Source organism: Bacillus luti (assembly GCF_001884105.1).
In the GTDB taxonomy this organism is placed as follows: Bacteria; Bacillota; Bacilli; order Bacillales; family Bacillaceae_G; genus Bacillus_A; species Bacillus_A luti.
The window spans coordinates 115,343-207,866 of the sequence record NZ_MACI01000057.1 but is presented as its reverse complement, the minus strand read 5'-3'; the positions used below and the strand labels follow the sequence as shown (position 1 = coordinate 207,866).

General features: G+C 34.7%; 96 protein-coding genes and 3 pseudogenes (1 of these 99 only partly in view). 32 read left to right on the top strand and 67 right to left on the bottom strand.

What is annotated here, in order from left to right:
- Both BAQ48_RS27575 and BAQ48_RS13605 read right to left on the bottom strand, forming a co-directional pair.
- Nucleotides 1-177, bottom strand: a pseudogene (locus BAQ48_RS27575) (RNA-guided endonuclease InsQ/TnpB family protein); the annotation flags it as partial.
- Between the two features lie 339 nt (nucleotides 178-516).
- Nucleotides 517-996: a GyrI-like domain-containing protein gene (locus BAQ48_RS13605; RefSeq protein WP_071711502.1), complete on the bottom strand. Its 480-nt coding sequence runs from the start codon at nucleotides 994-996 to the stop codon at nucleotides 517-519.
- Nucleotides 997-1,107: 111 nt separating this feature from the next.
- Here BAQ48_RS13605 and BAQ48_RS13600 point away from each other — a divergent pair, with 111 nt between their 5' ends.
- Entirely contained in the window at nucleotides 1,108-2,070 is a 963-nt protein-coding gene (locus BAQ48_RS13600; RefSeq protein WP_071711501.1) for a helix-turn-helix transcriptional regulator, read from the top strand.
- A 188-nt stretch (nucleotides 2,071-2,258) separates the two neighbouring features.
- On the opposite strand, the gene BAQ48_RS13595 is transcribed toward BAQ48_RS13600, so the two are convergent.
- From BAQ48_RS13595 to hcp, 6 genes are all read right to left on the bottom strand, one after another.
- Nucleotides 2,259-2,705, bottom strand: coding sequence for an NUDIX hydrolase (locus BAQ48_RS13595; RefSeq protein WP_071711500.1), 447 nt, complete (start codon nucleotides 2,703-2,705; stop codon nucleotides 2,259-2,261).
- A 173-nt stretch (nucleotides 2,706-2,878) separates the two neighbouring features.
- The gene (locus BAQ48_RS13590; RefSeq protein WP_071711499.1) at nucleotides 2,879-3,628 is read right to left on the bottom strand and encodes an ABC transporter permease; all 750 of its coding nucleotides are present in this window, start codon (nucleotides 3,626-3,628) and stop codon (nucleotides 2,879-2,881) included.
- The gene (locus BAQ48_RS13585) at nucleotides 3,629-4,390 is read right to left on the bottom strand and encodes an ABC transporter ATP-binding protein (protein WP_071711498.1); all 762 of its coding nucleotides are present in this window, start codon (nucleotides 4,388-4,390) and stop codon (nucleotides 3,629-3,631) included.
- 154 nt (nucleotides 4,391-4,544) lie between these two features.
- Entirely contained in the window at nucleotides 4,545-4,886 is a 342-nt protein-coding gene (locus tag BAQ48_RS13580; protein ID WP_071711497.1) for a DUF1048 domain-containing protein, read from the bottom strand.
- Nucleotides 4,887-4,961: 75 nt separating this feature from the next.
- Nucleotides 4,962-5,282 (bottom strand): PadR family transcriptional regulator, encoded by a 321-nt coding sequence (locus BAQ48_RS13575; RefSeq protein ID WP_000429486.1) that lies wholly within the window; start codon nucleotides 5,280-5,282, stop codon nucleotides 4,962-4,964.
- Between the two features lie 464 nt (nucleotides 5,283-5,746).
- Nucleotides 5,747-7,033 (bottom strand): hydroxylamine reductase, encoded by a 1,287-nt coding sequence (gene hcp, locus BAQ48_RS13570; protein ID WP_071711496.1) that lies wholly within the window; start codon nucleotides 7,031-7,033, stop codon nucleotides 5,747-5,749.
- Between the two features lie 273 nt (nucleotides 7,034-7,306).
- Here hcp and BAQ48_RS13565 point away from each other — a divergent pair, with 273 nt between their 5' ends.
- Nucleotides 7,307-8,332, top strand: a complete 1,026-nt coding sequence (locus BAQ48_RS13565; protein WP_071711495.1) for a DUF4153 domain-containing protein — start codon at nucleotides 7,307-7,309, stop codon at nucleotides 8,330-8,332.
- Between the two features lie 617 nt (nucleotides 8,333-8,949).
- On the opposite strand, the gene BAQ48_RS13560 is transcribed toward BAQ48_RS13565, so the two are convergent.
- A complete protein-coding gene (locus BAQ48_RS13560; protein ID WP_071711494.1) occupies nucleotides 8,950-9,687 on the bottom strand; it encodes a glycoside hydrolase family 25 protein in 738 nt (245 codons plus the stop codon).
- Nucleotides 9,688-9,721: 34 nt separating this feature from the next.
- Nucleotides 9,722-10,003 (bottom strand): MazG nucleotide pyrophosphohydrolase domain-containing protein, encoded by a 282-nt coding sequence (locus BAQ48_RS13555; protein WP_071711492.1) that lies wholly within the window; start codon nucleotides 10,001-10,003, stop codon nucleotides 9,722-9,724.
- Nucleotides 10,004-10,127: 124 nt separating this feature from the next.
- Between BAQ48_RS13555 and BAQ48_RS13550 the strand changes: the two genes are divergently transcribed.
- On the top strand, nucleotides 10,128-10,418 hold the full coding sequence (locus BAQ48_RS13550) for a DUF3784 domain-containing protein (RefSeq protein ID WP_071711491.1): 291 nt from the start codon (nucleotides 10,128-10,130) through the stop codon (nucleotides 10,416-10,418).
- 29 nt (nucleotides 10,419-10,447) lie between these two features.
- On the opposite strand, the gene BAQ48_RS13545 is transcribed toward BAQ48_RS13550, so the two are convergent.
- Complete coding sequence (locus BAQ48_RS13545) at nucleotides 10,448-10,744, bottom strand: hypothetical protein (protein ID WP_071711489.1); 297 nt, start codon at nucleotides 10,742-10,744, stop codon at nucleotides 10,448-10,450.
- A gap of 133 nt (nucleotides 10,745-10,877) precedes the next feature.
- On the opposite strand from BAQ48_RS13545, the gene BAQ48_RS13540 reads away from it, so the two are divergent.
- Nucleotides 10,878-11,072, top strand: a complete 195-nt coding sequence (locus BAQ48_RS13540) for a hypothetical protein (protein WP_071711488.1) — start codon at nucleotides 10,878-10,880, stop codon at nucleotides 11,070-11,072.
- A gap of 110 nt (nucleotides 11,073-11,182) precedes the next feature.
- Nucleotides 11,183-12,220 carry a serine hydrolase domain-containing protein gene (locus BAQ48_RS13535; RefSeq protein ID WP_071711486.1) on the top strand — a complete coding sequence of 346 codons (1,038 nt, stop codon included), beginning with the start codon at nucleotides 11,183-11,185 and terminating at the stop codon, nucleotides 12,218-12,220.
- A gap of 36 nt (nucleotides 12,221-12,256) precedes the next feature.
- Here the strand turns inward: BAQ48_RS13535 and BAQ48_RS13530 are convergent, their stop codons facing one another.
- From BAQ48_RS13530 to yeiL, 6 genes are all read right to left on the bottom strand, one after another.
- A complete protein-coding gene (locus tag BAQ48_RS13530) occupies nucleotides 12,257-12,505 on the bottom strand; it encodes a hypothetical protein (RefSeq protein ID WP_071711484.1) in 249 nt (82 codons plus the stop codon).
- Nucleotides 12,506-12,953: 448 nt separating this feature from the next.
- The gene (locus tag BAQ48_RS13525) at nucleotides 12,954-13,199 is read right to left on the bottom strand and encodes an alpha/beta fold hydrolase (RefSeq protein WP_242660459.1); all 246 of its coding nucleotides are present in this window, start codon (nucleotides 13,197-13,199) and stop codon (nucleotides 12,954-12,956) included.
- A 392-nt stretch (nucleotides 13,200-13,591) separates the two neighbouring features.
- Entirely contained in the window at nucleotides 13,592-14,635 is a 1,044-nt protein-coding gene (locus BAQ48_RS13520; protein WP_071711482.1) for a flavin-containing monooxygenase, read from the bottom strand.
- Nucleotides 14,636-14,772: 137 nt separating this feature from the next.
- Nucleotides 14,773-15,510 carry a metallophosphoesterase family protein gene (locus BAQ48_RS13515; protein ID WP_071711481.1) on the bottom strand — a complete coding sequence of 246 codons (738 nt, stop codon included), beginning with the start codon at nucleotides 15,508-15,510 and terminating at the stop codon, nucleotides 14,773-14,775.
- A gap of 42 nt (nucleotides 15,511-15,552) precedes the next feature.
- Nucleotides 15,553-15,906, bottom strand: a complete 354-nt coding sequence (locus BAQ48_RS13510; protein WP_071711479.1) for a glyoxalase superfamily protein — start codon at nucleotides 15,904-15,906, stop codon at nucleotides 15,553-15,555.
- A 13-nt stretch (nucleotides 15,907-15,919) separates the two neighbouring features.
- Nucleotides 15,920-16,612, bottom strand: coding sequence for a transcriptional regulator YeiL (gene yeiL / locus BAQ48_RS13505; RefSeq protein ID WP_071711478.1), 693 nt, complete (start codon nucleotides 16,610-16,612; stop codon nucleotides 15,920-15,922).
- A 132-nt stretch (nucleotides 16,613-16,744) separates the two neighbouring features.
- Between yeiL and BAQ48_RS13500 the strand changes: the two genes are divergently transcribed.
- The 3 genes from BAQ48_RS13500 to BAQ48_RS13490 all read left to right on the top strand — a co-directional run bounded on the left by BAQ48_RS13500 (nucleotide 16,745) and on the right by BAQ48_RS13490 (nucleotide 18,229).
- A complete protein-coding gene (locus tag BAQ48_RS13500) occupies nucleotides 16,745-17,167 on the top strand; it encodes a DMT family transporter (protein ID WP_071711477.1) in 423 nt (140 codons plus the stop codon).
- A gap of 13 nt (nucleotides 17,168-17,180) precedes the next feature.
- Nucleotides 17,181-17,645, top strand: a complete 465-nt coding sequence (locus BAQ48_RS13495) for a DMT family transporter (protein WP_000965816.1) — start codon at nucleotides 17,181-17,183, stop codon at nucleotides 17,643-17,645.
- An 89-nt stretch (nucleotides 17,646-17,734) separates the two neighbouring features.
- Nucleotides 17,735-18,229 carry a hypothetical protein gene (locus BAQ48_RS13490; protein WP_071711476.1) on the top strand — a complete coding sequence of 165 codons (495 nt, stop codon included), beginning with the start codon at nucleotides 17,735-17,737 and terminating at the stop codon, nucleotides 18,227-18,229.
- A gap of 25 nt (nucleotides 18,230-18,254) precedes the next feature.
- On the opposite strand, the gene BAQ48_RS13485 is transcribed toward BAQ48_RS13490, so the two are convergent.
- Nucleotides 18,255-18,464: a hypothetical protein gene (locus BAQ48_RS13485; protein ID WP_071711475.1), complete on the bottom strand. Its 210-nt coding sequence runs from the start codon at nucleotides 18,462-18,464 to the stop codon at nucleotides 18,255-18,257.
- 168 nt (nucleotides 18,465-18,632) lie between these two features.
- Between BAQ48_RS13485 and BAQ48_RS13480 the strand changes: the two genes are divergently transcribed.
- Nucleotides 18,633-19,652: a zinc-binding alcohol dehydrogenase family protein gene (locus BAQ48_RS13480; protein WP_071711474.1), complete on the top strand. Its 1,020-nt coding sequence runs from the start codon at nucleotides 18,633-18,635 to the stop codon at nucleotides 19,650-19,652.
- 45 nt (nucleotides 19,653-19,697) lie between these two features.
- Here BAQ48_RS13480 and BAQ48_RS13475 read toward each other — a convergent pair whose 3' ends face one another.
- Nucleotides 19,698-21,089 (bottom strand): amino acid permease, encoded by a 1,392-nt coding sequence (locus BAQ48_RS13475; RefSeq protein WP_001284398.1) that lies wholly within the window; start codon nucleotides 21,087-21,089, stop codon nucleotides 19,698-19,700.
- Between the two features lie 578 nt (nucleotides 21,090-21,667).
- Complete coding sequence (locus BAQ48_RS13470) at nucleotides 21,668-22,867, bottom strand: multidrug effflux MFS transporter (RefSeq protein WP_071711473.1); 1,200 nt, start codon at nucleotides 22,865-22,867, stop codon at nucleotides 21,668-21,670.
- Nucleotides 22,868-23,230: 363 nt separating this feature from the next.
- Between BAQ48_RS13470 and BAQ48_RS13465 the strand changes: the two genes are divergently transcribed.
- A complete protein-coding gene (locus BAQ48_RS13465; protein WP_071711472.1) occupies nucleotides 23,231-23,782 on the top strand; it encodes a DUF5823 family protein in 552 nt (183 codons plus the stop codon).
- 105 nt (nucleotides 23,783-23,887) lie between these two features.
- Nucleotides 23,888-24,316, top strand: coding sequence for a cytidine deaminase (locus BAQ48_RS13460; protein WP_071711471.1), 429 nt, complete (start codon nucleotides 23,888-23,890; stop codon nucleotides 24,314-24,316).
- A gap of 103 nt (nucleotides 24,317-24,419) precedes the next feature.
- Here BAQ48_RS13460 and bshB2 read toward each other — a convergent pair whose 3' ends face one another.
- Nucleotides 24,420-25,082 carry a bacillithiol biosynthesis deacetylase BshB2 gene (gene bshB2, locus BAQ48_RS13455; protein WP_071711470.1) on the bottom strand — a complete coding sequence of 221 codons (663 nt, stop codon included), beginning with the start codon at nucleotides 25,080-25,082 and terminating at the stop codon, nucleotides 24,420-24,422.
- Nucleotides 25,083-25,097: 15 nt separating this feature from the next.
- On the bottom strand, nucleotides 25,098-25,448 hold the full coding sequence (locus tag BAQ48_RS13450) for a YojF family protein (protein ID WP_000407040.1): 351 nt from the start codon (nucleotides 25,446-25,448) through the stop codon (nucleotides 25,098-25,100).
- 251 nt (nucleotides 25,449-25,699) lie between these two features.
- Here BAQ48_RS13450 and BAQ48_RS13445 point away from each other — a divergent pair, with 251 nt between their 5' ends.
- Nucleotides 25,700-27,025 (top strand): ArsB/NhaD family transporter, encoded by a 1,326-nt coding sequence (locus BAQ48_RS13445; RefSeq protein ID WP_071711469.1) that lies wholly within the window; start codon nucleotides 25,700-25,702, stop codon nucleotides 27,023-27,025.
- Nucleotides 27,026-27,095: 70 nt separating this feature from the next.
- On the opposite strand, the gene BAQ48_RS13440 is transcribed toward BAQ48_RS13445, so the two are convergent.
- Together BAQ48_RS13440 and BAQ48_RS13435 are read right to left on the bottom strand one after the other, a co-directional pair.
- Complete coding sequence (locus BAQ48_RS13440) at nucleotides 27,096-27,323, bottom strand: coiled-coil domain-containing protein (protein ID WP_001047304.1); 228 nt, start codon at nucleotides 27,321-27,323, stop codon at nucleotides 27,096-27,098.
- A 99-nt stretch (nucleotides 27,324-27,422) separates the two neighbouring features.
- Nucleotides 27,423-27,974, bottom strand: coding sequence for a GNAT family N-acetyltransferase (locus BAQ48_RS13435; RefSeq protein WP_071711468.1), 552 nt, complete (start codon nucleotides 27,972-27,974; stop codon nucleotides 27,423-27,425).
- 260 nt (nucleotides 27,975-28,234) lie between these two features.
- On the opposite strand from BAQ48_RS13435, the gene BAQ48_RS13430 reads away from it, so the two are divergent.
- Complete coding sequence (locus BAQ48_RS13430) at nucleotides 28,235-28,999, top strand: DUF817 domain-containing protein (RefSeq protein ID WP_071711467.1); 765 nt, start codon at nucleotides 28,235-28,237, stop codon at nucleotides 28,997-28,999.
- Between the two features lie 116 nt (nucleotides 29,000-29,115).
- Here BAQ48_RS13430 and BAQ48_RS13425 read toward each other — a convergent pair whose 3' ends face one another.
- Nucleotides 29,116-30,153 carry a DUF4003 domain-containing protein gene (locus BAQ48_RS13425; RefSeq protein WP_116758515.1) on the bottom strand — a complete coding sequence of 346 codons (1,038 nt, stop codon included), beginning with the start codon at nucleotides 30,151-30,153 and terminating at the stop codon, nucleotides 29,116-29,118.
- 190 nt (nucleotides 30,154-30,343) lie between these two features.
- Nucleotides 30,344-30,799, bottom strand: a complete 456-nt coding sequence (locus tag BAQ48_RS13420) for a DinB family protein (protein ID WP_071711465.1) — start codon at nucleotides 30,797-30,799, stop codon at nucleotides 30,344-30,346.
- Between the two features lie 205 nt (nucleotides 30,800-31,004).
- On the opposite strand from BAQ48_RS13420, the gene BAQ48_RS13415 reads away from it, so the two are divergent.
- A complete protein-coding gene (locus BAQ48_RS13415; protein WP_071711464.1) occupies nucleotides 31,005-31,493 on the top strand; it encodes a DinB family protein in 489 nt (162 codons plus the stop codon).
- Nucleotides 31,494-31,606: 113 nt separating this feature from the next.
- On the opposite strand, the gene BAQ48_RS13410 is transcribed toward BAQ48_RS13415, so the two are convergent.
- From BAQ48_RS13410 to BAQ48_RS13400, 3 genes are all read right to left on the bottom strand, one after another.
- The gene (locus BAQ48_RS13410; protein ID WP_071711463.1) at nucleotides 31,607-32,083 is read right to left on the bottom strand and encodes a DUF2690 domain-containing protein; all 477 of its coding nucleotides are present in this window, start codon (nucleotides 32,081-32,083) and stop codon (nucleotides 31,607-31,609) included.
- Nucleotides 32,084-32,099: 16 nt separating this feature from the next.
- Nucleotides 32,100-32,612, bottom strand: a complete 513-nt coding sequence (locus BAQ48_RS13405) for a DUF2690 domain-containing protein (protein WP_071711462.1) — start codon at nucleotides 32,610-32,612, stop codon at nucleotides 32,100-32,102.
- 302 nt (nucleotides 32,613-32,914) lie between these two features.
- A complete protein-coding gene (locus BAQ48_RS13400; RefSeq protein WP_071711461.1) occupies nucleotides 32,915-33,808 on the bottom strand; it encodes a LysR family transcriptional regulator in 894 nt (297 codons plus the stop codon).
- 123 nt (nucleotides 33,809-33,931) lie between these two features.
- Here BAQ48_RS13400 and BAQ48_RS13395 point away from each other — a divergent pair, with 123 nt between their 5' ends.
- Complete coding sequence (locus tag BAQ48_RS13395) at nucleotides 33,932-34,897, top strand: quinone oxidoreductase family protein (protein WP_071711460.1); 966 nt, start codon at nucleotides 33,932-33,934, stop codon at nucleotides 34,895-34,897.
- Between the two features lie 109 nt (nucleotides 34,898-35,006).
- Here the strand turns inward: BAQ48_RS13395 and BAQ48_RS28270 are convergent, their stop codons facing one another.
- From BAQ48_RS28270 to BAQ48_RS13370, 5 genes are all read right to left on the bottom strand, one after another.
- Nucleotides 35,007-35,264: a hypothetical protein gene (locus BAQ48_RS28270; protein ID WP_071711459.1), complete on the bottom strand. Its 258-nt coding sequence runs from the start codon at nucleotides 35,262-35,264 to the stop codon at nucleotides 35,007-35,009.
- A 158-nt stretch (nucleotides 35,265-35,422) separates the two neighbouring features.
- The gene (locus tag BAQ48_RS27755) at nucleotides 35,423-36,121 is read right to left on the bottom strand and encodes a hypothetical protein (RefSeq protein ID WP_071711458.1); all 699 of its coding nucleotides are present in this window, start codon (nucleotides 36,119-36,121) and stop codon (nucleotides 35,423-35,425) included.
- Nucleotides 36,122-36,378: 257 nt separating this feature from the next.
- A complete protein-coding gene (locus BAQ48_RS13380) occupies nucleotides 36,379-37,089 on the bottom strand; it encodes a histidine phosphatase family protein (RefSeq protein WP_071711457.1) in 711 nt (236 codons plus the stop codon).
- 160 nt (nucleotides 37,090-37,249) lie between these two features.
- Entirely contained in the window at nucleotides 37,250-37,774 is a 525-nt protein-coding gene (locus BAQ48_RS13375; protein ID WP_071711456.1) for a GNAT family N-acetyltransferase, read from the bottom strand.
- 6 nt (nucleotides 37,775-37,780) lie between these two features.
- On the bottom strand, nucleotides 37,781-39,682 hold the full coding sequence (locus BAQ48_RS13370) for an endonuclease MutS2 (RefSeq protein ID WP_071711455.1): 1,902 nt from the start codon (nucleotides 39,680-39,682) through the stop codon (nucleotides 37,781-37,783).
- 539 nt (nucleotides 39,683-40,221) lie between these two features.
- Here BAQ48_RS13370 and BAQ48_RS13365 point away from each other — a divergent pair.
- Together BAQ48_RS13365 and pepF are read left to right on the top strand one after the other, a co-directional pair.
- Entirely contained in the window at nucleotides 40,222-41,013 is a 792-nt protein-coding gene (locus BAQ48_RS13365; RefSeq protein WP_071711454.1) for an arylamine N-acetyltransferase family protein, read from the top strand.
- 113 nt (nucleotides 41,014-41,126) lie between these two features.
- On the top strand, nucleotides 41,127-42,914 hold the full coding sequence (gene pepF / locus BAQ48_RS13360) for an oligoendopeptidase F (protein WP_071711453.1): 1,788 nt from the start codon (nucleotides 41,127-41,129) through the stop codon (nucleotides 42,912-42,914).
- Nucleotides 42,915-42,964: 50 nt separating this feature from the next.
- On the opposite strand, the pseudogene BAQ48_RS13355 reads toward pepF, so the two are convergent.
- From BAQ48_RS13355 to BAQ48_RS13320, 8 genes and pseudogenes are all read right to left on the bottom strand, one after another.
- Nucleotides 42,965-44,011 (bottom strand): annotated as a pseudogene (locus BAQ48_RS13355) (agmatine deiminase family protein).
- 107 nt (nucleotides 44,012-44,118) lie between these two features.
- A complete protein-coding gene (locus BAQ48_RS13350) occupies nucleotides 44,119-45,861 on the bottom strand; it encodes an amidohydrolase (RefSeq protein WP_071711452.1) in 1,743 nt (580 codons plus the stop codon).
- 81 nt (nucleotides 45,862-45,942) lie between these two features.
- The gene (locus BAQ48_RS13345; RefSeq protein WP_071711451.1) at nucleotides 45,943-46,764 is read right to left on the bottom strand and encodes a MerR family transcriptional regulator; all 822 of its coding nucleotides are present in this window, start codon (nucleotides 46,762-46,764) and stop codon (nucleotides 45,943-45,945) included.
- 42 nt (nucleotides 46,765-46,806) lie between these two features.
- Nucleotides 46,807-47,784 carry an agmatine deiminase family protein gene (locus BAQ48_RS13340; RefSeq protein ID WP_071711450.1) on the bottom strand — a complete coding sequence of 326 codons (978 nt, stop codon included), beginning with the start codon at nucleotides 47,782-47,784 and terminating at the stop codon, nucleotides 46,807-46,809.
- A gap of 393 nt (nucleotides 47,785-48,177) precedes the next feature.
- The gene (locus tag BAQ48_RS13335) at nucleotides 48,178-49,110 is read right to left on the bottom strand and encodes a bestrophin family protein (protein ID WP_071711449.1); all 933 of its coding nucleotides are present in this window, start codon (nucleotides 49,108-49,110) and stop codon (nucleotides 48,178-48,180) included.
- Nucleotides 49,111-49,293: 183 nt separating this feature from the next.
- A complete protein-coding gene (gene psiE / locus BAQ48_RS13330) occupies nucleotides 49,294-49,710 on the bottom strand; it encodes a phosphate-starvation-inducible protein PsiE (protein ID WP_071711448.1) in 417 nt (138 codons plus the stop codon).
- 167 nt (nucleotides 49,711-49,877) lie between these two features.
- Complete coding sequence (locus tag BAQ48_RS13325; RefSeq protein ID WP_071711447.1) at nucleotides 49,878-51,035, bottom strand: agmatine deiminase family protein; 1,158 nt, start codon at nucleotides 51,033-51,035, stop codon at nucleotides 49,878-49,880.
- Between the two features lie 289 nt (nucleotides 51,036-51,324).
- Complete coding sequence (locus BAQ48_RS13320; protein WP_071711446.1) at nucleotides 51,325-52,452, bottom strand: serine hydrolase domain-containing protein; 1,128 nt, start codon at nucleotides 52,450-52,452, stop codon at nucleotides 51,325-51,327.
- A gap of 258 nt (nucleotides 52,453-52,710) precedes the next feature.
- Between BAQ48_RS13320 and BAQ48_RS13315 the strand changes: the two genes are divergently transcribed.
- Nucleotides 52,711-52,941 carry a hypothetical protein gene (locus BAQ48_RS13315; RefSeq protein WP_071711445.1) on the top strand — a complete coding sequence of 77 codons (231 nt, stop codon included), beginning with the start codon at nucleotides 52,711-52,713 and terminating at the stop codon, nucleotides 52,939-52,941.
- A gap of 109 nt (nucleotides 52,942-53,050) precedes the next feature.
- Here BAQ48_RS13315 and BAQ48_RS13310 read toward each other — a convergent pair whose 3' ends face one another.
- Nucleotides 53,051-54,283 (bottom strand): MFS transporter, encoded by a 1,233-nt coding sequence (locus BAQ48_RS13310; protein ID WP_071711444.1) that lies wholly within the window; start codon nucleotides 54,281-54,283, stop codon nucleotides 53,051-53,053.
- 85 nt (nucleotides 54,284-54,368) lie between these two features.
- Here BAQ48_RS13310 and BAQ48_RS13305 point away from each other — a divergent pair, with 85 nt between their 5' ends.
- The 3 genes from BAQ48_RS13305 to BAQ48_RS13295 all read left to right on the top strand — a co-directional run bounded on the left by BAQ48_RS13305 (nucleotide 54,369) and on the right by BAQ48_RS13295 (nucleotide 56,493).
- Nucleotides 54,369-55,220: a LysR family transcriptional regulator gene (locus tag BAQ48_RS13305; RefSeq protein ID WP_071711443.1), complete on the top strand. Its 852-nt coding sequence runs from the start codon at nucleotides 54,369-54,371 to the stop codon at nucleotides 55,218-55,220.
- Nucleotides 55,213-55,722 carry a DUF3916 domain-containing protein gene (locus BAQ48_RS13300; RefSeq protein ID WP_071711442.1) on the top strand — a complete coding sequence of 170 codons (510 nt, stop codon included), beginning with the start codon at nucleotides 55,213-55,215 and terminating at the stop codon, nucleotides 55,720-55,722. Before BAQ48_RS13305 ends, BAQ48_RS13300 begins: the two co-directional genes overlap by 8 nt.
- A gap of 93 nt (nucleotides 55,723-55,815) precedes the next feature.
- A complete protein-coding gene (locus BAQ48_RS13295) occupies nucleotides 55,816-56,493 on the top strand; it encodes a YdcF family protein (RefSeq protein WP_071711441.1) in 678 nt (225 codons plus the stop codon).
- 43 nt (nucleotides 56,494-56,536) lie between these two features.
- Here BAQ48_RS13295 and BAQ48_RS13290 read toward each other — a convergent pair whose 3' ends face one another.
- From BAQ48_RS13290 to BAQ48_RS13275, 4 genes and pseudogenes are all read right to left on the bottom strand, one after another.
- Nucleotides 56,537-57,481 (bottom strand): glycerophosphodiester phosphodiesterase, encoded by a 945-nt coding sequence (locus BAQ48_RS13290; protein ID WP_071711440.1) that lies wholly within the window; start codon nucleotides 57,479-57,481, stop codon nucleotides 56,537-56,539.
- 350 nt (nucleotides 57,482-57,831) lie between these two features.
- On the bottom strand, nucleotides 57,832-58,155 hold the full coding sequence (locus BAQ48_RS13285; protein WP_116758513.1) for a hypothetical protein: 324 nt from the start codon (nucleotides 58,153-58,155) through the stop codon (nucleotides 57,832-57,834).
- A gap of 1 nt (nucleotide 58,156) precedes the next feature.
- A pseudogene (locus BAQ48_RS13280) lies at nucleotides 58,157-58,861 on the bottom strand (RNA polymerase recycling motor HelD); the annotation flags it as partial.
- A 51-nt stretch (nucleotides 58,862-58,912) separates the two neighbouring features.
- Complete coding sequence (locus BAQ48_RS13275; RefSeq protein ID WP_071711439.1) at nucleotides 58,913-59,497, bottom strand: TetR/AcrR family transcriptional regulator; 585 nt, start codon at nucleotides 59,495-59,497, stop codon at nucleotides 58,913-58,915.
- 409 nt (nucleotides 59,498-59,906) lie between these two features.
- On the opposite strand from BAQ48_RS13275, the gene BAQ48_RS13270 reads away from it, so the two are divergent.
- The 5 genes from BAQ48_RS13270 (at nucleotide 59,907) to BAQ48_RS27565 (ending at nucleotide 64,378) form a co-directional block, all read left to right on the top strand.
- Nucleotides 59,907-60,251, top strand: coding sequence for an ArsR/SmtB family transcription factor (locus tag BAQ48_RS13270; RefSeq protein ID WP_071711438.1), 345 nt, complete (start codon nucleotides 59,907-59,909; stop codon nucleotides 60,249-60,251).
- 18 nt (nucleotides 60,252-60,269) lie between these two features.
- Nucleotides 60,270-61,268, top strand: coding sequence for an NADP-dependent oxidoreductase (locus tag BAQ48_RS13265; RefSeq protein WP_071711437.1), 999 nt, complete (start codon nucleotides 60,270-60,272; stop codon nucleotides 61,266-61,268).
- A 177-nt stretch (nucleotides 61,269-61,445) separates the two neighbouring features.
- On the top strand, nucleotides 61,446-62,912 hold the full coding sequence (locus BAQ48_RS13260; protein WP_071711436.1) for a protein adenylyltransferase SelO: 1,467 nt from the start codon (nucleotides 61,446-61,448) through the stop codon (nucleotides 62,910-62,912).
- A 222-nt stretch (nucleotides 62,913-63,134) separates the two neighbouring features.
- Entirely contained in the window at nucleotides 63,135-64,247 is a 1,113-nt protein-coding gene (locus BAQ48_RS13255) for a response regulator aspartate phosphatase (RefSeq protein ID WP_071711435.1), read from the top strand.
- The gene (locus BAQ48_RS27565) at nucleotides 64,244-64,378 is read left to right on the top strand and encodes a Phr family secreted Rap phosphatase inhibitor (RefSeq protein ID WP_000735068.1); all 135 of its coding nucleotides are present in this window, start codon (nucleotides 64,244-64,246) and stop codon (nucleotides 64,376-64,378) included. The genes BAQ48_RS13255 and BAQ48_RS27565 overlap by 4 nt, the downstream gene beginning before the upstream one ends.
- Before the next feature lie 93 nt (nucleotides 64,379-64,471).
- On the opposite strand, the gene BAQ48_RS13245 is transcribed toward BAQ48_RS27565, so the two are convergent.
- The 6 genes from BAQ48_RS13245 to BAQ48_RS13220 all read right to left on the bottom strand — a co-directional run bounded on the left by BAQ48_RS13245 (nucleotide 64,472) and on the right by BAQ48_RS13220 (nucleotide 69,067).
- Nucleotides 64,472-65,080 carry an FMN-binding negative transcriptional regulator gene (locus BAQ48_RS13245; RefSeq protein WP_071711434.1) on the bottom strand — a complete coding sequence of 203 codons (609 nt, stop codon included), beginning with the start codon at nucleotides 65,078-65,080 and terminating at the stop codon, nucleotides 64,472-64,474.
- A gap of 141 nt (nucleotides 65,081-65,221) precedes the next feature.
- Nucleotides 65,222-65,749: a GrpB family protein gene (locus BAQ48_RS13240; RefSeq protein WP_071711433.1), complete on the bottom strand. Its 528-nt coding sequence runs from the start codon at nucleotides 65,747-65,749 to the stop codon at nucleotides 65,222-65,224.
- 23 nt (nucleotides 65,750-65,772) lie between these two features.
- Complete coding sequence (locus BAQ48_RS13235; protein ID WP_071711432.1) at nucleotides 65,773-66,120, bottom strand: DUF4260 domain-containing protein; 348 nt, start codon at nucleotides 66,118-66,120, stop codon at nucleotides 65,773-65,775.
- A 12-nt stretch (nucleotides 66,121-66,132) separates the two neighbouring features.
- A complete protein-coding gene (locus BAQ48_RS13230; protein WP_071711431.1) occupies nucleotides 66,133-67,101 on the bottom strand; it encodes a bile acid:sodium symporter family protein in 969 nt (322 codons plus the stop codon).
- Nucleotides 67,102-67,105: 4 nt separating this feature from the next.
- Entirely contained in the window at nucleotides 67,106-68,497 is a 1,392-nt protein-coding gene (locus BAQ48_RS13225) for an FAD-binding oxidoreductase (RefSeq protein ID WP_071711430.1), read from the bottom strand.
- Between the two features lie 171 nt (nucleotides 68,498-68,668).
- The gene (locus BAQ48_RS13220; RefSeq protein WP_071711429.1) at nucleotides 68,669-69,067 is read right to left on the bottom strand and encodes a DUF2871 family protein; all 399 of its coding nucleotides are present in this window, start codon (nucleotides 69,065-69,067) and stop codon (nucleotides 68,669-68,671) included.
- Between the two features lie 255 nt (nucleotides 69,068-69,322).
- Here BAQ48_RS13220 and BAQ48_RS13215 point away from each other — a divergent pair, with 255 nt between their 5' ends.
- Entirely contained in the window at nucleotides 69,323-69,826 is a 504-nt protein-coding gene (locus tag BAQ48_RS13215) for a GNAT family N-acetyltransferase (protein WP_071711428.1), read from the top strand.
- 440 nt (nucleotides 69,827-70,266) lie between these two features.
- Here the strand turns inward: BAQ48_RS13215 and BAQ48_RS13210 are convergent, their stop codons facing one another.
- Entirely contained in the window at nucleotides 70,267-70,455 is a 189-nt protein-coding gene (locus BAQ48_RS13210; RefSeq protein ID WP_071711427.1) for a hypothetical protein, read from the bottom strand.
- A 324-nt stretch (nucleotides 70,456-70,779) separates the two neighbouring features.
- The gene (locus BAQ48_RS13205) at nucleotides 70,780-71,082 is read right to left on the bottom strand and encodes a hypothetical protein (RefSeq protein WP_000717620.1); all 303 of its coding nucleotides are present in this window, start codon (nucleotides 71,080-71,082) and stop codon (nucleotides 70,780-70,782) included.
- Nucleotides 71,083-71,923: 841 nt separating this feature from the next.
- Between BAQ48_RS13205 and BAQ48_RS13195 the strand changes: the two genes are divergently transcribed.
- On the top strand, nucleotides 71,924-72,460 hold the full coding sequence (locus tag BAQ48_RS13195) for a DinB family protein (RefSeq protein WP_071711425.1): 537 nt from the start codon (nucleotides 71,924-71,926) through the stop codon (nucleotides 72,458-72,460).
- Between the two features lie 267 nt (nucleotides 72,461-72,727).
- Here the strand turns inward: BAQ48_RS13195 and BAQ48_RS13185 are convergent, their stop codons facing one another.
- The gene (locus BAQ48_RS13185) at nucleotides 72,728-74,083 is read right to left on the bottom strand and encodes an RNA-guided endonuclease TnpB family protein (protein ID WP_071711424.1); all 1,356 of its coding nucleotides are present in this window, start codon (nucleotides 74,081-74,083) and stop codon (nucleotides 72,728-72,730) included.
- Between the two features lie 566 nt (nucleotides 74,084-74,649).
- Here BAQ48_RS13185 and BAQ48_RS13180 point away from each other — a divergent pair.
- Nucleotides 74,650-75,168: a GNAT family N-acetyltransferase gene (locus BAQ48_RS13180; RefSeq protein ID WP_071711423.1), complete on the top strand. Its 519-nt coding sequence runs from the start codon at nucleotides 74,650-74,652 to the stop codon at nucleotides 75,166-75,168.
- A gap of 51 nt (nucleotides 75,169-75,219) precedes the next feature.
- On the opposite strand, the gene BAQ48_RS13175 is transcribed toward BAQ48_RS13180, so the two are convergent.
- Nucleotides 75,220-76,128, bottom strand: coding sequence for a VOC family protein (locus BAQ48_RS13175; RefSeq protein WP_071711422.1), 909 nt, complete (start codon nucleotides 76,126-76,128; stop codon nucleotides 75,220-75,222).
- A 174-nt stretch (nucleotides 76,129-76,302) separates the two neighbouring features.
- Nucleotides 76,303-77,214, bottom strand: coding sequence for a VanW family protein (locus BAQ48_RS13170; protein WP_071711421.1), 912 nt, complete (start codon nucleotides 77,212-77,214; stop codon nucleotides 76,303-76,305).
- 443 nt (nucleotides 77,215-77,657) lie between these two features.
- On the opposite strand from BAQ48_RS13170, the gene BAQ48_RS13165 reads away from it, so the two are divergent.
- Nucleotides 77,658-77,987 carry a hypothetical protein gene (locus tag BAQ48_RS13165; protein ID WP_071711420.1) on the top strand — a complete coding sequence of 110 codons (330 nt, stop codon included), beginning with the start codon at nucleotides 77,658-77,660 and terminating at the stop codon, nucleotides 77,985-77,987.
- A gap of 116 nt (nucleotides 77,988-78,103) precedes the next feature.
- Nucleotides 78,104-79,195 carry a DUF3900 domain-containing protein gene (locus BAQ48_RS13160; RefSeq protein ID WP_000345024.1) on the top strand — a complete coding sequence of 364 codons (1,092 nt, stop codon included), beginning with the start codon at nucleotides 78,104-78,106 and terminating at the stop codon, nucleotides 79,193-79,195.
- A gap of 301 nt (nucleotides 79,196-79,496) precedes the next feature.
- Here BAQ48_RS13160 and BAQ48_RS13155 read toward each other — a convergent pair whose 3' ends face one another.
- The 9 genes from BAQ48_RS13155 to BAQ48_RS13115 all read right to left on the bottom strand — a co-directional run bounded on the left by BAQ48_RS13155 (nucleotide 79,497) and on the right by BAQ48_RS13115 (nucleotide 92,313).
- Nucleotides 79,497-79,844, bottom strand: coding sequence for a hypothetical protein (locus BAQ48_RS13155; protein WP_071711419.1), 348 nt, complete (start codon nucleotides 79,842-79,844; stop codon nucleotides 79,497-79,499).
- 336 nt (nucleotides 79,845-80,180) lie between these two features.
- Nucleotides 80,181-81,026 carry an exonuclease gene (locus tag BAQ48_RS13150; RefSeq protein ID WP_071711418.1) on the bottom strand — a complete coding sequence of 282 codons (846 nt, stop codon included), beginning with the start codon at nucleotides 81,024-81,026 and terminating at the stop codon, nucleotides 80,181-80,183.
- A 186-nt stretch (nucleotides 81,027-81,212) separates the two neighbouring features.
- Entirely contained in the window at nucleotides 81,213-81,413 is a 201-nt protein-coding gene (cspB, locus tag BAQ48_RS13145; RefSeq protein ID WP_001179150.1) for a cold shock-like protein CspB, read from the bottom strand.
- Nucleotides 81,414-81,629: 216 nt separating this feature from the next.
- Nucleotides 81,630-82,529: a WD40/YVTN/BNR-like repeat-containing protein gene (locus BAQ48_RS13140; RefSeq protein WP_071711417.1), complete on the bottom strand. Its 900-nt coding sequence runs from the start codon at nucleotides 82,527-82,529 to the stop codon at nucleotides 81,630-81,632.
- A 16-nt stretch (nucleotides 82,530-82,545) separates the two neighbouring features.
- Nucleotides 82,546-82,989 carry a flavodoxin gene (locus BAQ48_RS13135; protein ID WP_071711416.1) on the bottom strand — a complete coding sequence of 148 codons (444 nt, stop codon included), beginning with the start codon at nucleotides 82,987-82,989 and terminating at the stop codon, nucleotides 82,546-82,548.
- Between the two features lie 140 nt (nucleotides 82,990-83,129).
- A complete protein-coding gene (locus BAQ48_RS13130; RefSeq protein WP_000070936.1) occupies nucleotides 83,130-83,750 on the bottom strand; it encodes an acetate uptake transporter in 621 nt (206 codons plus the stop codon).
- Between the two features lie 86 nt (nucleotides 83,751-83,836).
- Nucleotides 83,837-84,232, bottom strand: a complete 396-nt coding sequence (locus BAQ48_RS13125) for an NUDIX hydrolase (RefSeq protein WP_071711415.1) — start codon at nucleotides 84,230-84,232, stop codon at nucleotides 83,837-83,839.
- Nucleotides 84,229-84,570, bottom strand: coding sequence for an ASCH domain-containing protein (locus BAQ48_RS13120; protein ID WP_071711414.1), 342 nt, complete (start codon nucleotides 84,568-84,570; stop codon nucleotides 84,229-84,231). The genes BAQ48_RS13125 and BAQ48_RS13120 overlap by 4 nt, the downstream gene beginning before the upstream one ends.
- 270 nt (nucleotides 84,571-84,840) lie before the next feature.
- Nucleotides 84,841-92,313 carry a DUF7507 domain-containing protein gene (locus BAQ48_RS13115; RefSeq protein WP_071711413.1) on the bottom strand — a complete coding sequence of 2,491 codons (7,473 nt, stop codon included), beginning with the start codon at nucleotides 92,311-92,313 and terminating at the stop codon, nucleotides 84,841-84,843.
- A 116-nt stretch (nucleotides 92,314-92,429) separates the two neighbouring features.
- Between BAQ48_RS13115 and BAQ48_RS13110 the strand changes: the two genes are divergently transcribed.
- Nucleotides 92,430-92,524, top strand: partial view of a (S)-benzoin forming benzil reductase gene (locus BAQ48_RS13110; RefSeq protein WP_071711412.1) — the start only. The gene runs 655 nt beyond the window's last position; only the first 95 of its 750 coding nucleotides appear in the window; it begins with the start codon at nucleotides 92,430-92,432; the stop codon falls past the right edge of the window.

Genomic DNA, 92,524 nt, shown 5'->3' with positions numbered 1-92,524 from the left:
AGGCTGCAACTCTTTTTCTTGTGTTAATCCAGTGTACACCTGGCGTATATAAAAGTTTGTGGTGTTGTACATGTTCTTAGCGTTATGACAACATTCTTGAAAATAAGAATACATACGATGCCCTTTTTTAATCCAGATTTGAAGAGTTTTGTAGTTTGATGGATTTTCCTTTGTCATTTTATTCACCTCCTTGTTAAGGATATTATAGCAAAAAGAGAACGTACATTCCCGCTATTTTCTTGAAAATAAAATATTTCTTTCGATTCACCTCACCACCTTCACTTACGTTTAGAGGTGGGAGTCCTCTCGAAAGGCATGATAGAAAAACCATGTTACTGTGTGAATAGCTCAAATAGTCTTTTTTATTCACTCTGTCAACACCTTACAATAATTACCTTTCATTCCAATTTATCAGAACATAATGTGTAGTATTATACGAATATTATAATCATGTCAAAAAGGCCAACAATCCAAGATTGTTGGCCTCTACTTCCCATATTCGTACCTTTTATCACTTTACTTCCTAACAACCGGAATCCACATTTCACCAAACACTAAGCCGTTTCTTTGCCCCATCGCAACCGTTGTATTCGGCCCGCCAACATAGGCAAAATCTTTTGCATCTGGTAAAGCTTGACCGAATGCGATGCCAGTCAGCTTATTACTTAACTCTTCAGCCGTTTTGTCTTCTCCTTTCACTACTACGTATTCTCCCCTTGGAAACTGAATCACTCTAGACTCTTCTTCTATTTGTGCTTCTGTCATGACACCAGCATAATACATCATCTTGTTATTCACCGCTTCGCTCACGGAAAAAATGTAATCATTTGTAGCTAAAGATTTTAAAGTGTCCAGCCTTCCATCTTCTTTAACAGCTGACCAAAAGTCTTCCTTTTCTTTATTTATTCCCGCAAAGTCTGTGTATTCGCTCTTAATTTCAGTCCCAATACCTAACACGATAAAGCTATCTTTTTCTTCAATAGTGTAATTTTTCATTTTCAAAACCTTCCTCTTGTTTTAAATTAATCAAACGATTTATCTTTTCATCTGATGAGTTTATAATATCTTTAAATCATGTCAAAAAATGATACTGTTTAGGAGACTCAAATGAAAAAAGTTGAACGGATTAATACCATCATGCGATATATCAACAACCGCTCCCATTTTACAATTTCTGAAATCATACGAGAATTTAACATCTCACGTTCGACAGCTGTTAGAGACATTAGAGAAATTGAAGCTATGGGGATGCCACTTGTAGCCGAAGTCGGAAGAGCTGGGGGATATTCTGTTATGCATAACTCTATCTTACCCGTTGTTCGCTTTACTGATAATGAAGTGAAAGCTCTTTTTATTGCCTTTATGGCTACAAGAAATCAACAACTTCCCTATCTAAAGAGTCGTCAATCTTTAGCCGAAAAACTACTAGGACTCATTTCAGAAACCCAGCAAGATGACCTTGTTCTTTTAAATCAACTCTTGCTTTTTGAAGGGACTAACCCACATAATCCTGACCTACTTGAGCTTTCTGACCTCCCCCATCCTATGTTAGAAAAACTCATCCAAATCCTTCTTTTGGATAGACATTTATTGATTACTGTCAAAGAAGAAGAGAAAATCGAGTCTTATCCAATTTTTCTATTACATCTTTATCAAGAAAGAAGTCAATGGATTATTGAAGGATTTGACCTAAATGAAGAAAAGAAGATGATGTTTCCCGTAGATGACCTCATCAATATCGAACCGTACACGACGAAAAAAAGGCTAAACAAGAAAAAGATTTCAGAAAAACTAAGTAAGAAAGACGAAATTATCAATTTGGTACTTGAACTTGGTCCGACAGCAATTGCCCAGTTCAAAAAATACCACCCTTTCAAATTTTCAATATCTTATACAAATCCTTACCAATCTACAGCCATTTTAAAAACATTTATCGATGTTAACAATTCCGATGAAGTGACGGAAATAACAAATTGGCTACTTTTTCTAGGGAAAGATATTACAATAAGGGAAATGCCTGAAGAAGTATTAACCGATTTACAAGCACGGTTATCTTTATATTCCCCATAAGCATTGATCAGTTAAACCTCAAAATATTGAGTTTAATTCGTTACCAGTTGCCCATATTTTCAAATACAATGAGTATAATACTGGTAAAAGACAAATAGAAAGAGCATATTTTGAAAAAAGATTAATCAAAATATGCTCTTATTTCATCGAATTGCTCCACTAAAACAACGGTTAATCCAATAACCACCTCATATAATTTTTTTCAATAACCTTACTATAAGTGGTGTCTTTAATGTCTCCTTTATTAATGAATTTTTGTGTTTCATAAAATTACTGATCTGTTTTCGCCTATTTGGAACCATTAACAAAGGTAATCTACTAGGATTAAACCACCCAATTTTTGCAGTTTCAGGTCCATTATTTATTGGCTCTCCTCCTAGTAATCTCCCTGAAAATAAATGTTGCATATCATCGTATTGAGGTTGGTGATATTCTCCTATTTTACGCTCAATAACAATTATATAGCCTGTTTCTTCTTTAGTTTCTCTTATAGCACACTTCTCTAACTGTTCATTTTCTTCTAGTTTTCCCCCAGGCAAATCCCAGATAGGATAATCATTTCGTTTAACTAGTAATATTTTTCCTTCATTATTATCAACAATAGTAAAGCACCCTGTGGTTTTTGTAGTATTCATTATAAATATACTCTCCTTAACTTACCCAATTGCCAATCAACTAGTATTTCTCTTTGTCTAAAAAATTTCCTTCTCGCTGAATTAAATGGACCATATAAAAAGAAAAGCACGGAAAATCTTCCGTACTTTTCTAAATATATATATTATTCTGATAAATCCAGTTACCTCGATACTTACCCTAACTGACGTTTAAATGCTTTACTAGCGAAGAAGTAAGAAATAATCATTATGCCTACGCACCAAGCGAGTGCAATCCAAATATCGTTACCAACACTTCCTTCATATAATAGAGCACGAATCGCATTCACGATTGAAGTTACAGGCTGATTCTCAGCAAATGCACGAACAATTTTTGGCATCGTTTCGGTAGGTACGAAGGCCGAACTAATAAATGGAAGAAAAACGAGTGGGTACGAGTATGCTGTCGCCCCTTCCATAGACTTTGCTGTCAGCCCTGGAATGATAGCTAGCCATGTCAGCGCCAGCGTAAACATCCCAAGTATCCCAGCTACCGAGAGCCAATCTAGAATATTGGCGCTGGAACGGAATCCCATTAAGAGTGCAACGAGGATAACAACCACGATAGTAAGCACATTAGCAACGAGTGAGGTTAGTACGTGAGCCCACAATACTGACGAGCGTTTGATAGGCATCGTAATGAAACGTGCCATAAGTCCGCTCTTTATATCCGTAAATAATCGGACAGAAGTGTAAGCTACACCGGATGCGATAGCCATCAGTAAGATTCCTGGCAATAAATAATTAACGTAGTTATCCGTTCCTGTCTGTATAGCGCCGCCAAATACGTAAACAAACAACAGCATCATCATAATCGGCGTAATCGCTACCGTAATAATCGTATCCGGACTGCGCATAATGTTGCGCATTAAACGACCTAGTAATACTCCTGTTTTGCTTTTCATTTACATCTCCTCCTTTTTGCCGATGATTGCAAGGAATATTTCTTCCAATGTTGGCTGTTTCTCGATATACTCCACTTTTGCTGGTGGGAACATCTCTTTCAGCTCGGTAAGAGTACCAGTCGTAATGATTTTTCCGCCATGCAATATAGCAATACGATCCGCCAGTTGTTCTGCTTCCTCTAAGTATTGAGTCGTTAACAAGATTGTTGTGCCTCCGCCGGCGAGTTCCTTAACCGTATCCCATACTTCGATCCGCGCTTCAGGATCAAGCCCTGTCGTTGGTTCGTCGAGAAAAATAACTGCTGGCGTCCCAATCAAACTCATAGCAATATCAAGTCGGCGTTTCATCCCTCCCGAATACTGGTCTGCCCTTTGGTTTGCTGCAACAGTCAGGCTGAATCTTGCAAGCAAATGGTCAGCGACTTGAGCTGGATTGGAAATCCCGCGCAACTTGGCAATCATTATCAAGTTTTCTCTCCCAGTAAGCATGCCGTCTAAAGCTGCGAACTGTCCTGTCAAACTAATACTTTGCCGAACATGATCCGGTTGACGCTGAACGTCAAAACCACAAATACTTACTTCACCACCATCTTGCTTCATCAGCGTCGAAAGGATATTGACCGTCGTCGTCTTGCCAGCTCCATTTGAGCCTAGCAGCGCGAAAATTTCACCACGCTGCACCTCAAAATCCACTCCCTTTAACACTTCTTTATCTTTAAAAGTTTTTTTTAACTCTTTTACAGAAATCGCTGTATTACTCATACTTGTTCCCCCTTATAAAATTAAATTACCTACACCCTCTATTTAGTATCACTGATATTCTGTATTACTTAGTAGCGGTTGAAAATATAACTGAATAGCGATGGCAACAGTTCACATTTATAACCAGCTAATCAGTCGGTATTATTTATTGTATTTATTTTTTTCTCAATTTCTTCATGATACTTTCATTTAAATCTTCACGATACTTAGAGACATATGTTTTAGCGTTTGCCACTAACTCATCAGCAAACGATGCTACATCCTCCCCAGTAATGTCTAGCACTTGTCTGCCCTCTGCTGCACCATTTTCAAACAAATCGATTAATTCATACTGTATGTGCAGCATATCCATCCCGTTACCTGCTGAAAAATTCCACATGTAGTTTTGAATTTTCTTAAACACAAACTGGTAGTCTTCTGGCAGAGCCTCAACTCGTGCCATCATCATTTTGTACTCTTTTTTATCACCAATTAATTTTTTGAACATTTCCAACATCTTATTTTCCTCCTTTTTTATAAAGCAGAACAAGAAACTCTCCAAATATGAGCCGGAACATTTTATATTATGAGGCTAGTTTGACTTCAAGACGTTAATTTTTGAAGATACAAAATCCCATTTTTTCCAAAACAATTCAAGCTCCTGACGGCCATCCTCATTTAATGAATAAAACTTACGAGGCGGTCCCATATCTGATGGTTTCTTTTCAATATTCACAAGCTTTTTCTTTTCTAATCGTACGAGGATGGTATAAACCGTTCCTTCTACTACTTCGGTAAACCCAAGATCATTCAGGTGACGTGTAATCTCATAGCCATACGTTTCACGGCGGCTAATGATTTCCAGCACACACCCTTCCAGTGAACCTTTCAGCATTTCAGTTAAATTTTCCATGTTCTGATCCTCCTTTACCCCCTATTCTGTCTGACTTATATTCAGTATTACAGAGTACTAAGGCGAATTTTTTACCGAATAGATTTTGAGAAACTGCACTATTCAGTATTACTTATTACAACTACATTGTATGACTAAGTAGTGGTAGATGTCAACTGATTTTCAAAATTTTTCTAAAATCAACTATTACCTATTGTTTATTGAAAATATTTTGAGAAACAACACTACTCAGTATTACCTATTACAAGTACATTGTATGACTGAGTAGTCGTAAATGTCAACTCGATTTTTATATTTTTCTAAAATCAACTATTACCTATTAGATACAGCCAATTTTCTTTCTGAAGAAATTTCTCCACATCCCTACCCCGCTAAGAAAAGAAAATACTCCAAAACAAATATTCTACATTTTTGTTTTGGAGCGCTATACTATACCGAAATTAATAAGTCAGATTATATTTTTGTTACGATAACATCATATCCATATCTTCTGCTGCAGTTGTAATTAGTTTTAGACCAAATGTTTCTTGTAATACATCAAGCACACCAGATGAAATAAATTCAGGCGCTTTTGGACCGATGCGTATGTCTTGAATACCAAGACTAAATAGCCCCAGTAAAATAGCAACCGCTTTTTGTTCAAACCATGATAGGACAATGCTTACTGGCAATTCGTTCACTTCACATTGGAAAGCATCAGCTAAAGCAGCCGCTATTTTCACTGTAGAAATGGAATTATTGCATTGGCCTAAGTCAATGTAACGCGGAATCTCCGTACCAGGTACAACACCGTAATCCACATCATTAAAGCGGAATTTCCCGCAAGAAGTTGTTAAAATAACTGTTTCTGGAGGAAGTGACGTTGCTAATTCACGATAATATTCTCCGCCTTTTCCGGGAGCATCACAACCTGCGATGACAAAGAAACGCTTAATCTTTCCGTCTTTTACTGCCTCAATAATTTCAGGAGCTAATGATAATACTGTATTATGATGAAACCCTGTTACTAACTGTTCATCCGACTCCATATGTACTTCTGGAAGTTCTAGCGCTTTTTGAATCAATGGTGCAAAATCATCATTTTCAATTTTTTGTACACCCTCTAAGCCTGCAATATCATATGAAAAGAATCGATCAGAGTATGATCCTTTAATTGGCATAACACAATTCGTTGTCGCTAATATGGCACCTGTAAATTTTTCAAAAAGACGTCGTTGATCATACCATGCCTTACCAATGTTTCCTTTTAAATGCTTATATTTTTTCAGCTGCGGATAACCGTGTGCTGGTAACATTTCAGAATGCGTATAAATATTAATTTCTTTTCCTTCTGTTTGCTTTAACAATTCTTCTAACGCAAACAAATTATGACCAGTAACTACAATTGCTTTACCTTCTACATGGTTTTGTGTAATTTGAACAGGCTCTGGAACACCAAAGTGATTCGTATGTGCCTCATCTAACAACTCCATTACTCGTAAAGCTGATTTCCCAACTTTCATAGCCATATCTATATGTTCTTGTTCGTTAAAGTTAGAATTGGTTAATGTCATATACAGCGCTTCTTGCGTCGTAGCATCTACAAATGCATCAGTATACCCTAGCTGAGCAGCATGTGTACGATAAGCGGCAATTCCTTTTAATCCAAACACAATTGTATCTTGCAAACTTGCAATTGTTTCATTTTTACCGCAAACACCTATTACTTTACATCCGCCTGTTGGCGTTTGTTCACATTGATAACAAAACATTATCATCCCACCCTCTCCCAATCATTCCTTACAACCTAAGCATAATACCCATAGAGGAAAAGGGATGTGATATCAATCACAATAATATGTATAAATTTGTGACAGTTCACATTGTTGACATAATATTTTTACTATCCTCTTATATTAATACTTGGTGATCATTTATTCGCATAATGTATCGGATCACTTTTAAGGAATACAAATATCATATCCATCCAAAATTTCACAAATCCCTCCTTACTGATGGTACAATTAAAGTTATGGAGGGGTAATATGGTATATATGATGTTTTATTACGGAATACTGTTTCTTATACTTGGTATTGCAGTATTTCTGTTTATTATGGCTGGGTCACGAAAAATTAGGAATAAAAATCTTTCATTCGTATTGATTGGTTTAGGGGTAAATATACTTGCAAGTCCAGTGGCACTTTTTATAGGAGTGATGGCAACAGATTCTCCATATAGTACTAGACTTGATTTTTGGAAAGGATTTCTCTTTATTCAAGGAATACCTCTTTTCTTATTACTTTTAGCTTTCATTTGGTGGCTTATTCGCCCGCCAAAAGTAACAGTTCCAACGAGTATTGAAAAAAAACTTGAACAAAATAGTAAAAGCACTAAGAAAAAAACGACACGAGGACGTCTAATTACTGCCCTACGTATTTTAATTCCAATTATTTTAGTAGTAGGCTGTTTTTCTTACATTTTGTATTTATACGACGTTACACTAAAAAAAAGTCATTCTCCGAATAATATAAATACGATTAAAGTAGTAAAAATAGATTCAGGCTCTTCTCTTGGTTCTTCTCCTGTCAGAATTAAATACGGCTTATGGGAACATTTTGACACAAGTATTGCAAATGACGGGGAACGTCTCGAGCCCTCAAACGTTTCAGTAGATTGGAAAAATGATTATGAAGCAACAATAACGCTACGCGCAAAAGAAACAGTACCTGAAGTTGTGGAATTTAACATATCAAATAAATCCAGTGGTTCTGTTTTTAAGAAAGTACAAAAAGTGGTCAGTTCCTTTACCTTTCAAAAAAGCGAATCTCCCAATCTAATAAATATTATCGAGCTTAGAGAAACAATAAAATCAAAAGGACCAAGTCCCAGTTCAACTGTAAGAATCTATTATGGGGAAAGAGGGAGCATTTTAAAAAAATATAAAGAGGTCACTCTTAAGGAAATGTATACGACAGAGAACTTTAATATCAATTGGAGAAACGATGAACAAGTACAGGTAGAGGTATTAGAAGAAAATGTAGTAACAGCTACTATCGTGATTGATTTATAAAAAAGAAGAAAATCAATCACGATAACCAGTTCATGCACGCTTAATAAATTATCATACATAAGTTTTCGCAATACTAGTAGAGGAAGAGTAACAGATCCGTTCGATCCCCCTGTTAAAAAGGCATTATGAGAAACCTCTTTATTTACAATACATTTACATTATCTTAACATTGTTTATATTATTTATATGATATATTTATACTTAAGAAATTCCATATACATTTTATCTTTATGATCTCTTATCTAATCGATAAAAAGATCATGTTATATTTTTATAACAGGGGTGAATTAGAATGACTGAAACTTTAAAAACACTTATAATGCTTGATGTTACTTACGTTATTATAGGAATTATGACGGTACTAGTATTTGTATATTTAGAATTAAAATCTCAGTAACGTATGCTGGCGTAATCGAAAGCTTCAGCATTTAAATATAGTTAGAAGAAAGAGATGGGGAAATTATTTTCTCCATCTCTTTTGTATTCCAAAAATTTCTTAAATCAACAATAAGCTTCGGCATTATTTTATTTTTTGTTTCTTACTTCAACACATAGTTATTATCTATAATAGACAATTCATTTCCAAAGCTTGTTCCGTCTTTTCTTACATATTTTTGTTAATCTTTCATTCCATAATTCTCAAACTCTTTCGCATTCCCATAAAATACATTCAAATCAATATACTTTTCTTTTCCATTATAGCCTCTTAATCCTCCACGGTTTGTGTATTGCCAAAACGTCCAATTTCTTTTATCGGATATACTCGGTTTCGTAAGTACACTACGAATCCAAATATCACATTGAGGATATGCATCCTTTATGTACAAATCGTACGCCTCTTGAGTTGCATACAATATTACTTTCTTGTCATAATGTTTTTCTAGTATTTTCACCATTATTGACAACTCTTTCGTAACATTTTCACGCTTTGGAGGATCGTCTTTTTTATTAGCGTAAAACTCAACATCTATTACAGGAGGCAACGCTCGTTCATTCTTTGGAACAGTTCGTATATATTGCTCTGCTTGCGTTTCACCCTTACTATCAAAACTAAAAAAATGATACGCTCCAGTGCGCATACCTGTCTTATTCGCACTCGTCCAATTTTTCGTAAAGTACTCATCCACAAACGCACTCCCTTCAGTAGCCTTTATAAACGCAAACTTCATATTTTGCTTTTCAAACTCTCCCCAATCTATCTCCCCTTGATAAGATGCGACATCTACCCCTTTTATTTCATACTTATCCGCACTTAATTGATTTGGAATAAATATTCCTTGAAAAACTAAGTAAGCTAAAACACCCATAACACTAATTAAGATAAGAGCTCCTCTAATAATAATCTTCTTTTTCATTCATATCCCTCTTCTTTACAAATTAAAACTCAACTTACCATTCACGCTCTTTATTAATCATCATTTTTTCTTTAAACGCCTTCTCTAAATCAATTTCTAACTTATTGGCTAAATCACATATATTCCAAATTACATCAAACATTTCTAAACCAATTTCTCGTTTTGAATCTTGTATTTTATCACGCTTTAATATTGCCTCTGCCAACTCACCTAATTCTGCCATTGCATACATCGTACGTTCTTCAATTGTTGTATCTTGAAACCCTTTTTCTTTACTGAAATGTAATACGTACCTCTGGAATTCCGCAATGTTCATATATAATCTCCCTTCATCACAAATACTCTGTTTTTCTATTACACTTAAAATCAAAATTGCATTTTGTTAAATTATAACATTCATACTATAATTTATTTATAGTCCATTAATGGAGGTGTTTTCAATGACTCTCTTCGCTTCCCCATCATTATTCATAGTAGCAATCATTTCATTTACACTCGCTTATTTCATCGGAGTTAAACAATACACTTGGCTCTTATCAGGATTCAATGAACGCCGTGTGCCTGATAAGATGAAGTTATCAAAAATAGTGGGGCTTTATAATTTAACTGCCGGCGTTATCGCCACAATTGGCAGTGTCTTCACTACTCCTAATGCCAAAATCTTATTTCCTATCATTATAATTGGCCACGTTATAATCGCTGCCTATGTAAATACACGTATGGTGCAATGAAAAAAGACCATCCAATCGGATGATCTTTTTTATAATTTATCGACATATTGCTTCGCTTCTAATAAGGAAAACCCAAAAGCCTCTCTTACTCTCTTAACTGCCTTAACTTTTTTTCCTTCTTCCATAAGCTGACGTAATTCTTTGTTAATCTCAGCTTTATTAATTTCAGGTTCTCTTTCTACAATCCCCATTTCTTTCGTGATTAATTGTAATTTATCTTCCATCCGCTTTAAACGTGCATCATTTTTCTTTTCAATTCTATTTAATTTTTCAACGATATAAATAAACCCAAAGATTGCTATCGGTATGATCATCCAAAATTCCATGACTATTTCTCCTCACTAGCTTTCATTTGTTTCACTTCACTAACTCATGTAAATTTTACCATAATAAGAACTTAATGTATAATAGTAATATACAACATTGTTAATAAGACCTTTTATATAAGGAGGATACTTCATGAAAAGATTTTCGAAGACATTACTACTATTTGTAATTCTTTCAATTGCACTACATTTATTATTTGATATCGTTGGCTGGCTTGTTTTCAGTGCGCCAATAAAAAACAAAGACATCATCATTTCCTTTATAACAGCTACATGGCTTATGTACATGTACCGTGATAAATTTTTAAAAGCACTTATTTCGAATTAACTAAAAAACTTCATCAATAAAAGATGAAGTTTTTTCTTTTTCTCTCATTCTCTCTATTAACTACTGTATAATAGAACTAATATTCTGTCTTTTAGAAGAAAGGAGTCACTATGAACTTAAAAAGTAACACTATATATGAGAAAATGAACCAATATTCCGTTGCAGGTTTAAGCCTTGCCGTTGTACGTGATGGCAAACTAGACGAAGTGACTGCCTTCGGGACACTTGAATTTGGAACAACTAAAACTGTCACTACGGATTCTATCTTCAATTCTTGTTCTATTAGCAAGTTCATCACTACAATGCTCGTACTAACGTTATCAGATCAAGAAATCGTGCATTTAGACGAAGACGTAAATGATAGACTCACATCTTGGAATATTCCTACTAACCTATTTACTTCACAGAAAAAAGTCACGTTACGAAATGTATTAAGTCACCAATCTGGAATCATTGATCCTCCTAATAGTTTTGAACATTATACACTTGCACAAGGGCGACCAAACATGTCTGAACTCCTTGCCGGTAAAACATCATATTGCCCCGTACCGATAGAAATAACTTATAAACCCGCAAGTGAATTTCACTACTCTGATGCGAACTTTTGTATTATCGAACTGCTACTTGAAGATATAACTGGAAAACCATTCACCCTTTTACTTGAAGAATATATCTTTCAGCCACTCCAACTAAAGAATAGTACGGTATTCTCTCCTGAAGATATAAATAAAATGGAGATCTTCGCTTACGGACATAACAAAGATGGTACCGTCACAAATGAGAAGTATCCATTTTACCCATTCGCAGCTACTTCAGGCATCTGGACAACACCATCAGACTTATCAGCTTTAGTACTTGAAATTATTCATTCCTTAAAAGGAAAGGGCAAACTAAAACTTTCTCAAGAAGCAGTTCAAGATATGATTTCTCCTCAAGGCTGTTCAAAATGGACTGGACTAGGTGTTTTTCTAGATGATTCGGATGAGGACTTCCAAATTTATTCCCTTGGATGGGGCGTTGGATTTCAATGTATGATGGTATGCTATCCATACCGAGGTAATGGTGCGGTTATAATGACGAACGCTGATTTAGGTGTTCATCAAATGGAAGGGATTATTGGTGATGTTTTAAAAACATTATCCTTATAACGAAAAGAAAGAAGCTGTTCCTTCCAGCTTCTTTCTCTATATAACATTTTTCGCAACAATTTTTATATGTTCCGGCGTGATAATCTCCGTTATACTTTCTTGGAAATCTTCCCGCAACAATTCTTCAATATGTTCTAGCTGCACTTCAACATGAGTGCATTCTAAATTATGTATATTTAATAGTGCATAATGATCTTTTTTCTTAATTACTAAATATTGATTTTCATCTGTTACAAGTACAGAACCTAATCGGATTCCTAGTAAGCGTTGATCATCAAACTTCACAATCGCTTCCCCTTTCTGCTTCCAAATCGTAATGTTTTGGAAATAATTCTTATATAGACTATATCACAAATTACCAAAATATAACTATCTTATTTTTATTCTTTTAACTACCACCTCTACTTGTTTTCATCCTACTCTATCTTCTATAAAAATATGTGTAAGTAAGATTTCAAATCGAGTATTGAATAATTAACTGGAATAAAAGAGTATTGTCTAATAAAGTGAAACTTTAATCAGTGGGGGTTTTCTTCATCCCCCACTGATTATTAGTTGAACCAATCGGACTTTTATGGGCAGTTGATCCCCCACCTAACTTCTTTGCTTTCGCTGAATTTTGAGGTGGGGGTCTTACTGCCCATTAAAGCGGGATAAATAAAACCAGCTCATTCAGCTGGTTTTATTTATCGAATTATATATAACGCACTCAAAATCTTGTCCTTAATAATAATTATCGCTTAATTTCATGCCTTTTATCATTCAATGCTACATTCAGAAAATCAATGATTCCATCTTCCACTTCATCGCGAATATCCCGATAGTTATGCATTTCATGCCTATATCCGGAATATATCTTTGTTTCTACCTTATGCCCAGTTTCTAGTAACCAATTAGAAACTGCATAAACACCTTCCCCATATTGACCGATTGCATCTTGATCTCCGGCAATGTTATAAATAGGAATTTCTACAGGCACTTGTTCTGCCCACTGTGTCCCCGTAATAGTTTCCAGTAATGTAACAAAACTATATAAGGAACGAATATTAGGTGGATTGAATCTGGTATGAAGGAATCCAATGAAGATACGGCTAAAATCATCGAAAAATTTGAGATAAATGTAGTAAACCCCTATACATAAATTTTGAAGAGGGATGTATCTTCTTATTTTTCGCTCAAAACAAGTATTTTACAAAAAGAATCCTTTTAAAAATGATAAATGCTTAATTTTTTATATTTCGATACAAAAAAACTTTCTCAATAAAAAATGAGAATTTTCAGTTTTTATTCTAATGAAAATCTATTATAATAAAGTTAATAAATGTTTGACCTCTCCTAATTCATGTACATATGGATGATCAGTAGTTGCTGCTACTGATCTATTTTTTTGATTTCAGAAAGTAAATACACTGCATCTTTTTCTACACCACAAATAAGTGCAGAACCTCTTTGAGATTGCCACGGCAAACCGAGATAATATAATCCACTTACGGAACTAATTCCCTTTATATGATTAGGAAATCCATTCTTATTTACTGCCTTTTCTATTTCAATCCAGTTATACTCTGAAACAAAACCAGTTGACCATATAATACTATCTGCACTATATGTCTCACCATTCTGAAACATTATTTTATTTTCTGATGCACTTACTACTTTTTCTTGCAGTTGTATTGCTCCATTACGAATGAGTTCCTTACCTTCAAATCCAAAAATGGGGTCCTTTCTCTTTTGAAACCACTTCCCCCTCTTTGTATTTATTTCAGCGTACAATAAACCTATTTTTTCTAATCTATTAAAAATACTTTTACCAAATAAATGTAACGGTAAAAATGTTAACGGATGACTGGTAGCCATTGTAACTTCATGAGTTTTTGCAAGTTCTACTGCAATTTGCATTCCTGAGTTCCCGCCACCTACTACTAGTACTTTTCCCTTAGGAATTTGTGATGGTGATTTATATTGTGATGAATGTATTTGATAAACATGCGATGAAAGATGTTGTGAAAATGAGGGGATGTACGGTTGCTGAAAACCACCTGATGCGATAATAACCTTTTTCGATTGTAAAACTTCTGTAGGAGTGTGTAATTCAAATATTTCTTCCTCCTTCCTTATTTTTAAAACTTTCGTTTGCAATTGTACCGGTAGTTGAAAATACTGTGCATATTCTTCTAAATACATTGCAATTTCATCTTTATGTGGAAATCCATTTCCTTCTCCTTTTAATATCATACCTGGTAAACTACTATATTCCCTCGGTGTAAAGAGCTGTAAAGAATCATATCTGTTTCTCCATGAATCACCAACTCGGTTTCCTGCCTCAAGTAGTAAAAAATTATATCCTTCTTGCTTCAAGTAGTATCCCATTGTTAATCCAGCTTGACCTGCTCCAATAATAATTAGGTCTTTCATTCTAATCCCTCCTCCTTTTATATATGAATATTTGTTCATATATTCATACGTTTCCGTAATCATAACATTTTATTTTTATATAATTCAATATCTACTCAAAATAAAAAAGAGCAGTTTACCATAAAGTAAACTCCCCTTCATTCTATCTTCCCAGTCTTTAGCGCCTGTGCCCAGTCATACCTTTCTCGTTGAACAGCCAATTCAGCAGCTTCTTCCCAATTATAAGGAACTGAAATTTGTTCAATTATCCATTCTCCCAAAACCTCTTCTATCACTACATATTTTGCATACGGAGTTCCTGATTCCATTTTATGCATAACAGGTAACTCATCTTTGTATGCCGGAAGTCCTACACTCCCTGGATTTATAATAATCTTTCCGTTAGGTAAATAAACAACTCTAGGAATATGAGTATGACCGCATACTATTATTTTTTGCTCAATATTTTGGAGTTGGTTCATTATATTTTTTCCATTCTTTAATAACGCACCATTTTCATTCATCTCTTCTAACAAATACACTTCATCTGAAGTTGGCGTACCATGACAACATAACATATCGTCTACAATAAATTGTGAAGGATGTTGTTGTAACCAATTTATATGATCTTTTGTTAATTGTTTTTGGACAAAAGTTAATGTAGCAGACTGCTCTTGTATAGATTCCCAAAGCATGCGATCACAGTTTCCCTTAATATGTATCATCTCGTTCTTCATTAATATTTCAATTGTCCCTAAAGGATCTAACGGCCCATACACGCTATCCCCTAAATTTATTATCATTTCGGCCTTACGACGTGCAATATCTTTTAATACAGATTTTAAAGCATGACTATTCCCATGAACATCTGAAATTATCGCTATTTTCCTATTCATTGTAACACCTACTTTGATAAATTATTTATGACATCTCGATTTCTAAACCCGCTCCTCATAAAATGTAATTCTATTTGAAAATGGATCAATCACAGTTAATTCAATTGTACCCCAAGGTTTTTTTTCTATATCAGGCTTTGAGTAAGCATATTCTTTACTTAATAATACAGCATGATACTCCCTTACATTATCTATTTTAACCCGAATCGCACCGCCTGGCGAAGCATCACCATGATGCTCTGATAAATGCATCACAGCATCATGTAACGAGATTTGCATATATAATGGCATATTTTCCTCATACCGATGTTCCCAATCCAATTTAAATCCTAAAAAATCTAAGTAAAATAGCTTTGCTTTTTCAATATCAAAAATTCTAAATATAGGTGTTATCATTTATACTCTCCCCCTATTTATAAACATCTGCCGCCAACTCTCTCAAAACATCTACATTTACTACTTCAAAGCATCCATCGTTCTTCTTTATTATCTCTTTATCACAAAAAATATTTAATGTACGTAATAAATGCCGATAACTCGTTCCTAACAATTCAGCTATTTCCGTTAAATTCCCACTAAATACAATTCTATTTCCGTGCTGCACCGCTCGTTCCCCTGCTGCTAACATGTAGCTCGCAAGTCGATTTTCAAGTGGGTACAGTAAATTAATGGTACTATTTTTAGAAAGTCGATTTAATTTATGTGCTAACGAACCGCAAATACATCGTAAAAATTTCGCATCATGAAATAGTCGATTTCTCACTTTTCCTAAAGGCAAACCAACACAATATGAATCTGCCATCACTTGCACATTGGAAGCAGTCTTTTGGGAGTGTATTAATTCTACATCTCCTAGTAACTGCAAACTATCATAAAAGCATAATAATACGGATTTTCCGTTACTTAATGTATTAAACGCTTTCGCTTTTCCTTCCACAAAAAAATATAAATAATCTATCTCTTCATTTTCTCTACAAATAAACTCATTCTTTTTAAAAAATATAAGTTCCATATATGGTTTCATATCATTACTAAAAAATGAATCAATATTATTTTGTTTCATATACGCTGCTAATTTATTTTTGTTACATACTTTCTTCATACTTCCCCCACCTTTACAACTCAACCCATTGTATACAAAATTTTCTTCTTCCACTATGACATATGTCATAGTAATACACAATTTCAGCATGATACAGTCATTACAAATACGAAATATAAAGGGGATATTACAGTGTTTAACTTTCTTTCTGTCTTTATTGGTGTGCTCATCGCCGTTATGCTTCCATTGAATGGGATTTTATCTGAGTTAATTGGCAAGTATACAGCGAGTGTTGTGATTCACCTTGTCGGTTTAATTGCAGTTATTTTCGTTTTAATCATAAACAAAAATAAAATCCATTTCGATAAAAGTATTCCACTTTTTTTATATAGCGCTGGAGCGATTGGAGTATTCACCGTTCTTTTTAACAACATCAGTTTCTCCGCTCTTGGTGCCTCTATTACGATCGCATTAAGCTTACTCGGTCAATCTATTGCTTCAATTGTTATTGATCATTTCGGTTTATTAGGAATGAAAGTTGCAAAGTTTGAACAGAAAAAACTAATTGGATTATGTTTCATCTCTTCTGGAATTATAGTCATGACAATTTATTAATGGAGGCAAGAAAATGTTATATATTACTATCGCTATTTTAGCTGGTGTTTCTATTGTTGTTGCTAGAATTATTAACGCGAATTTAGCAAAGGAAATCGGAAATTGGGAAGGTACCTTTTTCAATTATATTACTGGATTATTTTTCTCTACGTTATTTTTAATTTTCAGTTCAGACTCATTTTATATTCCTATCCATACGTTGCAATCTATCCCTATCGCTGTATACTTTGGCGGATTAGTAGGCGTTATCGTCATTTCATTATCAAACTATATTACTCCCAAAATATCAGCATTTTATTTAACGTTACTCATCTTTATCGGACAATTATTTGCGGGGACCATCATCGATTTCTTTCTATCAAACGAACTCTCGATCGGCAAAATTATCGGTGGCATTCTCGTATTAATTGGGCTAACTTACAATTTACTCATAGATCGCCCAATAAAAACTGTGAAGCATAACCACGTTCAACTATAATACTTTACGCTTACCTATCATATATTAATAGAAAAGCTCTTCATACGAAGTAATAGAGAGGAGAATATTCTATTAAGAAAATCATTTTATTGCTTGGTAGCACATTGATTATTTGTGGAATCATATGGTTCGTAAACTCTGGAAAATCTATTCAAGATCTCTATACTGCAAACAAACAAAAAAAGAAAGTGACTATCATTTCAAGCTCGCGAGATCCAAATGAGCCCCCTGTCTTTTTAGGAAAACAGGAAATAAAAGATATACATGTCGAGTCAATTAAAACAAAAAAGGATATCTTTCTCACAAAAACAGATGAATTAAAAACGTTTATTAACAGTATGGATACCGCAAAAAAAGGAAAATTAACATTAGATGAAGAAGGATCAGATTTAATAGATTGTGACATGTGGATTACTTTCGAGGATGGAACTTATAAAAAATATTTCATATGGGTAGTTGATCACCACAGTAGCGAAGTGATGATTGCTCAGCAAGATACTCCTGATGATGTAAACCTTACGTACTATCAATTAAATGAAGACAGTTCCAAAAAAGTTTATAACTTATTTAAAAAAATTATTTAAATAAAAAAGTCATGAGCAAGTGAGCTCATGACTTTTTCAATTTCCTAATCGTAAAATATGCGAAAGCAATCGAAATATAACATATAGCAATCCCTAAGAAACTAACGCTAAAACCATCTTTATGAATCGTCATAAGTTTTAAAATATCAATATTCAATACATGACCGATGAAAAGATACATAATAATAATTCCCGTTACTATAAAATAGTCGCTTCTTCTTAACTGCATCGTCATTAGCCATTCACCTCGCAATGTTTTCTACCTAAAATATACCATATATACTTAATATTTAAAATATTTCCCGAGTTCATGAAAATAATTTGAGTGTACTTTTTTACATACCAATCGTTCCCCCCTATAATAAAAGAGAAAACGACTCTTACTTTAATGGAGGGAATAGAAATGAAAGCAATTGGTTTATATGAATACTTACCTATTGAAGAAGAAACCAGTTTAATTGATGTGGAAGTTGAAAGACCTGTTGCTACAGGAAGAGATATACTCGTTAAGATTAATGCCATTTCCGTTAATCCAGTTGATACAAAAGTTCGCTCTCCAAAAGATAAAAAAGAAGATGTAGCGAAAATACTCGGCTGGGATGCTAGTGGTGTTGTCGTGCAAACGGGCGAAAATTGTACCCTATTTAAAGAAGGCGAAGAAGTATTTTACGCTGGAAGTATTACGAGACAAGGTACATATAGTGAATATCACCTAGTTGACGAAAGAATCGTTGGTAAAAAACCAAAAACGTTAAGTGATGCTGAATCTGCAGCAATCCCTTTAACAGCTATTACCGCATGGGAAGGTTTATTCGAGCGTTTAGGCATTGATTATACTAAAAAAGATACGAACTCATTTAAAAACATTTTAATTATCGGCGGAGCTGGTGGAGTAGGTTCAATTGCAATTCAATTAGCAAAGTGGGCTGGACTGAATGTAATCGCAACTGCATCCCGCACCGAAACGATACACTGGGTTGAAAAATTCGGTGTCGATTATATCATTAACCATCACCAACCTTTAAAAGATCAAATCGTAGAGTTTGGTCTAAAGGATGTAGATTATATTTTCTGCTTAAACAACACAGATCAACATTGGCAAGCAATATGTGACCTCATTAAGCCACAAGGTAAAATTTGCTCTATTGTAGAAAATGAACACCCTCTTGAAATGGGAATTTTAAAGAGTAAAAGTGCTACATTCGTTTGGGAATTTATGTTTACAAAAGCAATGTATGAAACTGGCGATATGATTACGCAGCACGAATTATTAAACAAAGTGAGTGAGTTGTTAGATGAAGGTATCCTTCATACAACTTTAAACGATACGCTAACACCGATAAATGCAGAAAACCTTAGAAAGGCGCATGCATTACTTGAAGGTGGACGTACAATTGGGAAGATTGTATTAGAAAAATTTTAATAAAAAAGTCCGATTCCTAAATAGGTAATCGGACTTTTTTCATCTTTATTTACTTGAAATCTCTTGATTATTTTTAACGTCTAACGGAGCTCGCTTCCCTATTCCGAAAGCATAGAAACTAATTGTTACGATAGCTAAGAAAACAATACCTACAACTAGTGAAATGCGCGTATCATCGTTAAACCACATTCCGATTAATACCATAATTAAAAAGGCAATTGTTAAATAGTTTGTAACAGGAGCAAATGGCATTTTGAACGGATGATCTTTCATCTCTGCCCCTTTTTCTTTTCTAAAATTAATTTGACTTATTAAAATGACGAACCATGGTACCATACCAGGAAGTACGCTCGCACTATATACATATACGAATAAGTTTTTCGGTGCAATATAACTTAATACAACACCAACCGCTAAACCGATAATTACGCCAACTGTACCAAATAAAGGTACACCATTTCCAGAAAGTTTCGTGAAATATTTCGGTGCTTGTCCATTTACACCTAACGTATAAAGCATACGACCCGCACTATAAATACCACTATTACAACCAGACATTGCCGCTGTAATCACAACGAAGTTAATAAGTCCTGCAGCAGCCGTAATACCAACCTTCGCAAAAGTTGCTACAAACGGACTACCAATTGTACTTAATTGATCCCACGGATACACAGTTACAATAACGAAAATCGCACCGATGTAGAAAATTAAAATACGCCAAATTGTACTTTGAATCGCTCTTGTAAGTGTCTTCTTCGGATCCTTCGCTTCACCAGCAGTAATCCCGATTAATTCCACACCTTGATATGCTCCAACTACAAGTGATAACGCAAAGAAGAATCCTGAAAAACCACCTGTAAAGAAACCGCCATTTGCCCAAAGATTTGATATTCCAATCGCTTCTCCGCCGTTACCAATTCCGAAGAAAATAAGACCAAATCCCGCAATAATCATTAATAGAATCGTAACGATTTTAATCATCGCAAACCAAAATTCAAATTCACCAAATGACTTAACAGAAATTAAGTTAGCTGCACCAAGAATAACCATTGCGATAACACCTGGTATCCAAGCTGGTAGATCTGGGAACCAATACTTCATATATGCCCCAACTGCGATAATCTCTGACATCCCAACGATAACCCACTGGAACCAGTTACTCCAAGCTGTCATATAACCAGCTAACGGGTGAATATACTTATGACCGAACGTCGCAAATGAGCCTGTACTTGGCTCCATATACAACATTTCTCCCATGGCACGCATGATGAAGAAGATAAAAATACCTGCAATTGCATAAGCAAGCATTACTGACGGACCTGTCCATTTAATTGTGCTAGCTGACCCCATAAACAAACCAACACCAATTGTTCCGCCTAAAGCAATCATTTGAATATGACGTGCTTCTAAACCTCTTTTCAATTCTTTGTTTGCCACTTCACTTCCCCCTCTTAGATGATTCATAGCCGCATTTTTAAGTAAGATGCTTTCCCCTAATTCCTTTCGGCCCTGAAAATGATGAAGCAAACGTCATTTTACACTAGCTTTAAAGCTATCCTAAAATCGTTTTTTTGCTTCTTATAAAATCCCCAAAACCTTTCATCTTCCAATATTCTATAAATCTTAAAATTACTTACCTTATATTAATTCATTAATCTGAAAAATTCAATTATTTTTTCAATAAATTATTATACATAAGTCTGATTAATTTTTAACTAAATTAACAATAAAATACATCTATTCAATATGATTCCGGTATGAATATTATTACAATATAAATAACCGAGGAAAGTATTTCTTCCTCGGTTTCACATCTCATGTACTTTAATCTTTATAGTTAATAACGTAATTCCCCACACGTCCAATTCATATACCAATCAGAAATTTAATATACTAATAAATTACTAACTTCTTTAGTCCATCCCAATTTGAGGTAGGAATCTTACTACCTCAAAACAGCGGGATAAAATATAAAAGAGTCTCATTTTTAATGAGACCCTTTTACCATTTCATACTTAAATCATTTTTGAAGCTTGTTTACCTAAAATAAACATTTTAGTAAACACCATCATGATAACTACTATAACCAGAAAATAAAGTGGCATCACCAGTAACGAACCCGTATGCAACTGGCTCATCCCCAAAATTGTCATCGTTACAATTACATAGTAGCCTAAGCTAAACAATGCTCCAGCTGTACCAATGACATCTTGAAAATCTACTAATGCTAAACTTAAACAGTTAGGTAACGCCACCCCAATTCCTAATAGCAATATAAACATCGCTATTAAAAATACAATCATATATATTACATTCGGATTTGATCCAACAAACGTAATAACAGACAAAAGAATAGCTCCCCCTGTCATTACAAGACAACCGATATATATAATCTTCTCTGGTTTATAGGTGGCAAGCAATCGTTTTGAAACTTTCGCTCCAATAATAGAAGCAGACGCAACAACAATTCCTAGAAATCCATACATACTTGGCGATAACTGAAAGTATTCAATAAAGATAAACGGTGCTTCTGCATAATAGCTAAATAAAACACCATTTGCTCCTCCAATTAATAGCCCATATGTTACTACTTTCGGATTTGTAATTAACCTCTTCAATACTGAAAACACATTTATTTTATTCGTTACTGAGTCCGTTTTTGTTTCTGGAAGAGAAACAAACGTATACAGAAAAATCCCGACGCTCATTACTACTAAACTTAAAAATACGATTTTAAATCCAAACATTTGATCAAGAAAGCCACCAATTAACGGTCCTATCGCTGGTGTAAAAGCAATGACTGCCGAGATTTGAGCAAACATAATATGCCGCTTATGCCCTTCTACACTTTCACGAAGAATCGTTTGTGTCACAACAGAGCCAGCACTTGCTCCAAACGCTTGAATAAAACGACTTACCAATAAAACCTCAATGGAATTTGCAATAAAGCATAAGAAACTCCCAACGCCATATATAACAATTCCAAATAACATTGCTGGGCGACGACCAATTATATCTGATAACCATCCAATAAAAAATACACCTAAAGCAAATCCAGCAAAATACACACTAAGCGTTAACTGTACCTCATTATTACTTACATGTAGCGCTTTTGAAATGTCAGGTAAAGACGGTGTGTAAATCGTTTCACTAATTTGCGGAAATGCTACAAGAATGATCATTAACAAAAGTGATGGTACTGAGACTTTTTTCATTTTTCATACCCTCCTATAACTTTGAAAATCTCAGAAATAAAAAGACTTTCCTAAGCTACGGAACAGGAGGGGCCATTATAGAAATTCGATCATAAAACAACAAAGAAAACACCTCAATTACGTATGTTAATACTTATAGGAGGGTAATATTAACATCGATTTTTAAATATACTTTTTCAATTATATTACATATTGTGTTTCTTTTTCTAGTGCCCGGCCTTGGAGGATTCGTTAAAAAGATAACTTGATAAAATTACCTTTTTACGGAATAATTAGAAATAGTTTAAATTCGCAAATTTAATTATTAAACGATAGACTAGTATATTTTAATATTGCAAGCTTATAAACAGGAGGCCTTTCGTAATGATTGAAATTTTAAAGACAGTACTAAATTTCCTAATCTCTCTATTCTCAGGAGAATTACCAATTATCTATTATGTGTGGATTATCGCTCTATTTACCCTGCAAATAATCCAGGCTACTCTAAGCTATAAACTCTTTAAAAAGAAAGTTAATTTCAGCACTTATATGTCAACAGAATTACTCGCTTTTATCATTCTCTTGTTTGGCGGTATGTTAGTATCTAAGTTACTTGCTTACATAATAGACGATTCTACTATTAGTATGACAAATGTAACACATTATTTTATTTCTCTTATTATATTAACTATATTTGTCGTCATAAGCTGTCTTAAAGATTTTATAGAAACATCTATCAAAAATAAAAATGTGTCTCTTTTTAGCTTTTTAGTAGTTTCCTTAATAACAAGTATACTTTCATTCAAGTTTTTATCACCTTTAATCGAAGGTTCTTTTTCTCTTTCTAAATCTTTTATAACCACTTTAATCATTCTTGTAACTATATCAATTCCTCTATTAATTGCCTTAGAGGAAAAGTATGCAGATGAAGAATAATTCTTGCATTCATAGTTTGAAATTGGGTGTCTATTCTTTTTTATCGGTATTAATAAGAAATAACAGTCATTAAATCAAAAATCACGTAGAAATGAGGAAATACAATTGAGCATTGAACAACAATTATATGATGCAGTGAAAAGTTTAATTGACCAAAGATACCCACATGGTTGGGGCGGAGCTGCAGCAATTCGTGTAGAAGATGGATCCATTTTTACAAGTGTTGCCCCAGACGTAATCAATGCTTCAACAGAACTTTGTATGGAAACAGGTGCTATTTTAGAAGCACATAAATTTCATAAGAAAGTTACACATTCCATTTGTCTTGCAAGAGAAAATGAGCATTCTGAGTTAAAAGTATTATCACCTTGTGGTGTATGCCAAGAACGTTTATTTTATTGGGGACCAGAAGTACTATGCGCTATTACAAATTCTAAACAAGATATTATTTTCAAACCATTAAAAGAATTGCAACCATACCATTGGAGCGAAGCATACCATGATGAATTCGTAAAAGAATGGAGTACGAGATAAAAGTGAAGGTTGCTTGCAAATAGAAGGAGAATAAAGAAAAAAGCACCGTTACAAGTGACGGTGCTTTTTCTATGTAAGAGCTACTAGAAGGAAATCTTCTAGCCTACTCCCATTTATAAGTCCAAAATTGTTCAAGTTGCAACCATTTTAGTGTTGCTGCATCTTTATTCTTTATTTTTGCATGCGTTTCTTCAAGCATCGCTTCTGTTTGCGAACGATGTGCACCTAGTGCAGCTAATTTATGCTCGAATACTTCACTAATATTATTTACAACATCCGGCTCACCTAGTACAGCTTCGCGATTTTTCGTAATTGCAACCGCATGAATAACTGGACGTTCTTCTTTTGACATACGTGATACGGCGCGAACTACAGCGCGGCCAAATGCATCATGATCTGGATGTACGCCGTGCTCTGGATAAAATGTAATAATTCGAGATGGATTTACTTCTTGAATGATTGCTTCAATTTTATCTGCAACGAAATCAACATCTTCAAATTCTAACGTTTTATCATGGAAACCAAGCATTCTTAAATCTTTGATTCCCATCGCTTCACACGCATCTTTTAATTCTCTCTCACGGATATTTGGAATCGTTTCACGGTTAGCGAATACGTTCTTACCCATGTTACGTCCCATTTGTCCTAGAGTACCGCACGCATACGTTACAGGTACTCCTTGATTTGTTAATAAGCGAATTGTTCCTCCCGCAGCAAATGCTTCATCATCTGGATGCGGAAATACAACAAGTACATGTCTCTCCATAAGTTTCCCTCCTTCTTACTTAAATGGCGTTAAGCTTAACTCAAGCGCTACCGCTAAGCGACCTTGATTATCGTGCCCTGCTAGTAATAAACGCTCTTGACCGTCTACTTCCCAGTGCGTAATACCTTCTGCATATACCCAACCATGATCCATCTTTAGACCAACTCGGTATGGGTTTGTTCCAGTAATCTTCCCGCGTTCAAAGCGAATAATCGCATTTCGAATGAATGCTCCAACTGTCATCATCTTTTCATTAAAGTGTGACGCATACGCTCCGTTCGTCGTTTCTAAATGAATATATACATCTTTATTTACAAAACGTTCAATTTCATTTTGAATAAGAGAACTATCTTTTACTATTTCCATCGGAATTCACCTCTTTAAACCATTTTACGCAAAAATAATGTAAATTGCTATCTCTATATTAGAGGACAACTCTCACTTTTCCTAATAATTTGCACTGTGTTTCTTTATTTTTTTATATCATATGTAAAAAACACATTTTTTCCTTCACTTTGTTAAATAGTTTTCTTTCTTTTTTGAATTTGCTACAATATAAATTATGCAGAGGGATGCATGTTTACAATTGAATACATACTTTAAAGAAGGTGACACGATTGGAACAATCAGCACATGAAGTAGCAAATTGGCAATATTATTTTGCAATTGCCGTATTTTTAGTCACGTACGGATTTATTATTTCTGAGAAATTGAATCGTGCTGTAATCGCACTATTCGGTGCTGCTATTATGGTTATTTTTGGAGTTGTAGATTTACATACCGCTTTCACATCACATATTCAATGGGAAACGATTACCCTTTTAATCGGGATGATGATTCTCGTACATATTACGAGTCAATCAGGCGTTTTTGAATTTGTAGCCATTAAAGCGGCAAAAGCAGCTGGCGGAAAACCGATTCGCATTTTATTATTACTCTCCCTATTAACTGCTGTCGGTTCTGCATTTTTGGACAACGTAACAACCGTCTTATTAATCGTACCTGTTACACTGTCCATTACACGTATTTTAAAAGTAAATCCTGTTCCTTATTTGATTTCAGAAGTACTATTTTCAAATATAGGCGGAACAGCAACATTAATCGGTGATCCACCTAACATTATGATTGGATCAGCAAATAAGCATTTAGATTTTAATGCCTTTTTACTTAACTTAGCTCCAATCGTAATTATTATTTCTATCGTAACACTTGGCATTATTTACTTCATGTATCGCAACAAACTAAAAACAACGCCTGAACAAATTAAATTGTTAATGGCATTAAATGAAAAAGAATATATTAAAGATCGAAGTCTCCTTTTAAAATCGATTACGATTTTAGGACTAACTATTTTAGGCTTTGTACTTCATTCTATTATTCATGTAGACGCTGCGGTTATCGCGATGACAGGTGCTACACTTCTTATGTTAATCGGCGTGAAAGAACATGATATTGAAGATGTATTCGCCCACGTTGAATGGGTAACCATTTTCTTCTTCGCCGGACTATTCGTTCTCGTTGGCGGGTTAATTGATATCGGACTCATTTCTTCTCTTGCACAACAAGTACTTGAAGTAACAAATGGCGACATCGGTTTCGCTGCGATACTTATCCTATGGGTATCCGGCATCGCATCTGCGACAATTGACAACATCCCATTTGTCGCGACAATGATACCACTTATTCAAGATTTAGCTACAGGACTCGGACTATCTGTTGATTCTCCGCAAATCGAAGTACTATGGTGGGCGTTATCACTTGGAGCTTGCTTAGGAGGAAACGGAACATTAATCGGTGCATCCGCAAACGTAGTCGTTGCTGGTATTGCAAAACGTGAAGGACATGGATTCTCTTATATGGACTTCTTAAAAATTGGCTTACCATTAACGATCATCGCTTTATTATTATCACATGCTTACATTTATTTACGTTATTTAATGTAAAAGTTGTATTGCATGAAATTATATCGTCAAATAAAAAAGGTTTGCAGCATGATGCTGCAAACCTTTTTTATCACCAAAATATCCCTATAATTGCTAAACCACCTAAAATCATACCACCAATTTGTCCAACAATTGTTGGTGATAATTGAACACCTTTTCTCACTTCAACAACTGGTCTTTCGTGCCTTAGTTGCTGTACTTCACTTTGAAGTTGGTGTACACTTCCATGCAATTCTTTAATTAGTTCTTTTAATTCAGCGACCTCTTCATTTACTGGTTTTGCTTTTTCTAAGTTCATCTCACATAACTCCTTATAAATGCAATCAATACACTGTAAAAATTCGCCAATTAATATTATATCTCCTGCATATTACATGTATAATATTGAATGTACTTTCTAATCTTGTAGCATAATCCATTCATCTCGCAATATGCCCATAATGATACGATCAAAACACTTTCCATCTCTTTGAACTGCTTCTCTCATACAACCTTCCATCTGAAAACCCATTTTTTTATACAATGCAATGGCTGCTTTATTATACGAAATGACATCAAGGCCAACACGGTGTAAATTCATTTCATAGAAGGCATACTTTAAAATAAGTTGTATTGCTTCCTTCCCATATCCTTTTCCCCTATCATTTACATCTCCTATACCAATTGCTAATAACCCTGTTCTGTTATTCCACTCTATGCCATGAATTGCAACAAAACCAATTAAACGCTCATCTTGAACTGTCCTCAACATGAAAGAAACACTATTCGATTTCCGTCCCCTTAATAGTCTGTCACTCGCTATTTCATGTAACGATTGCGGGAATGCCAAATCTGTATCTATATTTCTTAAATATTCACTATCCTCTTGCCACGTAACCATTACTTTCGCATCCGTTTCTCTAATAGCTGATAATGTAATAGCTTTATTTTGAAAAAGATTCATTGTCATTTCAAACTCCCCCTTTATTAAATAACGGGGATACTTATTCTAGCCTATTTATCCCCTACTTCCATAAACTGCTCTATAAACGGGATACTTACAATAAGCGCTGACATTGGCACAACTCCTCTACATTGAATTAACTTCATTTTACAGTTTTTTATTTTTTCAAACAAACCAATTATTGTTTTCTATTATTTAGTACTATAGTATACTTAATTATTCTTCAGACTATTCAATCAAAACAAGAACTCACAGAAGGTGAAAATATGTTTTATGTAAAACAACTACTCTACTTTACTTACGAACAAGCATTATCTTGCTTATTCCCAGTCGTTATTTTCTTAACACTAGCCCTTTCAAAAATCATTTCTATCCCAGGGTTATATCGCTATGATTTCATACTCATCGTATGTCTTCTTATGCAGTGGATTATGTACAAGACTGGACTTGAGACGAAAGACGAATTAAAAGTAATTACTGTCTTCCACCTCATCGGCCTTTTACTAGAAATATATAAAGTACATTTCGGTTCATGGAGTTATCCTGAAGAGGCATATTCAAAAGTGTTCGGAGTTCCACTTTACAGCGGTTTTATGTATGCGAGTGTCGCAAGTTACATATGCCAAGCATGGAGAAGATTGCATTTGCAAATGTGTCATTGGCCGAAAGCTATGTTTGCCATACCGTTAGGCGCTATGATTTACTTTAATTTTTTTACACATCATTTTCTATATGACTTTAGATGGGTATTAACTTTACTTTTATTCATCGTTTTCTTTCGGACATTTGTAGAATTTTCATTACAAGGCGTTACGTATAAAATGCCTCTCGTTCTCTCCTTTTTTCTTATTGGTTTCTTCATTTGGATTGCAGAGAATATCGCCACATTTTTCGGAGCATGGCAATATCCAAATCAACGGGAAGCGTGGAATCTCGTTCACTTAAGCAAAATTAGCTCATGGTTTTTACTCGTTGTTATTAGCATTATGATTGTTACACAGCTCAAATATTTGAAGGAGTCGAAAAGGTAACGCTGATTATGTAAAAACAGTTAGCCCACCACTCATTAGAGAGTAATGGGCTAACTGTTTTTTTAACCGTCCTTATCAAAGGAGTTATAATTTACAAGAGCATAAGCAGTCACACATTATGAACCACTACTAGCAGAAGAAGTTGCTGCAGATGAAGCGGCAATCGTTGCCATCATAGCTGCCTGTTGTGCTTGTACGAGGACTTCTATCATAGTTTGTAAACCTGTGTTGTTCACGTTACTTTCCGCACCTTTTTGACTTACGAACAATTGAATAGCAATAAGAATATTTGCATCGGTATGCCAACGGAACAATTTCTCCCCTTGCAGTTTTTCAATCAATGCTTTAATAGAATGAATCTCTTTTTCTCCATCCTCAAGTAACGCTAGTAGCCCAATAGCTGGGTAATGCATCTGTTTCACTTTTACCTTTTCTTGCTTTAACAAATTCCATATGTTTGTGCAATTTGCAACTAACATTTCTTCCCTGACATCTTTCTTTAATGAAAGAATATGACTCAAAAATTGAAGGTCATTCCCTTTACGCAAGCCAGCTTTCGCTAGTTTCTGATAAAGACGTTCCACTCGGTCCATAAGTGTTTCTACATCCTCTGATTGTCCTGCTAGTAAAACCGCGAGCGGATAATCACTTGTACCTGTAAGAAAGAGATGATCCTTTTTCATACGTTTATATACTTGCATCGAGCGCTGAATGTGTGTGCCCTGCTGTTCATTTTCTTCTGTTAAAAGCACAGTTGCTGCGAGATAAGTAAATATACTCCTGCTAAAGCCACCAATGACCAATTGTTCATATAAATCTAAAAATTTTCGGAAAGCTTTCTTGTAATCTGTAAAGTGAATATCTAATGTTGCAGCCACTACAAAGCGATGATAAGACTTTAAGTATGAAAACATCCCTACCTGATTCTTAATATAACTACTAATTTCTAAAAAACGTCCGAGATCAAACAATTTATCACTACCTGCATACATAGCAGCAATCATCATTCCTGTTCGAGAATCACTCGTTTTCCATTTTAGTTCTCCCTTTAACTGTCCATATGTATGTGTGTATTGCTCCAACTTTTGTTCTAATGTAATCATAATATTCACCCCTATTTCTAGTTCTTCTCTTTTATTATACGTATATTCCATATTTAGGAATACCACATTTAATAATCACACCATAAAAATTAGAATATTTCTTTATCCTAATAGATCTCTTCCCTACCCTTCTTCATCAGCATTACGATGATAGTCCCTAAATCCTTTAAGAAGTTAGACAAAAAAAGGGTAGATAATAAATTATCTACCCTTTTTTGTATACAATTAAACTTTACCAAAACTAAAGAGCCTTAATAATACGTTCCATCGCTTTCATTTGACCAATATGATCCGCTTCATGATAAAGCATCATGCCGTAAAGTTCCCCTACTGTTTCCAACCCTAGGAATGGCTCTGGAAGTTTATTTTCAAATGCTTCTGCTGGAATTTCGTTAATACGTTTAGCTTGTTCTTTTAATTGAGCCGTTAATACTTCTAGTGATGGCCCTTCTTTTTCCCATTTAGATGGTCTTGATCCATATCCAAACATACCTGGATATTCAGTTGGTAATTGTTTGAATTCTTTTCCAAACATGAAAACTTCTGCTGCTGTTAACACGTGACCAATATGCCAGCGAATTGTATTGTTAAAGCCCTCTGGCTGCGTATCTACAGTTTTATCATCTAATGTTCCCATAAATTTAAGTAATGCACCGCGCGTTATTTCAAATTGTTTTAAACCAACTAGTCTATTCATTTTATCGTTCTCCTTCTTGATGTACAATTTATTATGAACTAAGAATGTTCAACTTATTAAAGTTTCACCTTGTTTAATCTATCAGAAACGATTAAGAAAAACATCTAATATGCTTACTAAAAATAATAAAAAGGTTCCATCCTCGTAAATATAGAATTACTTACTACACAAATAGTTTAGTAAGTAAAAGAGGAGTGTTAATTTCATGTTACATGTTTTAAAACAACAATATAATCTTATTAGCTCTACAAGAGAAACTCTATTTACATTTTTGGAGGAAATCCCGCTAGAAAAATTACATAGCGCTGTTCCTAATTTCGGGAACGGTAGCATTATAAAGACGCATATTCATGTAGCCGATTGCTATCGATACTGGCTTGGATCATTCGCATTTAAACAAAAGCGAGCAGATTTTTCATTCGCTAGTGATTATGAAATTGAACATGCAGATGTTGCGAAAGTCCGTGCTAGATTTAAGTTAGTAGATGAGGTTGTACAACGTTTCTTAGATGAATATAACGACCGGTGGCTCGAAAATATAGCAAATGAAGTGAAGTGGCAAAAAGAACCTTGGAGCACAACCCCGCTATGGCTTTTAACTCATACGGAGACACATGAGTTTCATCATAAAGGACAAATTGTATCAATGGCTCGTCACCTTGGATATACTCCCCCTGACACAGATCTTAGTTAATTCTATAGTCACAAATTATCGAAAAGATTAGTATAAATATAGATTGAGCATGTTTTGAAAACCAATCAAAACATGCTCATGAAACATGCTATCTTAAAATTTTTATAATATCATCAATACCAGATCGTCTCAGCATAATTATATGCATCACTATTCGGAATGGCATGTTTCCCCTGCGCTTGCGCCTTTCTTGGATCTAAATCATATACCATTGGCGTATAGCATGATGTTTGCCCTTTGTTCACAACACCGTTTCCTCCAGCACTTCCGCAAGTATATGCCTTTCCATCTGTTTTTCTTACGATTCTTGCATCAGCTTCAATATTGTAAACTGCTGGGCGAGTTACAGTAACTTTTGCCCATGCTGTCTTACACGTCGTGCTAAATTTTAATTCTACATAAGAATTTGAATCAATCCATTTCTTCTCTTTCGTTACTGCTGATTGATCACAACTATTGTAATACGGACTTTTCCCATCATACGAATGGTCTTCCGCATACGCTTTATCTCTATTAGTTGTGCTAAACATACTAGTTACAACGAGTAAAGATAGCAATAAACATGCACTTACCTTTATTAAAAGCTTCATAGCACTTCGCTCCTTTTTAATAGCGTCCTGTTTTCCCGTAACCGTTATTAAACGTAACTGCTTCAGCATCTGCTGTGTATCCGAAATCTGCAGTTAAATCAAATACCATTCCTGTATACGTGCTCGTTTGACCTGTTTTTATTGTGCCGTTCCCCTGATTAGAAGTAACTGATTTTTGGAATACACCATTTTTGTATTTATTCACAACAGCGTACGCATACACCCCTCCCGAAACAGCTGGTGCTGGTTGATCTAACACCAACTTAGCCCATGCAGCATGACATTTATTACTGTAACGTAAATACACTGTCCCAACCTTTTTACTACCTTCGTATACTGCTGTAGATTTTGCATTAAATCCATCTGCATCACATGTTGTACTACCTCCGTATACTTTCGTTGTTGCTGGATTTTTCCCGTCATAATAACTACTTAAATCAGTAGCTGCAAATGTACTTCCTTGGAAACTAAATAATACTCCTACACTCGCTACACTTAACACACACACTTTCATTAACTTTTTAAACATTCTCAATCTCCTCCCTCAAAATAAGTACGTATAATAAAGACAAGTTATCACCTATGTACGCCCCTCCTTTCATGCTTCCTAGAGGCATCTTACAGAAACGAATAAACGTTGTAAATTCCCTTACGATTATTGGAATATACGAAGAAATTTACTTATCCGTATAAGAAAAAAAGTTGAGAAATACACATTTTATAGCATTCTTTATTTAAAACATAAAAGAACCGATACTTGTTTCATTCAAGCATCGGTTCTTTATACAAAATTGCCATTTTTTCTTTTATATAAAATAAATATTTCTCCACTTAATCCGTTGTAAAAAACTCCCTCGTTACATCAATAAATTGTTGCAACGGCGCTGTCATCCATTTATCTTTATGCCAAGCAATTTGTGTAAAAATTGGATTGATAGTATTTTCTAGATGTAACTCTTTTATCGCTCCCTCTCGTATATCTTTTTCTACTACTATTGCTGGCAAAACTGCTATACCTAAATCCGCAATGACACATTGTTTAATTGCCTCGACACTAACAAACTCAATCTTATTTGCCGGATACACTTCTTCTGTACGAAATAGCTCTTCAAATAAAGTCCGATATGAGCACCCTAGTTCTGTTAACAAGAGTGTTTCCTTCTCTAAATCTTTTATAGAAACGGAAGTTTGCTCGAGTAAACGATGCCCTGGAGCAGCTACTACTTTTAATTCTTCTTTCATAAGCGGCTCCACATGTAAAACATCTTCCGTTTTACATTCGTCCAAAATAAATGCAAGATCTACTTTCCCCTCCATCAATTGTTCCTTCGCATCTTTATTGGACTGTGCTGGTTTAAATATAAGCTTTATTTGAGGAAACTGTGTCTTAAACCTCTTTAATATGGAAGGAAGCCTGTACGTACACTGACTTTCTTGCGCACCAATTATTAACGTACCTGCTATTTCTTCATCATCTTTCACAGCCATTTTCGCTTCATTACTAAGTGCAATCATCTTATCAGCATATAATTGAAACTTCCTGCCCGCTTCAGTTAAGAAAAGACGTTTTCCTAATCTTTCAAATAGCGGCGTACCTAGCTCAGCTTCTAATGTTTTAATTTGCGCTGTTACGCTCGATTGAGCAAAGTTTAATTTCTTCGCAGTTTGTGTAAAGTTCAAAGTGTCCGCAGCTACTTTAAATGTAATTAATTGTTTTATCTCCATTTATCGTCCCTCTTTTCAATCGATATTTTCGATTGATTCCATCGGAATAATCATCTTTTTCTATTATTATTTATATTGTATGATAAAGAGCATCGACAAACAATATAAATGGAGGTATTCCATATGAAAGCACTTTGTTTCGAACAGTTCGGTAATCCAGATGTACTACAATATAAAGAAATACATGATCCAATCATAAGTCCAAATGAAATTCTTGTCCGCACAAAAGCAATCGGTTTAAATTTCGCCGATATTTATAGACGCCGCGGTGATTATCATCTCGCTGGCAATCCGCCTTATATATTAGGTTATGAAGGCGCTGGTATTGTTGAAAAAATAGGAGCTAACGTTACCACTATCAATGCTGGAGACCGTATTGCATTTGCTGACGTTCCATTTGCAAATGCAGAATTAGTTGCTGTTCCATCAGAAAAAGCAATCCCACTTCCAGATTCTATTTCTTTTGAAACAGCCGCTTCTGTCTTATTACAAGGTCTAACAGCACATTATTTAACGAAAGATAGCTATCAAATAAAACAAGGTGATGTCGCTTTAGTACACGCCGCAGCTGGTGGTGTTGGGCAGCTTCTTATTCAAATGATTAAACTACTGGGTGGAACAGTAATCGGCCTTACATCATCAAACGAAAAAACAAGCGTAGCCACTTCAGCTGGTGCTGATCACGTATTTTTATATACGGAAGCATGGCCTACGAAAGTACTTGAAATAACAAATGGTACTGGAGTAAATGTTGTATATGAATCAGTAGGCTCTACACTTGAGGAAAGTTTTAACGCTACTAAAATTGGTGGTACTGTCGTATTTTACGGAATGGCTGGTGGTAATCCTGCGCCTGTAGATCCGCGTATGCTTATGGATACTTCAAAAACTTTAACTGGCGGAGACCTTTGGAACGTACTTACTACTTTTGAAGAACGTAAGCAGCGCTCTACTCAATTATTTGATTGGATCGCTAGTGGAAAATTAAACATTGCGAGCCCTACTACATTCTCTTTACAAGACGGTGCCCGTGCTCATGAATTATTAGAAAGCCGTAAAAGTACTGGGAAGATTTTATTAATCCCATAATCGTTCCAATTAAAAAAGGAAGCTAGAATGTATTTCTTTGCTTCCTTTTTAATGTTATTAATGTTCAATTTCGCTTCTTTCCATTACCCGTTATTTATATTTTTTCTGTCTATACTTCTCTTTCTAGGCCCCTCATTTTTAAGTTTATAAAATAAATGAATCTAAATATTAAAGGGAAAAACAAACCTCCGGATATCAACGATCCAATAAATATAGTATCAATAAAAGAAAGAATCCCAAATAATAGCATTCCAAAAAAATAAAATATAACTGCACTCCAATAAATAAAATGTGGAAACTTAGTTTGAAACGAATCACCTTTTTCACACGGCTTTCCAAATAACAAATGAACGAATTTAATCAACATAATCACTTCTCCATATACTTGTTAATATTCTCTTCTTCTTAGAACTGAACATAAATTACATACTATGTATCATTTTCTTTGAATTTTCCGACACTTAAGTTATTAGTTATGTCGAATACAGTATTTACTCATATATTTCGCGAAAGCACAATATACCTTTATTTAAATACAAATCGTCTATCCCCATTATCACGTTGCAATTCAAACAATACTGGATTACTAACAAATCTTTTTAGCAAAACATATGCCTCATGATCATCTATATCATTAGGAATATTAATTCCACTAAATGATGTTGAGGAAATTAGTGTATGAAAATCATATTTAAATTCATAATCACCAATATACGCAAGTGCCAATTTCCCTTTCCATTCAATTTGATATGTCTGCCCTTCTAATCTAGTAAACTTAATATTATGAAAGGCTGACGCATCATGTCCAAGTAAATAAACATCAAATGCAGTTAACTCTAAATCTAAGTCCTTCTGCTCATCTTCGGATAAAAAATCAATTGCAAATTTCTTCCCATTTAGCGTATCCAAATTAAAAGGCGCCTCATCACTTCCTACACGAAACCCTTTAAAATCCCATTCCTCTGATGACAAAGTACAGCTATGGAAATTGTTCCATACAATCTTAGCGTGCCAATCATCTTCATCTTCTTCCTCATCCTCTTCATCTTCTTCATCCAAATCTTCCTCATCATAATCCGCGGTCTCTAAATGCAAATCAAAATACAAACCCGCCATACCATTTAACTCGTCTTCCTTTGCATATTTAAAATGTGCACTCCACTTAAAATTAACAATTCGATGACCGTTAGGCCACGGGTTGTCCACAAAATATATTCGATCCATATTCACACGTTCCTTATTTTGTTTTATTTCTCGTAAACTTACTTAAATTTCGAGATGAAATGTAAGACTAGACTAACATGCCTCCAATAAGCTGCAAAACAATTTGTTATTCCTACTTTCTAACTATACCATCACAATAATTTTCACGGTGCATTTTTAGCAGAAAATTCAGATTCAAACCAATAAATAATATACTAAAAAATGAAAAGGAAGCTAGATTTCTCTACCTTCCTTTTCTTATTTCTATATGTGATTTTTTATATTTCCACACTCGCTTTCCCTTTTGCAACATGACTCATATCTCCAACCGACTCGACTGTATATGTTCCATCTTGATATACAATCTTCGTCACACTAGCATTTTCTACTCCAAGTTTTGTTTTACTACTGTCTATCATTTCTATTAACGCAGTTATCAAAAGCCCATGAACGACAACTAAAACGTTGCCACCTCCATGTCTAGCAGCTTCTTCACTAATTTTATCAATCTCTGCTTTTATACGAGTAGAAAATAATTCCCAATCTTCCGCCTGTTTCGTAGGATCTGCTGCTCTAATAAGGTCAATCACTTCTTGAATAGAAAACTTCATAAGTTCTTCTGGTGATGCAACGCCTGCAGCTTTTCCAACCACATCCCACATATTTTCAAGTTTTTCACCTTCAAAAATACCGAAATTCAATTCTCGTAAATCTTTTCTTTGCTCAAGTTTCAATTTTGATTGCTCACTATATTTTAATACTAAATTAGCAGTTTCAATCGCACGGCCGCTATCACTACTATACGCATTCGTAAAATGAATGTCTTTTAATCCCGTTCCTAAATTTGTGGCTACTTCCACACCTTTTTCTACTAACGGAGAATCTGCCCAACCTTGCGCGCGATGATTCGTATTTAATATTGTTTTACCATGTCTTGTAACATATAACGTAACTACATTCTCATTGCTATCTGTTTCTCGCTTATTCATTCTCTTCGCTCCCTTTACATTTCTATATCAATTTTACCATCTTAATTATTCATTGAGCAAAATATATGTAAGTAAATCTGCTTAATAAAAAACACTACCTTTCTGTACATTTCAACAAAAAGATAGCGTTTTGTATGATTACATTTCTTACTCGGTACTTTTATTCAGAAAAGGCACTCGAGTATTGTACAATCCCTTCTACACCTTCAAGAGCATTCTCCCTTAATTCCATCATCATAAACACTTCATCTGGTACTTCAAATGGCGCTTTTATATTCCACTCACTTGCTTTCTTAAAACCAAATTTCGGATAGTATTCTGGATGTCCTAATACTACAACTGACCCGTATCCAAGTTTTTTCGCCTTTTCTAAAGCAGCTACAATAAGCTTTACACCAATTCCTTTTTTCTGATGGCCCGTAGCAACTGATACTGGTGCAAGCGCTAATGAATCTACAGAAGCTCCATCCTTTTCTATCGTAATTTTAGATAACATAATGTGACCAACTATTTCCTCATCTACCGCAACAATAGATAACGCTGGAACAAACGCGTCACATTCTCTAATACGCTTTACAAGTTCATGTTCCGTTTTATCGCTAAATTCTTCATTTAAAAATGCTTCTTTTACAACTTCTTCTATTTTTCTATAATCATTTTTTTGCTCTTGTCTAATCGTTACCATTTTAATTTATCCTCTATTCTTTTTTATTTCTTTTTGAATTTTACGAAGCGCTTTTTTCGATCCACGCTCAATGTCGTGTTGCATTTTTCGCTCTTTATAATTAACAAATAGTGTATTTAAATCGTATCCCTCTGGGTATAATTCCTTCGCTGCTACCTCTAATGTAATACGTTTTACATTTACTTCAACGAATTCACCGTTATAATATACAACGACGTTATAGAAGTTATCTATTTCTTTATAAATAATACCAAAATCATCATGATCCAATAAATTTACACGGTCACCAATTTTGTACTCATAATGTTTTCCCCTTTTTTCCTGCACAAATTTCGGTTTTCTAATTTTACTTTCATTCACTTTTTCTAAAGCGTACTCTTTATTTCCCATATACTCTTTTGCTCTTTTCAGTACATGCTCTTTTACGTTCATTTTATTTGCAATCCAAAGTGCATTACTTTCCCCTGATTTACCGATTACTAATTTATAAAGCGGCTCTAACGTTTCACTATTGAATTGCATCGCTGCATTCATAAAGTCATCATGCATTTCTGAGAATCGTTTAATTTCTCCGTAATGCGTACTCGCAACTGTAATACATCCCGCAAGGTACAACTCTTCTAAAATAGAAATTGCAAGTGCTGCGCCTTCATTCGGTTCTGTACCACTTCCTATTTCATCAAATAATAGCAACGTATTATTATTTGACATTCTCATAATCTCAGATAGATTTTTCATATGAGATGAGAATGTACTTAGTGCATTTTCGATACTTTGATTATCACCAATATCTACAAATACATTTTCAAAAATAGCGATTTCCGTTTCTTTATCTCCAGCAATGTGAAGGCCTGACATTGTCGCTAATGTTAACAATCCAATTGTTTTTAACACAATTGTTTTTCCACCCGCATTCGGTCCTGTAATAATTAAACTGCGGTATTCTTGACCGATTTCAAAGTTTAACGGTACAACTGACCCTGTTAAAAGCGGGTGCTTACAATTCACTAAATGAATATACCCATGATCGTTTAACTTCGGTTCTATTCCATCGATTGATTTACTAAATTTCGCTTTCGCAAATACCATATCATACTGGCTAATTAGCTCCATGTTAATTTTTATACTATAAATGTTTTCTAACACCATTCCTGATAAAGTTGCTAAAATTTGATATTCTTCCATTGCTTCTTCTGCTTTTAAACTTGCAAGTTCTACATTTAACTTTGTAACGGTATGCGGTTCTATAAATACAGTAGAACCTTTTGCAGATGCCTCAACGATACTTCCCGCAACTTGATTTTTATAAGTAGATTTAATGGGAATCGTATAACGATCATCCTTTTTACTAATAAAGAATTCCTGAATATACTTCTTATTTGCACTACTATTTAAAAACTTCGTTAAACGTTCTTTTATTTTTCCATCTACAGCATCGATATTATTTCGAATTCGTTTTAGCTCTTTACTAGCAGCTGCATCAATACTAGTTCCTTTAATTGAAAAGTTAATTTCCTCTTCAATACTTTTATATTCAGTCATTGAATTTGCATAAGAAGCTAATACCGGTGCAAAGAATTCTTTATCTAACATAAACTTTTTAATCTTTCTACATCCACGTAAAAAGTCTGAAACACTTACTAATTCTTCTGGATCTAAAATCATCCCTTTTTCTAATTTTTGAATTGTACTAGCAATATTTGAAATGCCGAAGAAAGGAACATGCCCTTCTGCATCTAATATAGCTCGCGCTTCGGTTGTTTCATTTAATCGATTCTTTACTATTTTTATACTCGTACTCGGTTCTAATTTATTTAGTAATTCCTTTCCTAATCCACTTACACAATAAGATTTCACTATTTCTTTTAATTCGTTATATTGTAACTTTTCAAAAGTCATCGTATTCATTTTTATTTCTCCTCACTATGATTCATATATTTCATAAATGAAGATACCTACTCATTAGATTCCAATGAGCTCTACATTATTCAATTACCATTTTTATACATTAAAAACATATACAAAAAAGCTGCGGGGATACCGCAGCTTTTACATTTACAAGGCATGTGTAATAACGTATGAGAAAATAAGCCACCTAAAAAGTATATGGCACTCCTCTTATTACACGCTTTATAAAGTATTGTAGGTATCTTCATAGGTATCGAAATAAATCCATGACAAAGTTAGGGGTATGATATACATAAAAATCCCCTGATCTTATCCGATTTATTTCATTAAATTTTTCCTATTTAGTACCTACCGCACTCACAAAAAGCACCTCTCATTAATTTATATTATAGTCATTGAAATCTAATTTACTGAAATCATCATACTATATGTATAGCTAGAAGTAAAGGTGTCATACTTTAGTCGTACGCACATATGCAGATGTTTCCTCTTTCAATATTAGATACAATATATATAAATCGTTTAACGGAGGGATTTCCATGACAGATTTTCAAAAACAATTTTTCGCACGATTACATATAGAAGAAATAGCAACTGTTTCATTTGAAGATTTACCTCACATCATGCAAGCAATGGCACAAACTGTTCCATTTGAAAACTTAAATGTTCTCGAAAAGAACTTTAAAAAAATATCAAAAGAAAATGTAAAAGAAAAAATTTTAGTAAACAACCGTGGCGGTCTTTGTTATGAATTAAATCCTACTATGTATTACTTCCTTAAAGACTCTGGATTCGATGTTCATCTCGTCTCAGGAACAGTGTATAATGTAGCAAATTCTACATGGGCTGTTGATTCTGGTCATGTCGCAACTGTTTTAAAACATCAGGATGCATTTTATTTAATTGAAGTTGGATTCGGATCATACTTACCTCTTGCACCTGTCCCATTCTCAGGTGAAGTCGTTCACTCTGTTACAGGAGATTATCGTATTCGTAAAGAAACGACTGAAAAGGGAAATTACATGTTAGAAATGCGTAAAAACAATGAGTTTTTAGATCAATCTTCTGCTGACGATTGGACGCTAGGCTATGCATTTTATTCAGAAGCAGTAAATGAAGAAAAAGCAAATGCAGCACAAAAAATTATCGTTGAACATGAAGGTTCACCATTTAATAAAATACCTCTTATTGTAAAACTTACAGAAGATGGGCATGCTTCTTTAACGAAAGATAGTCTTACAGTAACGAAAAACGGCAAAAAAACGAAAGAAACAGTTACAGACGAACAATATGCAAACCTTTTACATTCGAAATTTGGAATTACATTATAACCTTTAAGCATTGCCACTTTTGGCGATGCTTTTCAATTTTTCAGCAGGGATTTTTTGCAATTTGTTGTATTTCATAGTTATATAGTAACTACACATGTAGAAAGGAAATGATTATGATAGAACTTACAGATCGATTAAACGTACCTAATAATGAAAAATGGAACTTAACTGATATATACGACACACTTGAGGATTGGGAAAATGATTATAAAAAAATAGAGATATTGACGAACGAACTAAAGGAATTTAACGGAAACATTCACGACGGCAATCGTTTACTTGCTTATTTAACGAAGAGCGAAGAAGTATCTAGCATATTATCTTTAATGTTTGCTTACGCACGATTACAATCTGACCTAGATACACGCGATACGAACTCTCAATCACTTGTTGATAAAGTATCGCAATTACATGTGAAAGTCAGCGCAGCTAAATCATTCTTCTCTCCATTCTTACTTAGCATCGATGAGAACACATTACATACTTACATAGATGAAACAGAAGGATTGCAATATTATAAAGAAGATTTATTTGAATTGTACCGCTATAAAAAGCACGTATTAAATAAGGATCAAGAAGAAATTTTATCACAAATGGGTGAAGCACTTTCTTCTCCGCAGCACACATTTAGTATGTTAAATAATGCAGATATTATTTTTGGTGAAGTGACGACTGATGATGGAAAGAAAGTGAACTTAACACGCGGAATGTATGCAAAATTAATAGAAGATGAGAATCGCGATAAGCGAAAAGAAGCGTATAAAGCGTATTACAAACCGTATGTTCAATTAAAGAACTCCATCGCTTCTACTTTATCTGCTGCAATTAAAAATAACGTTACTGTTTCGAAGCTAAGAAAGTATCCATCTGCTTTAGAGAAATCATTATTTGGTGATATGGTTCCGAAAGAAGTATATCACAATTTAATTGATACAACGAAGAAAAACATTCAATCTTTACACACATATAATGAACTTCGAAAAGAAAAGTTAAATGTAGACGAACTAAGACAATATGACTTAAGCGTCGATTTAGTAACGGGTGTGAAACAAGATATTCCATACGACGAAGCGTTTGATATTATGATCGCATCACTTGCTCCTTTAGGAGAAGAATATATTGAAACATTAAAAAGCTTTAAAGACAAACGATATATAGACGTGAGAGAAACGCCTGGAAAACGTTCTGGCGCTTATAACTTTGGTGTATACGGCGTTCATCCTTTCATTCTTTTAAATCATCACGATGATTTAAATAGCCTTTTCACTCTTACTCACGAGTGTGGTCACGGCATGCATACGCATTATTCGCACGGATACCAACCAAGGATTTCTGCACACTATTCCATCTTTGTTGCAGAAGTCGCTTCTACAGTAAATGAAGTGTTATTAATCCATTATTTATTAAAAGAAGCGAAAGAAACGAACGTGCGTAATCATTTAATTAACTACTTTATCGATAGCTTTAAAGGTACTTTCTTTACACAAATCATGTTTGCAGAATTTGAAAAAATTACACATGAAATGGCTGAGCAAGGTAAACCATTAAACGAAAAAATCTTCAGTGAAATTTATGAAAGTCTATTTAGAGAATATAATGGTGATTCACTTGTATTTGATGAAGAAGTAAAATACGGATGGTCTAGAATTCCTCATTTCTATCGTCCATTTTACGTGTACAAATACGCAACCGGATTTGCCTCTGCCATTCAAATCGCTGACAAATTATTAAGCGGCGATCCAAATGCACAGAAAAACTATATCGAATTCCTTAAAGGCGGAAGTTCAGATTACCCACTAAATCTACTGAAAAAAGCTGGTGTCGATTTAACTACACCAGAACCGATTGAAAGTGCATTAAATCGTTTTAGTGAACTTGTTGAAGAATTTTCAGCATTGTAGAAAAAAGCATGCAGAATATATAATCTGCATGCTTTTTCATTTGAATCACTTTATCCTATATGCTGCTGCGTCACACAGTGAATCATACCACCATACGCATACAATTCATTCACATAAATACCAACAATTTTTCTCCCTGGAAACTGACCTTCAATAATTTACATCCCTAACTTGTCATGTTCGTCACCGTATATAGGTACCAATACGACTTCATTTCCAATATAAAAATTCAAATACGAGCCTTTACAATCTGCTCCTTTAACCATTTTTCTCGTTACTGGTACTGGTATGAGCTGAAATGGCTTTCCATCTATATTTCTTGCTTGTCGCAATTCTTGATAATGCTTTTCGTACGCCTCCAAAAGATACGACTCTCCTTCGTTAAAAGGATCATATTCATACAGAATCGTATTTTCATTTACAAAACGTGCTGCACCATCTATATGGTAATCCGTATCTTCATCATAATTATCCTCACCGCGAATACCAGTTATCCATATAAAATTCGTTACCCCTAAATATTTCGTTAACTCCATTTCAATCTCTTCCTGACTTAATGTAGGATTTCGATTTTCATTTATAATAGAAGTTTTCGCTGCCATTAAGGTCCCGTTTCCGTTTACCTCAATTCCCCCGCCCTCTATACAGACACTAGATTCAACTTTTGGAATGCTATACCTTTCACTTATTTTAGTTGGTATAATAGCATCTTTTTCATACGGATATTTATCCCCCCAACCATTAAATACCCAGTGTGTTAGGCGACGCTTTCCCTCTTTATCTTTTACAAAGATTGGTCCATTATCTCGTATCCAAACATCATCAGTTTCTTGTACTAAGAAATCAATTTTATCCATATCTACTTTCGCTTCCATTAACTTTGATTGGACATGTACTTTCTCTTCCTCATCGCATACAACAATATGCACATTTTCTCCATAATGAAGTTCCTTTGCCATCGCTATCCAAATATCATCCAGCTTAGCTCTGTACCCTTCACCTCTATGCGTTTTATCATGAGGCCATTGGAGCCATGTTCCTTCATGTTTCTCCCATTCTGCCGGCATATAAAACAAACTATTTGCTATATTTCTCATACATGTTCCCCCCTTCTCTGAATGTAAGTCCAGTCTATACTTTGACATCGTGTTAAGGTCAACAGGAATATATTCATTTACTTGTAGAAACTTTTTAAGGTGACTCTTTACTTCTCCTTGTGATACACTATTTCTCCTTGTAAAACCGTCACCAAAACTTTCGCATTCGGAATCTTATCGGCACTCATTTTAGTAATATCTTCATCTAGTAATATCATATCAGCTGATTTCCCTACTTCAATCGAGCCAGTAATTTTATCAAGACCTAACGCTTTAGCTGGCTTAATTGTATAAGCATCAATAGCTGCGTATACATCAGACAAGCCCTTGTCATCAATGCTTAATGCATTCGAAATCGTCACAAGTGGATTCAGTTCGTTTACATCCCAATCACTACTAAGTGATACATTCGCACCAGTTTTCCAAATTCGCCCTAACGGCATAATTCGTTTCATCTGTTGATCTGAAAAATACGTACTTGCCCAGCTTTGTTTTGGATCTTCCGCAAAATCATGCCCTACTTGAAAGTCAGCGCTAATACCTAATTTAGCAAAACGATTTATATCACTATCTTCTACCATTTCCACGTGTGTAAGCGTATAAGGCTGATTCGCCCCTTCTTTTTTCGCTGCTTCAATTGCATTTAAACTCTCTCTTACCCCACCATCACCAATTGTGTGAATGAGTGCACCGTAACCAATTTTATTTAGCTCAGTTAACCACCATTTCATCTTTTCTTCTGGAATATAGTTCAAGCCATACGGGGTTCCTTTAAACCACTCAAATTTATATTTTTCTAGTGTTTTAGCTGTACTGTTAATGCTAATTCCATCACTATACATTTTCACTTGATTAATAAGCATTCGAGATGATACATCATCACGCTTAATTTTTTTGAAATACTCCATTTGTTCTGCTTCATTTAAATTCGGATATACCCATGGACGAAGTACTACTCGCGTTGTTAGCTTTTTTTCGTCATTTACTTTATTCCAAACATCTAACCAGCCTCGTTTCCAATAAAGACGGCCATCGCCAACTGTAGTAATACCATTCTTCGCAACTTCATCTAAACCGTCTAACAAACCGTCGTAATTCTTTTCAAAAAGTTTCGGCTGGGAATTCCATGCTTTTTCCATCACGATATCTCCAGCAGTATCATAAAGAATACCAAACGGTTCTCCTGTTTCTGGATCCCGAATGATTCTTCCGCCTTGCGGATCTTTCGTATCTTTATTTATCTCAGCTAACTCGAGTGCTTTTGAGTTAACCCATACAGAATGAGAGGTTCTTTCCATAATTAATACTGGATTATTAGGAAATAACTCATCAAGAACTTGTAATGGCGTTTGTTGTTCTGCTTTTTCGTCCATATCTTTTAATAGCTCTTCCAAACTAAATCCTGTTCCACTTATCCATTCGCCATCTTTCACATCTTTTTTACAATCCTTTAAATACGAGCGTTGTTTTTGCAGTGAAGCATCTGGTGAGACACTACAATTCCCTGCCGCTGGTGACTTTGCTTCAAATATATGATTATGATTGTCCACAAAACCAGGAAGGATAAAACGTCCTTGTAAATCCACCACTTTCGTATCTTCATTTATAAATCCCTCTACATCCTTGTTTGAACCAACAAATGTAATTTTTCCTTCTTTAATGGCTACAGCCTCTACGATGTCTTGCTTTCCATTTGAAGTATAGATTGTACCATTTTTAAACACTACATTTTTAGGTAACTGATTAGGTAGAACAGCGCTACCATTCTCCCCTTCTCCTACTCCAGGAGTGCATGCCGAAATCCATACCATACTTAGAATCAGACAAATAATCATGATTGTTCTTTTCATATTCTTTCTCCTTCTTATTATGTTAAATTGCTTTCGTATATAGAATAAGGATTGACATAATGTTAATGTCAATCCTTATTTTCATTCTATTTTCGTAACTAAAAAACAAATTTGTGTCACATACTCTTCTACTAAACAATCACATTCAGGTCCCTTTATATAAACTTCATATGGATTACCACCTATTATATAACCGTTCTTTTCCACCCACTCTTCTAATGCCATATAAGCATAACCTATATAGTCATAGCTACCATAATGCATAGTAGTAACAATTTGATGTTGTTGCATCTTTTTTATTTCGCATCCTTGTAATCCATCTTTATCGTCACCATCCATAATTGGAATTCTTAATTCAATATCACTGTGACCCGGCATAAACTCTTCATCATAAAAAACGGTAGAAGGAGAGCCTACTATTTGCAAACTATTTTTTTGTACTTCTTCATATAAGTCATAAAAATAATCATCCATATAATCTATATCTATTTGTAACCTTTGAGCAATTACGGTTATTTCATTCCTCGTTCCAATTAATATGTCATAAGTTCTATGGCGAGCAATATTTAAAGCATGATTCATATTGACCATTTCATTCATTTCAGAAATAACCTGTAAATTTTGTTTCACCTCATGAGACAACTCTATTATTTGCGCTTGCATATGTTTAATAAATGAATCTTGATCTGATGACTGCAGAATTACTTTAATTTTCGGCAAAGGAAACTTGTACTCCCTCAGCTTTTTAATTTTCAGCGCTATTTCTAGCTGCCCTTGCTCATAAAATCTATATCCATTTACCGGATTCACATATGCCGGTTTCAATATTTCCTCTTTATCATAATGTCTTAACATCCGTGTACTCATTTTACAAATCCGAGAAAATTCAGTAATTGTATACATATACATACCCCTTGAACACATTTTCCTTTGTAAACTTTATTATTAAAACCAATCAAAAAACTTTCTAATTGAAGAACCTTCATTCTGATTGTTTAATCTTTTCATTTTTGAAGGTAACAAATGACTCGGACAATACCACGTTAAACAATTCATTGCGCCTCCCATAGTTGATATTTCGCCAACATGAATTTGAATAACTTGTTTCTCCGTATATTGTTGAATATATCGTAAAACTTCCCCATCTTTAGCTAGTCCAAACTTAGGGACATAAAGAGCATCACATGTTTCTAACATATTTATATATAAACCTTTTGCCGATGCTATTTCTTGATCATATTGTCCTTTCTCTGTATATGAGGAAGGAACAACGATAAATTCAGCTTCTGGCATTTGCTCTTGAATAATTTCTTGAACATGATATCTAAATTCATCATCCCCTAAAAAATCACTAATAAACATCGTATGTTCATCAATAAATTTAACCATTCCGTCTGCGTGTGCAAGTACATCTCCTTCTTCAGCAGGAATAATAATAACCCGGCCCACATCTAAATCCCACTCTAATTGCTCCATAATTTCCTCTTCTGTCCAATCATCGTTATCATCAAATATGCGTTCTGTTAAAATAACAGTATCTTTTTTATTCCAAATAAGATTACCACCGTCCAATATTAATGGTGATTTCACATATTCAAAGTCGTTCTTTTTCAACCATTTATTAAATTGTTGATCTAAATACCGCCCTTGATCCTCTGGCAAATAATTTGGTCGATACTTAAATTTAACAAGGTGATTCGTTACAACTGGCGCAACATCTCTTAACCAAATATCATCATACTCAAAAAAGCTCGTATGGAATTCTTGTTCTTCAACTGATAAAGAAATAAGTTGGTCTGTAGCCCCCTTTTTCCCATTTAAATTTTCATTAAAATAAATAAGTTCTTCATAAAACGGTTCATAATATTCATTTGATTCATCTGGTATCGCAGTAAAAATAATTCCCTTTTGTTTTTGTTCCATCTTCTTTACCTCTCTTTTGTATAATAATTAAGGAGCCCGCTCTTCCTCAATACTCTTCATTTTTTATTACAACTTTTAAAACATGCACATTTCTTGAATGGATTATAGCATGAGGAAATATTATATATTTATATAAAAAATATAACGCTGTCGTTAAGCCGTGCATTGACTCTTGACAAGATTTTAAAAAGAAGTATTTTATAACAATATTAAAAATGTAATCGCCATACACAATAAAGTGAAACTTTAATCAGTGGGGGTTTTCTTCATCCCCCACTGATTATTAGCCTTCACCAATCGGACTTTTATGGGCAGTTGATCCCCACCTAACTTCTTTGCTTCCGCTGAATTTTGAGGTGGGGGTCTTACTGCCCATTAAAGCGGGATAAACGATTAGATAATTTTTTTATCGTAGTTCATATCCATCGCTTCGAACAAAACATTTTGGTTATATAAATTTAATAAATGCGTTTCTATTCCTATACAAATCCCTTCTAACGGAAGATCGTTTGGATCCTGACCAAATGGATCTTCGATTTCAATCCCTATTGCTTCAATCCCTATAAATGCAAAACTTATAAACGTAGTTGCAAGTACTGTAAACCACCCAAGACTATCAACAAGACCAATCGGTAAAGTCCCGCAAAATATGAGCAGTAAAATTTTAATATGAGCAAAATATGCAAAAGGAATAGGTGTTGTTTTTATACGATCACATCCACCCACAGCCGTAAGCAACTTATTCAGATCGGCTTCCATATTAATTATTGCATTTGGATGGATTTGACCTGTTTTCAAACCTTTTGATAGTATAGTTTTTAACAGAAAAACTATACTAATTGGTAAATGAATAGACTCCATCAACATTTCTTTTTCCTTATCAGAACAAATATCAAGCAATGATTTTATCTCATCTAAATCTTTTTCATCTCTCAAATGTCCTTTCGCCATTTTAGGAAAAGCAATTAGTAAATGTAAAAACTTTAGTTTTTCCTGATCAATCTTTTTCCCTTCTGACTCCCAATAACATAAAAGACTAACTGCTACATTTCTAGTAGACGCACCAATCGTGCCAAATAACTTTCTACCTTCCCAGTACCTATCATAGGCAGTGTTAGTACGAAAAACTAACAGTAGGCCTAAGGCTCCTCCAACAATTACCCAGGGGGTTTGATTAATTTTTATTTCTGCATAATAGTAATTAATCACAACTACTAATGTTGAAACGCAAATATATAATAAAATCTGCGGGAAAATATCTCTTATAACTGTTCCCTTTAATGTAAATATTTGATGTAAACTATTTTGATTATTGTAATGAACCATATTTACAAAAACCTCTTCCCTTATTAACCTTTTATTCTTTAAAATCACGAGAGTATACAATTAAATAATAGAATCATAAACCCTATCATTACGAAACTGGTTAAAATTATTTCCTTCAATACCGTTACTCCTTTTTTTGGCCAAAAGATAAAACAGCTTTTTAAATTAAACAATACATGCTCGCTATTCTAAATCACGACGCATTATTTTAGAATTTGCAATGAATAAAGCACTAATTAATACAAGAATCGCGCAGGCGTATAACAATGAATCTATCGGACTATCGTGATCTATAATGATGAGACGAACGATAGCCGTTATACCTATATAAATAAAATATCGTAATGGGAAATGAAAATTCATTTGAAAATACTTTATAATCATTACAATAAATTCAAAATATAAAAAGAATACGACGATACTATCAATTAAATGATAACTAGATTCTTCACCATTTAATTTCAGTTCTTGTATAAATTGAACGACTTCTTTCATAAGAAACACACTTAATACAATCCCTAAACAAATCAAAGCTACATTTAAAATGTACTGTAGAACGATAGGGAAAAACGAAAATACTATTTTTAAGTTCTTTAACACAAACATTTTTCTCCTTTTTGATATAAAACGAAAAGCGAATACACACCATAATTCGTTTGTCATTATATTTAAATTTAATCGTTTCAGATAATAAGGAATGACAAAATAGGTAAAGTTAGGATTTCACCTATTTTGTCTCAAAAGCAACATAACGAAATTCCAATCCATTACTTCAATGCAATCGGTTGTTGCTGTGTCACACAATGAATCATACCGCCATTTTTATAAAGCTCTCTCACATCAATACCAACTACTTTACGATCTGGGTATAATTTCTGAATCGTATCGTTTGCGATTTTATCATTCGGATCATTATAATTAGGCACCAATACCACTGTATTCCCAATATAATAATTGATATATGAACCTTTATAATCAAGAGTTTTTCCATTTTCTAATACAACTTTTTCTTTACTAAGCGGTAAGTATTCATACTTATATTTCTTTCCTGAAGCATTTTTTGCATCTAACAATGTATCCATATCTTTATTAGATAAACCCCATTCAGCTAGGTCATCTTCTTTCATCGTTACAATGGTAGATTTATTATGGAATTTAGCAAATCCATCAATATGAAAATCCGTAATATCTAAATTAGGCACTCCATCTAACCAAATAAAGTTTGATACCCCAAGGTCACTTATATATTTTTCAATTTCCTTTTCTGATAAATCAGGATTTCTATTTTTATTCGTTACCGCACTTCGAGTTAATAAAGCAGTCCCATTGCTATCTAATTCAATTGCGCCGCCTTCAAGGACAAACTTTCCCCAATCAATTCTTTCAATCCCTGATTGTTTACTCACATTTTCACGTATACGAGCATCATTTTTGTACGGCGTTTTCTTTCCCCATCCATTAAATGCTGGGTCTAATATTTTTAAATTTTTATTATTGTCATAAACAAAAATCGGTCCACTATCTCGTGCCCATACATCATCAGTAGGAGCGATAAAGAAATCAATTTTATTCATATTCAGTCCTTTATCTATTAAAAGCTTATCGATTCGCTCTTTCTCCTCCTCATCGTATGCAACAATGTGGACTTTTTCCCCCTCAGTTAAAGAACTTGCCATCTTAACCCAAATAGGTTCAACTTCCTGCTTATACTCTTCACCATATGTGTATTCATGAGGCCATTGCAGCCATGTACCTTCATGTTTATCTTTCTCATCCGGCATCGTATATTTCCCAGCACTTTTCTGTACCTCTACCTTTTCCTCCTCTTTCCCTTTTGCATTTTTATTATTCTCTTCAAAAGAACATCCACTAATAATCGCTGTAGATAATGCACTTATTAAACAAAGCTTTACTATTTTTTTCATTTGTTCAACCTCCTGCTCTTGTCTCCAATAATATAAAGCTTCACATAATGTGAAGCTCAAGCTTTTTATCAATGTAAAATTTACCAATTAATCTTCCGCATACATTCAATACAATAGATGAACTTCATGCAGTGTCTTTCCTATATGTAACATTCATATCATTTAACTTCCTATATAAAATTATTCTCATAGTAATCGCTCTCCCCTACCTTCTTGTTCATTAAGTAAAACATTGCTAAATAAAAAAATCGGTATTGATAATTACATATCAATACCGATTTTCCCATCATTATTTTCCTTCTATTAAATCATTTGCCATTTTCCTAAACTCTTGATTAAATGTATCATTCATACCATTTTGTACGTTAGAGAATAATATGACAAACGTTCGTTTATCCCAATTAAAATTATTAAAGGTATTCCAACCTGCTAATACGCCGTGATTATGATAATAATCTGGATACGTATAGAAACTAAATCCATATTTTCTTGCAGGTGATGCAGTAAACATATCTAATACACTTTGTTTAGATAGCAGTTTCCCATCCATAATAGCTTCATCTAACCTTTTCATATCTTCAACGGTCGTATACATTTCACCACAACCGTACAACCAATTCATTTTTAAACGAGGTGCATCTATTAACTCACCATCTTTTTTTGTATAACCTTTTGCTAAGAAAATATCTTCAGGGAGAGTTGCTCCCATTCCAGATTCATGCATTTCAACAGGCGTAAAAATATTTTCTTTCACATATTCAGCGAGCGGTTTGTTCGAAATTTTTTCTACAATATAAGCAAGCACCATATAATTATAATCTGTATATTTCCATCCTGTCCCTGCAGGAAATTGTAACGCTTGCGAACCAATCCATGTTACTAATTTTAAACGTGAAGCTGCGTCAACACTACCTTGCCCCTGATCTGGCAACCCAGACGTATGTGTTAACAAATTTCGTAACGTAATATTTTTATCGGCTGGAAACGATGGAATATACTTATTTATATTGTCTTCAATATTCAATTTCCCTTTTTCTCTTAGTTGCATAATAGATATAGCAACGACCGTTTTCGTAATAGAACCAATACGATATTTCGTTCTTGGCGTTGTTAATACTTTATCCTGCACATTCGCATAGCCATAGCCTTTTCGTAAAATCACATGATCTTTACTTGTTACAAGAACACTTCCATTAAATCCTTTGTCTTTTAAATATTGATCTAGTTTTTCTGCTGCAATTTCATAACGCTTTTTTTCAGCTACGCTAACCTCTCGCATATCGTCCTTGCGCTTATCATTTAAATTAGAAAATGCCTTTATATCATATTTCTTACCTTTATTTGCATGTATGAGTGTAACGACACTTCCACAAAAAACAGCAAAAATAAAGAAAACGATTAACCATTTCTTTAACATAATAGGAACCCTCTTTTATCTAGTTTCACTTAACGTGCATCCATTCTATTCTATATCTTTTAATTTTCAAATACTTTATAATATTATCTAACATTCACTCTATTTAAACTAGATCCCTTTTTCTCATATTCAATTTTTGACTACTCTCTATTGTATTTCTTTCTTACAAAATTTCCACCATACAATCGGATGCGTCAAACTATAATTTCAATTTCTTTTGTAACATTTGTTACATACTAATAAGAATGGAGATGTAATATGAAAAATACTGATAGACGCAATCGTTTAGATGATAGAATGTTTCATTATCGGGTAACAAAAAATAACATGGTTTTAATTGAATATTACGGAAAACAAATTATGATATTAAAAGGAAATGATGCTGAAAAATTTTTAAACAAAATACATCATGCAAATAACGATAAAGAAAAACAACTAATTATGGCTAAAATAACAGGTAATTTCAAAAGAGGAAATGAACGTCATTGAAAACGAATCTCATTTATATTTCGATTATACAATAAATTCAAAAAGAAATGTCGCTCATTCGGCATTTCTTTAGACTTTCTTCATAAAAAATTTACATTGCTGACATTTTTTATTTTTTGTTTTTACTATATAAACTCACTGCCGAGATACTTAATAATACCACTATACACACCCACGCATACGTATACCCTTTCTGATCTACAATATAACCAAATAAAACAGGTGCAATAATAATAGCAATTTGATTTAACGTAAGTGCAAAACTCACTGTCATCCCTACCAATTCTTCGCTTGCTGATTCTGCAACTTCGGCTATAAAAAGACTAAACCATCCAATTGAAAAGAAGCCTAACAATGCGCTTACACCATACAATACTCCACTCGTTACTGTATGTATGCTTATTACTAACAATAGAATCAAACCGATAGAAGCACAGACAGCTATAAATAAAGGTATGCGCCGATTCCCCTTATAAAATACATCACTAATAGCTGCTAATATAACACGGCCTATCATTCCAGAAAAGAACATCACTGAAAATACTGTTCCAGCTACAGTAGATGTCATTGATTGTTCTCTTACTAAAAATTTCATGAAGTGGCCCACTAACACCATTTGCAATGAAATCATGCATATACCCGTTATATATATTGAATACAACTCTTTTTTACATATCACTCCTTTTAGCTGCGTCCAAAAAGAAATTTTAATATGTTCTTTCCTTGCTTCCTCCTGAACATATGGTTCTTTATAAAACACAAAAAATAATAATCCTCCAATTATACAAATGCATGCAATACTATTTATCGCGTAATTCACATTATACTGTATTGTAAGAAACGGGATTAGCACTCCCGCTAACACGCCACCAATCGGTATACCAGCTTGCCTTATCCCCATCGCTAACCCACGATTTTCTTTTGGGAACCATTTTAAAATCACTTTACTTCCTCCTGGCTGAGAAACACTATAAAATATTCCTATTAATAAAAGTACAAATAATAACCCATTAAATCCATTTACTATATTAGTCAGTAAAAGTGAACTCCCCAGCAAACATGAACTGATAGAAATTAATAATTTTTCATTATATTGATCGAGTAGCCGACCGACGAAAAGCATACAAAATAACGGTCCAACATTTACAACACTTACTAACAATCCGCTTTCCATATTCGTAAGAGCATATTCTTCTTTCCAAAATAAAGCGAAAGCTCCGACACCATATGTTATAAGTGTCGCTGTTGTTTGAACAATCATCGCAACAATTAACATAATCCACTTATAAGTACTATTCATCCTTTCTTCCATTAACACAATAATTCCTCCATCCCCTTCCATTGTATGAAAGTTCTGATATCATATAAAATAAAGATTTATCATGTAATCCATCAAAAAAAATGATATCTTTTTGGAGGGACGATACGTGGACATAAAAGATTTAACTGTATTTTACGAAGTCGCGAAGGAAAATAATATTTCTCACGCAGCGAAAAATTTGAACTATGTGCAATCAGGCGTAACGATGCGTATGAAACAACTAGAAAATGAATTAGGCGTGCCTTTATTTTACCGAAACGGAAAAGGTGTAACTTTAACTTCTAACGGTGAGATTTTATTAACATACGCCAAACAAATTATCCACTTAATGGATCAATCTATAAAAGCGGTTCAAAGTAATGGAACTGAGCCAAAAGGCACTTTAAAAATCGGATGTACAGAATCTACAACTGCGGTAAGGCTCCCCTCTATATTAACGGCCTACTATGAGAAGTACCCAGAAGTCGAATTGATTTTAGAAACAAATACGACCGAACAACTAATTAGGCTTGTGTTAGAGCGAAAATTAGACGGAGCGTTTATAGCTGGACCTACTCAGCATACCGAACTTCATACAAGTATATTTCGTGAAGAAGAATTAGTGCTCATTAGCAAAAAACGTTTATCCTCTCTTAAAGACATAGAAGATATGAATTTACTCGCTTTTAGTCACGGGTGCTATTATAGAAGTTTATTAGAAGACTTACTTCAAGAAGAAGGAATCTCACCTAAACGAGTTTTAGAATTCGGAACAATTGAAGCAATACTCGCATGTGTAAAATCATGTATGGGCGTAGCGATTATGATGAAATCAATTTTAAAAGGACATGAACATGACTTATCCTTCAATCCTTTACCAAATAACTTCAAGAAAGTTCATACTACCTTTATTACTAGAAAAGATATATATCACTCTGCTGCATTACAAAAATTTATGGAGTTGACTCACAATGCGTGAAAAGAAAATACGTGGGATGAAACAAAAAACAAACGCTATGACAAACCGAATTGAGGAACATACAAAAACGTTCCCTTCTACTTTTTATAACGATGAATATTGGTATATGCCTTTACCAGTTTCCCAAGCTTTTATCGATTCTCCTAAAACACCTAGAAAAGTAAAACGATTGTGTATACAAACCTTATTAAATCAAGCAAACCATTTAATAAAAATAAAACCGAACGATACAAATACATATCGAGTTGTTGTTTTAATTTCTATAGAAAATTTGTGGAATTCGCAAATCATTGTATTTAAAAATGAAAACTACTTTCATAACTTTTTCAATAGAAATAATAAATTTCAAACATGGATTCCGCTTTCAAATGAGTCTGATTTCTGGAAGACATGGGGAATTTCAATTTTGCCTTCCTTCCAAACGTTACACTTTCAAGAAGTCATTTATGATGAGGGTGCAATCTATGAAAAAGAAATTTGGTTTATTGGAGAATTATCTTAAAAGGGGTACCTTCAAATGAAAAGCTTCCCTTTTTTCGCTTAACAAAATCGCTATATAATGAATTTATCATTTTACTATATAGGAGGTTTTCAAATGGTAATCCCTAAATATCCTGATGTCCCTACTCTTACAAAAAAACAAATCGATCAAATTACAGAAATCACTTTTCTAAAAGAAATAACACCTCAAAAATGTGATGCAATTTTCGTTTTCGGCGGTTCTCACCCGGGCAATTGGCAAGCTCCTCTAGAAGCTTATCGACAAGGATTAGGAAATCAAATTATCGTTACAGGTGGTACTAGTTTGCATGGCATGAAACATCCGAGCTGGAATTACGGGGATTTGTCAGAAGCAGAAGTAATTGTAAATAAATTAATTGAACATGGTGTACCAAAAGATGCTATCATGTTCGAGACGAACTCCCTCCATTCTATCGCTAATATAATGGAAGCGAAAAAGATTTTTGATTTCACAAAGATTAATCGGCTACTATTTGTATGCAAAAGTTTAGGCGCTGGTCGGCAATATAGAGTATTAAAAAAACATTTACCTAAAACTATTACTTGTATCCCATATACATTTGATACAAATTTTGATAGTGAGTTTATAATTAATAGATATAATTGGATGAAAAATGAAAAGAGTCGCTCTATGATTTTTGGAGAATACTTGAGAAATGTTTGCTACGGCAGAAAAGGTGGTATTGAGCCGCCTGAAAAAGAGGTTCAAGGCTTAGAAGAATATGTATCCTACTACTATAATCTAGCATAATAGAAAAAGGTATACCAAAACGTCGGTATACCTTTTCTCCTATTTATTTTTCTTTTAACACACTATGTAATCGATCAGGATAATTTGTAAACATCCCTGTAGCACCCCATTTAATTAACAATCTCATATCTGGTTTCTCATTAATTGTATAAGGATGAATTAACAGTCCATTATTTCTAGCCATTTTCATATATGACTCATCAATAATTAGTTCTCCGTTATCATTGCGTAAGTTCGGCCCAATACCAACTGCATACTTTTTAATTTCTTGAAAATCATCATTCGTTACACTTTTCGGCTCATGTGTAATCCCAGACCATTCAACAATCTCATTGTTTTCATTTGGATAATACCAAAGCAGTTGAACTAACGGAATATTTTCATTCATACTATGAATCTTTGTTAAACTATCTTTACTAAATGATTGAATCATAACACGGCTAGAAGACATGTTTTGACCTACTAAATTATATTTTTTTAATAAAGCTAATAATTTTTCTTCCATTCCTGGATACACATCTGGTGATTTTGTTTCAATGTAATACTTCATGCTTCTTCCGTACTTTTGGAAGATTTCTTCAAGAGTCGGAACTTTTTGTCCAACATATTCTTGCTTAGCCTTTTCTGGATAAGCTTTATTGAACCATGACCCTGCATCTAAACTTTTTATTTCGCTTAACGTTTTATCTCGTACTTCGCCTGTTCCATTTGTAGTACGATCAACTGCTGTATCATGCATTGCAATTAATTGGCCATCTTTTGTTAATTGAATATCTAACTCCAAATAATCCGCTTTCATTTTTTTCACAAGATCATAAGAAGCAAAAGTATGCTCAGGTGCATGTCCACTTGCTCCGCGATGCGCAATATTTAAAAACTTATTCGTATTCCACTCATGCTTTCCTTCTGCTTTCGCTTGAACAGCTCCCCCAGCAAAGATACTTCCCGTCATAAAGAAAATAACTAAAACGCTAATAATTTTTCTCATCCTTCTAACCCTTCCTACGTTGCAAATTTCAACAAGTTAATGAGATTTACACGAAATAGAAGATATACTTTCATTATTTTTATAAGCTTATATTAAAATTCCAATCTTACAAATACAATTCCCCTATATTATTACTATACTATTTATTTTCCATATCCCTCCTATTCACATGTAACTCCTTATTGATTACAGTTCATCAATAAAAAAAGCCATAAATTATTCAGAGGACACTTCTGTATCCCTAAATAAATTTATGGCTTATCTCAAATATCTCCGGCCTCGATTAACTTGTCGAAATTAATCATACCAAACCTATTAATATTTGTGAATATTTTTTAAATAAGTAGTTTCTATGCTAAAGCAGCTGGCGGCATTAATTGCGGCCCTTTACCCATGCGCGCCAATACCCAATCATCGTAATACCACATTTCTGTTTGACGGCGGCTCATCATATAATCCCAGCGTACTTCCCGCTCAAATTCGATAATTTGTCCTTCTACACCAATTGTTACCCAGTTAAAACTCCCATTATCATGCATCATTTTCACCCATAAAACAGGGAACGTAACAATTTCTCCTTTATCTTTATACTGCCTCGTTTGTTTTTCTATACGAAGTAAAGTTAAACCACTTGCATATTGTTGATCAACCTTTTCCATTACATCCATCGCCATTTTTTCCGCTCCCAGCAGTTCCTTGCACAATTAACACATCACTTTTATCGTTTCGAATAATTTGATTTTGTTCCCTTTGTATTGTCGCTACAATGCTTTTCATTTGTTCACTTGCATTTCGCCCAAGTGCTTCTTGTAATAATTCATCACCTATCGTCACACCTGCATCAAACATACTTTGAATCGTTCCATTTCGAATCATGTATTGACGTTTTAAAAGCAAATTACCTGAAATCATACCGATGGGCGCTTTATACTGTGCCCGCCCTAAAGTGTAATCATAATAAAGGCTCGAAATAGGTGCCCGCCAATCGTATACTAAAAACTCATCATTTTCTTTATCATAAAAAGAGCCGATACCGATATATATTTCATCAGTATCCGCTTCATTATCTTCTTTAAAATCAATCCGCCCAAAATACGGCGTTTCTTTTATTTTCGTTAAAAGGTTATATTCATTTTTCGTATGACGATGTGTATGTTCTCTTTCAGCAAGAAGTTCTGCCTCTTGCCTAATACTCGCCGCCGTTTCAACCGCTTCTTTAATGTTATCTATATTTACTTTTACATCTTCCCAAAAGTTTTTTCTAATACTGACAATTTCAGACTTCACCAAACCAACTCGGTCATCGAGCTCTCTCAGTTCCTCGTCTACTTTTTCAACGACTACATTAATGCGTTGTTGCTCTTCTTTATAATGACTCATATAATCTCTCCTTCTCATACTATTTGAAAGCCTTATATGATACGTACCTTTTTACTTTTGAAAAATGCCACAGGCAACAATCTCCCATGACTTTTGGAACTCTTCGTTTATCCTATCTTCTTTCCATTTCTCAGAAAAAGCAGGATGATAAAACGATGAAAGTAACCCAAATAATGTATGCGCTAAAAACAAACCATCTTGTTTTTTAATCTCATTGCGCTCTATCCCACGATTTATCACGTTCTCCAGTTGCCCAACTAATCTTTCTTCATGCTTTTGGATTACCTTATTTTTTTGCTGCACTAACGAACTATTCAATGTAAATAACTCTTCGTTTTCAAGTAGCTCTTTCTTTTTAAGCTGAAATAAATGAAAGAACCACTCTTGTAAAATGGTTGCCGTCTCTCCATCTTTTCTCGCAATTTTCTCAAGCTGATCCGAATACTTGAACAACCACCTTTCTAAAATCGCATCGCGTAATGCAACTTTACTCCGAAAATAAGAATATAAAGCCGCATGACTAACATCAAGTGACTTCGCAATACTAACAAGTGTCGTCCTACTCCATCCATATTTCATTAACTCTTTTTCCGCTGCATCTAAAACAACATTTTTCGTTAACGCCTTCTCTGTCATTTTTCTCACCGTCCATTTTATTTACATAATAATATTATTTAAATAACAACTTACATTTTTTATTATTTGTAAGTTAAGTACAAAAAAATACGATTTCAATTAGGTTATAAGATTAACATATCCTTTTTCAACTTACAATATTTTTATTTTGTAAGTTGAAAACATAATAACAGGAGGCGTTGTCTTATATAAAACAAATTCATTTGATTTTTAAACATAATCAAAAAGCTAATACACCTTAACATGGAGTTTTTTCCTTTTACAAGGCAACACTTTTTAACTTGTAATAATTCATTCGTCTCGATTTTCTTTCCCAATATTGCAGCCCATACAACAATCATGTAGCATTACCGTATCGATGTAATGGTTCATCATCTTAAACCTTTCGACTAATTGTGCAGGAGGCAAAGTGATTGAAATGAATAAACAAGAACAATTAAGTGTTATAAAAAAAGATTTTATTGATTCACAAAAAGTATTATTGGCAATTGGCGATGAAACACGTCAAGCTATTTTGCTAGTTCTCATGGAAACAGAATGTCAAACCGGATTACGTGTAGGAGAAATTACGAAACAAACACATCTTTCTCGACCAGCGGTATCACATCACCTTAGAATTTTACGAGAAGCCGGTATTATTTTAATGCGAAAAGAAGGTACAAAAAACTTTTATTATATTGATATACGTACAAAATTAAGTTTATTAAAAAATCTTGTATTAGATATTGAAAAGCTATTGCACAACTTTTATTGAAATTTGGAGGTATAAGAAATGAAAGCGATGATAATTGATAAGTACGGAAAAGCCCCAATGCGTATGGCAGAGGTACCTACTCCTGAAATAAATGAGTATGAAGTGCTCGCAGAAATTCATGCAGCTAGTATTAACCCAATTGATTTTAAAATACGCGATGGAAAAGTAAAAATGTTACTGAAATATGAAATGCCCCTAATCCTTGGGAATGACTTTGCCGGTGTCATCACGAAGGTTGGATCAAAAGTGACTCGTTTTAAAGTCGGTGATGAAATATATGCTCGTCCAAGAAAAAATAAGATTGGTACTTTCGCGGAGTATATAGCCATTCATGAAGATGATATAGCCTTAAAACCGAAAAATTTAAGTTTTGAAGAAGCAGCTTCAATTCCACTCGTTGGCTTAACATCCTATCAAGCATTACATGACATCATGCAATTACAAAAAGGACAAAAGATTTTAATTCACGCTGGATCCGGTGGTGTTGGTACCTTCGCTATTCAGTTGGCAAAAATAATGGGTGCTACTGTTACAACAACTGCTAGTGAGGCTGGTGCGAATTTAGTAAAGTCTCTTGGCGCAGATGAAATAATTAATTACAAAACAGAAAAATTTGAAGATATACTAACAAATTATGATGCAGTATTTGATACAATCGGCGGTACAACACTTGAAAAGTCATTCAATATTATAAAAAACGGAGGGAACATTGTTTCCGTTTCAGGCATGCCGAATGCTCGATTTGGTAAAGAATTTGGTTCGGGATTCTTTAAAACACTCTTATTTTCATTAGCAAGTAAAAAACTTACTGCCCTTGAAAAGAAGCATAATGCGCAATATTCATTTTTATTTATGAAGCCAAGTGGGGATCAATTACGTACTATCGCAAACTATATTGAGTCCGGAAACATCAAACCGGTAATCGATCGAGTCTTCCCTTTTGAAGATGCTCAAAATGCAATGGAATATTCAGAGGCTGGAAGAGCAAAAGGGAAAATAATTGTAAAAATTAAATAAATATAAAAACTCCATTTTTTAAAAATGGAGTTTTTATATTTGCTGTTAAATAGACATAGTGCAGTGAAGTCCTTACAATAGATTGCAAGGGGAAATATCGTATTATACTTTTAGCTAACTTTACAAAGAATACATACGTACAAATACATAATAAAAAATACAAAAGGAGGAGATACAATGACTAGAAATAATGAAATAGGTTGGAATTTAGATAATAGTTATACGACTTTACCACATTCATTTTATACAGAAATCCCCCCTACTCCCGTAAGTTCACCGGAGTTAGTTAAACTAAACCATTCATTAGCGATATCTCTTGGCTTGACCCCTGAAGAACTAAAGAAAGAAGCCGAAATTGCAATTTTCGCTGGTAACGCAATCCCAGAAGGTGCTCATCCATTAGCTCAAGCATATGCTGGTCATCAATTCGGACATTTTAATATGTTAGGCGACGGGCGTGCCCTTTTAATAGGAGAACAAATTACGCCTTCAGGTGAACGTTTTGATATTCAACTGAAAGGTTCTGGCCCCACTCCCTATTCACGCCGAGGAGATGGTCGTGCTGCACTTGGTCCGATGCTACGTGAATATATTATAAGCGAAGCAATGTATGCACTTGATATCCCAACTACCCGTAGCTTAGCAGTCGTTACAACTGGAGAACCTACATACCGTGAAACAAAGTTACCTGGAGCTATTTTAACTAGAGTAGCTAGTAGCCATATTCGCGTCGGTACATTTCAATATGCTGCGGCTCGCGGTTCAATCGAGGACCTGAAATCACTAGCTGACTATACGATAAAAAGACATTACCCAGAAATTGAAGCTCATGAAAACCGATATACTGCTTTACTCGAAGCAGTCATTAAAAAACAAGCAAGTCTCATCGCAAAATGGCAACTTGTTGGATTTATTCACGGCGTAATGAATACTGACAATATAACGATTAGTGGAGAAACGATTGATTACGGCCCTTGCGCATTTATGGACAATTACGACCAAGGAACGGTATTTAGCTCTATCGATACACAAGGTCGCTACGCATATGGAAATCAACCATATATGGCCGCATGGGATCTCGCGCGACTAGCTGAATCTTTAATACCAATTCTGCACGAAGATGAGGAAGAAGCATTAAAGATTGCCCAAGACGAAATTTCAAAATTTAGCGTACAATATGAAAACAATTGGTTGCTTGGAATGAAAAAGAAATTAGGACTATTTGGCGAAGACGAACAAGACAAATCACTTATTGAGAAACTTTTAGCAATAATGGAGAAATATAAAGCGGATTACACAAATACATTCCGTTCATTAACTCTCGATACATTAGAAAATACCCCTCTATTCGAAAGTCCAGAATTTAAAGAATGGTACGGACTATGGCAATCTCGATTAGAAAAGCAAGACGAATCAAAAGCGAATACCTATGAGATGATGAAAAATAATAACCCATCGATTATCCCAAGAAACCACCGCGTAGAAGAAGCATTAGAAGCAGCTGTTACAAATGGAGATTATAGCGTAATGGAGAAGCTTCTTGAGGCTTTATCAAACCCTTATACGTATTCTGCAGATCAAGAAGAATACTGCGTTCCACCTGTACCGACGAATCGTCCTTATCGTACTTTTTGTGGGACTTGATTGTTTAATATCTTTAAATGTGCTTTCAATTTTTGAAAGCACATTTTTTTGTTTAACATAAACATAAATCGTATTCCAATCAAACCGCAGATATATCACTATTCCAATCATACTAATTGGTTATATTCGTGAAAAATGTTGAGAAATATAAGTTTTGCTTTTTAGTATTATTATTTTTGTTATCATTAATTTATAAGAATATTCTAAAAAGGAGGAGTCTTCATGTTTACACCCACTAAAAGTGAACAAATCACACAGTTATTAAACGAATGGTACATAGAAATCCGTTTAAGACGCATTGATAGTGCAAACCGTTTTAAAGAACAAATAGATAATAAAATTAACATTTTAAAAAACGAATATCCAAATGGTTTACCTGATCAAAACTTGTTACTCTATTATTCTCTACTAAACTTCCGATACAATTATTTAATTGATAACTTAGGCGTCTCTAAAGACAGTTTTAATAAAATTGAGTCGTTTGAAATTCCAACAAATAATTTCTTATCATATTACTATCATTTCTTTAAAGCTATTCACTCAGATGCGATTGGAAACTATATACTAGCGAGAGAGCATTATGATAAAGCTGAAGCTTTGCTTCAATACATTCCAGATGAAATTGAGAAAGCAGAGTTCTACTATAAACTAGGATATTCCTACTACGATAATCAACAAACACTTCAAGCCATCAAAGAAGTAACAAAAGCTAAAGATATGTTTTCTAATCATCTAGGATATGAAGTGAATGTAGCTTTTTGTGATAACATTTTAGGTTTAGCATGTATAAATTTAAAAGAATGGGAACTTGCTGAAGAACATTTTACAGCTGCAATGAATCAATTTCAAAAAACAGGAAAAGAAAAATTCATTTTAATGGTTCGACATAACTTAGGATGGATGTATTCAAATCAAAACCTTAATGCATTAGCTATTCGTTATCTCTCTGAAGTTGTCGAGAAATCCCCAAATCATTATAAAGCTATCTTTGCTAGCGCTTTAGAATACTACAAATTAAAGGAAATTAGCGTCGCAGACGAGCTAATAAAAAGAGGATTAAACATTAGTAACGAACTAAAACAAGAGGAATTCCAACATCGCTTTATGATTTTACAAGAACTAAATAACAGTTCACCTGCTAAAACATTTGAAACAGTAGCATTAGCAGGAATTAAATATTTCGAGCGAGAAGAATTATATGAAGATGTTCAGGAACATTATGAAGCATTGGCAATTAAATTCTATGATGAAAACGAACATTCTGAAGCAAGTAAGTATTTTTATATGGCATTACAAGCAACGAAAAAAGCAAATGCTAAAGGAGGATTAAAATGAAAAAGTTACTCTTAAGTTTTATGGGAATCGTTACAATTCTAGCATTTAGTACTGGTATAACAAGTCCAACAAAGCTGGATCATTCTAATACTAAGATACAAAACCTTTCTGTAGGTGATGGTGGCGGTTGATCTACACTTTCTTTACACAAGAATATAAAAATGAAGTCATGCATTATTGTATGACTTCATTTTTATTCGTTGAAACTTTTACTTCATTTTCTATTACAACGAATTCCACGTCATCATTCTAGCAATCCCCCTACTCCCCTCACTACCAACTTTCTCAAGTTCCTCCACAACTAATTTTCGTCTCTCCACAGAATGATTTTGACTTAACTTCGCTTTTCCTTCTATTTTACTAATCTTAATTTTAAAACCAACTATCCCCTTACTTAATCCCGCCATATAATTCGGATCTACATCATCAAGTGAGTAGGTGCTCTGTGGATCTTCATATGTATGTACTAAATCTTGAAGAGAATCTATTAATGCCTGTTCATCTTCAACAATTTCTAATTCACCGTATACATGTACAGCAACATAATTCCATGTTGGTACTGCATTGGTTGTTTCATACCATGACGGCGAAATGTAACTATGTGGCCCTTGAAATATAGCTAGTACTTGTTGATTCCCACTATCTTTCCACTGTTCATTCGGACGTGCGAAATGGCCATGTAAAGTAAGGGTCTCCCTATGCAATAACAACGGTAAATGCGTTGCATACGGTTCCCCTTTATGTTGAGAAAATAACGTCGCAAAGCTATTTTGTTCAATTATTTCGTACTTCATCTCTTCATCTTCTATGGCGAAATATCTTGGTACGTACATAAGTTCCCTCTTTTCCGGTCTTTTCTATTTTATTTCCTATTATATTTAGTAATTGCATCAATCAACAGGGCCAGTTTGTATTTGTTTTACAATGGCAGCGTTCAATTTAAAAAGAATAGGCCGCATGTACTCAATGCGACCTTAGTTTATGTTCCCTAATATATTTGTAATAAATGCCGTCTTACCTTCACTATAACTAGCTCGATTTTTCGATTCTCTTGCTAGCTCTTCCTTCAAACGTCCATACTGATTAGCTATCTCAATATGTTCACGAAGATAATCCCGAAACGCTACATGTCTCCTCAGCTCTTCACTATTCTTATCACACACATATAGATGCTGTTCCATCCAACCTGTATTTTCCTCATTCCACGGAACGAAGGCATCCTTTCTTCCAAACGCCTCTCTCCCCTTGAAGCTCCATTCCGCTTGATGATAATATCCTATCGTTTCAAGTTTTTTTACTACTTCAGGAAAGATTTCATAATCTTCTATTACAATATCAATATCTAATATTGGTTTTGCTACAAGTCCTTTAATAGATGTACTCCCAACATGTTCAATAGATAAAATGCTGTCTCCCATTACATCGTTAATGAAATTTTGTAGCTTATTAAATTCACTTTCCCATTTGATGTTATATTCTTCGATAGTAATTCTCTGTTTCAATATATCCCTCTTCCCAATACAATTTACAACCTTTGAATATGAGTATCTTTAAAATCCGTCTCATATTTCAAGCCATATCCAAACATTCGATCCATTCCAATATGCGCTGTCCATATTAAGCCAATCATTATAACGGTATCTACCTTAAAATAGACTCCTACTATAGCAATTAATATAGATATAATATACGTGTGACATATATTATAGATTTTAGCACCTATATGATTATTTATCCCATACGCTAACATTGATAAATCTGGAGCTAAAAGGAACAGAAAAAATATTATCCAACTAAATTCATATATTGAATACGTATAAATCGCGGCTAACAAAACAACGAGTCCTTCAAAATGCACAATGCGTTTTTGCATTTTTGACCATCCCTACTTTTCTATATTTACCGATAATTTTTCATCACTAAAAGTATTCTTTGCATTTTTTGACCAGATGGTCGCTAAAATTGGTCCTGCAATGTTATGCCATACTGCTGCTAATACGCTTGGAAGTGCAGCCGCCGGGCCAAAATGTGCTGTTGCTAGTGCAACACCTAGACCTGAATTTTGCATTCCTACTTCTATTGAAATGGCTCTTCTTGTCCCTTCGTCTAGTCTAAGTATGAATGCTGTTATATAGCCAAGTAAGAAACCGAAAGCATTGTGGAGCATAACTGCGATAAAGATAAGAAGACCTGAAGAAGTAATGCTACTTACATTGGCTGAAACAACTGCAGAAACAATAATGATAATTGCTAAAACTGATATTAAAGGGATAACGGTCATTCCTTTCGTAACAGTTTTAGGGAAAAACTTCTTCACCACTAATCCTAAAATAATAGGTATAATAATGACTTGTACGATAGAAAGAAACATAGACATAGGATTCACTGGCATCCATTGTCCTGCAAGTAATAATAAAATAAGAGGTGTAGCAATTGGTGCTAGTAACGTTGATAATGACGTCATAGCAATTGACAATGCTAAGTTTCCTTTCGCTAAATACACCATAACATTTGATGCGGTGCCGCCCGGTACTGAACCGAGCAACACTAATCCAGCTGCTAATTCGGCTGGTAAGTTCATAACGTAGGCTAGTACGTATGCGACAAGTGGCATAATAATAAACTGAGCACATACACCGATAATAACTGGCAATGGTTTTGTAGCAATGATTTTAAAATCAACAGCCTTTAATGTTAATCCCATCCCAAACATGACAACTCCAAGTAAAATTGTTATGTAACTAGTTAACCCAAGAAATGGAGTAGGAATAAAATATGCAATAGCTGCAATACAAATAACCCAAAATGCAAAATATTTTCCAGCTATATTACTTATCGCTTCTAGTACTTTCACCCAATCATCCCCTATCTTTCAACTGAAAAACTTTATTCGGATTCAAAATATTTTGCGGATCAAGAGCTTTCTTTATTTTCTCCATTACGAATAGTGCCTCCCCGTGTTCTTCTTCTTGATACTTTTGTTTTCCGATTCCAACACCATGTTCTCCCGTACACGTTCCCCCTCGTTTAAGAGCATACAAAACGATATTTTCATTTATTTCGTCTGCCTTCTTCACTTCTTCTTTATCGTTTGGATCAACCATTAAAAGCACGTGGAAATTCCCATCTCCTACATGGCCAAGAATACCACCAACAAGACCAACCTTATCTAATGTCTCTTTCGCATGTTGTATTGCACCAGCTAATTCTGAAATTGGTACACATACGTCTGTACTCATAAGCTTTTTACCAGGATAACTATGAACGTAAGAGTATGCTAGAGTATGCCGCGCATCCCATAATTTGTTTCTCGCCGCAGTTTCCGTTTCAAAAGCAACTTCTTTACATTTATGATCAAACACAATTTCCTTCGTGAATTCAATATCTTGCTTTAAACCTGCTTCATTACCGTGAAACTCTAAAAATAATGTAGGCTCTTCTCTGTAACTTGTTTCATTATAATGATTTACTTGTTTCATAGATAATTCATCTACAAGTTCAATTCTCGCAATTGGAATACCCGCTTGCAAAATATGTATAACCGCCTCTACTGCATCATTTACAGTTGGAAACGACGCTCTCGCTGCCATAATATGTTCTGGTATGCCGTATACTTTTAAAGTTAACTCTGTAAAGCATCCAAGCGTACCTTCTGACCCTACGAAAATACCATTTAAATGATAACCTGATGATGACTTCGCCGCTAAATTCCCCGTATGTATTACTTCTCCATCAGCGAGAACAACTTCTAAATCTCGAACTTGATCACGCATTACGCCATACTTTACCGCCGTCGTTCCGCTTGCATTTGTAGCAGCCATTCCTCCTAACGTCGCATCGGCTCCAGGATCTACACTAAAAAACAATCCATACTTTTTCAATTCTTTATTAAGCTGAGAGCGAGTCACTCCTGGCTGTACTCTCACTAGAAAATCTTTCTCTCTTATTTCGAGTATTTTATTCATAAGTGAAAAGTCCATTGTAATTCCTTTTTCATACGGAATAACATGTCCTTCTAGACTAGATCCTACCCCAAACGGAACGACAGGTTTTTTATGCTCACTCGCTACTTTCATTATTCTACTAACCTCTTCGGTCGTTTTCGGAAAAACAACTACATCAGGTAAACTACTAGTATGATAAGATTCATCTTTACTATGTAACTCTCTTACTGTCATATTTACAACTACTCGATCTTCGGGAAGTACACCCTTTAATTCATTTACTAAACGCTCTACCGTTATTTCCATCGTACACTCTCCTACTTTCTATAAATTAGAATTACAAAATATGTTAACTATTTTATACATAATAATCGGAAAAATTAAATAATTCAAGTTTTACATATACGAAATTCGTTTACTTCTGTCAAAAAAATAAAAAGAACTTGCAATACATATTGCAAGTTCTTTTCTAGAAAACTATATTTTAAATGACTTCTTTATTAACAGCATAAACCAAATTAAAGTAACTGCCATCAGCGAATGAGAAAATCCTACAATGTAAGTTAACCCTTTAAAATCCGCTCCATTTAGCTGAAGAAGCCCTCTCGCTGCTAGCGAACCTAACATTAAAGTTAATGCGATATTATGTACAATAAACCACTTATTAAAACTTTTCGCTTCATGAAACGCGAATACTTTTGCTAATCCTAAAGCAATTAAAAAGAAGAAAAAGCCGAGTACAAGTGTATGTGTATGCAAAAGATTTAACAAAGTAGATCCTAAAATTTCTTTATACTTTCCATACTCCCTAGCGAAAATTCCTGATAATAAACCGATAATCAAATACGTAAACGATGCATTATATAATTTCTTCATTATGTACCTCCTTGAGTAGAATGTGTAGTGTGTCATATTTAGTAATAATGATAGTTATATAGTAAAAACTCCTAGTTACCTAGGAGTCATTGTATAAGTATCTCACTCTTTACAATCAATCCTAATTATAAAATATCCCTTTATACAAAACAAACGAACTTTATGTGAACAAATAGGGCATAATTAAAATATGTTGCACTTTTGTATTTCGCAACCCATACTAATTGTTATAACTATTAAAGGTGGTGCAATGGATTGATAGTTCTTGAAACTGAACGACTCGTTCTTCGCTGGTTTGATATAAAAGACGCTCCATTTATTCTAGAATTAGTAAACGATCCTGCATGGATCCAGTTTATTGGTGATAAAAGGATTAAAAACTTAGACGATGCAAAAAAATACATCTTAAATGGCCCCGTTGATATGTATAATAAAATGGGCTTTGGTCTTTACTTAGTAGAGCGAAAAGAAGATTTCACTCCACTTGGTATGTGCGGACTTATTAAAAGAGATTCATTAGAAGATGTCGATATTGGTTTTGCCTTTTTAGAGAAATTCCGTTCAAAGGGGTATGGTTTTGAATCCGCTTCTGCTGTAATAGACTACGGTGTACAGAACCTAGGTATGAAACGAATTGTAGCAATTACTACTATTGATAACATCAATTCCGGAAAGCTTTTAGAAAAAGTAGGATTGCAGTTCGAAAAGATAATTTCAGACTCAGGAGAAGATTTAAAATTATTCGGGTATAACGCGTAAAAAAGGCTCGCCATAAATGGCGAACCTTTTTTACTAATTTTATAATAATATGTTACGTTACATGATAGTTCGCGTTAGTTCTTTTAATTGCCAATACCCCTTTCATATCACATTTTGGTACTTTATAGAAATAACTCTTCTGCTTATAAATATATTATATTAATATATTAAATAAAGAGAGTGAGAATAAATGGAACAACATGATATTAATTCTTTAGAACAACCACTTTTTTCTAATTCTTCAATTCATTGCATTTATATTAATCATTTTTATCTTATATATGAAGATATTCTGTGTAATACTGCATTTCGCTACAACTGCTATTGTTACCCGTAATACAACCTGCAATAGCGATAGGTAACAATTTACTATACAAGGAACAAAATTTACCTGCTCCTCCATATTATTGTATTATCTTACTTTGAAAAAATAATTATTATTAACAGTATTTATGAAGATATTCTGTGTAATGCTGCATTTCGCTACAACTGCTACTGTTACCTGCCATACAACCTGCAATAGCGATAGGTAACAATTTACTATACAAGGAACAAAATTTACCTGCTCCTCCATTAGATAGCGACGTTTCCATTTCTTCATCTGCTAGTTTACGCAATAAATTAGTCATTACTTTCTCCTCCATTTAGTGATTTAACTATCTTTATTATTCAGAGCTAAAACTCAAAGAGAAAGCTCTTACATTTATTACAACATCATTTCCTTTATATGTTAATTATTTTTTGTTGTCTTGTTAGTTAAAGGGGTACTTAGTACAAAAAATAACCGTAGATTGTAGCACGAACACTGTTCTTGTTATAATTATTTTTTTCAGAACGTCTATAATCCTCTTTTAAAAAATATATGTAAATATAATAAAAAACGAATGATTAATAGAAATATTCTACACCACTCGTTTTTTATCGGACTTCTTTTTACTGTACTTTTATTTTCTTTATGAGTTATTAGAAAAATAATTGTCTATATAAGTCTTTATTTTTTCAAAATCCTTTTCCATAAATAAGATTGCTGGTACTTCAATTATTGGAAGATTATTTTCATTATCAAAAGGTGGACACGGTTTGGGAACTACCAAATAGTCAACTGAGTTTTTATCCCTAATATAATTAATCGAAACATCATAATACTTAGAAAAATATCCCTTCAAATCATCCTGATTCCTTAAAAATGGTAGAGAAAATATTGAACCATAATTTATACCAGCGTCGACAATTAATACAAAGCATATTTTTTTCATGATACACCCTCCTCGTATAATAAGTTTTAAGTTAATAACTGTTCCTTGAAAATTAAGTAGTTTTTATCTTCAAGAGCTACATCAAAAAAATGATGTATGGGTAAAATTTAGTCTTGGATACTGGGGGATTTCCCCAGATAATAGAAGTATGGAAATGGATCCATCAGGAATATGCTTACTCCTCCTGTAGTTCGACCACGTTAAAAAACTGTGCCCCAGACCAAAATGCACTGCATACGCACAAGCTGTATCGGTTTCCTTCACTTACCTCTCATAGTGGTGGGAGGGCAGCTTAGGTGAAGGCAATCATTGAATACTCATACGCGAGGTTGTCGCTATGTTTTGGACTCTAGAGAGATCCCACAGTATCCAAGCTCATTCCAAATACTACTCAAAGAAAGGAAGTCCTTTCCATGAGATTATTCGTAGCTATTGATGTAAGCTCTGAAAAACTTGATGTATGTTTTCTTGACAGTCATGACACTTGTTTTCGTAATCCGAAATTAGCTTTAGCTTCTAGAAGAAACTATATGGCCAGCTCATATCCTGTCGGTATCTTGAGTGTTGATTTTACATGGAACGACTTTACTTAGGCGAAAAGTCTAAACTTTTTTACGGATCTAATCGGCTTTATATTTGAGAGATATTGTCTTATCGTGTTTTTTATGACATTTAGTTGGTGGCCCCGTGGTGTAATTAGAAAAAGGTAACACTGATAAAAACAGGTTTCCTTTTTCTTTATATTCAATTAAATTATATCATTATTTTACATAAATTTACAGACTTTGTTCTTTTTATTTTATTGGTAAACTTATGCTTAGCATGAATTGGAGGGATATATATGATAGATTATAGAATAATTTCAAGAGAAAACTATTCAAATAAGATTGGAGAGCTTGTAACAATGCTTGAACATACAAGAGATGTTACATTGAGCGAAATCTCCAATTTAAACCAAAGTGATTTAGATTTCTTACCAAACGGTAATTCAAACACTATTGGTTCTCTCTTATCACATATTGCAGCGATGGAGTTTGTTCATCAAGTTATCTCGTTTGAAAAAAGGGATTTAACTGAAAGTGAATATCTAAAGTGGCGAATTTCTTTAGAACTTGGAGACAAAGCAAGGGAAGGAATAAAAAAGCAATCTTTAGATTATTATTTGAATGAATTATCACAAGTTAGAGAAAATACACTAACATATCTGAAATCAAAACAAGATAGCTGGTTATTCGAGGAAAACAAGTGGGATAATGGTGTGCCTTATAATAATTACTACTTGTGGTTTCACGTTATGGAAGACGAAATTAATCATCGTGGACAAATAAGAACAATTAAGCGATTGATGGGAATGAGTCAACTACCCCCACTGAGATAAAACGTTTCAGTGGGGGCTTGAGTTAGAATACTAGGTCTTTTCGGTCTATCGCTAGACAGTTTGACGCTCTAGCATTTATGCCACCTTATGGTAACACCCCCAAGTATGTTTTTGGTTGGTACTGGCAACGAACGATTGTTTTCCCACTTGCACCACCCTTTCAAAAAAGAGCAATTCTTCCTTATAGAAGAAGCCACCACTCAGATGAATCCGGCGTGTGCTACAAGCCCCGACAAGTCGAGTACACATGGATAGTTGACGCACCCACTAAGCTATGCGCGAAGCAACAGCCTTACGTTTTTGCACTTTTAATAGAATCGGCGTTTTCACTTTGAGATTTTCATCTAATTCTACAACTTTTGATTTTCCCAATGTATTCAGCGCACCATTAATATCCGCATGGATACATGTTCCTGCTTTACTTTGGTACAGACCACGCGTGATTCGTTTGCCACTAAAGCGATAATGGGTCCTATCCTCCTTAGACCAAACTGGAACCGGATCTTTATCAAGAAAACTGGCTTTTGAGGTATAGCTTTCTTCTTGTTTTAAAAAGCGAATGCCTTCTTTTACACATTTATTCTCAATCGCTGCCATCAGTTTATGAAATGGGATTTGAACAAATGTTTGATTATTCTTTTTTCCCATATCAGATTTTTGTTTCCAAGCAGCGTTATACCCTACGACAACCGTATCTATGTTGTATGCTCTCACTTTTTTGAACAACAGGCCTACAGTTTGTGAAATGTAACCATTTATTTGTCGTTCTCGTTTATGCCAAAGTGCAGCCATTTTATTCGTTACAATTCGTTTAGAAAGTCCATTTCCCACATTTTTTAGTTGCAGATTACGTATCATTTTGTTGAAGTACTGGTTAATAGATTTTAATTTTTTCCCATCAATTAAAAATGCATCACCTGTATTTGTCACACAACTTAACAATCTGTCTACACCTAAATCGCAACTCAAAGCGTTACTCGTAGTCGTGGATGGTTTCTTCATTTGAGAAATGTGCATTTCATATGTATAATGCACCTCAAAGAACCGACCTTTTTGCTTCGGTACAATCTCAATGTAGGAGATTTGTTTATGTCTTACGTTTTTAGGCATACGTATTTTAATGGAACCGAATTTTTTCCTGAATACAACATTCATCGGAATGATCCAATATCCGTTCTCATCCACTTTTGGCACTTGATAGATTTCAATGATTCGTTTGTCCGTTGAACGAGAGTAATTCGGAAACTTCGGGCGACCTGTGAAGGTTTCAGGTTTTTTCTTCCACTGTTCCAACGCTTTAAAAAAGCTCTTCACTTCTGTAAATAAGGCTCTACGAATCGCTTGAACAGAGTTTGATTGAACACCCCAGTAGTTCATATCAGCCTGCATGGCATTGTCCACTTCTTTTACAGTAGCCATTTTATTATGGGTCAAATAACTTTGTTTCATCGTGTACAATCCAACATTTCGTAACGCTTTTGAGCTACGTGACATGCGTTGCAGTAAACGAAATTCTTTTGCAGTAAGGCAAGCTCGTCCGATATTCTGTTTCTGCGTGAATCGCTGTATATTTTCTCTTTTCTTTTGTTTCCGTAATACTTTCACTGCTTTCTTTCTAGCCATTGTTTTCACCACCTTTCTTAGAGAGTTCATTACAATTAATTACTTTTGACAAATCAATATTTAGAACGGAACAAAATGTGAACATGGTCTTCATCGTAATTCTTTTTGATTCAAGTAGCTAAATGATTATGATTATCATTATCTAATTTCGTTGTCTTACGATATATTCCCTCCTTATCTAGGGCAGATTATATCGTAAGACAAAAGAAACAAAATTGTTTCGTCTACCTGTTGACGGCAATTCATCTCCACCTGAATTGTTGGGCTTCACCCGTAACACAAATCAGATGGATTCTTCTTGCCGAAAAGGATAAAACATAAATTATCACACATCCATTTATCGATATGAAAGAATTTTACTAAAATACACTTAATACTCCGATCTTTTTATGTTAATATTTTAAATATTAACATAAAATAAACAACTTCTATTTTTAACCGCCTACTCATTTTCTTTAAAAACAAAGGTGAATTACATGAAATGAGGTTGAGAAAATCAGGAAAACGCCTTCATTTTTTGTTTTAATTTTTTATAAATACTACATAAATAAAGGAGCTTGCCAACAATGAATGTCTCTTTACTTACACCTACTACCAATTTACAAGAAGAATACTTAGATTTTTATAACGAATGGAAAGATAGCGGTGAAACGATGATTCCGTGGGTTATTTCAAAAGATCCTTCTAACTTCCCCTCTATGATTCAAGAATTACTCGATGCACATAACGGAATAAACATTCCTGAAACGTGGGTGCCAGACTCTACGTATTGGCTCGTTACAGATGAAAATAAAATTGTAGGAGCTGTTAATATACGTCATAGTTTAACAGAGCATTTGTTTAACGCTGGCGGTCATATCGGTTATGGCATTCGCCCTTCTGAAAGAAGAAAAGGTTATGCTACGAAGTTACTAGCGTTATCATTAGAAAAAACGAAGGAATTAAACATTACGAAAGCACTTGTCGTTTGCGACGAAGTGAATACAGCTTCAGAGAAAACAATTTTGCATAATGGTGGCCTTCGCGATAAAGATTTCACTGAAGAAAATGGTAATGTTGTAAGAAGGTTCTGGATTGAGCTATGAATAATCAAAAAGAAGCCAGAAAGTGATTACACACACACTTTCTGGCTTCTTTTATACTACTTCTATTTCAAACTGAACTGTAATACCGCTTGGATCTACTACTGTAAATCCATTTGAAATTTCATTTATTTCATGCTGTTTTTCTACTAATCTTTCTTTCACTTCATCTAACGCTTCTTTATGCGGTAATACAATTGTATATACCTTAAGTCCAGTTGCATGAGTCGGTGGGTGCGGATTATTTACTCCATTCCACGTATTTGCACCGATATGGTGATGATATCCTCCTGCAGAAATGAATAAGCAATCTTCTTCACGCTGCTGCACTTCAAATCCTACTGTTTCTACATAAAACTCATGTGATTTCTCTACATCAGCTATTCGTAAATGTACGTGTCCAACGACAGTATCTGCAGGTAATCCATCAAACTCATAATCAACGAGTGTTGCCAGTTCTTTTAAATCCAGTGGCGTACTTCCTCCTGGCCCTTCTCCCCATTGATCACGCGGACGATCAGCATAAATTTCAATACCATTTCCTTCTAGATCTTGTAAATAAAATGCTTCGCTATACGTATGATCACTTGCACTATTAAACCTTGAAATTGGTAAAATTTCATTTGAATATGTATAACGTCCTTCTTGCTCAGCCGGACTGTCAATTACCTTTTTATTGCGAATAACCCCAAATAGTGCCGAAGCAAAATCTTCACGAGTTGGAACTAAAAAAGCAACATGATATATACCCGTTGTACGTGGTTCTTGCAGTACCCCATCCTCTAACTTTTCAAGAACAAGTAACGTATTCTTACCACCTTTTCCAGCTAAATGCGCTTTATTCCCCTCTTGTTTAATTACTTCTAACCCTACCACATTCTCATAGAAAGCAATTTGACGATTTAAATCTTTCACTTTAAATTCCACATGACCAATACGTGTTTTTGGATGAATTTGTACCATAAATAACTTCCTCTCCTTATCCCAATATTTTCTCATTACATATAACCGTTACTATGAAGAATACAACCAAAATCATCCTATGTAAATAAGAAAAGTCAGAATTTATACATACTTCTATTTTCATAATAAAAAAGCCACCTCTTCTAACTTTCAGAAAAAGTGACTTTATAACTCTTATCTCATTTTATGTACTTCAGCAACTAACTTACCACCCTGAATGCCCATATAAAGCTTCACAGGTGCGTCATTCGTATTTTCAAATACTAAGTCTAAATATGGATATGCAATTGTAGCATCTCTTCCTTGTGGAACATAACCTACTGTTTTAGAGTGTGTCGTTCTCTCTACCATTTTCAAACCAGCTTGATCCGCTGCGTTATATAAAGTTGATGAAGTTTGACAAACACCACCGCCATATCCATCTACTAATTTACCATCTACTATTTCTTTTCCTAATTGATACCCTTTGTCTGGTGTCGTATCTCCGATTAATGCATTAAAAGAGAAACGGTCTCCTTTTGCTAATACAACTCCGTTTATGCTCGCTGCAGATAAACGAATGTTTTCAATTCGACCACCTGTTGAGCCACCTAAATTCGTTTCATATCTACCAACTACAGTACCACTTCCTTGCCCATCACTAAGTGTTGCGGTAGGCTTTTTCTCAGTAATTGGCAACTGGTATGAAGAATCCCACATACCAACGTTCAATAACTTATCTACTAATTCTTTTTCCATTAATTCATAAGAAGGCTTTCCTTCTTGCCAACTTCCATCAGGAGCTATACGTGAAGGAACCATCTTTTTGTCAACGCTTTTCCCAACTTCGCTAGCAACCTTTGTTACCGATTTTTTAAATTTTGCTTCATCTTCAAAATAACCTAAACTCGATAAATCTAATTTTTTCACTTCAGTACCAGTACGACCGTCAACTAAACTAATAGAATCCTGCACTTCTGCTTTAGCTTCTACAGTGTGTCCGCCAATATCGCTTACTAATGCAACATCACTTACTTTCGTACCGCAACCACTTACTACAGCTACACATAATACCCCAACCAATATACCCTTTATTTTACGGAACAATATACTCTCCCCTTTTTCCTAACATCACTCTTATGTATTATTTCATTTGTATGTATGTTTTATTACAATCATTTTACAATATATTTATAAATTGTTACAAGCTATTTTTTACTCTATTTAAGTTACTCTTTTCTTTTGTAAATGTCTATACATATTTATATTAATTTTCGAGTTTAATAACATTGTAACTTTAATGTAAACCATCTCCATCCAGTATATACCATTTACTAAGTGAAATACAAATGAAACACACTATTGTTTTACCTCTTTACACAACCACATAAGCCTGTAACTATTATACGAATTCAACATTTTTAGCCATTCTCCATAAGTACATCCCTCTTCCCTTTCTGCATATATGGGTATTTGCCGTGCCGCCGCTCCGCTTTCGCACATACATTATGATGAATTTAACCTAATTTAAAGAAACGGAGGATGTTATTATGTATCCCTACAATCCATACGATCCATATAATCAATATGCGTACCAACAACCACAATATGACTTACAAGCACAATACCAACCTTATATAGATCAAGCAGAGCAAGCGAATCCATATGAACAAAATCGACAATTTCAAATTCCAATCTCTTTCCCTGGCACTGGAAACCGTCAACTAGAACGACGAGTAAATGAACTTGAACAAAGAGTACGTCAACTAGAAAATACTGTTGAGCGTCATACACGTAGATTAAACCGCTTAAATCAGCGTTTACGTACAGTAGAAAACAGATTGAACATTCCATTTTCAGCACTAGACGACGGATTTTAATTTCAAAAATAAAAAATATATGAAGGAAGGGACTCCTCCTTCCTTCTATAAATTGACTAAAGTTTTCTCCATCTCTATACTGATAAGAGTTAACGAAATGAAACAAGGTGATAAATATGGATTTTGAAATAAATTTTCTTTCCTTTTATGTAGTACAAGTAGAAGGAAAAGGTGAAGCAGTTGATAAACGCTATAAACATTTTCAAACTTTAGACGCTGAAGAATATGAAGATAGCTCTTTAAAAGAATTTTTGAATGGTGAATTATTAAAAATATCAAAGCGAAAAGTAGAACGTCACGCGAAAACAGAACAAGCCCCAACAAAAATCGGTCGCTTTATTGTAGAAGAAGGGCACGAACTTGATTCAAACCCTCATTACAACCTTTTTAATCGCATTCGCTTTGCAGAAACGAAAGAAAACTTCAAAGATATGAGCGAACCTCTCGTTTATACATATCTTGACACAAGTGCTGTACGTGGTGGTGTGTTTTTAATCGCGCAGGCAAAACTACGCAAATACTTTGATGATCCATTCGTTTTCGTAATGAAATGTGACTTCGAACCGAAAGTCGCTTCCATTTCGGATGAATCAACACTGATTCGTAACGTTGAAATGGCCATCACAACAAAAAACATGAAATCTATCCAATATCCGTACATGCCTGAAGAAGGTATGGTTGAAGTAGGCGAACTAAAAATACACCAAGCATCACATGCCCGCTATTTTGAAGACTTCTTAAAATTCGTCGAGTATGAACGCTCTATGCCTGAAATTATGAAAACACAAGTAATGGACATGGTATACGACCAAATTGAAGATGTATTTGAAGAAGGTACGGAAGAACGCGAACAATTCGACCAAGCGATGGAAGTATGGGCTGCTAGTCCGAAACGCGAAATTATGGAACAGTTTTCAACCGAAGAAGTAATGGAAGCGACTGCTCAAATCGTCGAGCACGCTCCTGAAGTGGAATTAAAGTTAAAAGCAGATCATATCTCTGTGAAGGCACTACTTGCTGATTTCGGGGATCAAATACATATCGCAAAGGTAAATGACCGATACGTATTAATGATTGAGGCTGACACACTTACATTTGAGAAGGGATTCTCTCCAATTGAGTTTCTGAAGCCAGATGAGTTACAAGATGTGATTGAGCGGATTGAGAATAAGCAGCAGTATTCTTATGATCCGAACGGGATTGAATAAATTCTTCCATTTAACTATTTTTACTGAGCGCTATGAACAAGTGCTCTTTTATTTAGGACATAGTTGACATTTATATTAAAAACCGATTCTACTAAGAATCGGTTTTTCTACTTTATAACAAGATATGCTTATTTTTGCTCCAAGATAACATTGGTTGCAGGATCAATTAGATTCCTTCCTTGTTGTACAAGCTTATTTTCATTACAAATATTTGCTTCAATATTTGTATTTGTCCACGTCCTTCTATAAGCTTTTGATGTTTTTTCTTTTAATCACTATGTATGTTGTTACTATGAAAATTTCACTTAACTACCTCAAATTTATTATACTCGTAAAAAGATAATTGAAAACGATATTCCGGATGCTCTCTCACCCAATCGTAAACTTCTTCTAAAATATCCATTTTGTTTTGCAGGTCATTAAGTTCACTACATTTATCCCTTTTCTGTTTGCACAGAGGGCAGAACCCATTCACCATTTCGGCTTTCATCACACGAATCGTTTTACTTTCTAAGTCAACTACTAGACGAAGAATAAAAGAATGTTCTTCTTTTGTAGTCACCGTCATTTCAGCAATTTTATCTTCATTCCAAAAGACTCCGTTTAATCCCATCTGTACGGTGACATCTTTGATATCCAAGTCTATCATTATCACATCTCCCTCGTATAAAACTCTTACCTTACTCTTCGATTTTAATCTTTAATACACCACGATTTAAAGAGATGTTAGGCTTTTCCCAATTTTTCTTCTTCGCTATAGAAGGTGTAATAAAAGCAAAAACTGTTAAAGATTGCTTCTATTTAACTCTCTCCTCTTGCATCGCTATAGACTCTTAATATATCTTAAAATCTTTACAGCACCTTAATTTTTAAAGCAATTGTAATGGTCCAATCACAACAAATCAATTACTATTTAATATGAATATTTTATTCATCCATCAATACAATGACGTTAAATTTATGTAGCTAGAAATAGAGGAGAATGTCATTTAACCTCTGCATTCTCCTCCATCTCAGCCAAATACCTAATCTGTCTTTCCGCTTTTCTAACCGCCGTACGAAAATGCTTTTTCAGAAGTTCTATTGTAGATTCACTTATATAGTATCTTTCCGTTATACTTTCCCATGTGTCACTACTTTCAAATGTACTCCAAACGTAAGGACGCTCTGTATTTTTTCTCATTTCTTTAAATACCCATTTTCGCATCTTTTTTTTCGCTTTTTCTGTTAGTTTTCCGTTCTCTACAAGTTCAAGTTCACCATGTCTTTTATATCGTTTAGTAATATCTCTCTCACTATATACTTTAAGAAGTATATTTGCTGTATTCTCAGCATCTGCTAAAGCTCGGTGCTGTTTCCCTTCCCATATTAAACCGAGCTGCTCTACTGCGAATTGTAAACTTGGTGTATGCTCAAATAATTCTTCGTACGCTTGGAAAACAAATTTCTGCAAATCAAATTTTCTCTCTTTTTTCATACATGGGCATTCTACACCGTGTAACGTACAATCATGAGATAGAAAGTGATAATCTTCTTTTCCCCATGTAACAAATATAGAATCTTCTCCGATAAACTGAATAAATCTCTCTATAATTTGCGGGAATTTTTCCACACCAATTAAATCCTTTTTTGTAATTCCAGTTAATTTTGTTGTATGACGAGTTAATCTTGCACTCGGTTTCACTAACTCCGAAAATTCTTCAATTATCTTCATTGTACCTATTTCTATTTTTACAGCTCCGATATCAACTATCTCTGACGGATCTTCTGACTTATACGGCCTGAAATTTCTCTCTATATCAAACACAATAAAATGTGTAGCGTTTTTCAATTTATTTACCTCTTTCTAAATTCCTTTTCACACCAATACTCTATTTTCAGTATTTATTTATTCATGTACTTTATGCAAAAATAATCCGAATAAAAAATGAAAATTCAGTCTTATCATTATATATAGGTAGGAGGACACCAATAAAAATGCAAAAAAAAGAAGGGCAAGCCCTTCTTTTTTCAAAAATTACTTCTTGTTAACGTTAGTAGCTTGAGGTCCACGGTTACCTTGTTCTACTTCGAAAGTAACTTCTTGACCTTCTTCTAAAGTTTTGAAGCCTTCGCCTTGGATAGCTGAGAAATGAACGAATACGTCTTCTCCGCCTTCAACTTCGATGAAACCGAAACCTTTTTCTGAGTTAAACCATTTTACTTTACCGTTTTGCATGAAAAAAATCCTCCTACAATGTACCTATATGTACATATTCATTTTCAACCACCTTACAATAATAAGCCAGACATTAAAAAACTGCAACCCCTGAGGAGATTTAACATTGCTATCCTCCTCGGAAGTTACAGCTCATTTAAATCTCTATATTATTAAAAGTAAAATGGTTTAGATATAATATATCATATCACTATAATAAAAGCAAAGTTTTTTTTGCTATATAACTTTTTTCTTCCACTGCATTGCTTTTGATTCACCTGATCCAGCTACAACATAGCCTTCTTTTTGATTGACAATACGCCAACCATGCCCTTTAACCGAGTCACATACTGTAACAATTCCTGCATCAAGGTGCACACGACAAATCGTACTAATTCCCGCCTTATTTTGTGTTGAAGTCGTATATAGTACATTTTGATCTACACTTAAGTCTAAATAGCTACTCGCTTTCTGCTCGCTTTGACATGTGTGCCAATATGTTTTTTCGCTCTCAATACTTTCATCTATTTTGCAAAATGAAATATTTCCACTTATTCCTTTACATGATCCACTTGCCGCTACTAAATAAGAATTATATATAGTCAACGCAGAAATCATTTGATTCTTCGCTATTTTAATTCTTTTTAATTTACGTGTCTCTAAATCAAAAAGCCAAACTCCACCATATTTAGCATGTATCTTCGTACCGATAAATAAGTAATGTTTATATAAAAATAACGAACGAATAGACGGTGCATCACTGCCGTAATCAAGAAATGGATGAATGGTCTCCCATGTAGAGCCGAAATTATTAGAATGGTACAGTGTTTTATCTCCATGAGCAACCACTATTCCATTCTTATTACTGCGCACATTCCAGCTCGTTGCTTTCGTCGGGAAACGCCGAACCTCCCATGCGCTTCCACCATTCATACTACGAATAAAAACGCCTTCGTCTCCTACTCCGTAAACTACGTTACCTTCACTATGTAAATCTCGAATTCGTTTTTGAAATCCATTTAAAATCTTTTTCCATTCTCCATCTTGTTCAATGAATAAGCCATTATATGTAGTAGCTAACAATAGTTTTCCATCTCTTAACTCTGTAATAGCAGTTGCACTTAACATTGTCTCCACGTTGACACTCCCATTCTTAGAACTTCTCAGCAAATGCAATTGCAAAGTTACTGCATTTTTCGATATCCTCTTCATCTTCTGGAGCTAATTCAATTTTCAATCCTTCTTGTACAAGTTCTGCACCACGTTCTACGAGACGTTCTTCAAATATTGTCACCGCTTCACAAAACAGCTCATAGGCCGTATCACCTGATCCGAATACTGCTACTTTTTTCCCTGCTAAATCTATATTTTCTAAGTCCTCATGAAAATCTTCCGCTTCAAATGGTAGTTCACCATCGCCCCACGTATAAGATCCTAAAATGATTCCATCATAAGCTAACAATTCTTCAGCATCCATGCCTTCCATCTCTTGCAATACTACTTCATGATCAAAAGCATCTAAACTTACTTTAATTAAATCAGCAATACTCTCTGTATTTCCTGACATACTTGCATATGCTATTAAAATTTTCGCCACCTTGGCATCCCCCTCTAACAATAAATGATTCTCATTCTCATTATATTAATAATGAGAATCAATTTCAATTATATTTTTTATTTTTGTTTATTCCATATAAAAAAGCACAGATGTCTATACAAACATCTGTGCTTTTTTTATTACTTTTTAAAAATACCAAATGGCTTTCCGACTGGTAAAACAACTTTTCCGAAGTGTGTATTTAACACTGCTGCTGCTGAACCATAGAAAGATAATAATGAAATACATAGTTCAGAATATGCTGCTAAATTATGCATTGCGTGCGGCATAACACCTAAAGTACTTAATGAAAGACCAATAAATAAGAAATCAATAAGTACGAAAATCATAAATAATACTTTATGTGTTTCCATTGCACCAATCGTCATAAATATTGTAAAAATTAAATATCCGATAAAGGCTACACCAAGCTGTTTTGAATCTGCAGCTTGTGCTAATTTTTCGCCAAATACTCCAAGTTGAATTAACCAAGTCATTCCAACACCTAACCAAAATAGGCCGTACGCACCAAATGCTGTCGTACCAAATGTATTGTTATGCTTTGCATCGTGAATGCAAGCAAAGATTTGTGCAAATCCTCCTAAAAAGATTGCCCATGGTAATACAAGTGAAACGCCATCTGTTAAACCTAACTTTTGAGATGATGCTACAAGAGTTACCATTGCTAATCCAAATAGACCAATTCCAGATGGATCTGCTGTTGTCATTTTCACATGATGTGTAGTAGTTTGATTGCTCATATAAACCTCCTGATTATAAACATACTCGAATACAATACTTAAATCAGGAGGCTATGTCAATGGTTTTTTTTGTATGTTGTCAGACCTTATATCTTATAATAATCAAATATGCTTTCGACCAATTCGTAAGGTTTTACATTCACATTTTCCAACTCTTTTATTGGCATCCATAACGGAATATAACTTCCTCTATCTTTCCGCTTAAACTCCTCCCCTTTTCCGTTTCCGAAGAATCCATCCGTAATATAGGCTTCATAATAATATTCGGTGCCTTTATACTTCACCTTTGCAATAAGGCGCCTCACTTCTATATGTATCCCTAATTCTTCATATGCCTCTCGCTTCGTTGCCTCTTCAGGTGTTTCACCTTCCTCAATTCCTCCGCCTGGAAAAACATAATACGTTTCATTTTCTCGAATACGTTTAATAAGGGCAATGTTTCCGTCCTGCACAATGATAGCCGCACCGCGATTTCTTATCACTTTATTACCTCAATACCGATCGCAACTGTTCCCCACTTTTCTTCCTGCTCTTTCGTATATATTTTGTATGTGCTTTCTAGCATTTCCTCTAAACTATCCTTTTCACAATCCAATAATTTTTTATCAATTTGTTCGTACATTACTTTAAAACTTTTGTATCGTTTTATTTTCGTTACTTTTACAGCCATCGTTTCTGCTGTCGTAAGGTTCGTAAATACGATTTCATCACCTTCTTTTATAAGTTGACGTTTTCGGTCGTATAACCGTACTTCATACACTTTTTTTCCTGATTGAATTGATTGAAAAGGTTTATTATATAACCCCATTTCGTATTGCATACATTCCACTCCCTTTATTCATTCCACCTACTAACACCGTTCAAATTACTTGCTTGAGAAAGAAGGCTAAATACTCATGTTATATAAAAAAACGAATATAGTAAATATGATATTGGTGCTTATACTTATAGTAAAGTAGGTACAACTATTTTTTCTCGGAACCATGAAATGAAATAAAAAACAGATACGTTTTGCTCATTAGGAGAAGAATCTACATGTTCGACACATATAAAAAGAGCATCCAATTGTTTCAAGATGCCCTTTTTATATTTATTTTCTATTTATTTTCAAGTGATCACATAGAGAACATTGAAAATGAAATTTCTCCAAACAATGAAAATTTGTTGCGCAAATTTGTTCTATCGTTGGAACAAACGGTATTACAACCATGTTGCTTTCTGTTATTTGTGTAACAGGCGGTAACACTGTTCCTACTTCATATTCAAAGCGAATACTGGCTTGATTAATATAATTCCCCGAACCACTTGGTGAGCTCTCAACTACTACTTGGAACGAAACCTTGCGTGCTTCACCCGGATTTAAACTGCCTATGAGAAATCCTGATACTGGGCTTACATTTGGCACTGGCGTATTATCAACTGTTACACTTCCCGGAACAAATCGAACACTACTATCTAACATATCTTGAAAACGGATATTTTGCATTACTGTATCACCCGTATTTGTAATAACTGTCGTAAACGTAATGACATCTCCAATCGTTGCTGTTTGTTGATCTGCTGTTTTTACTACAGTCGTCGAAACGTTCGGTATTATAAATGGAATTACGACTGTATTACTCTCTCCTTCAACTATTATCGGCGGTTCGTTAGGGTTAACCGTAGCAAGCCCACTCGCCGTCGCTGTATTTGTGACTAAGTTATTTATTTGCCCTCCTGTTATTACAACTTGAAAATTAATAATTGCTGCATCATTTGGCTGAAAATCACCTAATGGAATACCAGTATTCGGATTGGCAAATGGAAGAGGTACATCATTTACCGTTACCGTTCCATTTATAAAGAACGTATTCGGATCAATGATATCTATTAAAACAATATTAGTCACAGGAACTGTACTGTCATTTATAACGGCAATTCCGTAAGTGACAACATCTCCTACCATTGCTACTTCAAAGTTTGCTCCTTTTGCAACAAATAAGATTGCAGTATTTACCGTCACAATAACTGTATTGCTCGTATCCATCACTGTAACTGGCGGCTCTCCTGGTACTAAAATATATTCTGCTAACACCCCAGCAACGTTCACTACTGTACCACCCTCTGGAAAACTTGTAATCGTAGCTTCATATGTTACAATCGCCGTCTCACCGACTGGAATGTCTGGTATCGTAAATCCAACCTGTGGATTTAACCCTGGCTGCGGAACTCCATTTATCGTTACACTATTTGGAACAAAATCAGCTTCCTGAGATAACACATCTATAAATTGAACATTCATCGCATCTGCAGTACCAGTATTTAATATACGAACAGTATACGTTACCGTTTCTCCTACTCCAACAATTGGATTGTCTACTTCCTTTTGCATCTCTAAACTGCCTCTATTTACTGGTGTGACTGTCGTATTACTTGAATTCGTAATTGTAAACGGAGGTTCTCCTGGAATCAATTCAAAATCACCCGTTACTCGCGCTGTATTCATGATGCTACTAGAAGGCGGAATTGCGATTACATTTACTTCAAATGTAATTAATACGCTATCCCCTACTGCAAGATCCGGTAATGAAAAGCCTACAAATGGATCTAATCCTACTTGCGGAATTCCATTTATTTGTACACTTCCAGGAACGAATTCTAAACTAGGTGATGGAACATCGATAAACTGAACATTCGTCGCTGTTACCGTTCCCGTATTTGTAACTTGCACACTATACGTTAACGTATCTCCTAAACGTGTCGCTTGCTTATTCACGGTTTTTATAACATTAAAGCGTCCTCTATTTACCGTTGTTATCGTCGTATTACTCGGCTCTGTTACTACAACTGGTGGCTCTCCTGGCACTAATACAAAGCTTCCTGTTATATTTGCAACGTTCGTAATCGTTCCTGATGACGGGATGGTTGTAACTGTCGCTTGAAACGTCACGATAACCGTTTCACCAACTGGTATATCCCCAACTCCAAAGCCACTAATCGGATTTAAGTTTGGTTGCAGGGCTCCATTTATCGTTACACTATTTTGTACAAATGACGCTCCTGCTGAAATGGTATCAACAAACTGAACATCATTAGCTGTTACTGTTCCTGTATTCGTTATTTGAACTGTATACGTTAACACATCTCCAACGAGAGTAGCAGCCCTATTTACTTGTTTAATAACACTAAATCGCCCTCTATTTACAGTTGTAAGTGTTGTATTGCTCGGTTGGTTTACTATAACTGGTGGTTCTCCTGGTACTAATACAAAACTTCCTATTACATTTGCCGTATTGGCAATTGTTCCGTTTGATGGAACACTAACAACGGTTACTTGGAATGTTACTTCTACACTTTCACCTGGATTTATATCTGGAAGCGGGAATCCATTATTCGGATTGAATCCAGGTTGTAACACATCGTCTATCGTTACACTGTTCGGTACGAATGCTATAGAAGAAGGTAGTACATCATTATATTGAACATTCGTTGCTGTCACTGTCCCTGTATTTTGAACTACTGTTGTATATGTGATTGTATCGCCTACCGCCACAACCGGCTGACTTACTGATTTTAATACATTTAAACCAGGCTCATTTATTTCTGTTAATGTCGTGTTACTTGTTGTCGTTTCCGTAATAGGCGGCTCTGTTTCACTTACTGCAAATGTAGCTGTAACGTCTACAAAATTAACTATTGTTCCACCTTCTGGTACGCTTGTAACCACTTCCTGATATGTGACAAGTACAAAATTATCTACAGGTATATTTGGAACTGTAAAACCGATGAAAGGATCTAATCCTGGTGCAGGTACCCCGTTTATGCTCACACTTCCTGGTACAAACGCTACACCTTCGGAAGTCGTATCAATAAATTGAACATTGGTTGCTGGCACTGTTCCAAAATTAAAGATAAATACATCATAAGTTAATATTTCTCCTACAGTCGCTACTTCTTTATCTACTAGTTTCAATGGAAAGATAAACGCTATATTAATTGTCGTAACGACTAAATTCGTTAATATCGTTTCCGTAATCGGTGGTTCCTGCGGATTTGGTTGCGAAGTAAATGTAACGTCTGCATCATTTAATATAACTTCATTATCTGGAATTTCTGTAATCGTCACTTGGAACTTTACCTCAATACTTCCACCATTAATTAATAATGGCGTAACTGTAAATCCTATTTCTGGATTCAAACCAAGTTGCTGCACCCCACCTATCGTTACACTATCTTCTACAAATGTCGTTCCTTCTGGTATGACATCTTGGAAGAACACATCTGTAACTGGTATAATTCCTACGTTTGAAATGAGCACAGTATACGTTAATACATCCCCAACCGCTCCAGTTGCAACGTCAACTGTTTTTGTTGCTGTTACTTCACCAGGAGGAGGTAACGGTATTGTAACTACCGTTGTATTACTTGAGTTCGTTGTTGTTACGGGGGGTTGTAAAGGATTTAATAAGAAAGTGGCTGTAGCAGATGCTGTATTTAATACCGCGCCACGCGTAGTCGGTGCAACTACCGTAACTTGGAACGTTACTGTCAATGATGTTCCAGCTGCAATATTAGGAAGTGGGAAACCGACATTTGGGTCAAATCCAGGTTGTGGCGTTCCATCTATCGTTACACTATTTGCTACAAATGTTGTTTCTGGAGCAATTGGATCAATGAAAGAGACATTCGTTGCTGTTACTGTGCCGTTATTTCGAATGATAACAGAATACGTGTAAGTTTCTCCAAGTGCTGCTTGTTGTACAGATGAAGATTTTTGTATATTTAATTGCGCTGTGTTTACTTGCGTCACTACAAAATTACTATTTGTAACAGTCGTTATCGGAGGGTTTGCTGGATTTATAAGAAAACTTGCAGTAATGTTCGATTGGTTTCTAACATTTCCACCGCTCGGAACACTCGTCACTGTAACTTGAAACGTAATCGTAGCCGTTTGCCCGACCGGAATATTTGGTACTGGGAAACCTGCCATAGGATCCGCACCTTGCTGTACGACTCCATTTATCGTCACACTATTTGCTACAAACGCAGTACCAGACGGAATTGGATCTTGAAAAACAATATTCGTTGCAGGAACAGTTCCTGTATTTTGAATAAGAATCGTATACGTTAACGTATCTCCTACACCGGCTTGTGGTGTATTCACACTCTTCATTACATTAAGTGATCCTACATTCACTCGCGTCACTACAATATTACTAATCGTTACAATTGTAATTGGTGGCTGGAGAGGACTTACTTGGAAATCAGCAGTTACATTCGCATTATTCGGAAGAACTCTATTTGGTGGTACACTCGTGATTGTCACTTGAAAAGTGACCGTCACCATACCTCCTACTGGAATATTAGCAAGTGGAAATCCAGTTGTTGGGCTTAAACCTGGTTGAGGTGTCCCGTTTATTGTTACACTATTTGCTACAAACGTTGTTCCAGAAGGAATCGGATCAAGGAATGATACATTTGTTGCTGCTACTGTCCCACTATTTTGTATACGAACTGTATACGTTAACGTATCTCCTACTCCTGCCTCAGTAGCGCTTACACTTTTCATTACATTTAACCCCGAAGAATTCACGACTGTCATAACAGTATTACTTGGTACCGTTACAGTAATCGGTGGCTCTGTTGGATTTACAAGGAAATCTCCAGTTACATTCGCATTATTTACGACATTATTTCCTTGGGGAATTTCATCAATTAACACTTCAAACGTAACAATAACACTAGCGCCAGCAGGCAAATTATTTAATGGGAATCCAAGTTCTGGATCTGCCCCTTCTTGTAAAACACCATTAACAAATACACTGTTTTCAATAAATAATGTCCCTTGTGGAATTGAATCTTGGAAAAATACATTTGTAGCTGGTACACTACCTGCATTTATGATTTCAATTGTATATACTAAAACATCCCCTACCGTTGCAATATTCGTATTCACCGCTTTCACAACTTCAAAGTTCCCTGATTGTACTGTCGTATTCACAACATTACTCGGAACATTGATTGTTACTGGCGGTTCGCTCGGATTCACTTGAAAACTGGCTGTTACATTTGCTTGATTTAAAATATCTTCATTTTCTGGATCCTGTACAATTAATACGTCAAATGTGACTACAACTGTTTGAGCCGCAGGAATATTGGGAAGAGAAAATCCTGTATTCGGATTCAATCCACTTTGAGCTACTCCATTAATTGTTACAGAATTTGCAACGAAAGAAACAGCTGAAGAAATAGTGTCTTGGAAAAACACATTTGTTAACGGAACATTCCCTGTATTTTGAACGGCAATTGTGTATGTTAAAGTGTCGCCTACTGCCGCTTGTGTTGTATTCACTTCTTTTATTACATTTAAACCGCCTGTATTAACTTGTGTCACAACTGTATTCGTTTGTCTATTAATCGTTACTGGTGGTTGATTCGGAATAACGACGAAATTAGCAGATACATTTCCGCGATTCGCGATCGTACCTCCTGATGGCGTAGAAGTTACTCGTACTTGAAATATAACTGTCCTACTCCCACCTGGAGATATGTTAGCAACTGTAAACCCAGTTGCCGGATTTGCTCCAGGTTGCGAAATTCCATCTATAGTTACACTATTTGCAATAAAAGTCGTTCCAATTGGGATTGGATCTTGAAAAACAACATTCGTCGCAGGTACGTTTCCATTATTCTCAATTGTAACGGTGTACGTAAGAACGTCATTAACTGTCGCAAAAGCTTTATCCACAGTCTTTCTCGTTCTTATATCAGCTATATTGATAGTCGTAACTACAGTATTACTTGTCGCTTGCCCTGAAACTGGCTGTTGACCAGGTACTGGAGTAAAGTTAAATGTTGCACTTGCACGATTGGGAATTGGATTGACAAGAGGATTAGATGTTACTCGAACTTGAAAGCGCACTACAGTCGTTTGCGAAGCATTAATACTTCCTAGATTAATACTACTTGCTGGATTCGCTCCTGGACGTGCTACTCCATTCACTGTAACGCTATTTGGAACAAATGTTGTTCCAGCAGGTATACTATCAACAAAAATAACATTGTTTGCAGTAACGTTTCCATTATTTGTGACATTAACTGTGTACGTTAATACATCATTAAGCGTTGCCGTCTGTAAATCTACAGATTTTTGCATACTTATAGTTGCTTGATTCACTGTCGTTTGTACTGTGTTTGAAGAAGACGTACTTGTAATAGGAGGACTACCAACGAAAGGGCGGAATTGATATGACACCATTGCACGATTTAAAATAGGATTGGGATTCGGGAATGATGTTATTCGAACTTGAAATGTAACAATTCTTTGCGTGTTATTTGGGATTGTACCTAAATTAATTCCATTAGCAGGGTTTGCATTCGGCTGTGCTACTCCACCTACTGTTACACTACCTGTTATAAACGTCGTTCCGTTCGGAATACTATCACGTAATACAACGTTTTCTGCACTACCTGTCCCTGTATTTGGGACCGTAATCGTATAAGTGAGAGTATCCCCTACCCCTGCGACTGTTCTATTAACCGATTTAACAGGATTAATAATTGGACCTGTTGCATCAATTTGAACACCAAAACCAACTGCAGCGTATCCATCTCCATTTGTAACAAATCGAACCGTTGCTGACGTTTGATTATTTACTAATGATGCAGAGGCATTTACATTCGTAATATCCCATCCTTGTCTTCGGACAGCTAAAGCTATCCCTAACGGCTGATTCAAATCTCCAAATGTCCCGGTTGTATCTAACTCTCCAATGTCATTACAAATTTGAGACTGGAAGAAATTATTCGCAGGGTTTCTCGGTCCGAATAATGCAACTGTAGCATTTGCATTCGGTCCAAAGCGAAGTTGATCTCCAACAATGTTAGAATCACCTTCTTGAGCAGTTACAAGCACCCTTCCTGTTACAGCTCCTGTTGCCGGCGTAGCAAATCCCGAAATAGTAGCATCAACTGGTGGTGATGAAGCATCGATAATCTCTTGACCTGCATATACTGACAAATTTCGAAGTGGTAAACTTGCATTTTGATACACAACCTCAAGCGTCCAGCCAGCTGAACGACTGATTGTTGGATCGGCTGAAGTTCTTGCAGCAGGCACAGCACCCGTTGTATATGTGCCTGCCCCACCGGCACTAACAAGATTCGTTACATTGGCAGAGCGAGCATAATAAAACTGATTTCCTACTGAACCTTGCTGCGCGGTAGCAGGATCTGGCGTAACAGAAAACGTCCCTGCTGGCGTTGTAAATGTAATGTTATCATTTAAAAATGGTAACACATCTTCCGTATCAGTCCGGAAAGTACCAGCCCAAACTAATTCTGCATATAACACACTGCTTCCCGCTGGAAGATTTAAAATTGCACTTGAAGAATTCAATTGCCATTCATCTGTTGTCCCTGCTGGGAATCCTGGTACTTGTAGTGCTGTATTTACTGTCGTAAACACAGCAAGTGTACCAAAAATATTACCTGGTGCAGGTGATGTAGGGCTAAGCCCCAGCGTATTCCCAGTGAACGTGACGGCACCAGGTACTGTTGTCGTAAAACGATTTATAAAAGGCACACAATCATCTCATTTCATTTATAGTAAAAAGTGCTCTATACTATAAAATGTAGACAACCTATGGGATGTACGTTGTCCAACAAAATTCCGCACATATGAGAGGAGTTTATAAAACTATGCGCTACGTTATTATAACAGGAACTTCACAAGGTTTAGGGGAAGCTATTGCCACGCAATTGTTAGAAAAAAATACAACTGTCATCTCTATTTC

Coding starts and splice junctions, on each gene's coding strand:
- BAQ48_RS13605 (WP_071711502.1), bottom strand. CDS start 996: ATGAAAAATTACACTATTGAAGAAAAAGATAGCTTTATCGTGTTAGGT.
- BAQ48_RS13600 (WP_071711501.1), top strand. CDS start 1,108: ATGAAAAAAGTTGAACGGATTAATACCATCATGCGATATATCAACAAC.
- BAQ48_RS13595 (WP_071711500.1), bottom strand. CDS start 2,705: ATGAATACTACAAAAACCACAGGGTGCTTTACTATTGTTGATAATAAT.
- BAQ48_RS13590 (WP_071711499.1), bottom strand. CDS start 3,628: ATGAAAAGCAAAACAGGAGTATTACTAGGTCGTTTAATGCGCAACATT.
- BAQ48_RS13585 (WP_071711498.1), bottom strand. CDS start 4,390: ATGAGTAATACAGCGATTTCTGTAAAAGAGTTAAAAAAAACTTTTAAA.
- BAQ48_RS13580 (WP_071711497.1), bottom strand. CDS start 4,886: ATGTTGGAAATGTTCAAAAAATTAATTGGTGATAAAAAAGAGTACAAA.
- BAQ48_RS13575 (WP_000429486.1), bottom strand. CDS start 5,282: ATGGAAAATTTAACTGAAATGCTGAAAGGTTCACTGGAAGGGTGTGTG.
- hcp (WP_071711496.1), bottom strand. CDS start 7,033: ATGTTTTGTTATCAATGTGAACAAACGCCAACAGGCGGATGTAAAGTA.
- BAQ48_RS13565 (WP_071711495.1), top strand. CDS start 7,307: ATGGTATATATGATGTTTTATTACGGAATACTGTTTCTTATACTTGGT.
- BAQ48_RS13560 (WP_071711494.1), bottom strand. CDS start 9,687: ATGAAAAAGAAGATTATTATTAGAGGAGCTCTTATCTTAATTAGTGTT.
- BAQ48_RS13555 (WP_071711492.1), bottom strand. CDS start 10,003: ATGAACATTGCGGAATTCCAGAGGTACGTATTACATTTCAGTAAAGAA.
- BAQ48_RS13550 (WP_071711491.1), top strand. CDS start 10,128: ATGACTCTCTTCGCTTCCCCATCATTATTCATAGTAGCAATCATTTCA.
- BAQ48_RS13545 (WP_071711489.1), bottom strand. CDS start 10,744: ATGGAATTTTGGATGATCATACCGATAGCAATCTTTGGGTTTATTTAT.
- BAQ48_RS13540 (WP_071711488.1), top strand. CDS start 10,878: ATGAAAAGATTTTCGAAGACATTACTACTATTTGTAATTCTTTCAATT.
- BAQ48_RS13535 (WP_071711486.1), top strand. CDS start 11,183: ATGAACTTAAAAAGTAACACTATATATGAGAAAATGAACCAATATTCC.
- BAQ48_RS13520 (WP_071711482.1), bottom strand. CDS start 14,635: ATGAAAGACCTAATTATTATTGGAGCAGGTCAAGCTGGATTAACAATG.
- BAQ48_RS13515 (WP_071711481.1), bottom strand. CDS start 15,510: ATGAATAGGAAAATAGCGATAATTTCAGATGTTCATGGGAATAGTCAT.
- BAQ48_RS13510 (WP_071711479.1), bottom strand. CDS start 15,906: ATGATAACACCTATATTTAGAATTTTTGATATTGAAAAAGCAAAGCTA.
- yeiL (WP_071711478.1), bottom strand. CDS start 16,612: ATGAAGAAAGTATGTAACAAAAATAAATTAGCAGCGTATATGAAACAA.
- BAQ48_RS13495 (WP_000965816.1), top strand. CDS start 17,181: ATGTTATATATTACTATCGCTATTTTAGCTGGTGTTTCTATTGTTGTT.
- BAQ48_RS13485 (WP_071711475.1), bottom strand. CDS start 18,464: ATGACGATGCAGTTAAGAAGAAGCGACTATTTTATAGTAACGGGAATT.
- BAQ48_RS13480 (WP_071711474.1), top strand. CDS start 18,633: ATGAAAGCAATTGGTTTATATGAATACTTACCTATTGAAGAAGAAACC.
- BAQ48_RS13470 (WP_071711473.1), bottom strand. CDS start 22,867: ATGAAAAAAGTCTCAGTACCATCACTTTTGTTAATGATCATTCTTGTA.
- BAQ48_RS13465 (WP_071711472.1), top strand. CDS start 23,231: ATGATTGAAATTTTAAAGACAGTACTAAATTTCCTAATCTCTCTATTC.
- bshB2 (WP_071711470.1), bottom strand. CDS start 25,082: ATGGAGAGACATGTACTTGTTGTATTTCCGCATCCAGATGATGAAGCA.
- BAQ48_RS13450 (WP_000407040.1), bottom strand. CDS start 25,448: ATGGAAATAGTAAAAGATAGTTCTCTTATTCAAAATGAAATTGAACGT.
- BAQ48_RS13440 (WP_001047304.1), bottom strand. CDS start 27,323: ATGAACTTAGAAAAAGCAAAACCAGTAAATGAAGAGGTCGCTGAATTA.
- BAQ48_RS13435 (WP_071711468.1), bottom strand. CDS start 27,974: ATGACAATGAATCTTTTTCAAAATAAAGCTATTACATTATCAGCTATT.
- BAQ48_RS13430 (WP_071711467.1), top strand. CDS start 28,235: ATGTTTTATGTAAAACAACTACTCTACTTTACTTACGAACAAGCATTA.
- BAQ48_RS13425 (WP_116758515.1), bottom strand. CDS start 30,153: ATGGAATATACGTATAATAAAAGAGAAGAACTAGAAATAGGGGTGAAT.
- BAQ48_RS13420 (WP_071711465.1), bottom strand. CDS start 30,799: ATGAATAGACTAGTTGGTTTAAAACAATTTGAAATAACGCGCGGTGCA.
- BAQ48_RS13415 (WP_071711464.1), top strand. CDS start 31,005: ATGTTACATGTTTTAAAACAACAATATAATCTTATTAGCTCTACAAGA.
- BAQ48_RS13410 (WP_071711463.1), bottom strand. CDS start 32,083: ATGAAGCTTTTAATAAAGGTAAGTGCATGTTTATTGCTATCTTTACTC.
- BAQ48_RS13405 (WP_071711462.1), bottom strand. CDS start 32,612: ATGTTTAAAAAGTTAATGAAAGTGTGTGTGTTAAGTGTAGCGAGTGTA.
- BAQ48_RS13400 (WP_071711461.1), bottom strand. CDS start 33,808: ATGGAGATAAAACAATTAATTACATTTAAAGTAGCTGCGGACACTTTG.
- BAQ48_RS13395 (WP_071711460.1), top strand. CDS start 33,932: ATGAAAGCACTTTGTTTCGAACAGTTCGGTAATCCAGATGTACTACAA.
- BAQ48_RS28270 (WP_071711459.1), bottom strand. CDS start 35,264: ATGTTGATTAAATTCGTTCATTTGTTATTTGGAAAGCCGTGTGAAAAA.
- BAQ48_RS27755 (WP_071711458.1), bottom strand. CDS start 36,121: ATGGATCGAATATATTTTGTGGACAACCCGTGGCCTAACGGTCATCGA.
- BAQ48_RS13380 (WP_071711457.1), bottom strand. CDS start 37,089: ATGAATAAGCGAGAAACAGATAGCAATGAGAATGTAGTTACGTTATAT.
- BAQ48_RS13375 (WP_071711456.1), bottom strand. CDS start 37,774: ATGGTAACGATTAGACAAGAGCAAAAAAATGATTATAGAAAAATAGAA.
- BAQ48_RS13370 (WP_071711455.1), bottom strand. CDS start 39,682: ATGAATACGATGACTTTTGAAAAGTTACAATATAACGAATTAAAAGAA.
- BAQ48_RS13365 (WP_071711454.1), top strand. CDS start 40,222: ATGACAGATTTTCAAAAACAATTTTTCGCACGATTACATATAGAAGAA.
- pepF (WP_071711453.1), top strand. CDS start 41,127: ATGATAGAACTTACAGATCGATTAAACGTACCTAATAATGAAAAATGG.
- BAQ48_RS13350 (WP_071711452.1), bottom strand. CDS start 45,861: ATGAAAAGAACAATCATGATTATTTGTCTGATTCTAAGTATGGTATGG.
- BAQ48_RS13345 (WP_071711451.1), bottom strand. CDS start 46,764: ATGTATACAATTACTGAATTTTCTCGGATTTGTAAAATGAGTACACGG.
- BAQ48_RS13340 (WP_071711450.1), bottom strand. CDS start 47,784: ATGGAACAAAAACAAAAGGGAATTATTTTTACTGCGATACCAGATGAA.
- BAQ48_RS13335 (WP_071711449.1), bottom strand. CDS start 49,110: ATGGTTCATTACAATAATCAAAATAGTTTACATCAAATATTTACATTA.
- BAQ48_RS13325 (WP_071711447.1), bottom strand. CDS start 51,035: ATGAAAAAAATAGTAAAGCTTTGTTTAATAAGTGCATTATCTACAGCG.
- BAQ48_RS13320 (WP_071711446.1), bottom strand. CDS start 52,452: ATGTTAAAGAAATGGTTAATCGTTTTCTTTATTTTTGCTGTTTTTTGT.
- BAQ48_RS13315 (WP_071711445.1), top strand. CDS start 52,711: ATGAAAAATACTGATAGACGCAATCGTTTAGATGATAGAATGTTTCAT.
- BAQ48_RS13310 (WP_071711444.1), bottom strand. CDS start 54,283: ATGGAAGGGGATGGAGGAATTATTGTGTTAATGGAAGAAAGGATGAAT.
- BAQ48_RS13300 (WP_071711442.1), top strand. CDS start 55,213: ATGCGTGAAAAGAAAATACGTGGGATGAAACAAAAAACAAACGCTATG.
- BAQ48_RS13295 (WP_071711441.1), top strand. CDS start 55,816: ATGGTAATCCCTAAATATCCTGATGTCCCTACTCTTACAAAAAAACAA.
- BAQ48_RS13290 (WP_071711440.1), bottom strand. CDS start 57,481: ATGAGAAAAATTATTAGCGTTTTAGTTATTTTCTTTATGACGGGAAGT.
- BAQ48_RS13285 (WP_116758513.1), bottom strand. CDS start 58,155: ATGGCGATGGATGTAATGGAAAAGGTTGATCAACAATATGCAAGTGGT.
- BAQ48_RS13275 (WP_071711439.1), bottom strand. CDS start 59,497: ATGACAGAGAAGGCGTTAACGAAAAATGTTGTTTTAGATGCAGCGGAA.
- BAQ48_RS13265 (WP_071711437.1), top strand. CDS start 60,270: ATGAAAGCGATGATAATTGATAAGTACGGAAAAGCCCCAATGCGTATG.
- BAQ48_RS13260 (WP_071711436.1), top strand. CDS start 61,446: ATGACTAGAAATAATGAAATAGGTTGGAATTTAGATAATAGTTATACG.
- BAQ48_RS13255 (WP_071711435.1), top strand. CDS start 63,135: ATGTTTACACCCACTAAAAGTGAACAAATCACACAGTTATTAAACGAA.
- BAQ48_RS27565 (WP_000735068.1), top strand. CDS start 64,244: ATGAAAAAGTTACTCTTAAGTTTTATGGGAATCGTTACAATTCTAGCA.
- BAQ48_RS13245 (WP_071711434.1), bottom strand. CDS start 65,080: ATGTACGTACCAAGATATTTCGCCATAGAAGATGAAGAGATGAAGTAC.
- BAQ48_RS13235 (WP_071711432.1), bottom strand. CDS start 66,120: ATGCAAAAACGCATTGTGCATTTTGAAGGACTCGTTGTTTTGTTAGCC.
- BAQ48_RS13225 (WP_071711430.1), bottom strand. CDS start 68,497: ATGGAAATAACGGTAGAGCGTTTAGTAAATGAATTAAAGGGTGTACTT.
- BAQ48_RS13220 (WP_071711429.1), bottom strand. CDS start 69,067: ATGAAGAAATTATATAATGCATCGTTTACGTATTTGATTATCGGTTTA.
- BAQ48_RS13210 (WP_071711427.1), bottom strand. CDS start 70,455: ATGACTAATTTATTGCGTAAACTAGCAGATGAAGAAATGGAAACGTCG.
- BAQ48_RS13205 (WP_000717620.1), bottom strand. CDS start 71,082: ATGAAAAAAATATGCTTTGTATTAATTGTCGACGCTGGTATAAATTAT.
- BAQ48_RS13195 (WP_071711425.1), top strand. CDS start 71,924: ATGATAGATTATAGAATAATTTCAAGAGAAAACTATTCAAATAAGATT.
- BAQ48_RS13185 (WP_071711424.1), bottom strand. CDS start 74,083: ATGGCTAGAAAGAAAGCAGTGAAAGTATTACGGAAACAAAAGAAAAGA.
- BAQ48_RS13180 (WP_071711423.1), top strand. CDS start 74,650: ATGAATGTCTCTTTACTTACACCTACTACCAATTTACAAGAAGAATAC.
- BAQ48_RS13175 (WP_071711422.1), bottom strand. CDS start 76,128: ATGGTACAAATTCATCCAAAAACACGTATTGGTCATGTGGAATTTAAA.
- BAQ48_RS13165 (WP_071711420.1), top strand. CDS start 77,658: ATGTATCCCTACAATCCATACGATCCATATAATCAATATGCGTACCAA.
- BAQ48_RS13160 (WP_000345024.1), top strand. CDS start 78,104: ATGGATTTTGAAATAAATTTTCTTTCCTTTTATGTAGTACAAGTAGAA.
- BAQ48_RS13155 (WP_071711419.1), bottom strand. CDS start 79,844: ATGATAGACTTGGATATCAAAGATGTCACCGTACAGATGGGATTAAAC.
- cspB (WP_001179150.1), bottom strand. CDS start 81,413: ATGCAAAACGGTAAAGTAAAATGGTTTAACTCAGAAAAAGGTTTCGGT.
- BAQ48_RS13130 (WP_000070936.1), bottom strand. CDS start 83,750: ATGAGCAATCAAACTACTACACATCATGTGAAAATGACAACAGCAGAT.
- BAQ48_RS13120 (WP_071711414.1), bottom strand. CDS start 84,570: ATGCAATACGAAATGGGGTTATATAATAAACCTTTTCAATCAATTCAA.